Annotated in this window: 100 protein-coding genes and 1 tRNA gene (1 of these 101 running past the window's edge); 37 read left to right on the forward strand and 64 right to left on the reverse strand. The window is 71.1% G+C overall.

Annotated elements, in window-relative coordinates; genetic code table 11:
- Positions 1-708 precede the first annotated feature (708 nt).
- Together ACIRL2_RS00005 and ACIRL2_RS00010 are read left to right on the forward strand one after the other, a co-directional pair.
- Positions 709-978, forward strand: a complete 270-nt coding sequence (locus tag ACIRL2_RS00005) for a hypothetical protein (RefSeq protein ID WP_402228971.1) — start codon at positions 709-711, stop codon at positions 976-978.
- A 315-nt stretch (positions 979-1,293) separates the two neighbouring features.
- Positions 1,294-2,271, forward strand: a complete 978-nt coding sequence (locus tag ACIRL2_RS00010; RefSeq protein WP_402228974.1) for a recombinase family protein — start codon at positions 1,294-1,296, stop codon at positions 2,269-2,271.
- A gap of 342 nt (positions 2,272-2,613) precedes the next feature.
- Here ACIRL2_RS00010 and ACIRL2_RS00015 read toward each other — a convergent pair.
- Positions 2,614-2,697: transfer RNA gene (locus ACIRL2_RS00015), tRNA-Leu, on the reverse strand.
- Between the two features lie 190 nt (positions 2,698-2,887).
- Here ACIRL2_RS00015 and ACIRL2_RS00020 point away from each other — a divergent pair.
- The 5 genes from ACIRL2_RS00020 to ACIRL2_RS00040 all read left to right on the forward strand — a co-directional run bounded on the left by ACIRL2_RS00020 (position 2,888) and on the right by ACIRL2_RS00040 (position 7,107).
- A complete protein-coding gene (locus ACIRL2_RS00020) occupies positions 2,888-3,058 on the forward strand; it encodes a hypothetical protein (protein WP_395859580.1) in 171 nt (56 codons plus the stop codon).
- Positions 3,055-3,711, forward strand: coding sequence for a hypothetical protein (locus ACIRL2_RS00025; RefSeq protein WP_402228977.1), 657 nt, complete (start codon positions 3,055-3,057; stop codon positions 3,709-3,711). The genes ACIRL2_RS00020 and ACIRL2_RS00025 overlap by 4 nt, the downstream gene beginning before the upstream one ends.
- A 314-nt stretch (positions 3,712-4,025) precedes the next feature.
- Entirely contained in the window at positions 4,026-4,370 is a 345-nt protein-coding gene (locus ACIRL2_RS00030; protein ID WP_395859582.1) for a hypothetical protein, read from the forward strand.
- A 56-nt stretch (positions 4,371-4,426) separates the two neighbouring features.
- Positions 4,427-5,788: an FAD-dependent oxidoreductase gene (locus tag ACIRL2_RS00035; protein ID WP_402228980.1), complete on the forward strand. Its 1,362-nt coding sequence runs from the start codon at positions 4,427-4,429 to the stop codon at positions 5,786-5,788.
- A gap of 185 nt (positions 5,789-5,973) precedes the next feature.
- Positions 5,974-7,107, forward strand: coding sequence for a terpene cyclase (locus ACIRL2_RS00040; protein ID WP_402228983.1), 1,134 nt, complete (start codon positions 5,974-5,976; stop codon positions 7,105-7,107).
- A 72-nt stretch (positions 7,108-7,179) separates the two neighbouring features.
- Here the strand turns inward: ACIRL2_RS00040 and ACIRL2_RS00045 are convergent, their stop codons facing one another.
- From ACIRL2_RS00045 to ACIRL2_RS00065, 5 genes are read right to left on the reverse strand one after another with little or no spacing between them, the layout of a single operon-like run.
- Complete coding sequence (locus ACIRL2_RS00045; RefSeq protein WP_402228986.1) at positions 7,180-8,085, reverse strand: DUF4231 domain-containing protein; 906 nt, start codon at positions 8,083-8,085, stop codon at positions 7,180-7,182.
- Positions 8,082-9,419, reverse strand: a complete 1,338-nt coding sequence (locus tag ACIRL2_RS00050; protein ID WP_402228988.1) for a toll/interleukin-1 receptor domain-containing protein — start codon at positions 9,417-9,419, stop codon at positions 8,082-8,084. Before ACIRL2_RS00050 ends, ACIRL2_RS00045 begins: the two co-directional genes overlap by 4 nt.
- Positions 9,416-12,355 (reverse strand): hypothetical protein, encoded by a 2,940-nt coding sequence (locus tag ACIRL2_RS00055; protein WP_402228991.1) that lies wholly within the window; start codon positions 12,353-12,355, stop codon positions 9,416-9,418. The genes ACIRL2_RS00050 and ACIRL2_RS00055 overlap by 4 nt, the downstream gene beginning before the upstream one ends.
- Positions 12,352-13,347, reverse strand: coding sequence for a hypothetical protein (locus ACIRL2_RS00060; protein WP_402228993.1), 996 nt, complete (start codon positions 13,345-13,347; stop codon positions 12,352-12,354). Before ACIRL2_RS00060 ends, ACIRL2_RS00055 begins: the two co-directional genes overlap by 4 nt.
- Entirely contained in the window at positions 13,344-14,288 is a 945-nt protein-coding gene (locus ACIRL2_RS00065; protein WP_402228995.1) for an AAA family ATPase, read from the reverse strand. The genes ACIRL2_RS00060 and ACIRL2_RS00065 overlap by 4 nt, the downstream gene beginning before the upstream one ends.
- Positions 14,289-14,532: 244 nt before the next feature.
- Between ACIRL2_RS00065 and ACIRL2_RS00070 the strand changes: the two genes are divergently transcribed.
- Entirely contained in the window at positions 14,533-15,099 is a 567-nt protein-coding gene (locus ACIRL2_RS00070) for a prepilin peptidase (RefSeq protein WP_402228997.1), read from the forward strand.
- A 259-nt stretch (positions 15,100-15,358) separates the two neighbouring features.
- Here the strand turns inward: ACIRL2_RS00070 and ACIRL2_RS00075 are convergent, their stop codons facing one another.
- From ACIRL2_RS00075 to ACIRL2_RS00130, 12 genes are all read right to left on the reverse strand, one after another.
- Positions 15,359-20,167 carry a LysM peptidoglycan-binding domain-containing protein gene (locus ACIRL2_RS00075; protein ID WP_402229000.1) on the reverse strand — a complete coding sequence of 1,603 codons (4,809 nt, stop codon included), beginning with the start codon at positions 20,165-20,167 and terminating at the stop codon, positions 15,359-15,361.
- Positions 20,164-20,634, reverse strand: coding sequence for a pilus assembly protein TadG-related protein (locus tag ACIRL2_RS00080; protein WP_402229002.1), 471 nt, complete (start codon positions 20,632-20,634; stop codon positions 20,164-20,166). The genes ACIRL2_RS00075 and ACIRL2_RS00080 overlap by 4 nt, the downstream gene beginning before the upstream one ends.
- Positions 20,631-21,074, reverse strand: a complete 444-nt coding sequence (locus ACIRL2_RS00085) for a TadE family protein (RefSeq protein ID WP_395859594.1) — start codon at positions 21,072-21,074, stop codon at positions 20,631-20,633. The genes ACIRL2_RS00080 and ACIRL2_RS00085 overlap by 4 nt, the downstream gene beginning before the upstream one ends.
- 17 nt (positions 21,075-21,091) lie before the next feature.
- On the reverse strand, positions 21,092-21,535 hold the full coding sequence (locus tag ACIRL2_RS00090; RefSeq protein WP_402229005.1) for a TadE/TadG family type IV pilus assembly protein: 444 nt from the start codon (positions 21,533-21,535) through the stop codon (positions 21,092-21,094).
- A gap of 19 nt (positions 21,536-21,554) precedes the next feature.
- Positions 21,555-21,857 carry a hypothetical protein gene (locus ACIRL2_RS00095; RefSeq protein ID WP_395859596.1) on the reverse strand — a complete coding sequence of 101 codons (303 nt, stop codon included), beginning with the start codon at positions 21,855-21,857 and terminating at the stop codon, positions 21,555-21,557.
- 134 nt (positions 21,858-21,991) lie between these two features.
- Positions 21,992-22,867 (reverse strand): type II secretion system F family protein, encoded by an 876-nt coding sequence (locus tag ACIRL2_RS00100; RefSeq protein WP_402229007.1) that lies wholly within the window; start codon positions 22,865-22,867, stop codon positions 21,992-21,994.
- Positions 22,864-23,835 (reverse strand): type II secretion system F family protein, encoded by a 972-nt coding sequence (locus ACIRL2_RS00105; protein ID WP_402229010.1) that lies wholly within the window; start codon positions 23,833-23,835, stop codon positions 22,864-22,866. The genes ACIRL2_RS00100 and ACIRL2_RS00105 overlap by 4 nt, the downstream gene beginning before the upstream one ends.
- A gap of 5 nt (positions 23,836-23,840) precedes the next feature.
- Positions 23,841-25,694 carry an ATPase, T2SS/T4P/T4SS family gene (locus ACIRL2_RS00110; RefSeq protein ID WP_395859599.1) on the reverse strand — a complete coding sequence of 618 codons (1,854 nt, stop codon included), beginning with the start codon at positions 25,692-25,694 and terminating at the stop codon, positions 23,841-23,843.
- Positions 25,684-26,643: a hypothetical protein gene (locus ACIRL2_RS00115; protein WP_395859600.1), complete on the reverse strand. Its 960-nt coding sequence runs from the start codon at positions 26,641-26,643 to the stop codon at positions 25,684-25,686. The genes ACIRL2_RS00110 and ACIRL2_RS00115 overlap by 11 nt, the downstream gene beginning before the upstream one ends.
- Entirely contained in the window at positions 26,640-27,344 is a 705-nt protein-coding gene (locus tag ACIRL2_RS00120) for an SAF domain-containing protein (protein ID WP_402229012.1), read from the reverse strand. Before ACIRL2_RS00120 ends, ACIRL2_RS00115 begins: the two co-directional genes overlap by 4 nt.
- 632 nt (positions 27,345-27,976) lie before the next feature.
- On the reverse strand, positions 27,977-29,266 hold the full coding sequence (locus ACIRL2_RS00125; protein ID WP_402229015.1) for a cytochrome P450: 1,290 nt from the start codon (positions 29,264-29,266) through the stop codon (positions 27,977-27,979).
- 102 nt (positions 29,267-29,368) lie between these two features.
- Positions 29,369-29,899 carry a hypothetical protein gene (locus tag ACIRL2_RS00130; protein WP_395859603.1) on the reverse strand — a complete coding sequence of 177 codons (531 nt, stop codon included), beginning with the start codon at positions 29,897-29,899 and terminating at the stop codon, positions 29,369-29,371.
- Between the two features lie 307 nt (positions 29,900-30,206).
- Here ACIRL2_RS00130 and ACIRL2_RS00135 point away from each other — a divergent pair, with 307 nt between their 5' ends.
- Entirely contained in the window at positions 30,207-30,716 is a 510-nt protein-coding gene (locus tag ACIRL2_RS00135; protein WP_395859604.1) for a SigE family RNA polymerase sigma factor, read from the forward strand.
- 192 nt (positions 30,717-30,908) lie between these two features.
- On the opposite strand, the gene ACIRL2_RS00140 is transcribed toward ACIRL2_RS00135, so the two are convergent.
- Positions 30,909-31,280 carry a hypothetical protein gene (locus ACIRL2_RS00140; protein ID WP_395859605.1) on the reverse strand — a complete coding sequence of 124 codons (372 nt, stop codon included), beginning with the start codon at positions 31,278-31,280 and terminating at the stop codon, positions 30,909-30,911.
- A 139-nt stretch (positions 31,281-31,419) separates the two neighbouring features.
- Between ACIRL2_RS00140 and ACIRL2_RS00145 the strand changes: the two genes are divergently transcribed.
- Entirely contained in the window at positions 31,420-31,710 is a 291-nt protein-coding gene (locus ACIRL2_RS00145; protein ID WP_402229019.1) for a hypothetical protein, read from the forward strand.
- Positions 31,707-31,952 carry a hypothetical protein gene (locus ACIRL2_RS00150; protein ID WP_078974732.1) on the forward strand — a complete coding sequence of 82 codons (246 nt, stop codon included), beginning with the start codon at positions 31,707-31,709 and terminating at the stop codon, positions 31,950-31,952. The genes ACIRL2_RS00145 and ACIRL2_RS00150 overlap by 4 nt, the downstream gene beginning before the upstream one ends.
- On the opposite strand, the gene ACIRL2_RS00155 is transcribed toward ACIRL2_RS00150, so the two are convergent.
- Entirely contained in the window at positions 31,921-32,217 is a 297-nt protein-coding gene (locus ACIRL2_RS00155) for a hypothetical protein (RefSeq protein WP_402229021.1), read from the reverse strand. The genes ACIRL2_RS00150 and ACIRL2_RS00155 overlap by 32 nt on opposite strands.
- A gap of 939 nt (positions 32,218-33,156) precedes the next feature.
- On the opposite strand from ACIRL2_RS00155, the gene ACIRL2_RS00160 reads away from it, so the two are divergent.
- From ACIRL2_RS00160 to ACIRL2_RS00170, 3 genes are all read left to right on the forward strand, one after another.
- Positions 33,157-33,717, forward strand: coding sequence for a restriction endonuclease (locus tag ACIRL2_RS00160; protein ID WP_402229023.1), 561 nt, complete (start codon positions 33,157-33,159; stop codon positions 33,715-33,717).
- Between the two features lie 170 nt (positions 33,718-33,887).
- Positions 33,888-35,039: a hypothetical protein gene (locus ACIRL2_RS00165; RefSeq protein ID WP_402229026.1), complete on the forward strand. Its 1,152-nt coding sequence runs from the start codon at positions 33,888-33,890 to the stop codon at positions 35,037-35,039.
- A gap of 57 nt (positions 35,040-35,096) precedes the next feature.
- Positions 35,097-35,885 carry a hypothetical protein gene (locus ACIRL2_RS00170; protein WP_395859610.1) on the forward strand — a complete coding sequence of 263 codons (789 nt, stop codon included), beginning with the start codon at positions 35,097-35,099 and terminating at the stop codon, positions 35,883-35,885.
- A gap of 65 nt (positions 35,886-35,950) precedes the next feature.
- Here ACIRL2_RS00170 and ACIRL2_RS00175 read toward each other — a convergent pair whose 3' ends face one another.
- Positions 35,951-36,601, reverse strand: a complete 651-nt coding sequence (locus tag ACIRL2_RS00175) for a hypothetical protein (protein WP_402229028.1) — start codon at positions 36,599-36,601, stop codon at positions 35,951-35,953.
- Between the two features lie 211 nt (positions 36,602-36,812).
- Between ACIRL2_RS00175 and ACIRL2_RS00180 the strand changes: the two genes are divergently transcribed.
- Complete coding sequence (locus ACIRL2_RS00180; protein WP_402229597.1) at positions 36,813-37,295, forward strand: aldo/keto reductase; 483 nt, start codon at positions 36,813-36,815, stop codon at positions 37,293-37,295.
- Positions 37,296-37,393: 98 nt separating this feature from the next.
- On the opposite strand, the gene ACIRL2_RS00185 is transcribed toward ACIRL2_RS00180, so the two are convergent.
- Positions 37,394-38,038, reverse strand: coding sequence for a pentapeptide repeat-containing protein (locus tag ACIRL2_RS00185; protein ID WP_402229030.1), 645 nt, complete (start codon positions 38,036-38,038; stop codon positions 37,394-37,396).
- 193 nt (positions 38,039-38,231) lie between these two features.
- Complete coding sequence (locus ACIRL2_RS00190; protein WP_402229032.1) at positions 38,232-38,819, reverse strand: TetR/AcrR family transcriptional regulator; 588 nt, start codon at positions 38,817-38,819, stop codon at positions 38,232-38,234.
- 180 nt (positions 38,820-38,999) lie between these two features.
- On the opposite strand from ACIRL2_RS00190, the gene ACIRL2_RS00195 reads away from it, so the two are divergent.
- On the forward strand, positions 39,000-40,154 hold the full coding sequence (locus ACIRL2_RS00195) for an FAD-dependent oxidoreductase (protein WP_402229034.1): 1,155 nt from the start codon (positions 39,000-39,002) through the stop codon (positions 40,152-40,154).
- Between the two features lie 47 nt (positions 40,155-40,201).
- On the opposite strand, the gene ACIRL2_RS00200 is transcribed toward ACIRL2_RS00195, so the two are convergent.
- The gene (locus tag ACIRL2_RS00200; RefSeq protein WP_395859616.1) at positions 40,202-40,684 is read right to left on the reverse strand and encodes a hypothetical protein; all 483 of its coding nucleotides are present in this window, start codon (positions 40,682-40,684) and stop codon (positions 40,202-40,204) included.
- A 170-nt stretch (positions 40,685-40,854) separates the two neighbouring features.
- Between ACIRL2_RS00200 and ACIRL2_RS00205 the strand changes: the two genes are divergently transcribed.
- Positions 40,855-41,598, forward strand: a complete 744-nt coding sequence (locus tag ACIRL2_RS00205) for a maleylpyruvate isomerase family mycothiol-dependent enzyme (protein WP_395859619.1) — start codon at positions 40,855-40,857, stop codon at positions 41,596-41,598.
- 561 nt (positions 41,599-42,159) lie between these two features.
- On the opposite strand, the gene ACIRL2_RS00210 is transcribed toward ACIRL2_RS00205, so the two are convergent.
- The 3 genes from ACIRL2_RS00210 to ACIRL2_RS00220 all read right to left on the reverse strand — a co-directional run bounded on the left by ACIRL2_RS00210 (position 42,160) and on the right by ACIRL2_RS00220 (position 44,024).
- Positions 42,160-42,906 carry a hypothetical protein gene (locus tag ACIRL2_RS00210; protein ID WP_395859620.1) on the reverse strand — a complete coding sequence of 249 codons (747 nt, stop codon included), beginning with the start codon at positions 42,904-42,906 and terminating at the stop codon, positions 42,160-42,162.
- 194 nt (positions 42,907-43,100) lie between these two features.
- A complete protein-coding gene (locus tag ACIRL2_RS00215) occupies positions 43,101-43,421 on the reverse strand; it encodes a hypothetical protein (RefSeq protein WP_402229037.1) in 321 nt (106 codons plus the stop codon).
- 225 nt (positions 43,422-43,646) lie between these two features.
- Positions 43,647-44,024 (reverse strand): VOC family protein, encoded by a 378-nt coding sequence (locus ACIRL2_RS00220; RefSeq protein WP_395859622.1) that lies wholly within the window; start codon positions 44,022-44,024, stop codon positions 43,647-43,649.
- Between the two features lie 163 nt (positions 44,025-44,187).
- On the opposite strand from ACIRL2_RS00220, the gene ACIRL2_RS00225 reads away from it, so the two are divergent.
- Complete coding sequence (locus ACIRL2_RS00225; protein ID WP_395859623.1) at positions 44,188-44,550, forward strand: YbjQ family protein; 363 nt, start codon at positions 44,188-44,190, stop codon at positions 44,548-44,550.
- Between the two features lie 194 nt (positions 44,551-44,744).
- Here ACIRL2_RS00225 and ACIRL2_RS00230 read toward each other — a convergent pair whose 3' ends face one another.
- A complete protein-coding gene (locus tag ACIRL2_RS00230) occupies positions 44,745-45,335 on the reverse strand; it encodes a TetR/AcrR family transcriptional regulator C-terminal domain-containing protein (RefSeq protein ID WP_402229599.1) in 591 nt (196 codons plus the stop codon).
- 3 nt (positions 45,336-45,338) lie between these two features.
- Positions 45,339-46,037 carry a TetR/AcrR family transcriptional regulator gene (locus ACIRL2_RS00235; protein ID WP_402229041.1) on the reverse strand — a complete coding sequence of 233 codons (699 nt, stop codon included), beginning with the start codon at positions 46,035-46,037 and terminating at the stop codon, positions 45,339-45,341.
- Between the two features lie 1,330 nt (positions 46,038-47,367).
- Between ACIRL2_RS00235 and ACIRL2_RS00240 the strand changes: the two genes are divergently transcribed.
- Complete coding sequence (locus ACIRL2_RS00240) at positions 47,368-49,686, forward strand: hypothetical protein (protein WP_402229043.1); 2,319 nt, start codon at positions 47,368-47,370, stop codon at positions 49,684-49,686.
- A gap of 2,249 nt (positions 49,687-51,935) precedes the next feature.
- Positions 51,936-53,699, forward strand: a complete 1,764-nt coding sequence (locus tag ACIRL2_RS00245) for an MFS transporter (RefSeq protein ID WP_402229046.1) — start codon at positions 51,936-51,938, stop codon at positions 53,697-53,699.
- A gap of 205 nt (positions 53,700-53,904) precedes the next feature.
- Here ACIRL2_RS00245 and ACIRL2_RS00250 read toward each other — a convergent pair whose 3' ends face one another.
- Entirely contained in the window at positions 53,905-54,108 is a 204-nt protein-coding gene (locus ACIRL2_RS00250) for a cold-shock protein (protein ID WP_020555278.1), read from the reverse strand.
- 846 nt (positions 54,109-54,954) lie between these two features.
- Here ACIRL2_RS00250 and ACIRL2_RS00255 point away from each other — a divergent pair.
- Together ACIRL2_RS00255 and ACIRL2_RS00260 are read left to right on the forward strand one after the other, a co-directional pair.
- Complete coding sequence (locus ACIRL2_RS00255) at positions 54,955-56,526, forward strand: MFS transporter (RefSeq protein WP_402229048.1); 1,572 nt, start codon at positions 54,955-54,957, stop codon at positions 56,524-56,526.
- 203 nt (positions 56,527-56,729) lie between these two features.
- A complete protein-coding gene (locus ACIRL2_RS00260) occupies positions 56,730-58,097 on the forward strand; it encodes a VWA domain-containing protein (protein WP_395859629.1) in 1,368 nt (455 codons plus the stop codon).
- On the opposite strand, the gene ACIRL2_RS00265 is transcribed toward ACIRL2_RS00260, so the two are convergent.
- Together ACIRL2_RS00265 and ACIRL2_RS00270 are read right to left on the reverse strand one after the other, a co-directional pair.
- The gene (locus ACIRL2_RS00265; RefSeq protein ID WP_402229051.1) at positions 58,086-59,462 is read right to left on the reverse strand and encodes a DUF418 domain-containing protein; all 1,377 of its coding nucleotides are present in this window, start codon (positions 59,460-59,462) and stop codon (positions 58,086-58,088) included. The two genes, ACIRL2_RS00260 and ACIRL2_RS00265, sit on opposite strands and share 12 nt — an antisense overlap.
- 166 nt (positions 59,463-59,628) lie before the next feature.
- Positions 59,629-60,240: a TVP38/TMEM64 family protein gene (locus ACIRL2_RS00270; RefSeq protein ID WP_402229053.1), complete on the reverse strand. Its 612-nt coding sequence runs from the start codon at positions 60,238-60,240 to the stop codon at positions 59,629-59,631.
- A gap of 339 nt (positions 60,241-60,579) precedes the next feature.
- Between ACIRL2_RS00270 and ACIRL2_RS00275 the strand changes: the two genes are divergently transcribed.
- Both ACIRL2_RS00275 and ACIRL2_RS00280 read left to right on the forward strand, forming a co-directional pair.
- Positions 60,580-62,412, forward strand: coding sequence for a glycoside hydrolase family 3 protein (locus ACIRL2_RS00275; RefSeq protein WP_402229054.1), 1,833 nt, complete (start codon positions 60,580-60,582; stop codon positions 62,410-62,412).
- A gap of 189 nt (positions 62,413-62,601) precedes the next feature.
- Positions 62,602-63,177 (forward strand): hypothetical protein, encoded by a 576-nt coding sequence (locus tag ACIRL2_RS00280; RefSeq protein ID WP_395859633.1) that lies wholly within the window; start codon positions 62,602-62,604, stop codon positions 63,175-63,177.
- A gap of 37 nt (positions 63,178-63,214) precedes the next feature.
- On the opposite strand, the gene ACIRL2_RS00285 is transcribed toward ACIRL2_RS00280, so the two are convergent.
- Positions 63,215-63,844 carry a DUF1707 and DUF4870 domain-containing protein gene (locus ACIRL2_RS00285; protein ID WP_395859634.1) on the reverse strand — a complete coding sequence of 210 codons (630 nt, stop codon included), beginning with the start codon at positions 63,842-63,844 and terminating at the stop codon, positions 63,215-63,217.
- A gap of 144 nt (positions 63,845-63,988) precedes the next feature.
- On the reverse strand, positions 63,989-66,097 hold the full coding sequence (glgX, locus tag ACIRL2_RS00290; RefSeq protein WP_402229056.1) for a glycogen debranching protein GlgX: 2,109 nt from the start codon (positions 66,095-66,097) through the stop codon (positions 63,989-63,991).
- A gap of 95 nt (positions 66,098-66,192) precedes the next feature.
- On the opposite strand from glgX, the gene ACIRL2_RS00295 reads away from it, so the two are divergent.
- Together ACIRL2_RS00295 and ACIRL2_RS00300 are read left to right on the forward strand one after the other, a co-directional pair.
- Positions 66,193-68,391, forward strand: coding sequence for a beta-propeller domain-containing protein (locus tag ACIRL2_RS00295; RefSeq protein ID WP_402229058.1), 2,199 nt, complete (start codon positions 66,193-66,195; stop codon positions 68,389-68,391).
- 86 nt (positions 68,392-68,477) lie between these two features.
- Positions 68,478-68,936, forward strand: coding sequence for a MaoC family dehydratase (locus ACIRL2_RS00300; protein ID WP_395859637.1), 459 nt, complete (start codon positions 68,478-68,480; stop codon positions 68,934-68,936).
- A 132-nt stretch (positions 68,937-69,068) separates the two neighbouring features.
- Here ACIRL2_RS00300 and ACIRL2_RS00305 read toward each other — a convergent pair whose 3' ends face one another.
- From ACIRL2_RS00305 to ACIRL2_RS00320, 4 genes are all read right to left on the reverse strand, one after another.
- Positions 69,069-70,241, reverse strand: coding sequence for an NADH:flavin oxidoreductase (locus ACIRL2_RS00305; protein ID WP_395859638.1), 1,173 nt, complete (start codon positions 70,239-70,241; stop codon positions 69,069-69,071).
- On the reverse strand, positions 70,238-70,876 hold the full coding sequence (locus ACIRL2_RS00310) for a TetR/AcrR family transcriptional regulator (protein ID WP_402229060.1): 639 nt from the start codon (positions 70,874-70,876) through the stop codon (positions 70,238-70,240). Before ACIRL2_RS00310 ends, ACIRL2_RS00305 begins: the two co-directional genes overlap by 4 nt.
- Before the next feature lie 166 nt (positions 70,877-71,042).
- Positions 71,043-71,933, reverse strand: a complete 891-nt coding sequence (locus ACIRL2_RS00315; protein WP_395859640.1) for a universal stress protein — start codon at positions 71,931-71,933, stop codon at positions 71,043-71,045.
- A gap of 148 nt (positions 71,934-72,081) precedes the next feature.
- The gene (locus tag ACIRL2_RS00320) at positions 72,082-72,276 is read right to left on the reverse strand and encodes a DUF2304 domain-containing protein (RefSeq protein WP_126639508.1); all 195 of its coding nucleotides are present in this window, start codon (positions 72,274-72,276) and stop codon (positions 72,082-72,084) included.
- Between the two features lie 421 nt (positions 72,277-72,697).
- Here ACIRL2_RS00320 and ACIRL2_RS00325 point away from each other — a divergent pair, with 421 nt between their 5' ends.
- Entirely contained in the window at positions 72,698-73,939 is a 1,242-nt protein-coding gene (locus ACIRL2_RS00325; protein ID WP_402229063.1) for a cytochrome P450, read from the forward strand.
- Positions 73,940-74,001: 62 nt separating this feature from the next.
- Here ACIRL2_RS00325 and fxsT read toward each other — a convergent pair whose 3' ends face one another.
- The 5 genes from fxsT to fxsA all read right to left on the reverse strand — a co-directional run bounded on the left by fxsT (position 74,002) and on the right by fxsA (position 81,547).
- Complete coding sequence (gene fxsT, locus ACIRL2_RS00330) at positions 74,002-77,883, reverse strand: FxSxx-COOH system tetratricopeptide repeat protein (protein ID WP_395859642.1); 3,882 nt, start codon at positions 77,881-77,883, stop codon at positions 74,002-74,004.
- 4 nt (positions 77,884-77,887) lie between these two features.
- A complete protein-coding gene (locus tag ACIRL2_RS00335) occupies positions 77,888-78,640 on the reverse strand; it encodes a hypothetical protein (RefSeq protein ID WP_395859643.1) in 753 nt (250 codons plus the stop codon).
- Positions 78,641-78,754: 114 nt separating this feature from the next.
- Positions 78,755-80,131: an HEXXH motif domain-containing protein gene (locus tag ACIRL2_RS00340; RefSeq protein ID WP_395859644.1), complete on the reverse strand. Its 1,377-nt coding sequence runs from the start codon at positions 80,129-80,131 to the stop codon at positions 78,755-78,757.
- Entirely contained in the window at positions 80,128-81,285 is a 1,158-nt protein-coding gene (locus tag ACIRL2_RS00345) for an FxsB family cyclophane-forming radical SAM/SPASM peptide maturase (protein WP_402229066.1), read from the reverse strand. The genes ACIRL2_RS00340 and ACIRL2_RS00345 overlap by 4 nt, the downstream gene beginning before the upstream one ends.
- 13 nt (positions 81,286-81,298) lie before the next feature.
- Positions 81,299-81,547, reverse strand: a complete 249-nt coding sequence (gene fxsA / locus ACIRL2_RS00350; protein WP_395859646.1) for an FxSxx-COOH cyclophane-containing RiPP peptide — start codon at positions 81,545-81,547, stop codon at positions 81,299-81,301.
- Positions 81,548-81,844: 297 nt separating this feature from the next.
- On the opposite strand from fxsA, the gene ACIRL2_RS00355 reads away from it, so the two are divergent.
- The 3 genes from ACIRL2_RS00355 to ACIRL2_RS00365 all read left to right on the forward strand — a co-directional run bounded on the left by ACIRL2_RS00355 (position 81,845) and on the right by ACIRL2_RS00365 (position 84,958).
- Positions 81,845-82,924 carry a TIR domain-containing protein gene (locus ACIRL2_RS00355; protein ID WP_395859647.1) on the forward strand — a complete coding sequence of 360 codons (1,080 nt, stop codon included), beginning with the start codon at positions 81,845-81,847 and terminating at the stop codon, positions 82,922-82,924.
- A 104-nt stretch (positions 82,925-83,028) separates the two neighbouring features.
- Positions 83,029-83,994 carry an effector-associated domain 2-containing protein gene (locus ACIRL2_RS00360; RefSeq protein WP_395859648.1) on the forward strand — a complete coding sequence of 322 codons (966 nt, stop codon included), beginning with the start codon at positions 83,029-83,031 and terminating at the stop codon, positions 83,992-83,994.
- Between the two features lie 70 nt (positions 83,995-84,064).
- Entirely contained in the window at positions 84,065-84,958 is an 894-nt protein-coding gene (locus ACIRL2_RS00365) for a TIR domain-containing protein (RefSeq protein ID WP_402229070.1), read from the forward strand.
- Positions 84,959-85,011: 53 nt separating this feature from the next.
- Here ACIRL2_RS00365 and ACIRL2_RS00370 read toward each other — a convergent pair whose 3' ends face one another.
- The 5 genes from ACIRL2_RS00370 to ACIRL2_RS00390 all read right to left on the reverse strand — a co-directional run bounded on the left by ACIRL2_RS00370 (position 85,012) and on the right by ACIRL2_RS00390 (position 89,342).
- Positions 85,012-85,677, reverse strand: coding sequence for a hemerythrin domain-containing protein (locus ACIRL2_RS00370; protein ID WP_395859650.1), 666 nt, complete (start codon positions 85,675-85,677; stop codon positions 85,012-85,014).
- Positions 85,678-85,862: 185 nt separating this feature from the next.
- On the reverse strand, positions 85,863-86,540 hold the full coding sequence (locus ACIRL2_RS00375) for a uracil-DNA glycosylase (RefSeq protein WP_395859651.1): 678 nt from the start codon (positions 86,538-86,540) through the stop codon (positions 85,863-85,865).
- Positions 86,541-86,735: 195 nt separating this feature from the next.
- The gene (locus tag ACIRL2_RS00380; RefSeq protein ID WP_402229073.1) at positions 86,736-87,284 is read right to left on the reverse strand and encodes a DoxX family protein; all 549 of its coding nucleotides are present in this window, start codon (positions 87,282-87,284) and stop codon (positions 86,736-86,738) included.
- Between the two features lie 96 nt (positions 87,285-87,380).
- Positions 87,381-88,238 (reverse strand): ABC transporter ATP-binding protein, encoded by an 858-nt coding sequence (locus ACIRL2_RS00385; RefSeq protein WP_402229075.1) that lies wholly within the window; start codon positions 88,236-88,238, stop codon positions 87,381-87,383.
- Between the two features lie 81 nt (positions 88,239-88,319).
- Entirely contained in the window at positions 88,320-89,342 is a 1,023-nt protein-coding gene (locus ACIRL2_RS00390; RefSeq protein ID WP_402229077.1) for a WD40 repeat domain-containing protein, read from the reverse strand.
- Between the two features lie 143 nt (positions 89,343-89,485).
- Here ACIRL2_RS00390 and ACIRL2_RS00395 point away from each other — a divergent pair, with 143 nt between their 5' ends.
- Positions 89,486-90,289 carry a hypothetical protein gene (locus ACIRL2_RS00395; protein ID WP_402229080.1) on the forward strand — a complete coding sequence of 268 codons (804 nt, stop codon included), beginning with the start codon at positions 89,486-89,488 and terminating at the stop codon, positions 90,287-90,289.
- 122 nt (positions 90,290-90,411) lie between these two features.
- Here ACIRL2_RS00395 and ACIRL2_RS00400 read toward each other — a convergent pair whose 3' ends face one another.
- On the reverse strand, positions 90,412-90,876 hold the full coding sequence (locus tag ACIRL2_RS00400) for a MarR family winged helix-turn-helix transcriptional regulator (RefSeq protein ID WP_395859909.1): 465 nt from the start codon (positions 90,874-90,876) through the stop codon (positions 90,412-90,414).
- A gap of 361 nt (positions 90,877-91,237) precedes the next feature.
- Between ACIRL2_RS00400 and ACIRL2_RS00405 the strand changes: the two genes are divergently transcribed.
- Together ACIRL2_RS00405 and ACIRL2_RS00410 are read left to right on the forward strand one after the other, a co-directional pair.
- A complete protein-coding gene (locus ACIRL2_RS00405) occupies positions 91,238-92,617 on the forward strand; it encodes an MFS transporter (RefSeq protein WP_402229601.1) in 1,380 nt (459 codons plus the stop codon).
- Between the two features lie 131 nt (positions 92,618-92,748).
- Positions 92,749-93,540, forward strand: a complete 792-nt coding sequence (locus ACIRL2_RS00410) for a PIG-L deacetylase family protein (protein ID WP_402229083.1) — start codon at positions 92,749-92,751, stop codon at positions 93,538-93,540.
- A gap of 52 nt (positions 93,541-93,592) precedes the next feature.
- Here ACIRL2_RS00410 and ACIRL2_RS00415 read toward each other — a convergent pair whose 3' ends face one another.
- The 3 genes from ACIRL2_RS00415 to ACIRL2_RS00425 form a co-directional block, all read right to left on the reverse strand.
- Positions 93,593-94,480 carry a SigB/SigF/SigG family RNA polymerase sigma factor gene (locus tag ACIRL2_RS00415; protein WP_395859657.1) on the reverse strand — a complete coding sequence of 296 codons (888 nt, stop codon included), beginning with the start codon at positions 94,478-94,480 and terminating at the stop codon, positions 93,593-93,595.
- Between the two features lie 121 nt (positions 94,481-94,601).
- Positions 94,602-95,489, reverse strand: a complete 888-nt coding sequence (locus ACIRL2_RS00420) for an RNA polymerase sigma factor SigF (protein WP_395859658.1) — start codon at positions 95,487-95,489, stop codon at positions 94,602-94,604.
- A 374-nt stretch (positions 95,490-95,863) separates the two neighbouring features.
- Complete coding sequence (locus tag ACIRL2_RS00425) at positions 95,864-99,238, reverse strand: pyruvate carboxylase (RefSeq protein ID WP_395859659.1); 3,375 nt, start codon at positions 99,236-99,238, stop codon at positions 95,864-95,866.
- A 389-nt stretch (positions 99,239-99,627) separates the two neighbouring features.
- Here ACIRL2_RS00425 and ACIRL2_RS00430 point away from each other — a divergent pair, with 389 nt between their 5' ends.
- Positions 99,628-100,176, forward strand: a complete 549-nt coding sequence (locus tag ACIRL2_RS00430) for a DUF3558 family protein (protein WP_395859660.1) — start codon at positions 99,628-99,630, stop codon at positions 100,174-100,176.
- Between the two features lie 294 nt (positions 100,177-100,470).
- Complete coding sequence (locus tag ACIRL2_RS00435; RefSeq protein WP_402229087.1) at positions 100,471-101,055, forward strand: sigma-70 family RNA polymerase sigma factor; 585 nt, start codon at positions 100,471-100,473, stop codon at positions 101,053-101,055.
- Positions 101,056-101,096: 41 nt separating this feature from the next.
- On the opposite strand, the gene ACIRL2_RS00440 is transcribed toward ACIRL2_RS00435, so the two are convergent.
- Both ACIRL2_RS00440 and ACIRL2_RS00445 read right to left on the reverse strand, forming a co-directional pair.
- Complete coding sequence (locus ACIRL2_RS00440) at positions 101,097-101,681, reverse strand: TerD family protein (protein WP_402229090.1); 585 nt, start codon at positions 101,679-101,681, stop codon at positions 101,097-101,099.
- Between the two features lie 165 nt (positions 101,682-101,846).
- Positions 101,847-102,641 (reverse strand): hypothetical protein, encoded by a 795-nt coding sequence (locus ACIRL2_RS00445; protein ID WP_402229092.1) that lies wholly within the window; start codon positions 102,639-102,641, stop codon positions 101,847-101,849.
- 316 nt (positions 102,642-102,957) lie between these two features.
- On the opposite strand from ACIRL2_RS00445, the gene ACIRL2_RS00450 reads away from it, so the two are divergent.
- Positions 102,958-104,355 carry an acyl-CoA synthetase gene (locus ACIRL2_RS00450; protein ID WP_395859664.1) on the forward strand — a complete coding sequence of 466 codons (1,398 nt, stop codon included), beginning with the start codon at positions 102,958-102,960 and terminating at the stop codon, positions 104,353-104,355.
- A gap of 75 nt (positions 104,356-104,430) precedes the next feature.
- On the opposite strand, the gene ACIRL2_RS00455 is transcribed toward ACIRL2_RS00450, so the two are convergent.
- Positions 104,431-104,916 (reverse strand): nitroreductase/quinone reductase family protein, encoded by a 486-nt coding sequence (locus tag ACIRL2_RS00455; protein WP_395859665.1) that lies wholly within the window; start codon positions 104,914-104,916, stop codon positions 104,431-104,433.
- 320 nt (positions 104,917-105,236) lie between these two features.
- Between ACIRL2_RS00455 and ACIRL2_RS00460 the strand changes: the two genes are divergently transcribed.
- Positions 105,237-105,392 (forward strand): hypothetical protein, encoded by a 156-nt coding sequence (locus ACIRL2_RS00460; RefSeq protein ID WP_402229095.1) that lies wholly within the window; start codon positions 105,237-105,239, stop codon positions 105,390-105,392.
- Positions 105,393-105,491: 99 nt separating this feature from the next.
- Here ACIRL2_RS00460 and ACIRL2_RS00465 read toward each other — a convergent pair whose 3' ends face one another.
- From ACIRL2_RS00465 to hpnC, 9 genes are all read right to left on the reverse strand, one after another.
- Positions 105,492-106,685, reverse strand: coding sequence for an amidohydrolase family protein (locus ACIRL2_RS00465; protein WP_395859667.1), 1,194 nt, complete (start codon positions 106,683-106,685; stop codon positions 105,492-105,494).
- Positions 106,686-106,690: 5 nt separating this feature from the next.
- A complete protein-coding gene (locus tag ACIRL2_RS00470) occupies positions 106,691-107,569 on the reverse strand; it encodes an amidohydrolase family protein (RefSeq protein ID WP_402229098.1) in 879 nt (292 codons plus the stop codon).
- Positions 107,570-107,652: 83 nt separating this feature from the next.
- On the reverse strand, positions 107,653-109,032 hold the full coding sequence (locus tag ACIRL2_RS00475) for an aspartate aminotransferase family protein (protein ID WP_395859669.1): 1,380 nt from the start codon (positions 109,030-109,032) through the stop codon (positions 107,653-107,655).
- Positions 109,013-109,651 (reverse strand): 1-hydroxy-2-methyl-2-butenyl 4-diphosphate reductase, encoded by a 639-nt coding sequence (locus ACIRL2_RS00480; protein ID WP_395859670.1) that lies wholly within the window; start codon positions 109,649-109,651, stop codon positions 109,013-109,015. Before ACIRL2_RS00480 ends, ACIRL2_RS00475 begins: the two co-directional genes overlap by 20 nt.
- A gap of 2 nt (positions 109,652-109,653) precedes the next feature.
- On the reverse strand, positions 109,654-111,570 hold the full coding sequence (shc, locus tag ACIRL2_RS00485) for a squalene--hopene cyclase (RefSeq protein WP_395859671.1): 1,917 nt from the start codon (positions 111,568-111,570) through the stop codon (positions 109,654-109,656).
- A gap of 4 nt (positions 111,571-111,574) precedes the next feature.
- The gene (locus tag ACIRL2_RS00490) at positions 111,575-112,603 is read right to left on the reverse strand and encodes a polyprenyl synthetase family protein (protein WP_395859672.1); all 1,029 of its coding nucleotides are present in this window, start codon (positions 112,601-112,603) and stop codon (positions 111,575-111,577) included.
- Complete coding sequence (gene hpnE / locus ACIRL2_RS00495) at positions 112,600-113,973, reverse strand: hydroxysqualene dehydroxylase HpnE (protein ID WP_395859673.1); 1,374 nt, start codon at positions 113,971-113,973, stop codon at positions 112,600-112,602. Before hpnE ends, ACIRL2_RS00490 begins: the two co-directional genes overlap by 4 nt.
- A gap of 89 nt (positions 113,974-114,062) precedes the next feature.
- Complete coding sequence (hpnD, locus tag ACIRL2_RS00500; protein ID WP_395859674.1) at positions 114,063-114,944, reverse strand: presqualene diphosphate synthase HpnD; 882 nt, start codon at positions 114,942-114,944, stop codon at positions 114,063-114,065.
- A 10-nt stretch (positions 114,945-114,954) separates the two neighbouring features.
- A protein-coding gene (gene hpnC / locus ACIRL2_RS00505) for a squalene synthase HpnC (RefSeq protein WP_395859675.1) crosses the window boundary here: on the reverse strand, positions 114,955-115,343 show its 3' end. It continues 511 nt past the right edge of the window; only the last 389 of its 900 coding nucleotides appear in the window; its start codon lies beyond the right edge, outside the window; the stop codon is at positions 114,955-114,957.

Consider the following 115,343-nt stretch of genomic DNA (forward strand, 5'->3'; position numbering starts at 1 on the left):
AGGCCCTGCTTTCATGCGCTCTCAGCGCCGAGACCACTCCAACGAGAACCCAAGTCCTATAACCCGACGCCAAGTTCGGTATGACAACGGCTTCTTAGTAGCGGCCAAGTTCCGCCGGTCGGCGGCGCCTGACAGGCCTGCGATGTCCAACGCTTCTTTTTCTCGGGCCTTTTGTCATGTACGAGGCTCAGCCGTTCGAGCGGTGCTGGGGAGTGGGTGTGAACGGGATGACCATCCGAATGCCTTGCTCAAGGACTACCCGGTTTGGCGCGCAGGACCGCGGCTTCGTAGGGCAGTCCGAAGCCGGACTCCACGTCTCCACCGTCGGATTCGACAGTGACCGCCCGTCGGAGTCGACGATTGAAGAGGAGTCCGAGTTCGGACCGGAGCAGACGAGGGGTCCGGCCCCGGACGGTCGTTGGGCGGACTCACCTAACCGAGACGCGCCTCGCTCTGTTCGATCTCCGTCCGATGACGCCCGTGCCCGCACTCACTGCCCCGGGGCGTCCGACGGCGTGGTCATCAAGCGCCGGGGACAGACTCTGGACTCGACACGGTGCGTAACCGGCCATCGCGTCCCCCGCGTTCTGTCCATGACGCCCTTCGTCTCGACTTGCGGAGAGCGCCGTGGGTGATGCCGGAAAACCCGCCCCGCAGCACCCACGTTTTGCCTTCACTACGCAGACCTCACCGGCGCTCCATGAGACCATGGAATTCGAGCAACTCGTCGAAGGCCAAGACGAATCGACGCCGCAGATCGAACGATCGCATCACGCCGGTCGGCCTCTCGATCTGTCGGGCGAGACTCGGGTCAACAACTCCGAGCCCTCCGTGAGGGTTGTGGTCCCCGAGGCTCCGCCGGTCGTGACGGCGCCGGTGGCGAGAGCTCTCCTGCGCCTACTCGTGTCGGTGCGGCATCAACGTCAGCAGGGGCGAAGTACCGGTGGCTCATCCACCGATGACGAGGAATCGTCGTGACGACTCTGTTTGCCTTCGCCGGGCGCGTATCCACCGAGGATCAACAAGACCCCGACGCATCCCGAAACTGGCAACTCGGCCGCGCCCAGGCCCTCATCGAGGCCACAGGCGGCCGGGTCGTAGCCGAGTACTTCGACGTCGGGGAATCACGGTCCCTGCCGTGGAAGCGCCGACCTCGCGCGGCAGCCCTTCTACGGGCGCTGAAGGACCCGGACCGCGGCTTCGACGCGGTCGTCATCGGCGAACCCCAACGCGCCTTCTACGGCAACCAGTACAGCCTCACACAACCCGTATTCGCGCACTACGGCGTTGTGGGTGCCCGAGGTCGGTGGCCCCATCGACCCCACGTCCGAGGCCCACGACATGATCATGTCGGTCTTCGGCGGGATGTCGAAAGGCGAACGCAGCCGCATCAAGATTCGCGTGCGCGCCGCGATGGCCGCCCAGGCACGCATCGAAGGCCGCTTCCTCGGCGGTCGCCCCCCGTACGGATACCGCCTCGTCGACGCCGGCCCACATCCCCACCCGGCCAAGGCCGCCGACGGGCGGCGCCTGCACCGCCTGGAGCCGGACCCGGACACCGAACCCGTCGTCGTGTGGATCTTCACCGAGTACCTCGCCGGCCGGGGGCTCTACGCCATCGCCGAGGAACTGACCCGTTCCCAGATCCCTTGCCCTTCGGCCCACGACCGAAAGCGCAACCCGCATCGCTCCGGCATCGCATGGTCCAAGGGCGCAGTCCGCGCGATCCTCACCAACCCCCGCTACACCGGCCACCAGGTGTGGAACCGGCAACGCAAGGACGAAGTACTGATCGACGTCGAGGACGTCGCTCTCGGCCACGAGACCCGTATGCGGTGGAACAACCCGGACGACTGGGTCTGGTCCACCGGCCTGGCACACGAGCCGATCATCGACGTCGAGACCTTCCGCCGAACGCAGGTTATCCTCTCGGGCCGCGGCAGCACCCGGAAGACGCGCGACCGTCACTCCACGCGCCACTGCTACCAACTCCGCCGGCGCCTGTCCTGCGGCATCTGCAGGCGACGCATGCAGGGCCAGCAGAGCAAGGGGCTCCTCTACTACCGGTGCCGCTTCCCCAAGGAGTACGCACTCGCCGGCCGGGTCCAACACCCGGACAACGTCTATGTCGCCGAGCGGGACCTCATCAAGCCGCTCGACGCCTGGCTCGCCGAAGTCTTCGCCCCCGAGCGCCTCGCCGACACCATCGAGCAGATGTACAGCGCACAGCCGACCCCGACCAATCCCTCGCAGCGAAGGAGGCAGCTCTGATGATCACCGACTGCGACCGAAAAATTACCCACTATCGCGCGGCCCTCGAAGCCGGCACCGACCCCCAGCTGATTGCGACCTGGACCGCAGAGGTTCAAGCCACCCGCGCCCAAGCCCTCGCTCGCACCCACAGCCTCACGGGCGGTCGACGCATGGAGAGGGAGGAGGTGGAAGCCCTCGTGCGTGAGATCGGGGACATTCCGGCCGCACTCGCCGAGGCGGAACCCCAGCTCAAGGCAGGCACCTACGACGCCCTGGAGCTGCAGCTCACGTACGACCCCGGAACGCAACAAGTGCGGGTCGAAGCAAGCTTCGACCCGCACAAGTTGGGGTTATGGTCTGTGTCCGAGGGGGGACTTGAACCCCCAAGCCCTTTCGGGCACTAGCACCTCAAGCTAGCGCGTCTGCCAATTCCGCCACCCGGACGAGTGGGCGCAGGGGTGGTGCCCTGCGTGCTTGGCAAGGATAGCAAGGTTCGGGAGGGCTTTGCGACACGGTTACCTGTTGGTTGGTTTGGCCGGCCCCGGTGGGCGTTTTGTGGGGATCAGGTGGTGGGTGTGGGTGGGGGCGTGGCGGGTGAACATTCCTGAGAGGAGTCGATCGGGAGGGGAATCCCATGCAGCTCGGCAGGCCGGTGGCGACGGGTGTGGTCGTGGAGCGGGTGACGCGGGAGGAGGAGCGGGAGCGGGACGTGGTGGCGTCCGAACCGAAGGAGGGTCGGGGGGCGGATGGGCGGGCCCCGGCGGTGCCTGCGGTGGAGGTGCCGCCGGTGGTCGCCGGGCGATGATCGGCCGGCGGCGGCTGCCCGAGGAGCGGGCGAGCGTCGCGCCCGTGGGGTACAAGGTCGCGGCGCTGTTGTTGTCGGTGGACGGTGATCGGGCGAGCTTCGCCGGCGTGTCGATCGGGCGCGGTCAGCCGTACGAGGTCGAGGCCGAGGCGCGCTGCGCGTACGGGCGACGGCATCGGCCGCCGGCGGCGCGCTGCGACTGCGGGTTCTATTGCCTGAATGCCGAATCGGACGCGCGCGAACTGATGTGCGTCACGGAGTATCGGCACGCCGCGCTGCTGCGGGTGGACGTGCTGGGCGGCTATATCCGCTTCGAGCGCGGCTTCCGGTACAGCCGGCAGCGGGTCACCTCGGTGTGGGTCGGGGCCTGCGGGTGCGGCAGTCCGGCCGAGTTGCTGGTCGACGCGGGTACGGGGGTGGTGGGCCGGCGCGGCCTGGTCGGCAGTTGTACCGGGTGTGCGTCCGGGCGAGCGGGGTTGTCGTTCGGGTCGTACGCCCGCCTCGCCGGGGTACCGGTGGCCGCCGACGCCAGTCCGTACGTGCGCGGCGAGTACGAGATCGTGCCGCAACTGGTCGCCGAGGTCACCCTGCTCCAGGCCCGGCTCGACCGCTGTCAGGAGCAACTCGGTCGGCTGCTCGGATCGGATCCGTGAAGGAGCCGCCGCGAATGAGTCCGGTGGGGCCGTGGGGCCGTGAGGCCGGTTGGTCCGATGAGGCGGGCGGGCGCTGCACACTGCGTGAGAGCCGTACGTCGTGGGGCTCCTGTGAGGCGTGAGCACCCTCTGGGCCCTGTGGGTCCCATGGTTCCCGTGCATCCGGTCGGTCCTGTCCGTCCCGTGGGTCCTGTCCGTCCTGTGAGCCCCGCCCGACCCGTGGGCCCCATGCATCCCGTGGGTTCCATGAGTCCGGCGAGCCCGGCCCCCAGCGAACCCGGCGAACCCGGCGAACCCGGGATGAGTTCCCGCCCATGAGCGCCCGCGAGGACGCACCGGGCCCGCGTGCGCTGCTGGTGGGCTGGGGGCTGTTCCTCGGCGCGGTCGTGCTGGTCATGGTGGACTGCACCGTCGTACTCGCCGGCTACTGGAACGCCACCGGCGACTGTCTGGAGCGATGGGGTTGCCGCGAACCGGCGGTCGGCCCGGCCGACGGTTCGCTGCTCGCCTTCGGGACGAGCCTGCTCGCGCTCTTCCTGGTCGCGGTCTCGACGGCGTTGCCGAGAGCGGGGCTGCGCGGCGTACGGCGATGGCTCGGCCTGGTCACCGTGGCGGGCCAACTGATCGGCGTCGCGACGGTGGTCGACGCCACGGGGTGATCGGGAAGGATCTCCCGGGTCCACCTGTTCTCGCTCGTGTGAGCGAGATGGTGAGCGTGACGACGACAGGGACCGGGACGTCGACCACGGCCGCGAGCACCGGTCCGCCCCGCACACGCCCCGAAGCCGGACGCGACCCGCGGACCACCGAAGGCATCGAGCCGGGAGGCGCCCGCCGGCCCGGGACAACTTCCGACTCCCCCGCCCACGAAGGCGTCCTCGACGTCGTGGTCATCGGCGCCGGGCAGGCCGGGCTGTCCGCCGCCTACCATCTGCGCCGCTCCGGACTGTCGTTCGTCGTACTCGACGCCGACGAGGGCCCGGGTGGAGCCTGGCGGCACCGGTGGCCCACGCTGCGGATGGAAGCCGTACACGGGATCCACGAGCTTCCCGGCCTGCCGGTACCGCAGATCGAGCCGGCCCGGCCCGCCTTCGAGGCACTGCCCGAATACTTCGCGACCTACGAGCGCACCTTCGACCTGCACATCGTGCGCCCCGTAGCCGTGACGGCGGTGCGGTCGACGCCTGCCCCGGACGCGACGCCCGGCCCCGGCACGGCGTCCCGCCCGACTCCCACCCCCGGCACGCCTCCCCTCGACAACGGCCCGCACGCCACCGACTCGCACGCCGCACACTCGCCCAACGCAATCACCACGACGCAACCCCGCGCCTCCGCCGACCTGTTGACCATCGAGACCGACCGGGGCACCTGGACCGCCCGAGCCCTGGTCAATGCGACCGGGACGTGGCGCCACCCGTTCATCCCGTACTACCCGGGCGCCGGCGAGTTCCGCGGTCGGCAGTTGCACATGGCGGACTATCGCGGGCCGGCCGAGTTCGCCGGACGGCATGTGGTCGTGGTCGGTGGCGGTACGTCCGCCATCCACGCGCTCGCCGAGATCGCCGAGGTCGGCACCACCACGTGGGTGACCCGTCGGCCGCCGGTGTTCCGCGACGGGGAGTTCAGTGCCGAGGTCGGTCGGTCCGTGGTCGCCCGGGTGGAGGAGCGTGTTCGTGCGGGGCTGCCGCCGGAGAGTGTGGTGGCGGTGACGGGGCTGCCGCCGACGGCCGCGGTGCGCGCCGCGCGAGAGCACGGAGTGCTGACGCGACTGCCGATCTTCGATCGGATCACCGCTCTCGGAGTGGAATGGGCCGACGGCTCGTCGGTGCGCGCCGACGCCATCGTGTGGGCGACCGGATTCCGCGCTTCACTGCGGCATTTGGCGCCGCTGGACCTGCGCGAGCCCGGCGGCGGCATCAGGATGGACGGTACGCACACCGCGCGCGACCCGCGCATCCACCTTGTGGGGTACGGTCCTTCGGCAAGCACGATCGGTGCCAACCGGGCCGGCCGCGCCGCCGTGCACGATCTGAAAGCACTGCTCTCCACCGAGAGCACCGCTCACATCGCGGCCTGACCCCCGAGCCCGTCCGCGAGAGCCTCGTGCACGCAGCACCACGACACGGCCCGCACACGCATCACCGCACGTGCCCGCACAAGCATCACCGCACGTGTCGAAGCGCCCGTCGACGTCACTCTCCGCACACGCAAAGGATCTTGCGCCGGCGACGCCGATGCGGCATAACAATGATCACGCAACGGGTGGGAGACCAGGTGCCGCAGGATGTGCTGTTCTCGATTCCGTTCGAGGCCCCGATCAGTCCGTACCTGGACCAAGCCCGGAGCCGCCACCTCGACTGGGTCCGCGACCGCGGCCTGATCCGCACCGACGCGGGTCTGCGCGAATACACCTCGTGGGACCTGCCGGAAGCCGTCGGCCGCACCTACCCGCACGCGTCGCCCGACGACCAGTTCATGTTGATGAACTGGTTCGCGCTCGCCTTCCTGTTCGACGACGACTGCGACGCCGACCCGGACGCCGACGCCCGCACCAGGGCCCGGTCCGGCACCGACAGCACCCCTCTCGGCAGCCCCGCCGCCCGCCCGCGGTCCCCCGAACGCTCGGACCGCGTCGCCGAGATCGCCCGCGAACTGATCACCATCCCGTTCCGCGAACCCGGCACCCCGCCCGACCTGGTCTCCCCGATCACCCTGGCCTGGTCCGAGGTCTGGGCCTCGATGTCCGACGGCACCTCGGTGACCTGGCAGAACCGGTTCGCGGCAAGCTGGGCCCGATTCCTCGCCTCGCACGCGTCCGAGCTGCGGATGAGCGCCTCCCGGGCGGTACCCGATCTGGACAGCTATCGCGTGATGCGCCGCAACACCGCCGGCATACCGCACTCGCTCGACGCGATAGAACGCAGCCGCAGGTTCGAGGTGCCCGCCCAGATCCAGGCCCACCCGCTCATGCGCAGGCTGCGCGAGGCCGCGACCGACACGATCGCCTACATCAACGACATCCAGTCACCGGGCCGCCGCGGCCGCCGGGTCGCGTCGCACAACCTGGTCATGGTCCTGCGCGACCGGCTGGACTGCTCACACGACGTCGCCCTGCGCGAGGCGACCAGGATGACGTACGAGCAGCTCGACACGTTCATGACGCTCCAGGCGTACATGCCGCAGATCTGCGGCGAACTCGGTCTGGGCACGACCGAACGCATCGCCGTCGAGATGAGCGTCGAGGGGATGCGCAACTGGATCCGCGGCTACTACGACTGGGGCCTGCGATCCGCCCCCTACACCGTGCCCGACGTCGTCCCGGACGAACCCGCGCACGGCTACGCCGACGACCCGCACAACCCGGCCGCCACCCATCTGCGCACGCGGACGGCCTGACTGCGCGTCGGAAGTACCACACACAGATGGCCACTTCGCGACGCGGTCGACCAACCCCCGCGTCCGCGGCGCCTACTGCGGCGGCCCCGGATCCGCGTGCGCCGCCCGCGCCATCCACCCCTGCGTCTCGATCGAGATGACGTTCTCGCACCGCTCCACGAACCGCGCCTCCTCGGCCGGATCCAGCGGCATCCGCGCCACCCGATCGTCGCGCAACCGGCGTAACTGCTCGGCGGTCCGGGCGAACGAGATGAGGTTCTCTTGGTACCGAACGCCGTATCCGTACAACATCACCGACGCCGAGACCGTCGTAACCACCGGCACCCATGCCCCGAGCCGACCGCCACCCACCGTGCCCGCCACCGCCGCGAGCGCCATGCCGGTGAGCGCCAACACGAACTCGGCGAACTGGATCCGGGCCAACCCCCGCCGCATCCGCGACACCTGCGTCCGGTAGTAGCCGTCCGCCTGGACGTCGATCCGCTCGCGCACATAGCCGTCCACATCGTGCACGGCCGGCGGCGCCGGCTGTTCCGCCGGAGCCAACACCGGTAGCAGGCCGAGCAGTTCGCCCGCCTCGTCCTCGAAAGAGGCACGCCGTGCGGACAATCGCGCCCGACGCTCGGCCACCGCGCCCGCGTACGGATCACTCACCGTCAGGTAGAGGTAGACCTCGCTCTTGAGCCCCTCGCTGACCGAACGCAGCCGCGTCCAGGCCTCGATCCGGGCCGGTGGCAGCCGCAGCGAAGTCACCAGCGGAACCAGTCCCACACACAGCGCGCCGATCAGCGACAGCACCTTGCCCGGATCACCGGACACCTGCGTACTCGCCGTGACCGATACCGCGCCGGCAACCCCCAACATCAGCCGGACCAGCCGCCATCGCTGCACCGACGCCTTGGCCGCCGACGCGGCGAGCGACCAGCGACGCTGCGCGTGCCAGGTCTGTTCGAGCACCGGATCCGTACCGACGGTCACGCGGGCCTCCTGGGCGGATCGGGTCGTTCCGGAAGTCCGGCCAGATGCATCGCCCGGCCGTGCGTACGCCTCAACTCCCCTTCACCGGAAGGTGTCAACGGCGCCAGTTCGATCGCCTCCACCGGTCCGCACGCGCCGACCCGGTCGGTGAGGAACAACAACAGCAGGCACGGGAAGGCCACCCGCAGCTCACGCACCAACGCCGCGTCCGGCAGGTGCCGGATGACCACCACGATCGGTCCGGTCTCCAGTGCGTGCGCCTCGATCACCTCACGGAACCCGACCTCGCCCTCCAACTCCGGGTCGTCGTAGCCGTCGTAGTCCAGGTACCCCGCCACCGCGTCCCGGATCGCGGCGACCAGACCCGCCGCCATCCGGGCGCCGGCCGGCACCGTGACCTCCACATGCGGCCACGGACGCGGATGTCCGCTGGCCCGCAGCAGGTACGCCCGCAGGGTCCCGTCGCGCGTCGCGGTGAGCACGGCGACCCGCCCGTCCTCGCGCCCGCGCAACTCGCCCAGTTGCGCGGCGGCCAGCGTGGGCACCCGCGCGTACACCACACTGAGGTCGGCCACCGTGCCCGCCGGCTCCGACCGCAGCACCGGCAGCACCTCGCCCAGCGCCCGCACCAGCGGGTCGGGTTCGCGCCGGGGCGCAGGAGCGCGCTCGGTCAACAACGCCTCGCTGAGCCGTTCACGGAGCACTTCGCGGTCGAGTCGCTCACGCACCCCCAGCACCTCCGCGGCGGCCCGAAGCGGTCCCTCGTACGCCTCGCCCAGCGCGGAGGTCACCGCGTTGCGCGTGGGCGAGGAGCGGTCCAGGTGCCAAAGCCGGATCTGCGCCAGATCCGCACACAGCTTGGCGGGCAGCCGACCGCCGGCGATCTCGTCGTCGGCCCAGTCGCACATGTCCACCTCGCCGAGATGGATCGCCTTGAGCGCGCTCGCGGCGAGATCGACGCGGCGCACGTCCGGCAACTTCAGCGCGATGAAGCGATATCGGGCGTCGACCCGCCGCCTGCCGTCCGCGATGCCGGCCTCGTAGCCGACGTTCGCCGACTCCAGCGCGTGCCGGGACAGCAGCAGCACGGTGGCCTGACTGCCGTGCAGTTCCAGCGCGATCTCCTGCTGCCATCCGTCGCCGCTGCGCAGGAAGTCCTTGTCGTACACGGCTTCGAAGCCCTCGGCGCTCAACCGTTCGACCAACGCGTCGCGCGCTTCCAGGCATCGACAACAGACCTGTCCCGGCTTCGCCCGCGTGCTGTGGCTGACGAAGATCCGCGGACGAGGTGTCGGGGCGGCACCCGGCCGGTCGAAGGCGTGATGGGCCGTCACGAGCGGCTCGCGTAGAGCTCGTTGGACGTCAGCAGCCGGAACCAGCGGTATTCGTGGGCGGCGAGGGTGACCATCGCCGGCGACCTGTCGCCGAGCGTGCGCGTCGGTTGCGGCCCCGAGAGGTCCAGCAGGTCCACGAGCCTGCCGGGCGGCAGACTGGGCGTGGTCAGCGCGACGGTGCCTCGCCGTGTACCGAGGTTCGCCACGCAGACCACGATGTCGTCCTCGTAGCGCCGCGACAGCACAACCACGTCCGAGTCGCCGGAGCCCAGTCGGGTCGCGGTGCCCCTGGCAAGTGCCCGCTCCCGTCCGCGCACCCGCAGCAGCGCCGCGACGGCGTCGCCCGGACCGACGGGCAGCCCGGCCACGGCCCGAAGTCCCGGTAGCGCGAGCGCGACCGAGGCCATCGCCCCCGCACGTGTCGGTTCCCTCCCGATCCCGGTCGACAGCGACAGGGTCCAATCCGGTACGGCGCCCGCGAACGGTTGCCCGGTCTCCATGAGCGCCAGCGCCTGCGGCACCGATCGAGTGCCCTGGGCGAGCACGAGATGGCAACACTCGTCACCCGCACGCGGCGCCGACTCGCCGACCGCGCCGCGATCGAGCACGAGCACCCGCCCCGGATGCTCGTCCACCAACCGCCGCAGCGCCCGCAGGAATTCCACCGTCGGGTCGCCCCGGCCGGTCGAGGTGTCGCCGCCGGAAACCGGACGCGACGGCAACACCCGTACGCCTGCGGCGCCCGCCGCCAGCAACTCGGCGCAGTAGCGCAACAATCGGGGTCCGCGGCCGCTCCGGACCGCGTCCGAACCGGGCGCGACCTGCACGTCGACCAGCATCCTGATGCCCGCCGCCCCGGCCGCGCGCAGGATCTCCCCGGCGGCCACCGAGCCGGAACGCCCGGGGGTCGATTCCCGTATCGGCACGGGTAGGCATACGCAGCCGATGCCCGAGCGCACGACGGACTCCAGGTCTGCGGCACGCACGGGCATCGTGGCGACCAGGGTGTCCAGCAGCCAACCCGTTTCCGGGTCCGCGTTCCGGGCCGGCGTGAGCAGCACGGTCCGGCCGTCCTCGGCCCGCAGTTCGACCGGGCCGCCTCGGCCGACCACGGTGAACTCCCGCGGACTCGCCGCCGAGATGCTCACCGCCGGGAACGGCAGCGGCACTTCGCGCATCCGACCCGACATCGTCGTACCGTCCCATCTCAGCAACCGGCCCGCCCGGTCCACGGCCGCGGTCCCGGCTCCGCCGCGGCTGATCGCGACGGACACGATGTCCGTGCTCAGGCCGCCGCCCCGGACGACATGGGTCGTGTCGGGGGTCGGCATCAGCACGAGTTGCGGGCCGGTCTGCGCGAAGAGCAGCGGACGGCCGCCGTGCGCGCTGGTGATCGCGGTCACCGGCAGCACGTCGGCGCGTGCCTCGGACCGGATCGCACCGCCTCCCGCGAGGTCGACGAACTCCGGTTCCACACCACCACGCACGATCACCAGCTCCGACGACTCGGCCCCGACCCAGATCCGCAGACCCACTTCGGCCGACCGGGACAGGTACGTCGGCGGATCCATCGGTGCGTCCGGCCGGACCATACACACGCCATGCTCGTTGGCCACGACCACCCACCGCGTCGGCGACAAGCGGTCGGGCGTGGCGACGACCGCGTCACGGATCTCCCCCAGGCCGCCGATGGACACCGTCTCGGCCCCTTCGGTCCGCACGACGAGCAACCGATCCTCGGCCACCAGCAGAACCGTCCCGGTCCGGTCATCTACCCGCAGCAGGCGCGGAGTTCCCTGGAGCGGTACGGTCCGGCGCAGCTTTCCCTGCCACAGCAGCAATTCCGTCCCCTCACCCGCCGAACGCAGCGCCGCTCGGAGCCGGCCGTCCGCCGACGCGTCCGTGGCCCCGAAGACCGTCTCCGTGTTCATGAGGCGGCGGCCCGTCAGCGGGTCCCGATCGGTGGACTTCACGGCGAGTTCGGCGAACACCGCGACCGGCACCCGAACCGACTCGTCGGTTCCCAGCTCCACCACGTGGCCCTGGGTCGTAGCCTCCCCCGGTCCCGCCAACTCGACCCGTACCCGTTCCCCGTCCGGGACTTCCAGCACCCGCGACCCCGGTGCCGGCGGGCGGCTGAGAGTCAGGCCGGCATCGTCCAGCCGCACCCCGAGTTCCGCGCGGCCCCGCACCGGCATCCGGGTCGCGGCCGCCCGTGCCGCCGCGACCCGGGCCGTTCCGTGCCGATCGACCACCCAGCCCGGCGGATCGACCGCCAGCCGGGCCGCCGCCGAGATCAGCAGCGTGCGGGCCGGTGCGGCGTCCTCGAGCACCCGGGGCAGCCTGGGCAGGAAGTGCACGAGCCAACGGGAGAGATCGTCGGCCGACGCGCCGTCGGGAGCACCGGCCGAGATCCCGGCGGCAAAGCCCGCCAGTTCGGCCTCTGTGTCCACCCACCGCTCACCGGCGTCGGCCAGCGCGAGTCGCGTGTAGCGCCGGACCAACTCCGGTGCCTCGCGCTGCATGTCCTCGGTCAGGGAGAGCACCGCCTTCCACTGCCGCCGGTCCCGCGACAAATCGTGCCGCAACCCGGCCGCGATCAGCGGATCGAGCACCACGGCCCGCGCGTCGGCGGACTCGATCAGCGGCGAGAACCAGAGGTCCGCCTCCAGCCCCGCCGCACTGTCCGGGACGAATGTCAGGCGCGCCCGCCGAACGAACGCCGGCGCGGCGTGCGGGGCCAGGCACAGGGCCCGGGCCAGCGTGTACAACGGCGGATCAGTCTCGGCCAGCCACCGCAGATAGCGCAACTCCGCCGATCCGTCGGGTTCGACGCCGTCCGGCGGGCTGTCGAGGTCCGGCGGGGCATCCTCGTCCGGCCGCGCGTCGCGGGCGGGTGCCGGGCGCGCGTCGAAGGGCTCGCGTGGACCTGTCATCGCCGCACCCCCTCCCCCGCCCGCCGAGTCTCCCGCCGCGCCGCGCGAATCGAGGTCCGCCGATCCAGCGGCACCATCGCCACGCGCCGGCGCAGCGCCCACGGATGCGCCCGCGCCTCGTACGGCGTCAGGCACACCACCGGACATCCGGCACGGCGTACCGCGTCGATCCAATCCCGCCACTCGGTCGAACCGGCCGCGGCGGCGGCACTGAACGGCAGCCTGCGCAGCCCCAGATCCGACACCAGCACCACAGGCGTACCCGCCGCCGGCGCCCGGTAGGCCACCGGCACACGGCGCCCGACCGCACGCACGCCGCGCCACGGGGTTCCCTGAAAGCGCAGCACCTCGACCCGGTCCCGCCCGACCACCGCATCCGCGAGTTGGCGCAACCACCGCTGGTCGAACCGGAACGGCCGCATGGACTCGCCCCCATCCAACAGGAGTTGTATGCCCAGCCGGGTGGTCGGCCGCGCTCGGAAGGGCAGCGTTCGGACCAGCCCGCGATCGGCCACCCCGCGCACCAGCGCACGTTCGTCCAATACGCGGCCGATCACGTCGGTCGACGTCGCCGCGAACATCACCCCCGGCGCCCAGCGCTCCGGCCACACCGGCTCGGGCGCGCCATCGCGCGAACCGGAGTCCAGCAACCGTTGTACGTCGACCCCATCCGATTCGGCCGCCACGACCAGGCCGGAACCCGGGCTCGGTTCACGCAGCACCAGCAACGAGCAGCCCCCGTCTGCCTCCCGCAGCGGCGGCAAGGGCGCGCTCACGACGGCAGGCGACTCGTCCCGCGTCCCGCCCGGCTCGTCGGGGTCCGCCGCCGGCGGAGTCCGGGCCGAAGTGCCCTCCGGCTGGCCCGAGTCGGCCGCCGTGGACAAGCCCAGCACCCGGGCGATCTCCATCGCCGTATCGACCTCGGTGACCTCCAGCGCGACGATCGCCCGGACCAGGTCGCCGAGATGGACCTGTCCCCGTCCGGCGCTCACCCGCGTGGCCTCGCGCTCCCTCGTCCCTTGCTCAGTGCGACCTCCACGACCAGGTCCCAGGTGCGGCTGCCCGCGGTGACGCCCAGTTCGTGGCACGCGCGCAGCGTGTCGAGGAACTCGGCCGTGCTCGGCCCCGGAGCCGACTCGGATTCGTTGGCGATCTTCAGCAGATGGTCGGCGACCTGCTCGGCCATGGATTCGTCGTAGGCGGCCCCGAGATGACCGCTCGCCACCTTCAACAGATGTGTGCGATCCGGGGCTTCGAGGGAGAGCAGGATGCAGCGGCGCACGAAGGGCGCGGGCAACTCCCGTTCGTTGTTGCTGGTGATCACCACCAGCGGCTCGGCCCCCGGGCGCGCGCGCACCTCCTCGCCGTCCGGGCCGGTGAAGCGCAGCGTGTCGAGCGGTACCAGCAGGCTGTTCGGCAGGTCCGGATCGGCCTTGTCGATCTCGTCGATCAGCACCACGGACAGCGGAGCGGGACCGGTGTGCCGGCCGTACACCGGCCCGTCCTCCGGCGCCTGCGCGGCCCGACCGGACATGGTGCGATATGGATCGAATGCCTTCCACAACACGCCCTGCGCGCAGTACGCGCCGATGGTCGGCGCGACCTCGCGGACCTGCGCGTCGTTGAGCCGACGGAGCGCGTCGAACCGCCACAGCAGGTCCTCGGGTTCGGTGCGCGCGGTGATCACCTCGGTGTGGCAGACCCGCCCCAGGTGACGCGCGACGTTCGGCGCGAGCGTGGACTTGCCCGACCCCGGAGGCCCGAAGACCAGCAACGGCCGCCGAGTCGCCAGCGCCACGTTGACCGCCAGCACGATGCGCTCGTCGTCGAACACGTACACGCCGTCGTCCGACGTCGTACCGCCGGCTCCGAACTCCGGTGCGGACGCGAGAGGAGGCTGCCGGAACGGGTCGAACGCCATGGTTTTGGACACGTCCCCAGTGTGCCGCCCGACCGGCTGCCTCGGTACGGATTCCGGCACAAGCGGGTGCGACCCGATCGCGGTTGGCTCCCGGTTCGATCCGGATTCGACCCCGATCCGGCCCGATCCGTCCCGGCGCGCCGGTCGATCCGGTGCGGGGACGGCGTGGGGAGTCCACCCGGATGGCACTGCGGCGGCGTCCGAGTCCCGTGGGCCCGGTGCCGAGTCCGTCGTCTGTCTGACAGGATCCGATGCCGTGCGGATATCTCCGATTCATCTCGACGCGGACACCGCCGGCGTGCTGCGTCGCGACCGACTCGTGATCGCGGGCGCGTTCGTGCTCACCGCCGGCGCGTTGTCGTGGCGGGTGGGCATCCAGGCGGTGCTGCCCGCCTTTCTGGCCTTCGTGTTGCTCGCCTCGGCACTCGTGGTGTGCGACGCCAGGCTGATGCGGCTCCCCGATCCGCTGACCCTGCCCGGCTATCCCGTGCTCGCCGCGCTGTTGCTCGCCCCGCTCGACGGGGACGCCTACCTGCGCGCGCTGTTCGCGATGGCCGCGGCGTACGCCCTGCACCTCGTGCTCGCGCTCTGCGGTCTGGGCATCGGCCTCGGCGACGCCAAGGCGGCCGGCCTGGTCGGCCTGGTGCTCGGCTGGCTGTCCTGGGCCGCGCTCGTCCAGGGGCTGGTCCTGGCGTACGTCTGCGTGGGCCTGTACGCGATCGCCCTCGCCGCGACCCGGCGCGCGGGTCGGGGCAGCGTAGTCCCGTTCGGCCCGTTCCTGCTCGGCGCGGCAGTACTGGTGATGCTGATTCGCGGGGCGTGACCGGGCCCGGGCACCAGGCCCGCCCGGTGCCCGATCCGGCGGGGGGGGGGGGGGGGGGGGGGGGGGGCGCCCCCCCCCGGGGGGGGGGGCCAAAACAGCCCCCGCCCCCCCCCCGGGGGGGGGGGCCGGGGCGCGGGGGGGGGGGGTTGTTGTTGTTTGGGTTCTCCCCGGGGGGCGCCGGGGCGGGGCCCCCCGGCCGCCCCGGGGCCCCGCGGGGGGGGGGGGGGGGGGGGGCCCCCCCCCCCCCCCCGCCGCCGGGTCAGTCGTCCAACAGGTCCCGCAGCAACTCCACGGTGAGCGGCTCCGGTTCCGCGCCCAGGCCGGCCAGCAATCCGTCCAACCGGTCGACGTAGTAGTCCAACTCGGCACGATCGCCGGTTATGTGCGTCGCCCGGAACATCGTGCGGTAGAGCATCTGCGACTCCGGGCACACCACCAGGCCGACCGAGCAGGCCCGCTTGGCGGCCTGCGGGTCGTGGTTGTCCAGGTGGTAGTCCGCCAGTCGGGCAGCCACGTCCACGATCTCGGCGATCATCTGCTGACGGAACGGCTCGGCCCAGACGTAGCGGCGCGGGCCCACCCCGTCGAACGGCGCGTCGCGCACTATGTCCAGCGCCCTCGCGTAGTCCATCGCCACCTCGTGGTTCCCGTACAGGCCGGGCGCCACCAACTCACGGAAGCGGAACCAGTCGCACGCGAAGCCCGGCCCGAAGGCATAGCCCCCGCCGCCGACCGCCGCCGGCAGGTGGCTCGTACCGTCCTGTCCGATGCCCACCCAGCGGCGCAGTTGGCTGATCGCCGAGTTGCGCGCGGTGGCGGTGACCCCCAGCGGCCACACGGCGGCGTCGAGTTCGGTCAGCGGACGGCCCGGGTGCAGCGCGATCCACGCGCCGAGTTCGGTGAGCCGTGCGCGTCGGCCGTGCTCGACCTCCTCGCCCACACCGATCAGATCGACCTGACCCAGGATCCGAATCTCCGGGTAGGTCGGCGCGAAGCCCTCCGAGGCCAGGCCCGGCGCGACCGGCGCCTCCGCCGGGAGCGCGGCGACCGGCGGCGCGACGTCCCACGTCGAACCCACCTCCGGGGCGTCCACCACGGCGGCCTCCGCCTCCGGCGCGACCACCAGGAACATCCCGGAGTCCTCGGCGGTCAGCCCCTCCTGGACGGTCGGGCCCTCCTGAACGGCCAGGCCCTCCTGGACCTGGCCCGGCGCACCCCAGTACTCGGCCGACGGCATCTCGACGCCGCCCGCGGGGGCATCCACCGTCGGGGGCACCGCGCGTGTCTGCTCGGCCGGCGCCGGAGCGGTCCGTCCGCGCTCGCCGCCCTGCATCAGGTCGACCTCGTCGTCCGGGCCCAGGACCTGGACCCCGGGGCCGGTGAGCACGTCGGCCCGAACGCCGCCGTGTCCGTTGGCGGCATGGGCCGGGTAGGCCGCGAAGGCGCCCTCCGGGGCCTCCTCGACATCCCACGGCACGGCTTGTTCTCCAGTGCTGGTCCGAGCCTCGATCGGCACTGCTGTTCCCTCGTCCGGGGCCTCTGCGGCCGCCACCGAGTCGGCCGGTGGTCCGGCATCCCCGGCGGATGCGTAGGGGTGATCCTCGGGATCGTCCACCCCTTCGAGTCCTATTTCGTCGTGTCCGGTGTCCTCGGGCGTCCGCTCGTCGACCAACGGATCGTGCGCATCGCGGTGTTCCGAAAACACAGGCGCTCCGAAAACCGGTTCGCCGAGTGTCGCGTCCGCCGGGTCCGCCGCCTCGGACACCGGAGTCCCGAGCGCGGCCACCTCGAATTCCATCGTCCCCGAAGCCGATTCCTGCCGGTCCGGCATGGCGTCGACGGCCTCCTGGGCGTTCGGTTCGGCGTACACCGACCCGGTACGGACCGACCCCTCGACGGCCGGCTCCTCGAAGGATGGCGCCACGGGCGCTTCGCCGCCATATGGCGGATGCGCGTACGGCGGTTCCACATAGGGCGGTTCGGCATATGACTGATCCGCGTACCCGGGCTCCGAGTCGGTCGATTCCCCGGCGCGCACGTCGGCCGCCGCCTTTGCTTCCTGCGCGGATTGCGGGTACGCCGCCGGCTCTGCCGGGTCGGTGCCGTCCGGACCGACCACCGGCGGCTGGAACAACTCCGGTTCGTAGGGGCGCTCGACCTCGTCGGGGGACTGCGCGTCGTACTCGTGCGGGTCCTCGGGCAGCCAGGGCAACGGCAGCGAACCGGTGTCCTCGGTCGATCCGAGCCGTCGTTCGATCCGCTCCGGAGGTGCCAACGGCCCACCGGGCAGCGGATATACGGCCGTGCCCCAGGATCCGGGACCCGAGCCCGCACCCGAGCCCGAACCGGCCCGCCCATCCCGACCCGACCCGCCCGTGGGTCGTCCGGGTGCGGCGAACGCCCGCTCGTCCGGCTCCGGATCGGTGGGATCCGGCTGGTAGTAGCCGGGTACCGGATCGGCCCCGGCATCGGCCTCGGTCGCGACGCCGCCGCCCACCCGGGCCGGCCGCTCCATGCCGCCGACCGCGGACCACGCGGCCGTGGACATGCTGCCGCCGACGGACGCGGCCCCCGCGTGTGCCGGTTCCGGCTCGCGTGCGGGACGCCGAACCGGGATCAACGGCTCTTCGGCGGGCACGCCGTCCAGATCCTTGGAGACGGTGAACATGCTCACCAGGGCCTGGTATTGCGGGTCTTCGAGCCGCTGCACGTGTACGTCCGTGTTGATCCGACTCGGCGTCACCACACCGGGGATCGTGGGCAGCCGGGTCACACCGAGCCCACTGAGCCAGGGCTCGGCGTGGATCGGCGCGATGATCGCGGCGGCCGCGCGCGGATAGGTGTTGGTCAACCGCTGGATGTGCGGGACGTGCGCCTCGGTCAGCGGCTCCAGGGACAGCACGATCTCCGGCGGCCAAGTGTCGGGCAGGATGCCCTTGGTACGGGCCTGGCGCGGCGAGGTGAGTTTGGCGTCGTCGAGCAGGCCGACCACCTCGTCGGACCAGGTCGCCAGGCGGCCCAGCGCCTCGTCCAGCGAGTAGGCGTAGCGCAGTTGTTGCCGACCCTCACGCTCCACGTCACGCAGTTCGCGACCGAAGCCGACCACGGTCACGCACAGGTCGTCGCTCCACACGTTGGAGAGCAGTTCGACCGCCAGCGCGCGCAGCACCGCGAGGTTGTCCTCGCCCGAGCCATCGGTCAGTCCGACCACGCCGAGCGATTCGAGGTCCACCAGCAGTTGCCTGCCGTCGTCGGTTTCGCCGAGCACGGCGAGCGCGGGGTAGGGCGCCGGGACGTTGGCCGCCGCGCTGCTGTGCAGCAACTCGGCGTCCGCCGGGCAGGTCCAGTGCATGTGGTCGCCGTGTACCGCCTCGAACGGATACAGCGGCGGTGACGGCGCGGCCAGGTGCAGTTCGAGTTGACGGTCGGTCAGCTGCACCGAGTCGATCAACGGCAGGGTGCGTCCGGTGTCCGACATCCGCGCGCACAACGTGCGGAGCGTGCGGTCGAACAGGTCGAGCGCGTCCGGGGTTTCGGTGGCGCGCAGTTGTTGTTCGAGGTCGGCGGCCTCCGGCGCCGGCATCGCGATCCGCCGGCCGTCCCGACGCACCGACTGCTGTAGTCGACGGCGCACCAGCAACGCGCCCAGCACCGCCGCGGCGCCCACCGCGCCCAACGCGATGGCGCCGACCGGCAGCGAACGCTCGTCTCCACCCGGGCTTGGCGCCTCGGCACGGCTCCCGGTGGGATTGGTGTTCTCCGCGTTCTGCTTCGGCGTCGGCGCCTGGCTCGGCTTGGCGGGAGCGCTCGGCACCATGATCGGGTCCTGCTTGGCGATCTGCGGCGGGGTTTCGACGAACGGCTTCTGCTGCTGTTGCGGGTGTTGTTGCTGTTGTGGCGCCTGCTGTTGCGGAGCTTGTTGTTGCGGAGCTTGCTGTTGCTGCGGCGCCTGCTGCTGAGGTGGTGCCTGCTGCGGCGGTTGTTGCTGTGGAGGCTGTTGCTGTGGAGGCTGTTGCTGGGGTGCCTGCGGCTGCTGGGCCTCGGTGCCTCCACCACCCGGGATGGACAGCGTCCAGCCGGGCTCGATCGCGTTCGGGTCGGTCAGGGCCGAACCGGTCGGCTGCGGCTTGTCCTTGTTCGCGGCGAAGATCTCGGGATAGCGGTCGCCGTCGCCCAGCAGTTCCTCGGCGATGTCCGACAACGTGTCGCCCGGCTTGACCGTGACCGTCTGCGGCAGCGCCTTCCGGTCGTCGCGCCGGTCCCCGGGTCCGTTGTCCGGCGCGTGCGCGGACTTGACCTCGGCGGGCGGCGCCGCGTTCGCGGGCAGCGTCAGCACCCAGCCCTCCTCGACATAGTCCGCCGAGTCGAACTTCTGCCCGTTGGCCATCACCTTGCCGTCGTTGAGCTTGGCGATCTCCGTCCAGCGTTTGCCGTCGCCCAGCCGCTCCTCGGCGATCGTCCACAACGAGTCGCCGCGCTGCACGGTGTGCGTGGGTCCGGCGCTCGTCCCGGGATCCTGTACCCGGACCGGGATCTCCTGCTCGACAGTGCGGCTCGGCGCGCTCGCGACACGCTCCGACGGATGCGGAGCCGCCTGTGCCTCGCCGGCCGCCAACGCGGTACCGGTGGGCAGCAGCAACATGATGCCGCCGATCAGCGCGCCGGCCGCCTTCTGGCTCCAGCCCAGACCGCGAATCCGCGGCGCGGACAACCCCCGTACCTGCGCCGGGATTTCCACCACGACGGAAATCGCGAAGCACAACCACGCGATCCACGCGATGATCGCGAGCGCGGCGATGAAGCCGCTCCCGTCGTCGGGCTCGGTGAGGATCTTGGTGACCTCGTCCAGTCCCGGCAGGCGGTGCGGCAACAACGTCGTGGTGGCCACGACGAGCAGCGCGGGCAGGCCGACCAGCAACGCGAGCAGGACGACGAGGCTGAGCAGGCCGCGTGCGAAGTCGAAGAGGAAGCGGCCGAGTCCACGGCGTCGGCCGCGGTCGTCGCGGCTGCGAGCGTGCGCCCGGGTACCGGGACCGGAGCCGGGACGAGGGCCTTGGGTAACGGTCACGGTGCGTCCTCCGGGGCTTGGATCCCATGGACGAGCCCGGCACGGGCATGGCCTCTAACGGTGACGGTGGAGACGCCGAAGAAGGCGGCCACCTTGGTCTTGTAGTGGAGCGTCACCCAGACGTCGACGTTGCGGCCGTCGGGTGTCACGGTGACGATGGCACCGGGATCGATGGACGCGAGGTAGTTGCGCGCCTCGCGCTTGGCGTCCTCGCTCGGCACCACGATCGCGGTGCCCGGAATGGCCTTGGTGGGGTCGATTGCCTGCCCTGCGGCGCGGGCGGCCTCCTGCGCGAACGCGTCGGCCCTGGAATCCGTACGCAGCTTGCCGCCGCCGTCCAGGACCAGCCCGACAAGCAGGATGATCACGGCCATCATGATCGCGAGCATGATGGCCAACGAGCCCCGGTCCCGGGGGCCGCCGGTGACGCCCTCGGCGTACGCGTGAACACGCCGGCGGGTCGTCACTTCGTCCTCTCCCGGTAGGTGTCGATCACCGAGGTGAAGCTGCCCCGCATCGTCTTCGACCCGGGGATGCCGGGGAACGCGATGTCGGACAGCGACACGTTGCAGGTGACGGTGACGGTGACGGTCGCCGCCGTACCGACCGCGGCGCTGAAGCCGTCGACGTTCACGTCGACCGTGCGCCGACTCCTGGGGCAGCCGACCCCCTCCTGCCGCAGCGATCTCTCCACGGCCTCCTCCGCCAGACCCTTCGCGTCACTTCCGTCGCGCGAGATCGACGCCTCCCGCGCGCCCGCCTTCGCCGCCGCGTCCACCCCGTTGCCGGCCACCGAGATCCGCCCGAAGGCGATGACCAGACACAGGAACGCGATCAACACCGGCGCAAGTACCGCTGCCTCCAGGGCGAACGACCCCTCGTCCGCCCGCAGGCTCCCCCTGTACACCCTCGCCCCCCGGATCCTCATCGGCCCGCTGTCGTCCACCGCTCGACGACGCCGTCCGCGTGCTGCGTGATGGTCAGACTCCCGATCCCCGGCACGACCGACAACGACGTACCGCTGACGGTCACCCTGATCCGCACGTCTCCCTCGCGCTTCGGAATCACCTTCAGGTCTTTGAGCATTCCCCCGCTGAGGTCCTTCGCCACATCCCGCCCCCGCTGTTCCGCGGCCGGGATGTCGCCATTGCGACGCCGCGCCTCCTCGACGCTCTCCTTGGCGACCTGCATCGCGACCTCGCGCGCGTACCACCACAGGCAGCCCTGGATCACCGCGAGCAGGACCAGGATGAACATCGGGAAGACGATCGCCATGGTGATGGACATGCCACCACGATCCGGCCCGCCTGCCTTGCGCAGACGGCGCCGGATCGCGTCGTAGGGGTGGCCGTGTGGCACCTTGCTCACGAAGACGTGGTCCGAATCGCTAGTCGGCGTTGGGTACCGGCTCCTGGTACTTGTCGTCGGACTTCTTCAGCCCATCCTGGTATTTCTTGTACATGGTGTAGATCACCGCCGCGACGCTGACCGCGGCCACCATCAGCACCGCGACGATGATCGCCGTCTCGATGCTGACCGCTCCGTGGTCGCGCTCCTTGCGCAGCCGCCGGTAGCGGTCCACCACACCGCCCGTGACGATCAACACGAAGGCGATCGGGGCGGGGGCCAGTTTGTGTACGGCGGTCTCCACGCGATCGAGCACCGCGGGGGACGAGGAACCGATCTGCATTGCCTGTACTCCTTCCGGAGAACGGCTCGGGGTCCGAGGCTGGTTCATACCGAGAAGCTGATTCGTGCCGAGAAACTGATTCGTACCAAGAGGCTGATTCGCGCCAAGGCGCCAATTCGTACCTCGAAGCTGGTTCATACCGAGAACATCCGGGATATCGCCGGGAATCCGAGCAGGATCCCCATGATCACCACGAGCATGGTCCCGGGTACGGTGAGCCGTTCCGAGTCCGCGTTCGCCTGTTCGTGCTCGTTCGCGAGGAGTTCGACGCGCAATGACTGCGACCTGGCCCGCAACGTGCCGTACACCGCAGCACCTTCGGTACCGGCCATCTCGATGATGTCGGCCACGTCCGCGAGTTCGGGGAGGTCGAGGTCCTTGGCCAGATCGCGCAGTCCGTCCCAGGGGTCGGCGCTGCCCACCCGGGCCCGCGCCAACGCGTCCTGGATGCGGACGAACGCCCAACCGTCGCCCACCGCCGCGGCCCGCTCCAGCGCCTCGGCCGGGCCCGCGTCCCCGGCGCGGCCGAGCGCGACCAGGTCCAGATAGGCGGCGGCCGCGTGCTGGAACTCGATCCGGGCGAACTTGGCCTGGTCGCGCAGCGCGAAGTCCGGGATGAACCACATCCCCGCCGCCACCGCCAGGGACAGGAACAGCGGTACGTAGAAGGCCACTCCGATACCTGTTGCCACCAGCACCGCGGAAAGCATCGCGGGCAGCAGCAGGCCGAGCAGGGCAAGCAACGCCTTCGTGCGCACGAACTGGGCGACCGTCTCGCCGACCAGGTCGAGTTCGCGGTGCGGCACCCGAAAGCCCGGGACCCTGCGGGCCAGCGCGACGAGTTGGTCGTCGTACTTGCTGCCGGTCTGCTCGGTGCGCCGCTTGGGCGCTCCGGAGAGCCGATGCAACGCGTTGCCCAGGTCCGGTGGCGCGGGCCACAGTTCACGCACGAGCAGCGCGGCGCCCGCACCCAGCACGCAGCCGCTGACGATCATCACGGGTGGGATCACGACCACTCACCCCGCAACACGGGGGCGGTGTGCACGCCGTCCGCCTGTTGTACGTCCACGGCTTGCGCGGCCTTGACCACGCTGCGCGGGTCGGCGACCAGGAACCGTGGCTTGACCCGGTCCGTGGCCAGCGCCCGCATCCACATCAGGGTGCCGACGTAAGCCATCGCCATCAGCAGCAGGACCAGTTGCCCCATCGCCGTCCCGTACGGCTCCGCGTAGTCGCGGTTGATCACCACGACCAGCCCGGTCACCGCGAGCGTGATGTAGGTGATCCAGCGCACCGCCATCCGGGCCCCGGCCCGGTCCGCCTCGATCGCCCGACGCTGGCGCACCTCTTCGCGCACCGTCGTGGCCAGGTCCTTGAGCGCCATCGCCAAGCCGGGCCCGCGATCCGAGGCGCGCAGAATCAGCGCCGCCGCGATCTTGTCCGCCGTGGCGTCGCCGAGGTCGGCGGCGAACGCGCGCAGCGCCTCGTCCGGACGCCACCGTGACTGCAAACGGCTGACCAGATCGCCGACTTCCTCGACGATCGGCTCCGGGCAGGTCGCCCGCGAGGTGAGGATCGCGTTCTCCAGGCCTGCGCCCAATTCGATCAGGTCGGCGATCCGCCGGGTCCACTCGGCGAGCGCGTCCAGGCGGTTGATGATGGTGCGATCGCTCTTGGTCGGCGCGAGCAGCCACGGCAGCCCGCTGAACGCGGCGATCACGAGCAGCCCGGCCACCAGGAATCCGGTGAACAACCAGACCAGGGCCGCCGCCGCGATGCCGATGCCAAGGCGGATCCGGCGCGCGGTGCGCTGTCGGGCGCTCACCGGGCCCGACCGCAACCGCCTTACCGCCAACTCCAGCCGTCCGGGCGGCTTGGGCGTCGGATCGTCGTAGGTGCCGACGATGCCGACCACCAGACCGATCAGACCGCCGACCAGCAGGCATCCGCACACCGCGACCAACAGCGCGTCTCCCATGCCCGTCACCCGACCTGATGCAGCTTGAGCTGCAACGGACGCCAGCCGTGCGGCTCGTCCAACAGGTGCGGGCTGAAACCGGCCCGGATCAGGTCCGGCATGTCCGAGGGGTACATCCGGGCCACACCACGCGGATCGTCGCTGGTCGGCGCGAAGATCGTGTTCACGGCCGGGCGGCGGTGCTCGCCCATCCCGGTCACCTCCAGGACGTGCGAGACGAAACGATGCCGCTTCCCGCCGATCGCCGTCTCGTCGATCATCCGCACGAAGACGACGTAGTCGACGGCGTTCGAGGCGAGCCGGTACGCCAGTTCGGGACTCATGTGCGCGCCGTACTCCAGGCAGAGTTCGGCGATCCGGTCGAAGATCATGTCCGGCTCGCGCACGTGCAGCGTGCACATCGAGCCGCCCTCGCCGTTGGTCATCACCCGCAACATCGGCACGATCTCGCTGGAGCGAACCTCACCGACGATCATCCGGGACAGCGACATGCGCAGTGCGGACGGGATCAGTTCGCCGATGGTCAACTCGCCCGCCGACTTGCCGTCGATGCCGCGTTCGCCGTTGCCCTCCCGGGCCTCGATCGCGACCACCTGGCGCAGGTGCCCCAACTCGTGCAGGAACAGTTCGAGTTCGGTCTCGAAGGTACCGATCCGCTCGTCCCGGGGGATCTCGTGGGACAGCGCGCGCAACAACGACGTCTTGCCCACGCCCTGGGTCCCGCAGATGATCAGGTTCTTCTTCGCGCGAACCAGCGAGCCCAGGAACGCGGCCAGGGTCCGGTCCAGCGTGCCCAGGCCGATCAGTTCGGCCAGGCGTACGTCGCGCACCCGGTGCCGACGGATCGTCACATAGGTGTGCGGGGTGACCTCGGTGATCGCCTGGAGGCGCGAGCCGTCCGGCAGCCGCAGAGCCAGCGTGGGTTGCGCGGTGGACAGGGTGCGTTCACCGCTGCCGTGCCGCCGGGCCAGGTCGCGGAGCAACTCGCGTAGTTCGTCGTCCGAGGAGGTCAGCGGCGGTACCTGCACACGCGGCCGGTCGGCGTAGTCGACCCAGACCGTGTCGTAGCCGTTGACCAGGATGTTCTCCACGGCCGGGTCGGTCAGATACGGCTCCAACGGCCCGGCCCGGAACAGCCAGTCCCACACCGCCCGGGCCATCGCCCGGTCCTCGGCGGGGGTGGTGGAGATGCCGCGCTCGCGTGCGGTGACGTCGGCCCATTCGGCGACGACCTGGGCGACGATCGCCCGGCCGCGCTGCTCGCGGTCCCCGTTGGTCATCCCGGGCGACATCTTGTCGAACTCGTGCAGTTGTTCGGCCGCGCGGTCCTTGAGTATCCGCACCACGGCCGGGTCCACCACGGGTTCGCCGGACGGGTTCCGGGGCGGCTTGACGGCCCCGGTCGTCGGGGACGGCGCGCCGGCCGGGGGACGGCGGCTGACCGTGCCGACTCCGCTCGCACTCACGCTCGCGGTCGGCGGCACGGTGAACATGCCGTCCCGGGTGTCCGGGTGCCGGACCGCGCCGTTCATGCGCGCGTGCGGGTGGGCCGGCGGAACCGGCGTTCCGTTGGCGGGCGTCGGCGGCGGGATGTGCCCGACGGCGGGGGTCAGCGAGCCCGCGCCCGCCGACCACGTGGGCGCGGGGCCCGCGTCGGGGTCGCCCGGTGCGCTGCGCTGGAAGCCCTCCGGCCAGGTACGCAACGGCGGGGCCGGCGGCGCGTAGAGCACGTCCTCGGCCTCCGGGATCCCGGGCACGACGTGCATGTGCGGGCGGTAGCCGGGCTCGGCGGGTGGTTCCGGTTCCGGTTCGGGTTTGTTGTGCGGATCCGGGTGCAGGGGCCGCGCGTTATCGAACATGACCCGCCTCCTCGCCGGCCGGCCGGTGCGCCGGTTCGGCCTCGGGTCGGACCTCGGAGTCCGCCGGTCGACGGATGTACGCGGCCGCCTGCGCCCAGCCGTCGCTCGGCATGGGCGCCTCGGGCCCGGACGGCAGTTCGCCGCCGCCGCTCGGCCGGGGCGCCAACCGCATCCGGCGCTGCTCGGCCAACGCGAGGGCGGCCTCCGCCGTGCTGCGTGCGGCACGCATGAACCTCGAACGCAGGAAACGCTTTCCGGTATCGCCCTCACCGTCGGAGAGCACCCGTGCGCGCTCGGGATCGAACGGCAACAGGCCCAGGACGGGCGTCTCCAGGTGCTTGCCGATCTCCTGGCGCGAGTAGCGACCCTGCTCGATCACCACGAGGGCGATCGAATCCGAGCCGGTCCCGTGCGTGTCGAGATCGTTGCGCAGCGCGACCAGCCGCGGATGCGCCTGGGCCAGCGAGGGCAACGTCCCGCGCACGACGGGCAGTACCAGGTCGGCCCGGCGCGCGGCGATCGCCGAGGCGCCGGTGGTGCCGCGCCGGCCGAGGTCGATGATCACGTCGTGCGGGATCTGCTGGCTGCCCAGGCCGGCCGCGAGCTGCGAGATCGGATCCCACGTATAGGCCAGGCCGGAGGCCTGCGTGGGGTCGACGAGGCCGGGCAGCAACAGCCGTTCGCGGCGGCCGTCGGACAGGTCCACCAGTTGCCGGAAGAACGCGTCGACCAGGTTTCCCTGACGATGCGCCACCCCCAGTTGGTGCAGGCCGTATTCGGCCGAAACCCGCCCCTGGAGCGCACCGGCGAGAATCGAACCCCCGTCCGGATCGGCCTCGATCAGGATCACCCGACGGCCGGCCGGCAGCGGCCAGGTGAGCAGGAGCGCGAGCGCGGTCGAGGTGGCACCGGGCGCGCCCGCGCCACCGGTGACCGCGACGACGGTCATGGGGCCCCTCCGGTCCTGGCCGGCGCCGCGTCCGCGTTGCCCGTGTTCAGCACGACGATGGAGAACCTGCCCTCGGACACCTGGAGAGCCAGCACGGGACCGTCCTTGGCGGGTACCGCCACGTCCAGGACGGACTTGCCGGAGCCGGAGTTCGGGTCGCCCGTACTGGAGCGGATCACCGTGGCCGCGATGGTGCTCGGTTGCGCGGGCGCGGAGTTGGCGGGGCCGCCCGCTCCGGGGAGTGCCGTCACCACCAGGATCCGGGTGCCGGGTGTGACCCGCTGCACCGGCATCCTGGTCGCGTCCACGGCGATCGGGACCAGCGTCTCACCGGGCTGGATCGCGATCCGCTCGGTGACCTGATCCGAGGTCAGCAGTGTGCCCGCGCGCAGCTCGACCGCCGCGCGTTTGCCCACGATGGCGGCCTTGGAGCCGGAGCCGATCGGACGAAGTCCCGGCGCGTCGTTGATCTCCACGACCCGCAGGTCCTCGGCGGAGATGGTCTGGCCGTAGGGCACGGTGCGGGCGACCGCGAGCACGGGCACCCGTTGGTCGCCCATCTGATAGAACGCCGCCGAGCCGAGTCCACCGGCCGCGATCAGCGCGACCGAGAGCGCGATGAGCGCCGGCCGCCGGCGTCTGGCGCCGAGGCTGCGCGTAGGCGTCACCGGCATCGCACCGGCGGTCGCGCCCTGCGACACGACGCCGTTCCCCGATGGCCGTTCCGTAGCTGCCTTCACCACCGGCTCCGCCCCCTTGCTCTGCCGGGTCCACCCAGGTTCCGCGCGGACCGTGATCCACTTCGGAGCTACCGCTCGTATCTTCCACCACACACACTGTCAGGTGAATGGTGAACCGCCCGAAAACAGCCGCCGAAGTCGATCATTCGAAGCTTTCCGGTACGACTTCCGACCACGTCAACCAGCACGATCGGGGACGCCATGTGACGAACCCGACCCCACCCAAGATCACGGGCAAGCATCTCGTTCCGGACACCGAACGGGCCCCACGATGGTCCCGAAACGAGGCGCTCCGCAAGCACTTTCGGGCAATTGTTGGCCGGCCGAGTTCTGCGCGCTCCGTGATCGCCCGAACGTGATAACGCACCGCCGGTCCGACGCTTCGAACCGTACTCGACACGCTGTGTGCGCTTGCTCGGGCCCCCTCGACGAATCCGACGAACGGGTGGAAGTGTCGCCAAGTCGCCTGGGGGACTGGCAGGGTGGGCAGTTCGGGCCAGCGAGGTGCCTGCGACCGGGGCATGGGCCGCTGTCGGACTGCCTCGGGCCCCGCCCCGGACAGCGTGCTCGGGTCCTGCGGCCGGACGTCGACCTCAACTCCTGCGGCGGAGGGCCCTCACCGGGAGCCGACCCGGGCGGGGCAGTGCGCTCGTCCTGGGCCGGGACGGCTTGCCGGGAGCGGGTTCGAGATGCCAGCGGGCGCACACCGCGGCGACGGTGGTCACGATCTGGGCCAGGAACAGGTGTTCGCCGATGCACCGGTGCACACCCGCCCCGAACGGCATGTACACACCGCGCACCTGCCCGCGATAGCCGGGTTCGGTCCACCGGTCCGGGTCGAAGCACTCGGGTTGCGGGAACAGCCCGGGATCGCGGTGCAGCGCGTGGTGGCTGTACAACACGTCGCTTCCGCGCGGGATGTGATGTCCCATCACGTCCACGTCGCGATTGGCCCGGCGCACCACCAGCCACGGCGCGTACAACCGGAGCGTCTCGTCGACAACACACCTTGTATATACGAGAGCACCGATGTTCTCGGCGGTCACCGGCCCGCCGGAGAGCACCTCGTCGAGCTCCGCGTGCAGGCGTTTGCGAACGTCCTCGTGCCGGCCGATCTCGTGAAACACCCACGAAAGGGTGGCGTTGGTGTTGTCGTTGCCGGCGATCAGCATCGACACGACTTCGTCGCGCACCAGTTCGGGCGCCATGTCCATGCGGGCGAACTCGCCCAGGAGACCCTCCCCCGCGCCCGCGTCCACGGCGGAGGCGATCGCCTCGCGCAGCCGCCGGCCGGTCTCTGCGAAGCGCCGGTTGCCAGGAGTGGGCAACTGCCGGGCCCACTCCGGCAACACGGTGCGGGTGAACACCTCCTGGATGAACACCGGCAACGACCGCCGCACCTCGGTCACCGCCGCGTCGGCCGCCGGGTTCTCTCCGAAGATCAACCGGCCCAGCGTGCCGAGCCCGAGTTCGCTCATCTCCCGATCGAGAGCGAGCGTGGCCCCGGGCAACCATTGCGCACTCGCCTCCTCGGCCTGGCGGCGGATCAGCTCGACGTACCCGCCGATCCGCGAGCGCTGGAACGCGGGTTGCAGGGTCCGCCGTTGGCTGCGGTGCAACGGCCCGTCCGACGCGGCCAGGCCGTCGCCGATGTGCAACCGGGCCTGCTTGAAGAAGCCGTCCCGCTCGATCGTGTCCGCGTGTTCGACCAGCACACAACGAACCAGGGCCGGGTCGTTGAGGACGTACAGCTCCTTCGGCCCGACCCGGATCCGCACGATCGGCCCGTGAGCCCGCAGCGAGGACACGAAGTCCCAGCGGTCACGCAGCAGCGCCGGGGTGTGGCCGAGCAACGGAATTGCACCCGGGGCGATCGGGACCACGCTGCGACTCCTTGACCTGGGGCCGGCTCCCGACTCGAGGTTCGGGGCTCGGTGGGGTTCGAGCTCGACCACGGGCATGGGTCACCCGCGACGATTCAGGTTCTACCACGCGACCCGCGGGGCGGTCGGGGCAGTGCGCGGGAGGTGCCGGGAGGCGTACCCGAGGCGGCCGTAGGCACCGGCGGTGACACGGGCCTCGGGGGAGAGGTCGCCTCCCGCCACGCTCGGGGCGGCCGGGCGGGAGTCCCGGTCCACGTACGGCTTCCCGGTCGTGACCACACCGGCCCGGCCCGGCACGACCACGCGGGGCTTGCCCGGCACGGGCGTGCCGGCGGTCCTCGGCCCGACCACCCCGAAGCCGTCCGCCGTGGAACGCTTCGGTGTGGATCGAGCCGGCGTGGGTCCGCCCGGTCGTGTGGCTCCGTCGGCTTCGACCGTCGGTGGGGTGCCGGACCGATCGCGGGCCTCGACCGAGATCACCGACGCCGGTTCCGGTCGCGGCTCCCCGGTTCCCGACGCGGGCGCGATGCCGCCCCAGGCGCCCAGCGCGATGCCGACGGTCGCGAGCACCCCGGCGGCGGGACCCGCGCGGCGGATCCCCCGGCCGGGCGCCCGATCTTGACGATTGATCACGTACGTACCCCTTCGCTGGACGCCGGACCCCGATCGGGTCCCGAAGCTTGCACAGAGGAGTACGCCTCCCGACCGACCCACGTTGCACCGTCCGCCCGCCCCGGGTGCGTGCGAAACATCTCGGCGTCGTCGTGCAACCCGAGGCCGTCGAAGCACGTATCCCCTGGATGACCGACCCCTCGAAACGCGGGCAGACAGGCCGCCGGCAACACCCGGGCGCCGCCTGCCCGAACCGAGGGTCCAGCAAGGAGGAGACCACGGTGCGCGACCCCCGCGACCACTCCCCGGCCACTTCGCTGCCGACCGCGTGAGGGAGGCCACCCGTGAACGGGAGTTCCGCGAGTACGCCGAGGCCCGCCAGGCCCAGCTTCGCCGTTCGGCCTATCTGCTGTGCGGCGACTGGTACGAGGCGCAGGACCTCACCCAGACCACGTTGATGAAGATGTACACGGCCTGGGGCCGGCTGCGCCGCGACGGCAGCGTCGACGCGTACGCCCGCGTCGTGATGACGCGAACCTACATCGACCAGCACCGCAAGGGCCGTTGGCGGGAGGAGCCGGTCGACGAGCTCCCACACCAGCCTTGCGAGGAACTCTCGTCGCCGGATCTGCGGCTGACCCTGCGGGCGGCGCTGCTGCGGCTGCCGCCGCGCTACCGGGCCGTTCTCGTGCTGCGATTCTGGGAGGACTGGAGTGTCGAACAGACGGCCGAGGCCTTGCGGATCAGCACCGGAACGGTCAAGAGCCAGAGCGCGCGCGGCCTGAACCGACTGCGCGAACTCGTCGGCGAGCACATGTGGGAGCTGTCCGAACGGTGAGCCGGCCATGAATGATCACGACCTGTTCGAACTGATCCTCGATCAGCCCGAGCCCGACTTCCCGAGCGTGGTGGACGCCGCCGTCGCGGACGGCAAGCGGGTCCGCCGACGCCGCCGACTCGCCGTGCCGGCCGCCGGGGTGGCCGTACTGGCGATCATCATCGGCGCGGGGATGTTTTTGGTCCCCTCGCATCAGGCGAGCGTGGGGCCGGCGGCGCCCGTGCCGCCGGCGACGAGCCGGGTGTCGACTCCGACGATGCCGTCGAGCCCACCGTCTTTGCGGACTTCGCCGACGTCGCCGTCTGCGCCCACCTTGCCGACTCGGCCGACTTGGCCGCCGTCGATCTCCTCGGCCCCGTCGACGCAGTCGATGCCGTCCGGACCCGAGGCGACGGTGCCGCCGCTCGACGCGGCCGGGCCGGCGCAGGAGGACGCGACGCGCAAGCAGGAGAGCGCTCGACCGGAATCGGGAGCCGTGGAGCCGGAGTCGAACAAACCGACCCGGGCGACGACCCCGCTCGAAGACGCCGGGGCGGTCAGGTGCATGCCCGCCAGAACGGGCAAATGCACTCCACCCGACTGAAATTGACGGATTGTCACGCGCGAGACACATCGATCGTCATGCGCCGATCACATCGCGATCGCACGCTCGGCCCCTAATCTGATCCCGGATCATTTCGTCCGGAGGGAAGAGAGGCCCGGCGTGAACAGCACGGACCCGTGGACCGTGGATCGCATCGCCCACGCACTCCCGCACCCCGAAGCCCGCCACGAATTCCTGCGGTTGGTACACCTGACGCCGATCGGCGACCTGCCCGGGCTGCTGGCCCGCTATACCCACGCCGCGGAAGAGCTGATCGCCGGTCTCCCGCACGCGCGCGCCCTCGCGGCGCAGGTCCGGGCCACCGGCAAGGACCCGGATCTCGACGAAGTGGACGAGGAGATCGTCCGCAAGTGGATCGCACGCGGCCGAGCGCAAAGCAGTGCCGCGTGACGTGGCGCCCGAGGATCGGCATCGAACACCAAGAGGTCATCGACCGCTTCCCCGAGACCACGCTGAACCACTGGGGAATGCTGCTCTACAAGCTGGTCTGTGACCCGTACACGGCCACCGTCCGCTACGGCGAGGACGACCGCATCGTCCGCACCGCGGCCGCGGGGCCCTTGATCGTGGTGGTCCTGCTCAACGAAGGGACGACAACCGTCACCGTGCTGCAGGTCGTACACCTGGGTTGACCCGGTGCTTCCCGCCGCCCGGCACGCAGTAGTGGTCGGCCACCTCGCCCATCACGCCTGCGTGCCGCTGGCGGCGGACCGACGGGTCGCCGGAACGGCCATCATGGTTCGCGCGCTTGGCGTGCTTGGCCTCGGGGTCGAGTACCCGACAGACCTTGCGGACCTGCGGGTGCTGCCCGGGAATCGCGTACGCGGACGCCACTCCGGCAAAGGCGAGACCGAAACATGCCACAACCATGATCACTGTCTTACGGATCCTGCTCATTCGGCAGAAGATAGCGGAGCCGGCGCCGGCACACTAACCGCCTCCGGAATCGCAGATCACCGGGCCGAGACCGAATGGTCACCGCTTCCCCGGTTGGCGTGGTGGTCGACGGCGGTGGTCGGCAACGGTGGTGGTCGGCGACCATCGGTGCCGGTCGGCTTCGGTCGGCTCCGGTCGGGTCCGGTCCGGTCCGGTCCGGTCGAACGAATGCCGCAGAACCTCGACGGTGCTCCGGGTGCGGCCGGGGGCCGTCGTCTTGCCATCGACTGTTTTCCCGGCAGTCATCTTTTCTTGCAATCACCTTCTGGTCGACGAGTAGGCCCGAACCGAATGTGACCCGACTCGGATCCACGTGGGGCCGCCGGCACGGCATCGCGCTGGGCCGGGCCGGGCACGTTGGGTTGGGTTGGTTGGGTCGGGCCGGGCCGGTTGGGTCAGGCCGGATTGAGTCGGGCCGGGCCGGATTGAGTCGGGCCGGCCCGGGTCGGATTGAGTCGGGTCGGCCCGGGTCGGATTGAGTCGGGTCGGATCCCGTTGTGTTGGGTCGGGTCCCGTCGCGTTGCTCGGGTCGCGTCGGGTCGGTCGTGCCGGTCACCGGACGGACGGCTCGGCACAGGAGCCGTGTGCCGTGTGCCTCCCGCCGCGCCCACTCGCATGAGTCCTCCAAAACACGGTGGTGTGGCATCCGGGGTCTACCACGGCCCTCCAAACCCCCGCGGCCAACACCTGCCATCACCCACACGGCCCCGCACCCACCGAACGTCCGACAACCCGACCCCCCGACCCCAACGCCCGCACGGACAAGGGCGATCCCAACCACCCGGAGCCCACCCGAGCCACCCACCACGCCACTCCCCCATCCAGTCGGGTGGTTGACGGGTCTCCCCTCCGCCTAAGCTGCCGCCGCTCCGCCGTCGGCAGCCAACGGAGGGATCCCGCATGCCCCGAACCCCCGCCCACGCCAAGCTCCGCGGCCGGGCCATAGTCCTGCTGGTCGGCGTTCCGGCGATCGCGCTGCACGACCTCTTCACCTTCCTCGGCATCAACGGCAACGACGCGTGGCTGGCCACCGCTGCCTCGGTGGCCATCCTGTGCGCGATCGCGCACCTCGCCAACTCGGCCCTCGACCACCACGCCGAAAACCCGGACGACCGCGACCTCGAACTCCAGATCGCCGACCTCTGCCGCCGCGACGGCCTCCTCGCCGTCCAAGTCGCCCCGGACGCCAACGTCAAGGCCTACCTCCCCAACGGCAGCCTGGTCCTGATCCGCTGCGGCTCCGCCGACCACGAGACCCACCCCCTGGACCTCCACGACTTCATCGGCACGGCCCACCACAACCACCAGGCCGACATCCCGGTCTTCGTCGCCCTCCACGGATTCACCACAGAGGCCCGCCGGTTCGCCCGCCACCACGGCATCGTCCTGCTCGACCGCCCACGCCTGTGGCAATGGCAACAGGGCCACGGCCTGAGCACCCTCGTCGGCACCACCCACTGACAACCCCAACCCATTCCGGCCACCCACCGAACCGGCCCGGACCTGCGCACCCACCCGCGACCACGCATGATCACGCGATAGCCACCGATTTGCCCCCAACGCGTGGCGCAATCCCACTACGTGCAGTGATCTCCCTAAGACGCTTACGGCTCACCCGATCAAGTGCAATGATGCTTCGTCAGATCACCGTTGAGCACCGAACTCCGAAGATCGCAACTGCGGGGGTGGCAGTTTTGGCCGGACCCAAGAAGACCCCAATCCCGGCAACCCTCCTGGCAGGCATAGCCACACTCACCCTCCTGGCAAGCACCACAGCCTGCTCCTCCGACAAAAAACCCAATACCCCCAAAATCAACCAACCCGCCCCCAAAACCGCCGCGGCCCCCCTCCCTGCACCCCAACAATCGTCGGCGGCACCGCCAGCGCCACCGATCAGCGCTGCCGAGGGAAAGGGGATCTCCCAGAGATACTTCGACCTGAGCAAGCAGGCCACGTCGTCTCACGATGTCAAAGCGCTGGAGGCCATCGAGACCGGCGCCATGCTTGAAGTCTCCAAAGCACGGCAGGAACGAATCCTCAAATATGGCGACAACGTTGCGAGCAGTGAGGAGAAAGCCGCCAATGACGACATCCAAGTCGTCACCCCCCAAGGAGCGCCGAATGCCGAGGATCGGTGGCTTCTCGCAGTCGGCCGTCAATCACTGAGCGGTAAATCCAGGACTTCCGTCGGAGTACTGCGCCAAGCCCAGGGCTCAGGCCCCTGGAAAATGGCCTTCCTTGCCTATACCGGCATCGATCAGAAGATTCCCGAAGTTGCACAGATAGCCACCTTGGACGGCACCGCAAATATTGCAGAAAAGAACACCGATTACGGCGAGGACATCTGTCGAAATTTTACTTCGTACATGAATGGCGAATCGAACCCCTCCACGAGTTGGGGGCCTAGAACAAAGTCCGCCCGGCAGATTGCGGATCAGAACAAACAAGGAATGGTTCCGCTGACCGCCGGCGGAACTGTGGCGGCCAAAACCGAGCCCGTGGCAGACGGTCGCATGCCGGCCTGGAAAACCACTGACGGCGACAAGCTGGTGACATGCACAACAAAGACCACGTCTCACCTGACGCCCGGCCCGTCCGGAGTAATTACAGTCACCCGCAGCGAAGGCCTCCAAAATCTCAACGGCAAGACCACTAAATGGAAAACATTGGATCTGACCACGGTAAATATGGTGGTCTTCAAGGTACCGACCACTGGAGGATCCCCAGTGGATATAGTCGCAGAATCGTACCGCGCGCTTTCAGGTGACGGGATCCCTGCCTAGAAATCGGATCGCCGGCAAAGGAAGTGTTCCGCCAGGCACATCATCCAGGGAGGCCTCATGACAACTTCGCGACTGACCAAGGGAGCTATCCTGGGGTGCACTGTCGGCCTCACCGTCGCCCTCGTCTCTCTTCCGTCAGCCTCTGCGGACGTCAACGAGTGCGGGGACCTCATCATCTGCATCGAGATCCCGACAACCGGGGGATCCGGGTCCGGTGGTGGATCCGGAGGGTCGACCGGAGGTGGAGCCACGGGGGGCGGCTCGGGACCGACCAACCCCTTCCCGGACCCTGGCGCGGGCGGAATTGCCGGCGCCACCACTGGAAACGCCACGACAGGAGGCGGCGGTGCCAATGCTCCGACGGCCGCCCAAGTGGCGGCCCTTGCTCTCGCTCAACTTGAACTACGCAAACCCAAAGTATTCATGACGCCCAACGAGGGAAATCTGGGTCTCGTTGGACTCCCGGTCTGGCTCTGGATCGATACGTCGGACCCTCATCGGTGGTCTCCGAACGGAATCAGCAAGACCCTCAAGGTAGGCGACGTCGAAGTTACCGTGACGGCCTACTCCACCAGCGTAACGTGGGACATGGGGGACGGAAACAGCAAGACCTGCCACAACCCCGGAGTGCCGTACACGCCTTCGGCCGGGAACACTGCATCACCCGCCTGCGGTTACAAATACACCAAAACCTCCGCAGGAAAGACGGCGAATAAGTACACCATCAATGCGACGGTGAACTGGAAGGCCTTCTACGTCGACGCGCAGGGCAGGCACGAACTATCCGATATGGCGGGCGCATCCTCGACCACAGCTCGAGTGGGCGAGCTTCAAGTCATGAACTGAAGCTGGCTGACTCGCACTTCGCCTCGCTCGGCCCGTGTTATCTACGACTCAGGCGCGGACGAAAGTCAGTTGCCGAAAGCTCGGGCATTTGGTGTCTCGACGCTTGTGTCGATTGGCGGCCCGGGTCTGGAGCGAGAAGGGGAGTCGGCCTCGGCGGTGTAGTTGACGAGGGTCTGGTCCGGGTCGTCGACCGTGCGGAAGCTTTCGTAGGACAGCGTGAGCTCGCCGATGGCCGGGTGGCGGAGGTGATAGCCGCCGTGGGTCTTGTCGCGGACCTCGTGTGTGGCCCAGAGGCGCCGGCGGAAGTCAGGTCTGGATTCGGAGAGTTCGGTGATCAGCTCGGCGAAGGCCGGGTCCTCGGGGTGGCGACCCCCGTCCAGTCGTAGGTAGGCGGCGAGGTCCTGTGCCTTGGTCTCGCAGTTCACGTAGCGAGCGCGTAGTCGCTCGTCGCGAAACACCAGCCATGCCTTGTTCCGCCGCTCGATCGGCACCGTGTCGACATCGATGAACAGGGTCGCGAACAGCGGGTTCCAGACCGGCAGATCGGAACACCGGCCCATCACGAACGCGGTCGTCTCCGGCATCAAGGCCAACAACGCGCGCAGACCCGGCCGTACCTCCTGCGCCGGAACAGCCGAACCCACCAAACCCGCCAGCCCCGCAGCCGCACCGGCCCCACCGGCCGCACCCACCGGGCCGCCCGAAGTCGTTCCCACCCCCACCGCCCCGACACCGCCCGAACGAGATCGCACAAGTGCCCGTGCTCGTCACGGTTCAGCCGCAGCGCCGAGGCGATCGCGTCCAGCACCTCGTCGGAGACGTTCTCCGCCGACCTCAAGGCCGAGGGCAAGGTTCGCGCGATCGGCCTGTCCAATTCACAGCGTCGAACAACTGGAGATCGCCGAACGCATCGCGCACCTGGACGCGATCCAGCCGCCGTTCTCCGCGATCAACCGTTCCATCGCAACCGAGTTGGCCTGGGCCGCCGCGCACGACACCGGCGCGATCGAGTACTCGCCGATGCAACCAGGTCTGCTCACCGGGGCGTTCTCGGTCGAGCGCGTCGCGGGTCTGGCCGACGAGGACTGGTGCAGGGGCCATCCCGACTTCACCGATGGCCTGACCGCCAACCTCGCCCTCGCCGACGCGCTGCGGTCGATTGCCGCCGAACACGGCGCCTCCGTGGCCGAGGTCGCGGCGGCCTGGACGTTGGCCTGGCCGGGCGTCACCGCCGCGATCGTGGGCGCCCGTGCGTCCGCCCAGGTCGACGGCTGGATCGGGGCCACCGGCCTAGCCCTGACCCTCGCCGACGTCGACGCCATCGCCGGCGCGAGCACCGCGACCGGCGCGTTCACCGCGACCGGCGCGTTCACCGCGACTGGCGCGAGCACCGGTCCGGCACGCCCCTGACCCACTCCCCGATCCGAATCACCCGAGACGCCGCACGACGACGTGCACCCGAGGTGGCGCGGGACTGTCCGATCCCGCGCCACCCGAGGCCGTTCCGTTCAGCCGACGTGCCACCCCATCGTCGTCGCGAGCGCCGCGGCCTGTTCCAGGCTGATCGTCGCGCCGTTGAACTCGACCGTCAGCGGGTCGAGTGAGGAGAGGTCGCTGCCCCGCAGGTCGGCGCCGCTCAGCTTCGAACCGTGCAACATCGCGCCGGACAGGTCGCACCCGGTAACCGTCGCCTTCTCCAGACGCGCGGCGGTCAGGTCCACCTCGCGCATCCGAGTGCCGTCGAAGCCGGCCTGGCGCAGGTCGGCGCCCGGCAGGCCGACGAACGACCAGTCCCCTCCCGAGACTTCGAACAGCGTGTACGTGCACTGTCGGAACATGCTCCCGACCAGCTTGCAGTCGGTGAACCGGGTGTCGAAGAAGGTGCACCGCTTGAACGTGCAGTTCGTGAACGCCGCCCCGGTGTGCCGCGACGCGTTGAACCGCACCCCGGCGAACGTGCACTCGTCGAACACCGCGCCCTCGTCGGCCACCTCGGTCCAGTCCGTGTCCAGGAACGAGTAGCGCGTATACCGGTCGCTCTCCGTCAACGACTTCCCGTACCAGTCCTCGTCCCGGATCACGAGGTCCTCGTCGGGAATCGACGGCTCGGCCGAGACGGGATCGATATTGGCACGGGCGCGTCGAATGGCCATCTCTCCATTGAACACGCTTGCTCCGACATCCGCCGCGCCACGAGTACGCCCCGCCCCGGCCCAGGCCCAAGCCGACCCCAGGCCCAAACCCAAACCCAGGCCCAGGCCCAGGCCCAGGCCCAGGCCCAGGCCCCAGCCCCAGCCCCAGCCCAAAATCCTGCCCCGGATCAGACCCGAGCCCGAGCCGCCCCCGTCACTCCACCGACCCGATCCCCGCCACCATCCCCCGAGCCAGCGCCCGCGCAGCCGTCCCCGTCACCGGCCCCGCCTGCCCCGTGACCAGCGTGTACAACGCGCCGCCGAACAACGTGATCAGCGTGCCCACATCCTCGCGCGAGGTGTTCAGCCCCAGCGCCCGGTGCTGGTCCAGGGTGAAATCGACCGCCTCGGTCTGCATGTGGTCCAACGTGCGTTGAAGCTCGGGTCGGCGGGTGGCCTCCAGGGTGAGTTCGTACACGGCCAGGTATCGCTCGCGGTGCGCCGTCGCCGAGAACTCCAGCGACATCGCGATCAGCTCCATCAGGCCGTCCCGGTCGATCGGCGCGGCCACGACCGCGTGCGCTGCTGCCATATCGGCCCGATGCAGCTCCAACACACGTTCCGCCGCCGCGCCCAGCAGCGCGTCGCGATTGCGGAAGTAGTTCGACGTGGTGCCCGCGGGCAGCCCGGCCGTCTCGTCCACCTCGCGATGGCTGAAGCCGTGTACGCCGGCCCGGGCCAGGACCTCGATCGCGCCGTCCGCGATGGCTCGGCGACGGGCGCTGTTGGGGGGTGGTGCCATGCGACCAGATTACCAAGGCTGTGATAGTACTATTACAGCAGTGGTATTCGATTACGACTCGGCCCAGCGGGCTCGGGTCCAGCCCTGCCCCCCTCCTCAGCCCGCCCTCCCCTGCGACAAGCCCGCGGCGCGATCCCCGTGCGCACGACTCACATCAGCGACCCACAGCGAGGTGGCATCATGCGAATTCTGGTGATCGGAGCAGGTATCGGCGGCCTCGCGGCGGCCCGCGCCCTGCGCACGGACGGCCACGACGTGACGGTCTACGAACGGGCCTCCGCACTGCGTACGTCCGGCTCGGCCCTCACCCTCTGGAGCAACGGCACCGGCATCCTCGCCGACCTGGGCATTTCCACCGACGGCCTCGGCGCACCGATCGACCTGCTCGAACAACGTGATCACGCGGGCGGCGTACTGATGCGCATCGATGTCTCGCTCGCCGCGATCCGCTACGGCCACCCCCACCTCGCGATGCCCCGCCGCGACCTGATTCGCCGACTCGCCTCGGCGCTGCCCGCGAGCGACATCGTGTTCGACAAGAAGTGCACCGACGTCACCCAGGACGCGCGGCATGCCCGGGTGGCCTTCGCCGACGGCGGCACGGAGGAGGCCGATCTGGTGATCGGCGCCGACGGCGCGCGCTCGGTGGTGCGCCGGCACGTGTGGGGTACCGATCCCACCGTCCCGACCGGCTGGATCACCTGGCAGGGACTCGGCCCGATCGACCTCGACGTGGCGTCCTCGCGACGCGGCCTGATGATCGTCGGCCCCGAAGGCATGTGTGGCCTGCTCCCGGCGGGCGACGGGCTGCTCCAGTGGTGGTTCGACGTGCGTCGCGACCCGGCCGAGCCGCTGCCCGACTCGCCGATCACCGAATTGCGCGAACGGTTCGGGCATTGGGCGGAGCCGGTACCCCGGGTGCTCGCGGCAGTCTCGGACGCCGACGTCGAATACTTCGCGCACCATCGCCACAAGGTGCCGCGTTCGTGGAGCCTGGGCCGAGCCACCCTGCTCGGCGACGCGGCGCACACGATGCCGCCGACCGTCGCGCAGGGCGGAAACCAGGCCCTGGAGGACGCCTGGGCCCTGGCCCGTGCCCTGCGGCGGACCGCGACGCTCGCCGAAGCCCTTGCGGACTACCAGAGTTCGCGTACCCGCCGGGCCTCGCTGACCGCCCGCCGAGCCGGCTCCGAGACCACCAACAAGTACCTGCCGACACTGTCCAGGCTGACCCCCGACGCCCTGGTCAGCCGCTACCACACCCGCTGGCTGCGGCAGATCAGCACGTATCTGTCCGACGGGCCGAGCGAGCCGACCGCCGCCGTCCGCGCGTAAAGCGCGCGTGTGTGCGCCCGCACCCACCGGCGCGGCGCCCGCCCCGGCTACGCTGCGTCCGTCACGAACCGGAATCCCAGCGCGTCCAGGAAGGCCCGGAGCAGGTCGTCCGGCGTCCCCTCCGCGCGCAGCGTCGTGTCCAGGGCGGCCTCGTCCGGCGTCAGCCCCGCCTCGCGGGCCCACCCGACCGCGCGCGGCACCACCCGCTCCGGCGGCGGGCCGAGTTCCGGGTCCAGGGCGTACGACCTGGCCACGCGCGGCGCCAGCGCACAGTGCCATACATCGCCACCACGCGGGCTCTGCGCGTCGATCATCGCGAAGTGGCCGGACACCACGTCGGCGGTCAGCACCGGCGCATCCGTATCCGCCATCAACGTCGGCCCGGGGTCGAGGCCGGCGGAAAGCAGCAAGACCTGCCAGTCGCCGTCGCGCGCCGACCATCGCGGTTCGCCGCCGGCCTGCTGTACGGCCGGCAATTCCAACAGGGGCCACGCCGATCGGGCGACGACATACACACCGAAGCTACCCATCGCACCCCAGCATAGGACCGCCGACCGGGCGTCGCGTCCCATTGCCCGCGCCGTTCCCGGGCCACCCGGGGCCGCCCCCGGCCACCCGGAGCCGCGGAGAGCCGCCGGGCGCCACCGGGAGCCGCCGAGTACCCCTGTTCCGCCCCGATCCCCCATGAGATTCTGCGCGAATGGACATTGCCACTCATCTCGACATTCTGCGCGCCGACGGCGAGTTGCTCGCGCGTACGGCCGAGCGCGTCGGCCTCGAAGCGCCCGTACCGAGTTGCCCCGGCTGGCGGATTCGCGACCTCCTCGCGCACCTGGGCGGCGTCCATCGATGGGCCGCGTTCGTCGTCGCGTCGGGCAGCCCACAGCGACCGAACAGGGAGGAAACGGCGACGCTGTTCCAGGCGCCGGGCGACGACGTACTGCTCGACTGGTACCGGGGTACGCACGCGGACCTGCTGAAGACCCTCACCACGGTCGCCCCGGACGCTCCGGGGTGGACCTTCTTCGAGGCGCCGTCCGCGCTCTCGTTCTGGGCTCGGCGCCAGGCGCACGAGACCGCCGTTCACCGCGTCGACGTCGAACTCGCGGCCGGTGTGCCGTCCACCGTGCCGGCGGACTTCGCCGCCGACGGGATCGACGAACTGCTGACCGGCTTCCTGTCCCGGCCCCGTCTCGACCTGATCGCCGACCCACCGCTGAGCATCGCGATCGACCCCGACGACAACCCGGCAGCGTGGACGATGCGGATCGGCACCGACGGGCGCCGAGTCGAACCGGGAGCGGCCACCGCCGATCTCACCGTCTCCGGCCCGGCCGAGGTCTTGTATCTCCTGGTCTGGAATCGAGCCGACGCAACCGGCTGCCGACTCGACGGCGATCCCGAAGTCCTGGTGCGATGGCGCGAGTTGACCAAGGTGGATTGATGCCGCCCGACACGTGCGGCACACCCGCCCGGCAACTGGACCGGGGCCACCCGCCAGAGCGGGTGCCGTCACCCGTCAGAGGAGGTGCGACCACTCGTCAAAGGGTTGGCGCCACCCGCCAAGGGGCTGGTGTCACGCGCCCAAGGGTCGCCGGCACTCGGCGAAGGAATTGGTAGGCCTCCGCGGGTCTAGCCTGCCCGCGGAGGCCCGCTGTGCCGCCCTATCGGGCACGCCGGCACGTTTAAAGGACCAGGGTCGTCTTGAAAGTCGTCGCGTTCTACCTTTGAACTACCAGGCCACGAGCGGCCCGGGCTGGAGTCGAACCAGCAACCGACGACTGGAGCCCCGTCCGGTCGATCCGGCGATGAGCGGCGATGCTGAGTCTGGAGCAAGAGTCTGAGATTGATCGCGGGCTGCCTCTGCCGTATTGGGCCACCCCGGCTCGTGGTGCCGGGGGGAGGATTCGAACCTCCACCGTTACCCGCGTTCGTCACGACAAGCTTCAGTTTCAGCTTGCGCTTTTCGCGCCCCCCGACCCTCCGGCCGGGGGATTCTCGAAGACTACCCGCCCTGGCCGTTGCCGAGCAGGTAGCCGAAGACGGCGTCGCCGATCCGACGGTCCGTCACTTCCGCGCCGTTGGCCTCCTCGCGGGCGAACTTCACCGCGCGCTGGAGCTTTTCCACCCGGTCGACGAGTTCGTTCACCCGACGGGCCGGCAGCGCGCCGGAGAACTTGACCGTGGTCCAGTAGCCGGCGGCGATGTCCTCGAAGTACATCTCGACCTGGGCCGGGTGGTGTTCGGTCGCCTCGGCCTTGACGTGGTTGCGCGGCACCTTCTTGGTCCGCACGGTACGCACGGGCTCGGTACGCCACGAGTCCGTGGAGGGGTCGAGCGTCCAGGTCTCGGCGGCGTCCAGGACCGGCAGCTTGCGCACGAACGTGTGCACGTCGACCAGTTGCTTCTCCAGGAAGAGCAGGTACGACACCGGCACATCACGCAGCAGCGGCGTACCGTCGACCACCACGTCGGCGCGTGCCTCGCAGTTGGCCCAGTCCTTCGTCGCGGTCACGTCGAAGAGGCTGGTCAGCGTGCCGGTGACGGAACGCAGCACCTCCTCGCCCTTGACCTGGACCCGGGTCGACTCGGGCGGCAACTGCTCGCCCTCTTCGTCCTTGGGCTGGTAGGTACGCGAGATGCCGGACAGCAACGCGCCCTTCTGGACCCGCTGGTGAGCGTCCGTCAACTCCTGGAAGGACTTGGTCTTGACGCCCTTCTCCACCGCGATGATCTGGTTCAATTTCGCCACGCCGCGACGCTAGCAGGGGAACATACGTACGCGACAAAGGTTTTCGGCCGGGCGCTGCGGGTTCGGTGAATGCGGCGGGCACCGTGGGGGCGCTGGGGGCACTGGGTGCGCTGGGTGAAGTGGCTGGGTGGAGCGGGGAGCGGGGCCTGGACAACCGGGGCCGGCCTCTGCCCGGGATCGCGCCGCCACCGCCGTCAGCGGGTGATCGGCGACGCGAAGTCGTCGTCGGCCACGATCCGATACGTGCTGTTGAGCTGCGACGGGCCGACCAGACCTTTGATCCGCTCGGCCCGTCGTCGGTCGCTCGCCCCGATCCGGTCCAGCCACTCGGGAACCTGCTCGGGAGTCGCATCGACCAACGCGACCGTCAGGAGCTGCTGCGGGTCGGCAGGGTCGATCGCGCTGAGCACGCGCCTCGGATCACCCGCGAACCGCTCGTCCGGAAGCCACGCTTCACGAAAGGTCGCGTAATCCACGCCGTCATCGAGTCGCCGTACCATCGCCCCGATCAGCATGTCGTCCCTCGTTCCTTCCAGCCGCTTGCCTTACACCGTAAGTACGGTGCGGGACCATTCTCTTACGGCGTAAGGATGGTCAAGCGACTGCTCATCCGAGGTCGCGCTCCTCCGGGGGATCGCCGGTCAGGCGTTCCCCTGTCGAGCGATCGCTCGTCAGACGATCGCTCGCTCTCCGGCTCCCGAGCCTGCCCGGCCGGACTCACCCCGTCTCGCGCTTCGCGCTCACTCCCCGCGTTCCGCCGCGCTCCGCACGACGCAGAACTCGTTGCCTTCGGGGTCGGCCAGTACCGCCCAGCCGGTCCCGTCCGGGTTGCGTCGGTCGTCGACCAAGCGGGCGCCCAGGCCCAGGACACGTTCGACCTCCGCGTCACGCAGGCCGGTCGTCGGTCGCAGATCCAGGTGTAGCCGGTTCTTCCCCGCCTTCTCCTCCGGAACCTGTAGGAACAGCAACGTCGGCCCCTCCTCCAGGAGCACCTCCACTTCGGGGTCGCCGGGCTTGTCCTCAGGGCCGAGCGGGCGGCCCAGGACCTGGGACCACCACGAGGCCAACGCGTACGGGTCGGCGCAGTCGACGCTGACGTGCAGGACGTGCGAACTCACGTGTACACCTCCGATTCGAGGCCCGAACGGCGCGTCGAATCGATGGACGCCGCGAGGACCGTGGGCCGTGGATCCTACCCATGGGCCGAACCGGTGACATACGTGTGGAACCGCCCCGGCGCGGCGACCTATACGAGGTCCGCACACGATTTCGGAGGCCGACATGAGCGATCTCGACACGTACGGCGGCGCACCCGACGACCCGGGCGTACTCGTGGTCACCACCAACGACGTGCCGGGCTACCACGTACAGCGGGTGATCGGTGAGGTCTTCGGCCTCACCGTGCGCTCCCGCAACATCGGCAGCCAACTCGGCGCGGGCCTCAAGTCGATGGTCGGCGGTGAACTGCGCGGCCTGACCAAGACTCTGGTGGCCAGCCGTACGGAGGCTGCCGAACGCCTCGTCGAACAGGCCCGGAGCCGGGGAGCCAACGCGATTCTCGCGATGCGGTACGACGTCACCGACGCGGGCAACGGTACGGAGATCTGCGCGTACGGCACGGCGGTGGTGCTGGTCCAGGCGTAGTTCGGCGCGTCCCGGGGCCGGCCACGCGTGCCGGTCGCGCGTGCCGGTCGCGCGTGCCGGTCGCGCGTGCCGGTCGCGCGTGCCGGTCGCGCGTGCCGGTCGCGCGTGCCGGTCGCGCGTGCCGGTCGGGCCGCCGACCGGCCGGTGCGCCCGATCGCGAGGCGATCCGGAGACGCGTGTCGCGCACCGTGTCCCTATTCGATACCTGCCAACAGCGCAGTGATCGCCAGTGCGAAACGCTCGTCGTGGTCGGCCTGCGTACCCAATCCTGCCGCCAACGCCCGTGCTAGCCACGGGAGTTCATCCGAACCGTGCGGCGGCGTGGGCGGGACCGCGTCGGCGGGGTCCAGTTCCGCCGGCGTGTGGCCGATCACGAACGTGGTGACCGCGTTCAGGAGTTGGCACGCGCGAAGCGGCGCAAGGCCCTCCGCGACCGGGGCCGCCACGGCGCGTTCGACGGCGGCCAGGGCGTCCGGCGTGGCGACCGGGCGGGTCGCCACAAGCGGGACGACCGACGGGTGACGGAGCAGTTCGGCTCGGAAGGTGTGGGCGAACTCGGCGAGCCAGACGGTGCGCGGCCCGGTCGGCTCGGGTGCCACGCCGGCGACGATCCGCTCGACGAGGCCGTCCAGGACGGCGTCCTTGTTCGGGACGTAGTGGTACAAGGTCATCGCCTCGACGCCGAGTTCGGCCCCGATCCGACGCATCGAGAGCTTGCCGATGCCGTCCCGATCGGCGAGCGCGAGCGCCGCGTCCAGGACTTGCGCACGGGTGAGTCGACCTATCGGTCAGGCCAGCCCGAGCAGATCCGCGTGCCGCTCGACCGCGTACGCGAAGAACGCGTCGGCGGGGTCGGCGCTGCCGGCGAGTTGGCCGAACAGTTCGAAGCTCACGATGCCGAACACGCCCGCCCAGGCGAACACCGCCCGAGCCAGCACCGACGGCTGCACGTCCAGCGCGCCCGCCTCGACCACCGCCTGGAACTGGGTCGCGAGCGGTCCGGGGAGGGGGGCTTCGCCGGCGGGGCGGGCGAAGTCGTGGGCCGAGTCGCGCAGGATGCGCAGGAGCGCGGCCGGGACGCGGGTGAAGGGGACGTTCGTGTCCTCCGGAGCCTGATATCCGGGCACCGGCGAGCCGAAGATGAGCGCGTATTCGTGCGGATGCTCACGCGCCCAGTCCCGAACGGCCACGCACAGGGCGCGCCAGGCGGCGCGCGGGTGCTCGGCGGGGGCCGCCGCGTCCACGGCCCGCTCGACCCGCTCGCCCACGGCGTTGTAGGCGTCGACGATCAGTGCGGTCAGCAGGTCGTCCCGACTCGGGAAGTAGCGGTACAGCGCGGACGAGGCCATACCGAGCTCGCGAGCGACGGCGCGCAATGACAACTGCTGGGCGCCCTCGGCCGCAAGGTGGCGACGCGCGGCCTCCTTGATCTCGTGGGTCAATTCGACTCTCGCGCGGTCGCGCGCCGTACGGGGGGCTGCGGTCATGCGGCCCAGTGTGCCAGACACCAGAGCACTGCACATAAACGAGAGCACCGCTCTCTCGCACTCGCTCGGAGCACCTTCCCCAGCCACCCCCAAGAGCACCAAACCCCAAAGAGAGCACCGCTCTCACAACACCAAGCACCACAGACGCGCACCCTGATCACAATCAAGAGCACCTCTCTCCATCAAGATCACCAGACGCGGCCATAAACACCGCTCCGCACGCGGGGTCGGGCCTTCCTGCCGCTCCCTCCTCGCTTTGCCCCACCTGCACGCTGACCGCCAGCACGGGATGCGCGGCGCGAGATGCGCAGTGCGCGGCGCAAGATAAGCGGCGCCCGGCGCGCGACGCGAGATGCCCGGCACCCGGCGAACCAGAGAAACGAGAGCGCCGCACACGCACAAGAGCATCGATCACTGCAAGCCGAAGCACACGCCCATTGATCACAGCCGCTCGCGTCACACCAAGCTCGGAGAGAGCACACGACCGCAACGAGAGCACTGCTCTCGCAGACCGCCCCGCCCCCACAGAGCACCGATCGCAACCATGAGCACCGCTCTCCTTGGTCTCTGCAGGCCGGCGCGGAGACGGCGGAGCATCGCTCATGGACAAGAGCACCGCTCTCCGGAGTCCCTCAGGTCGGCGCGAAGATAGTGGAGCGCTGCTCACGGGCGAGAGCGGCGCTCTTGTGGTGCGGTGCAGCGCAGCGCAGTGCAGTGCGGTTGCGACTCCCGCTCCCAAGAGCGCACTGATCGCAATCGTGAGCACTGCTCTCCATTGAGATCGCCGAACGCAACCATGAGCACCGATGTGACCCGCGAAGCGCGCAGCGGGGCCCGCCCGCCGGCCGGCCGCCCGCCGACTCGCGAGGACGTGGCGCCGCGCCCGCGCGGACTCAGCCGTCTCCTGGCGTGACAACGTGACGGCAGAACCACGTGACGACGTGCCACCCTTGCGAAGGATGACGCCGCCCCACCAGCACGAGCGTCAACAAACCCCCCTCCCCCGCGCGAGCCCATCCCGTTCGGCGCCGACGGCTCCACTCGATCCACGGCTGGCAACCGGCCGGCACACGAGGATGCGATTCAGCCGCGTGGGGCGGCGGGAGCCTGGGGAGGGGAGGCCCGATGCGCCGGATGGGTAGGGTCCGCCGCGTGGCCGAGGCTTGTGCGCCTGCGCCCCTTGTGCGCCCCCGGGGTGCCTCGTTGCGACCGTGTCCGTCGGTGCGCCCCACCGGCCAACCGGTCCGATATGTCGACCATGGCCGGTCGATACCCCTAACCTTCAGGAGCGTGGTGGTCCACCCAAGAGGGCTCGGCCGGGGAGGCACACATGACCGAACGTGGTGGGCGGCTCATCCGAATCCCGTCCGAGCGAGGCCAGTTGCTGCTCGTGGAGGGTGGTAGATCCGGGCGAGGACGGCGTTCGGACAGTGGTGGCAACCTGGTCGCGATGTCGGCGTTGACGCCGCATCAGCTCTTTCCGGATGCCGCCGCCGACGTCGTCCAGTTGCCGGACGCGGTCCAGCCGCACGCCGTTCGGGCGTATCTTCAGGCCGCCGGTGCGGTGGACGGGCCGGTGATCGTGTACCTGACCGGCCGCCTCCTGCTCGACCGGAGACGTCGCGAACTGCACCTCGGGCTGCGTGATTCGACTCCCAACTCGGTCCGCTACGACGGGCTTCCGTGGTCCTGGGTGGTCGAGTTGCTGGGGCCCCGGCCTGCCGAGAACACCCTGGTGATCTGCGATCTGACGGCCGGCCGGGAGTCCTGGGAGACCGCCCGTGAGCGGGCGCACGAGTTGTGCCAGGGCATTCCGCTGTGGGGCGTGTTGAACCCCCCGGACGTCAAGGGCCCGCCGGATCCGTTCACTCGGGCGCTGGTGTCCGCGCTCGGGCAGGGCTTTCCGGAGTTGCCGGATCCGGTACCGGCCGAGGAGATCCATCCGTTGCTGGCCGAGCGGGCCCGACTGGCGCCCGACACCGTCGAGTTCGCGCCGTCCGCCGGGTCGCTCGCGTTGGCCAACTGCTCTCCCGAGGCCCGGCCGCCGACCTTGCGTACGGCCGTCCGACGGCTCAAGGCGGTCACTCCGCGTGGCAACGCCGCCGGCGGGACCGGGGTGTCGGCGCTGTCCGCCGTGCCGCCGAACGGCATGACCCCGGCGCAACGTTCCGGCCTGCGCGGCTCCGGCGTCGTCGGAGGCGGCGTTGCTCCCGAGCCCACCACCCACCGGCCGCCGCTCTCCGACCCCCGAACCGACCCTCGCGCCGCCCCCCGCGCCGATCCCGGCACCGAACCGAACGCGCACCCGCCCACCCGTTCGCGGGACGAACCCGGGGTCGGTCGACGCGCGTTGGGCCTGGTGCGTTCCGCGCTCACCTCCGGGCCGGACGACGAGCCCGAAGTACCGGGTACCAGCCTGCGTGAGGCGCTCCGGGCCGGCGTGGCCAAACCGGGTAGCCGTCCGCTGGGCCGACCCGACCGCGGGGACGCCGTTCCGCCGTCGACCGGCCGCGGCGCCGCGACTCCGGCCGCCCGGACCAAACCGCGCCCGCCCACCAAAGCCGCCCTCCTGGATCGTGAGCCGGAGTTCCCCGGCCCGGCGTACCGCTCCGCGGACGACCGGACCAACAGCCCGACGACCGGCCCCGCGAAGGACGGTGGGCACCGCGCCGCCGAGGGCCTTGCGGCCGAGCCCGCGTACAACCCCGGGGCGGGCGTGGCGAGGCGGCTCACGTCGCGCCCCGCGGCCACCGCCAAGTCGAGCCGTCGTGCGCCCGGTTCGGCCCCGCGCCCGCATCCCGAACCGCCGCCTCCGCCGCTGCCACCTCGGATAACCGTGCGTATCCAAACCTCGGACGCGAGTGCCCTGACGCCGACTCCCGCGCGCCGGCCACCGGCCACGAGCCCCACGCAACTCCCCCCGGCGCTCGCACCACATCGAGGAATCGGACCGGGCCGGCCGATGTCGATGCCGGTACGCGGCCGGGCGGTCGCGCCCACACCGGCCCGCCGGGCACTGTCTCAGGGCGCATCGGCGGCGGGTGCGCTGATTCGGCCGGCGGACGTACTTCCCACGTACTGGAACGAGTTGGCCGCCATCCGGCACGCCGCGGACACCGGACGCGGCATGGAGGCCTGGCAGAAGGCCGCCGAACTCAGCATGCACATGGAGAAGTTGGTCGGCCCCGCGCATCCGGGGACGCTGGACGCGCAGGCGATGCTGGCGTTCGTGAGCGCCGGTCTGGGCCGAGTCGCCGACGCGGTGCTGATCTACTGCCAGGTCGCCGAACGCGGCGCCGAGGCGGTCGGCCCGCAACACCCGAGTACGATCGCCGCCGCCGACAACGCGCTCAAGGTCTGGCTGCGGGTGGCGGACGCTCGCGAGTCGGTACGCCTGGGGCCTGCCGTCGTGGCGATGCGCGAACGTGTCCCCGGGCCGGCCGATCGAGGTCTGGAGACCGCTCGGGCGCATCTGACCCGGATGCGCTTCATCCTCGACCCGACCGCGGCGGACCCCCGCCCACGGCCCGAGCCCCGACCCGAGGCCCAGTCCGACACCCGCGCCGAGGCCCACCCCGACACGGACGCCGCTCGCCGCCCGACCACGGTCCGAGGCGCCCCGATCCGACGCCGGCACGCGAAGACCTGAACCGAGGCTTCCGCTGGGCGAGCACCCGAACCAGGGCCTCGACCACGCGAGGTCCCGGCCCGGCCGGGGCGGACAAACGAACGGACGTGCGTGCGTGTGCCCGCGTGCTACGTGTGCGTGGCTCCCCCGACCGGGCATCGCCCCGACGCCGGACCTCGCCATGCCCCGCGGGTCACCCCACATCACCGACGCCGCGCCTCCTACCCGAACGCACTCCGCCCCGGGGCCCGGCCGCGAAGCCGACACGGGATGACCGGGCCCCGCCGGTCAGGGGATGGTGGGCCGGCGCCGGCGGCCGGGGTTCGCATCGGCACGCGGACAAGGCGGCACTCAGGTGCCGAACTCGGCTGCGGAGGCCAAGAGTCGCACCGACACCGAACCAGGCCGCCACGACACGCTGCCGGACCGGACCGGACCGGACCGGACCGGGCCGAGCCGAGCCGGACCGAGCCGGACCGGACCGGACCGGACCGAGCCGAGCCGAGCCGGACCGAGCCGGCTCCAGGCCGGGCCGACCCGTGGACACACGTACGCTCCGCCCGGTCACAAATGGCCGGCACGCACCGGGCCAAGTCCCACAAGGCGCACGACCACACGGGCATACGCGCGCACGACCACACGGCACGCGCACACACGCACACACGCACACACGCACACACGCACACACGCACACACGCACCGGACTCTCACAAAGCCGCGCAACGCGGGCCACACGCGGCACAACCCGCCGTCAGGCACCTCGTATCCAGCGCCCCGCACAAGAGCCGGCAGATCCTCCCCGACAACCGCTCAGCCAGGAAACGAAGTTCACCCCCGGCGACGCCAGACCCACGCCGCAGACCACGCATCGGAACGGCAACCGCCAATCACCTCACCGCCCAGCGCTGCCCCCGTCGTCCTCCTCCGCCCCGGCGCCCTCATCTCCACCCCTGCAGCCCTCACCAACCCCTTCCCCCACCGACCCATCCGCCCAAGCATTCCCCGCCTCGGCGTCCCCTCCACCCGTCGGGCCCTGCGCAGGCCCCGGTGAATACCCCGACGGCCCCACCCGGAACGGGCCGTCGAAGCGCTCGTCCAACACGATCACGCCGCCTCCGCCCGCAAGCCCAGCGCAACCGCCACCGCCACCGCTATCGCCGGCGCTCCCGCCCCCGCCCCCGGCACAACACCCGCGCCCATCCGCCTCCGACCCGGGAGCGCCCGCCTCGCCGCCCATCCCGATCCGGCGCGCGTCCGCGTACCAGCGCTCGATCGAGCGGGCGAAGTCCGGGTCCTGGTCGGCCCGCAAGGACAGTGCGCCGGCGAGCGCGTGGGCTCGCGTGTACGCCCGCAGGCCGCCGGGCGCCTCGTGGCCGAGCAGTGTCAGTTCCAACTCCCCCGTGGGCACCGGGGCTCGCCGGTGCGGTACGGACGACTCGGCCCCACCCGGCGAAGTCCGCGATATCGCCCCCGGATCGCTTCCCGACTGCGGCCCCGACTCCGGCCCCGACGCGCTTCCCGACTCCGTCTCCGACTCGCCCCCCGACCCGCTCCCCGACGGATCCGCCGCACGCGGCAGCGGCGTCCGGACCAGTTCCACCAGGCGTGTCCAGGCCAGTCGGCCGGCGTCGCCCCCGGCTCCCGCCGCGAGTCCGCTCAGTAGGTCCACCGAGATCGATTCCACGCGATACCCCTTGCATTGGGCGGCGATAACGGTGGGTCCACGGTAGAACGCGACGACACGACGGCGGGCCTGAACCGCGTGCGCAAGTCTCCCTCAATCGATCTCCCGGCTTCGGCAAAATCCTCCAGTCCCATCCCACCGCGACCTCGCCCCACGCACCATCACCCCCTCGCCCCGGGCCCGTTCCCCCGGCCGCGCCCCGACCGTCACCCGACCGCCCTCGGGCAACCCCCGGGCAGCCTCCGGGCAGCCCCCGGGCCGCCGACCGACCGCCCCCACCCACGCGCCCGGCCGTCCCCGCCCACGCACACCAGACCCATCGCATCCGCCCAGGTACGGGCGTTGGTCGGGATCAAAATGGCAACCCGTTCCATTTCTTGGCGTTCGCTCTGGTAGCGCGCTACCGGCCGGTACTAAGGTCACTCCACGCGTTGGCCCAGGGGGTCGTCCCTTCCCCCTGGTCCGACGTATCCGCACGGCCCTGTTCCTTCAGCTCCCTTGCGCACCCCGGCGCACCCCCGCGCATCTCTGTGCACCCCTGCGCACCCCTGTACCTCGATAGACCCACGCTCGTCGAGGAGGCCGCATGTCTTCCAGCACGTCCCCATCGGGCCCGCCCGCCGCGAGTGATCCCGAGCCGTCCACGAAGCCCACGGCACCGGCACCCTCCGGCTCGCTGCCCGCGCTGTTCCGCGGCCTGTGGCACCGGCAGTTGGACCACTATCCGACCAACGGACCGCGGATCTTCTACCTGTCCATCGTGGTCGTCGGCTCGGTGGTCCTGTACTACGAGCTCTACATCCAGTACGCGGTCTCCACGCTGCTGATGCACGAGTACGGCATGACCTTCATGTACGCGACGATGATCTCGGTCGTCGGCAACGCGGTCGGCGCGTTCGCCTCACTGCTGGCCGGCCTCGCCGACCGGTGGGGGCGGGCCAACCTGGTCGTGTACGGCCTGGCCCTCACCGGCGTGCTCGTGCTGTTCGCGTTGCCCAACGCGGAGAGCAAGGGCTGGTTCATGTTCTTCATGGCCCTGGTGAACATCGTCGAGGGCATGGCCCTGGTCGCCACGCCCGCGCTGATCCGCGATTTCTCCCCGCAGGTCGGCCGGGCCGGGGCGATGGGCTTCTGGACGCTGGGTCCGATCATCGGCAGCCTGGTGGTCACCACCGTCAGCAGCAACACGCTGGACACGAGCAGTTGGCAGGACGAGTTCCGGTACGCGGGCATCGCCGGCCTGGTCGTGTTCGTGATCGCGCTGTTCGGTCTGCGCGAACTGTCCCCGGCGCTGCGCGATCAGCTCATGGTCTCGCTGCGCGACAAGGCGCTGATCGAGGCGAAGGCACGCGGCCTGGACGTGGAGGCCGCGCAGAAGAACCACTGGCGACAGATGATGCGGCTGGACATCCTCGCGCCGGCGCTCGGGATCAGCCTGCACCTGATGTTCTACTACACGGTGGTCGGCAACCTGGTCGTCTACTACTCGACCGTCTACGGGTATTCCGAGCAGCGCACCAACGCGCTCGCCAACTGGTACTGGGGTGCCAACGCGATCGCACTCGTCGTGGTGGGGATCGCGTCCGACCTGACCCGGGTGCGCAAGCCGTTCATGATCGTGGGCGGCGTGGGGACGGTGGTGTTCACGTTCCTGTTCGCGCTGACCACCGACAAGCCGGACACGGGCTACTACACGTTCGCGTGGCTCCTGGTGGGCATCGGTGTGTGCAGCGGGCTGACGTACGCGCCGTGGATGGCCGGGTACACGGAGACCGTCGAGAAGCACAACCCGGCGGCGACCGCGACGGGGCTGGCGGTGTGGGGCTGGATCATCCGGATCGTGGTGTCGGTGTCGGCGGTGTTCACGCCGGTCATCGTCACCTCGGCGACGCCGCTGGTGAATCACGGCGAGGAGGTGGTCGCGGCTCAGGCGGACGCGGGTCCCGCGTTGGAGTTGGTGATGAAGGATCCGGCGCTGTTCGTGCAGTTGTCCAAGTTCCCCGACCGCGCATCGATCCCGATCGAGTTGCAGATCAAGGCGTTGCAACTGGCCGGTGGCGACATGGCCAAGCTGAATCTGGTCGAGCAGAAGCAGAAGTCGCTGGGAATCCTGATCGACCACGGCGAGGAAGTGCAGAAGGCGAAGGATCGCGCGAGCGACGAGTGGATGCGCTGGTGGTGGCTGACGCTGGCGTGTCAGGCGCTCTTCATCCCGTGTGTGTTCGTGATGGCCGGCCGCTGGAGTCCGCGCAGGGCCCGGGAGGACGAGGAGGCTCACGCGCGTCGGGTCGAGGAGGAGTTGGCCGCACTCGGCACCGGCGGTTCGACGGGCGTCACGCAGCCGGTCTGAACCCCCGAACCGGAGAACCCCGCTGCCCCGGAGAACCCTTGCGGACCGGAGAACCCGCAGCCGTGCAGAACCCTCCGAATCGGTGAGCCCCTTCGACCCCGGTGAGCCCCCCGACCCGGAAGACACATCCGACCCGGAAAACGCCGAGGGCCGGCGCCGCACATGAAGTGCGGCACCGGCCCTCGGTCGTGCTGATCGGTGAAGATCAGAGGCGGTTGATGTTCTCCGCCTGGAGGCCCTTCTGGCCCTGCACGACGTCGAATTCGACAGCTTCGCCCTCGACGAGCTCACGGTAGCCGTTGCCCTGAATCGCGGAGAAGTGGGCGAAGACGTCGTCGCCGCCACCGTCCTGCGCGATGAAGCCGAAGCCCTTTTCCGAGTTGAACCACTTCACGGTTCCGGTAGCCATATTTTTCTCCCTACATGTGGGCCGATGAACGAATCCACACTTCGTGAATCCGGGCGTCGCCGCGTTTTTCGCCCTCATTTCGGAAGCTACCGAAATGCAAAATGCGCCTGTAGTGAACAGCTCTACAGGCGCACTCAGAAGATGATGCGAACCACAACTGCAACAGGCTCAAGACTAACACAGGACGGGACCGAGATCGAGTCCTGCCGCAAAACAGCCGGATCCGACCGCTTCGTGGCGTACTCCGCCCGCTGGATGTCCAGGGTGTGATCGCTGCGTCGCGGGGGTGTCGACACGGCGTCTCGGGGGTGCCGACACGATGCCGTCGAGATGCCCCTATCGAGCGGCTGCGCGCGCATTACCCACCTGTTACAGATTCCAAACCAGCAAACCTGGACATCACGCCTCACGGGGTGCCACCCTGATCCCGCCGGACCCCACGCGTCACCGCGAACGGGCTCGCGCACCCGGGCCGGGTCGCTCAGGATCGACCTCACCGGGGCCCAGGGCACGTCCTCGCGACACGCCCTCGCAGACCCACCTCGCCCCGCCTCCCGCCTGGACGCCCGTGTAACGCCCCGCACCTGCCTCGGCCGCTTCGAGCGGCCCCGCGACCGTGCCGCCATCGCCGCCGGTCGCCCCCCACGCGCGGCCCGACGTCCTCGTACGCCCGCCCGCGCGGACACCGCACACAGAGCGTCCAGCCACGTCGTACCGCCCTCTCGTCCTCTCGACGGGCCCGCGGCCGGCCACGCTCCCCTGCCCCGCCGCGCCCACCGGCCGTCCGCCGGCCCGTGCGCGGTGTTCGGCCTGCCTACCGGCCCGTTCGGGAAAAGAGCTCCACCCGTGTCCGTATTCACCCTGCCCGCGCGCGCCCGCGCGAGCCGGTCCGACGCTGCGCGTGCCCGCGCGAGCCGGCCCGGCGCGGCCGTCGCCGCCATCTCGGTACTGGCCTCGGCCGGCTATCTGATGGCCAACCTGCTGCCGATCTTCCTCGACGCCGTACGTACCGGCCTGGGACTGTCCGGCACCGCCGCCGGCGCGATCGGCACCGCCGTACTCCTCGCCTCCGCACTCGCGGGCGCCGGCATCACCCGGGCCGCCGGGCGGGCTGGGCGTGAACGGCCGGCCCGCGCCGGGCTGCTCCTGATGGTCGGCGGCTTCACGCTCGCGGCACTCACCGGCAGTACGTGGCTCGCCGTCACGGGCGCGATCGTCGGCGGCGCGGGGAGCGGGATGGCGCTGACCGTGGCCACCGCCGCGATGGCCGGTACGGCCGACCCGGCCCGCACGTCCGGCCTCGCGCTGCTCGCGGTGGCGCTGTCCGGGACCGCGTTGTATGTGCTGGTCCCGGTGCTCGGCGGTGGGCGGGGCGCGACGGTGGGCGTGCTGGCGGCGGTCGGGTTGGGCGCGTTGCCGATGGTGCGGCATCTTCCGGCGCCCGCGGCCACGCTCGATCCGGCCGCCGCGCTCGGACCGGCGCCGCAGCGTCGTACCGGGCTGCTGCTGACCACCGCCGTCGGCGTTCGCTCGGTGGCCATGAACGCGCTGTGGGCCATCGCGGCGGGCGTCGGCACCGATCGGGTCGGCCTGTCCGCCGCGATGGTGAGCGCGCTGTGCGCGGCCTGCCTGCTGGCCGGCGTCGTCGGCGTCGTGATCGCGACGTCGGTCGGTCGGGGCCGCGCCCGAACCGTCCCGCTGGTGACCGCGGTGGGCGCGGGCGGGCTGGCGGCGCTCGCCCTGACCCTCGCCCCGCCCGGCGGGGTCGCGCTGTACGCGGTGGGCCTGCTCGGCTGGAACGCCTCGTGCCAGGCGGTCACCACGTACGTCCTGGGCGTGGCCGCAGGACTGGACGCGCGGGGTCGGTGGAGCGGCCTGGCGATGTCGGCCAACACCTTCGGCACGGCGTGCGGCCCGATCGTCGGCCTGTCCGCACTCGCCGCGTTCGGCGCACCGGCCACCGGCGCCCTGATCGCCCTCACTGCCGCCCTGTGCACCCTCCCCTTCGCCCACGCGGCCCGCACGGCCGACACCCTCACCACCGCGAACACGAACGCGGAGGCTCTCCCGCACCCGGGCGAAGGCCCGGACGCGGAAGCGAGTGCGGCCATGGGCATCGACCTGAACGCGAGCGGCCTCGAATCCCGAGACAAGATCTCTGGGACGGACAAAGCCCGGCACGCGGGCTTCGTGGCCGTCGCAGGCGCACCCAGCCCGGAATGCGTCTTCTCCGACACGACCGCAACCGCGACCGCAACCACGACCGCGACCACGACCACGACCACGACCACGACCAGCGTGGGCGCGAGCCCAGGCACAGGCACCGCAACCCGACGAAGGCCGATTCCGTCCCAGCGCTCCACCCGCCCCCGAGCACGAACGCGAACACGCGCACGGGTGAGCAACCGAGCCGACTGACCCACCGGTCCGCACCCCCGGGCGCGGACACACCCGGCCGCGAGGGCGGTTCCGGACACGGACGCGGGTGCGGGCGTCGGCGCGCGTGTCGCCGGCGTCGGCCGGTCGTGCGGCCGTGTCGTCGTGGTCGCGGGATGTGGGTCGTGTCGGTTGGCCGGCCCGAGGGCGAACGTTCGTTGGGCGTGGGGGGCAAGATGGGCGCCATGGCGAAGATAAGCAAAGGTGGGAACACTCCGGTACCGACCGCCGAGCTCCGTGCGGTCCTGACCTGGCGCGCGGCGGGAGCGCCCGACGTGGACGCGTCGGCGCTGTTGCTGAACGCCGCCGGCAAGGTGCGCGCGGAGACGGATTTCGTCTTCTACAACCAGCCCTCCGACGCCGCCGGCGCGGTCCGGCACGAGGGTAAGCGGCCCGCCGCCGACGGCATCGTCACCGACACGATCCAGGTGAACCTGGCCGCGATGCCGCCGGACGTCGAGCGGGTGGTGATCGGCGCGTCGGCCGATGGCGGCACGTTCGGGCAGGTGCCGGGCCTGGCGCTGCACGTGGTGTCCGCGCAGGGCGGTCCGATCGCCGAGTTCGACATCGACGAGGCGTCCACCGAGACGGCCTTCCTGTTCGGCGAGTTCTACCTGCGGGGCGGCGCCTGGAAGTTCCGCGCCGTCGGCCAGGGGTACGCGTCCGGACTGACCGGGCTGGCCACCGACTTCGGCATCGAGGTCGCCGCCGACGACACCCCGCCCGCGGCCTCCACGACTCCCGCGGCTCCAGCGGCTCCCGCCCGGCCGACTGCGCCCCCACCCGCGGCGCCCGCGGCCCCCGCGGTCAGCCTGAAGAAGCAGAACCTGGTCAACATGGAGAAGCGGCTCGCCGACGAGGGCCACCCGCAGCTCCTCAACCTGACCAAGCAGGCCGCGGTGAGCCTGGAGAAGCGCGGCCTCGGCGAGCACACCGCGCGGGTCGCGCTGTGCCTGGACATCTCGTATTCGATGCAGTCGCTGTTCAAGCGCGGCAAGGTGCAGGCGCTCGCCGAACGTGTGCTCTCGCTCGGCCTGCGCTTCGATGACAACGCGGCCGTGGACGTGTTCCTGTTCGGCTCCCGGGGCCACGCGGTCGGCCAACTCGGGCTGGGCGAGTACCACGGCTGGGCCGAGCGGATCCGCCAAAACCCCGGTCTGGAGGGCTCGACCGACTACGCCGGCGCGATGCGACTGGTCCGCGAGCACTACTTCGGCTCGAGCGGGCCACGTCACCAGCCGTTGGCGAACGACCTGCCCGTCTACGTCATGTTCATCACCGACGGCCAGACCACCTCGCGCGAGGCGACCCGCGAGCAGATCACCCACTCCAGCTTCGAGCCGATCTTCTGGCAGTTCATGGGCCTGGGTCGGCCGGGCGGCTTCTCGTTCCTGGAGGAGCTGGACGACCTGACCGGGCGCTACGTCGACAACGCCGACTTCTTCTCGGTGCAGGATCCGGCGAACGTCCCGGACGGTCAGCTCTACGAGATGATGACCAACGAGTACCCGGGCTGGCTCGCCCGCGCCAAGGCCCAGGGCCTACTGATCTGACCGGTCCGCATCCGACCGGTGCACATCCGACCGGTCCGCGCGATCGGCTTCGACGCGCTCCGGCTCCGACCGGACCGGCCGGTCCGAGCCGCCCCTCCGACCCGCCGGGTCCGGCCGTCCCGACCGCCCCGCTCCTCGCACCCACCGTGCGGGGAGCGCGGAGAGCACGTGCAGGGCGGCCTCCATCGGGCCCTTGCGCAGCGTGTGCCGCCAGATCCAGCACAGCAGCAGCGTGCAGACGAAGAAGCCGATCAGCCGCTGCCAGTCCTGTCCTCCGGTGAGCGGGAACCAGCGGTCGATCACGATCAGGTGGACGGTGTACACGGTGAGCGCCATAGCGCCGACGGCGATCAGCGGGTCGAGCACGATCCGGCCGATCCAGGCGCGGCAGGCCAGCAGCGTGAGGCCGAGCACGGCGAGGGCGACGCCGATCGCGCCGACGATCTCGAACGATGTGCCGGTGTGGCCCTCGGCGACGGTCAGCCACGCCGGGTCGTTCGCCGGGACCGAGCCGACCCGGCTGTGGAGCACCTCGTACACGCCGTACGGCTCCGCGACCCGCGCGAGCCGGTCGCCGGTGAACAGCTCGACCACGAGCCAGGATCCGCCGTACCCGAGCAGGGCGAGCCCGGTGCCGATCCCGACGAACGCGCGTTGCACGCCCCGGTCGGCCAGTCGCAGCCGGCCGACCGCCATCCCGGCGAACACGAACGGCAGCCACGTGATCGCCGGATAGCTGCCGGTCAGGAACAGCGTCTCGAACAGGTCGCCCGGACCGTGCCAGTCGTCGAATCCGGGGGCCCCGTACGGGATGCCGTCGGTGCCGCCGACCGCGCGCAGCGCGTACGAGACCATCGGCCCGAACACCGCCCAGCCGGTGGCGAGGAACACGAGCGCGCGGGTGCTCAACCACAGGGCGGGCCACGCGAGCAGGAAGTAAAGACCGTAGAAGGCCAGGATGACCAGCACGCCGGTGTCCAGGTCGGCCAGCCACATGCCGAGCGGGATCAGCAGTACGGCCCGGATCAGCACTCGGGTGACCGCGGCCGCGGAGTCGCGGCCGAGCCCGCGCAGCGGCGTTCGGCCGGACATCAGCACCAGCGAGACTCCGGCCAGGAACGCGAACAGCGCGGAGGCCCTACCGGTGGCCCCCTGGACGAGCGTGTCCACACCGCCGTCGTACGGGTCGGGTCCGACGTGCGACGCGAACATGCCCAGGACGGCGAGCGCGCGGGCGACGTCCACACCGACGATCCGGGCCCGTTTCCCTCCCGACCGCTCCGCCGACCGCTTCCCCGGCTCCCCCTGTTTCTCGCGCTCCTCGCGCTCACCGCGCTTCTCGTGATCCCCCGCCTCGGCCCGCATGCGTCCAGCGTAGGCGGGCCATCGAACTCTCGTCGGAACGGCGACGCGGCGCCGGACCGGGCACCCGGCCCGGCGCCGGACCGCTGTCCCACGCGGCATCCGACCGGGTATCCGGCCAGGCTCGGGACCGAGTCGCCGACGCGGGGTCGGCAAGCCCCGCCCCCCGCTATTCGGCCCCGTCCGACGCCTGCGGAGCCATCCGCGCGGACTCCCCGCCGCGGCGCCGCACGGCCATCATGGCCAGGGCGAGCGAGACGCAGCCGACGAACACGCTGACCACGACGGGCGTGGACAGGCCGTGCCGGACCGACGCGCCCGCCGCGCACTGGACCAGCGTCATCGGCAGCATGCCGAGCGCCGTCCCGATCACGAAGTGGCCGGTGCGTATCGCGGTCGCCGCCGCGCCGTAGCTGACCACCGAGGACGGGATCACCGGGATCATCCGCAGGATGGTGATCGGCACCAGGCCGTTGCGGGAGAGTCGGCGGTCGAGTTCGGCCAGGGCCTCGCGCTTGTGCAGCCAGCCACTGATCCGCTCCCGGCCGAGCCGACGTCCCAGGTACAGGCTGATCACCGCGCCCAGGGTGGCGCCGACCAGGGTGACCACCGTGCCGCCGATCGCGCCGAACAGGGCTCCCGCGACCGGCGCGAACAGCGACTTGGGCACGAGCGCGGCGACGCCCAGCGCGCAGACGACGGTGAAGATCGCCACCGAGACCGGCAGCGGCCAGTTCGTCCACGCGCCGTGGTCGAGGAAATCTCGCAGCGAGTCGAGCAAGCCCCGCACGGTGTCCAACCTGCGTCCGCCCCTCGTACCCATGTGGTGTGAATGCGCCGGATCCCGGTGTGCCGACCGATCCGCTCCGAACCGTCGGAGGCGCCGCCACGCCCGGTCACCCGGTCACGCGCGGGCCCCCTGGCGCGCATTCGGCCCATTGTACGGAGGGTTCGCGCTCCCCGCGCGGGGCCCGCCGGCGATGCGAACGATCATGAAACGCCCCCGAAACGATCATGGTGTGACGAAGCGGATCCGGATCCTCCGGGGCGAATCACTGGAGTCGGTGGGGCGCGCCGTGTTAGAAAACCTACTGACCACTAGGTTTTTGACGGAGGATCCATGACCGAGACCACCGCGACCGAGAACACCCCGGCCGAGATCACCGCGCGCACCCGCTTCCGCGCCGCGACCTGCCCCTACGAGGACGCGTCGCTGCCGATCGAGGAGCGGGTCGCGGACCTGCTCGGCCGGATGACGGTCGAGGAGAAGGCCGGTCTGATGTTCCAGACCATCGCGGTGATGGGCCCCCAGGGCAGGCTGCTGGACGACAAGGGCTTCCTGCCGTTCAACCACACGGTGCGGGAGATGATCCTCGAGAAGGGGATGAACCACTTCAACCTGCTCGGCGGTGGCCCGCCCGAGCACATCGCGCAGTGGCACAACCGGATCCAGGAGCTGGCGCTGGAGACCCGGCTGGGCATCCCGGTCACGCTGTCCACCGATCCCCGGCACCACTTCACCGACAACCCGGGCACCGCCGCGTACGCCGAGGGCTTCTCGCAGTACCCCGAGACGCTCGGCCTGGCCGCGATCGGCGACGAGGAACTGGTGCGCGAGTTCGCCGACCTCATGCGCCGCGAGTACCTCGCGGTGGGCATCCGACTCGCGCTGCACCCGCAGATCGACCTCGCCACCGAACCGCGCTGGTCGCGGATCAACGGCACGTTCGGCGAGGACGCCGAACTGACCGGCAGGCTGGTCGCCGCCTACATCCGGGGCGCGCAGGGCGAGACGTTGAACACCGAGTCCGTGGCCTGCATGACCAAACACTTCCCCGGCGGCGGCCCGCAGCTCGACGGCGAGGACCCGCACTTCCCGTACGGGCGCGAGCAGGTCTACCCGGGCGGCAACTTCGACTACCACCTGGAGCCGTTCGAGAAGGCGCTCGCGGCCGGGACCTCGCAGATGATGCCGTACTACGGCATGCCGATCGACACCGAGCACGAAGCCGTCGCGTTCGGCTTCAACAAGGGCGTCATCACCGGCCTGTTGCGCGAACGGCTGGGCTTCGACGGCATCGTGTGCACCGACTGGGGCCTGATCTCCGACGCGAACATCATGGGCCAGACCATGCCCGCACGGGCCTGGGGCGTCGAGCAGTTGTCGATTCCGGACCGCGTGTTGCGGGTGATCGAGGCCGGTTGCGACCAGTTCGGCGGCGAGGACATCCCCGAGCAGGTCGTCGCGCTGGTCCGGGCGGGCCGGCTCGACCAGGAGCGGCTGGACGCGTCGGTCCGGCGCCTGCTGCGCGAGAAGTTCGTCCTCGGCCTGTTCGACCACCCGTTCGTGGACCCCGCCGCCACCGCCGCGCTGGTGGGCACCGAAGCCGGTGTCGCGGCCGGGCTGCGCGCGCAGAGCAGGTCGATCACGGTGCTGGGGAACAAGCCGGTATCGGGGAACGGGCCGGTACTGCCGCTGGCCGAGGGCACGCGTGTGTACATCAACGGCCTGGACCCCGAGGTGGCGTCCGGCTACGCCACCGTGGTGGCCACGCCCGAGGAGGCGGACGTGGCGATCATTCGGATCAAGACCCCGTTCGAACCGCGCGAGGGTGGCTTCGAGCAGTTCTTCCACGCGGGCTCGCTGGAGTTCACCGAGGCCGAGCTGACCCCGATCCTGGACCTGTGCGCGACGGTGCCCACCGTGGTGGACATCTACCTGGAGCGCCCGGCGGTGATCCCGGAGATCGCCGAGCAGTCCGCCGCCCTGGTGGCGAACTACGGCTGCGCCGACGCGCCGCTCCTGGACGCGCTGTTCGGTCGGGTACGCCCCGAAGGCAGGCTGCCGTTCGAGTTGCCGCGCTCGATGGCCGACGTGCGGGCTCAGCGCTCGGACGTGCCCCGGGACGGCAAGGACCCGGTCTTCCCGTTCGGACACGGCCTGACGTACTGAAGTCCGCCCGACGCGGCGAAGTCCGTCCGATGTGCCGAAGTCCACATCGGCGCACCGCTGCCGCTACCCTCTGCGGCTAGCGGCAGCGGTGCGCCGGGACCCGGTCCACGCACGTGTCCACGCACGTGGTGGACGCGCCCGACACGCACCGGTTCACCATTGCCGCCCGCGCCTGCTTAGGGTGCTGCCATGGGTAGCGAGCGGCGGGAGGACGTAGCCCTCTCCTTGCGCGCGACGGCCCGGGCACTGCGGGTCTATCGGCTCCGCGCCGTCGCGGCGACGGTGATCGGTGTGGCGAGCACCGGAGCGTGGTTCGCGATCCTGTCCACGGCCGACGACAACGGTGACGGGGCCTGGGGCGGCTGGGGCATGGTCCCGCTCGTGGTGGGTCTCACCGCCCTGGTGATCGGGATCGGCGCGCTGGTACTGGCCCGTCGAATGCGCCGCACGCTCTCCCGCCACCCGTGGGTGAACTGCTCGTGCCGCTTCCGCGACCCGGCCGACGGCGACGGCGCGTGGGGACCGCCGCTGGTGATCGGCGATCGGGCCGGCGACGGCACGCAGTACGCGCTGACCGTGGTGTCCATGTCGCACCGCTGGTGGCACCTGCACAAGTGCGACGGCGGCGACGTGTGGTTCGCGGGCGACCCCGCGCGCGGCGGCGTGGTCTCCCCGCCCGGCGGCGAACTCCTGCTCTGGACCCGGCCGAGTCGCCTCGGCCGCAGCAGCCGCCCCACCCGCCGGGCCAACCCCGCCGGCGCCTAGAGCGCGTCCCGGGGCGCCTCGCCCCGCCCGAATCGGCTCACTTCACCACCCGCAGGCTGATCGGGTACCGCATCACGTCGCCGCCCGCGGCCCGCGCGCCGCCGATGATGGCGCAGACCGCGATGGCCGAGTACATGACGCCGATCAGCAGGCCGCCGAAATCTCCGAGCAGCGCCAGGAGCGGGGCCAGCACGAACGACAGCAGGCAGGTCAACTGGAAGTTCAGCGCCGCCCGGGCGTTGTCCCGGACGAACTCCGAGCGGGCACCCGCGGTCCTGCGGATCAGGTACGGGCCGACCACGGGCGCGCAGAAGCCGCTCCAGTGCGCGGCGGCACTCCAGCCCCGTTCCGAACCCGGCCGTTCGGGCGGCCCGGGTGGTCGGTTCAGCCACCACTGCGGTGGTGGCCCGGTCTTGGTCCGAGGCATCGGCGGCATCGGCATCTGCATCGGCATCAACAGGTCGTCGAGCAGCGCCTCCAGGTCCGCCCGGGTGCGCCCCGCCAACGCCGAGGCCACCCGTTCCTCGAACTCGTCGGCGTTCAACCTGCCTTCGCCGTACGCGTACTTCAGGTGTTCGATCGTTCGTTCGCGATCCGCGTCGCCGACCCGCATGTGCGCGGGCATGCCGTACCAATGGGGTGGATGAGGACCGGAGTTCGGGTGCATGCGCGGCTCCTCTCGCTCTGCACACGGCTCCATACAGCATGCGCTGTGAACGAAGCGTGGTCCATCAGGGATAACCCTTGGCCCGACCCCGAGACAACAGCCGCAGGGATGAGTCCGTCGCGCCCCGCGGCCGGTCGCGACCGGTCAGAACAACCGGCGCAGCAGCCGCAGCGAGCGGGCCTCCAGGTGTACGGAGGTGCCCGCCTTGGCCGCGGGCCGGTCCCGGTCGAGCACCACCGTCGCGCTGTCCAGGACCGTCCCCCACGCCGCGCCGAACTCGGCCGGCGGCAGGGTGAAGTGCAGGTCACCCTCGTGCGCGTTGATCAACAGGAAGAACGAGTCGTCCCGGATGGGTTCGCCGCGCGGGCCCGGCTCGCCGATCGCGTCGCCGTTGAGGAAGACCGAGATCGCCTTGTTGAACCCGGCCTGCCAGTCCGCGTCGGTCATCGGCCGGCCGCCCGGCGCGAACCACACGATGTCGGCCAACGTCTGGCCGTCCACCGGCAGCCCGCGCAGGAAGCGCCGGCGGCGGAACACCGGATGCTCGCGGCGCAACCGGATCAGCATCTGCACCCATTCCAGGAACACCCAGTGCTCCCGGCCGCGTTCCCAGTCGACCCAGGAGACCTCGTTGTCCTGGCAGTAGGCGTTGTTGTTGCCGCCCTGGGTGCGGGCGATCTCGTCGCCGTGCAGCAGCATCGGCACGCCCTGGGACAACAGCAGCGTCGCGGCGATGTTGCGCTTGGTCTTCTCCCGCAGCGCGAGGACCTCGATGTCGGTGCTCTCGCCCTCGACGCCGCAGTTCCAGGAACGGTTGTGGTTCTCCCCGTCCCGGCCGTCCTCACCGTTGGCCTCGTTGCGCTTGTGCTCGTAGGAGACCAGGTCGTGCAGTGTGAAGCCGTCGTGCGCGGTGACGAAGTTGACCGACGCGGTCGGTCGCCGGCCGTCGTGGCGGTACATGTCGCTGGAGCCGGTGAGCCGGGCGGCGAAGTCCGGCAACACGCCGGGCTCGCCCCGCCACAGGTCGCGCACGGTGTCGCGGTAGCGGCCGTTCCATTCGGTCCACAGCGGCGGGAAGTTGCCCACCTGGTAGCCCTCGTCGCCGACATCCCAGGGCTCGGCGATCAGTTTGACCCGGCTGACCACCGGGTCCTGCTGGACCAGGTCGAAGAACGCGGAGAGCTTGTCCACCTCGTAGAACTGTCGGGCCAACGCCGCCGCGAGGTCGAAGCGGAAGCCGTCCACGTGCATGTCGATGACCCAGTAGCGCAGCGAGTCCATGATCATCTGGAGTACGTGCGGGTGCGACATGCGCAGCGAGTTGCCGGTGCCGGTGGTGTCCCAGTAGTAGCGCGGATCCTGTTCGGACAGCCGGTAGTAGGCGCTGTTGTCGATGCCGCGGAAGCCCAGCGTCGGGCCCAGGTGGTTGCCTTCCGCGGTGTGGTTGTAGACCACGTCGAGGATCACCTCGATACCGGCCTGATGCAGGCATTTCACCAGATAGCGGAACTCCTGCACCTGTTGGCCCAGCGAGCCGGTCGAGGAGTAGGCGGCGTGCGGCGCGAAGAAGCCGATCGTGTTGTAGCCCCAGTAGTTGCCCAGTCCCCGGGAGACCAGGTGCCCGTCGTTGACGAACTGGTGCACGGGCATCAGCTCGACCGCGGTGACCCCCAGCGACCGGAAGTAGTCGATCATCCTCGGGTGCGCCATGCCCGCGTAGGTGCCGCGGATCTCCTCCGGGATGTCGGGATGACGCATCGTCAGCCCTCGCACGTGCGCCTCGTAGATCACCGTGTCGTGGTACTCGTGCCCGGGCCGGTGGTCGTCGCCCCAGTCGAAGTACGGGTTGACCACGACCGAGGTCATCATGTGCGGCGCCGAGTCGGTCTCGTCGATTTGCTCCGGGTCGCCGAACCGGTACCCGAACACCGGTTGGCCCCAGTGGATGTCGCCGTCGAACGCCTTGCCGTACGGATCCAGGAGCAGCTTGGCCGGGTTGCAGCGGATCCCCCGGCGCGGCTCCCACGGTCCGTGGACGCGGTAGCCGTAGCGCTGACCGGGTTGCAGGCCCGGCAGGTATCCGTGCCAGATGCCACCGTCCACCTCGCGCAGCGGCACACGTTCCTCGTGTCCGTTGCCGTCGATCAAGGACAGGTCGACGCCGGTGGCGACATCGCTGTACAGGGCGAAGTTGACGCCCGTTCCGTCGTAGGAGGCACCCAGGGGAAACGGGTGTCCGGGCCACAGCGTCATCGAGGCACTCCCTTCGCAGCCGGGACCGGCTTGTCGGCAAACCTGCCCGGCGCGGGGCGCGGGAACCGTTCCGATGCCCGCTCCGTCACATCGCCATGGGAATCCACGACCGTTCCACGCGCGGGGCCGGGGCCCTGCCGATATTCGTGCTGACGGCGGGACTCGTCGTCAGCGGTTGCACGTCGTCCGGCGGTTCGAAGCCGGATCCCGCGCGCACGCCCGTGTTGTCGGGCGAGCCGATGCGGCTCACCGCGTTCGACTCGTGCGGCGCCTTGGTCGACGACTTCCGCGCGGCGGCGCTGCGCCGGATGACCCAGGAGCGCGACAACGACTCGAAGTCCGGCCGGATCCCGCCCGGGGCGGTGGCGAACGCCGAGGAGGCACCGGCCGCCGCGCCCAGGGCAGCGGCGCCGGAGGGCCTCACCGCCGACCAGGCGGCGCCGACCGCGCCCGAGCACTCGACCACCAACACCCAGGAGCAGGGCGTCGACGAGCCCGACCTGGTCAAGACCGACGGCCGCCGGGTGTTGACCGTGGCCGGCGGGCGGCTGAACGTCGTCGATGTGGCGACCCACCGGGTCACCGGGACACTGGACGTGCCCGGCGCGCGGGCGACCGACCTGCTGCTGTCCGGCGACCGGGCCCTGCTCATCCTGGGCGGCACCACGAACCTGCCCAAGTCCAAGGGCGGTTCGGGCAAGATGGCGCCGATCCCGGGCGATCCGGGCGGCTCCTCCGCCATCGTCCCGGGCAACCGGGCCCGCTTCGTGCTGGTGGACCTGACCGCGGCGCCGCGGCTGATCGGCGACCTTTCGGTGGACGGCGGCTACGTCGACGGGCGGCAGATCGGCAGTACCGCGCGGATCGTGGTGCGTTCGCAACCGCGGCTGAAGCTGCCCGCGGACAGGTCGCCGGCCAAGGCCAAGGATCTGATCCAGCGCTCGACCGCCTCGGACTGGCTGCCGCAGTTCACCCTCGCCGCGGGCGGCCGGACCGATTCCGGCAACCTCGTCGGCTGCGACCGGGTCAGCCGTCCGCAGGCCAAGCCCGGCGATCCCGGGCACACCGGCACCGCGACGCTGAGCGTGTTGTCCTTCGACCTGACCCGCGATCTGGACAAGGGCGATCCGGTGACGGTGGCCGCGGACGTGGACCACGTGTACGCGTCGCAGGCCAACCTCTACCTGGCGACCACGTCCACCCAACGAAGCGTGTCGAGCGAGTCGAAGGTGGTCGGCGGCGGGCCGCCGACCACGACGACCACGATCAACCAGCTCGACATCTCCGGCAAGGGCACCCCGAAGCTGGTCGGCACGGGGGTGGTCTCCGGCTCGATGGTCAACGAGTACGCGATGTCCGAACACGCGGGCAATCTGCGGGTGGCCACCACGCTGTCGGCCGGCGACCCGACTATCCCCCGGAGCGCGCCGAGCGATCTGCCGCTGCCGCGGGGCAACGCCGGCACGAGCGGCGCGATTCCGGATCGCGGTGTCCCGGGCAGTACACCGGGCGCCATCGCCCCGAGCGACCCCACCGACGCCGGGCCGAACCCTCCCTTGGACGTGCAGCCGCCGATCGCGCCGCGCTCCGCGAGCGAATCGGTGGTCACCGTGCTGGCTCGCAGCGGCGACCGGCTGACCCCGATCGGCCGGGTGGGCGGCCTGGGCCGGACCGAGCGGATCATGGGCGTGCGCTTCGCGGGCCCGATCGCGTACGTGGTCACCTTCCGGCAGACCGACCCGCTGTACACCCTCGACCTGAGCGACCCGCGCAACCCCAAGGCGGTCGGCGAGCTCAAGATCAACGGCTACTCGGCCTACCTGCATCCGATCGCCGACGGGCGGCTGATCGGGGTCGGCCAGGACGCCACCGACACCGGCCGGCGGCTGGGCACCCAGGTGTCCCTGTTCGACGTGAGCACGTTGGCGAATCCGACCCGGGTCGCGCAGGTCGCGGTACCGGGGGCGAACTCGCAGGCCGAGCAGGACGCGCACGCGTTCCTGTACTGGCCCAAGGACGGCACCGTCGTGGTGCCGGTGAACGGTTCGTACAGCTCCTCCACCCGGCCGCAGATCGCGCCGGGTGAGAAGTCCCCGATGGCCGGCGGCTCGTTCGCGCTGGTGTTGCGGATCGAGGGCAGTCGGATCGTCGAGGTGGGTCGGGTCACGCACCCGGGCTCGACCATCCGTCGCTCGCTGGTGGTCGGCACCGAACTGTGGACCGTCTCGAACGCGGGGATCTCCGTCGACCGGCTCGCCGACGTGCGGCAGGTGGCCTGGATCCCGACCGCCTGAGCGTCCCGCGCGGCGTCCGGGCGGGCCGGTCTGGTATACCCGGGAGAGCTGATCTGACAGACCATCAGAAACGACCGGGAGCGCATATGGCGGCCACCGTCTTCACCGACCTCCAGCAGATCAAGGACTCGGTGGGCAAGCACCTCGGCCACAGCGAGTGGCTGGAGATCACCCAGGAGCGGATCAACCTGTTCGCCGACGCGACCGGCGACCACCAGTGGATCCACGTGGACGTGGAGAAGGCGAAGGAGGGCCCGTTCGGCGCGCCGATCGCGCACGGCTACCTGACCCTGGCGCTGTCCAACCTCTTCCTGCCGCAGATCCTCGAGGTGCGCAACATCTCGATGGGCGTGAACTACGGCGTGGACAAGGTGCGCTTCCCGGCACCGGTCCCGGTGGGTTCGCGGGTACGCGGCGGCGCGGAGATCGTGGCGGTGGCCGACATCACCGGCGGCATCCAGGCGACCATCCGGATCACCATCGAGATCGCCGACTCGGCGAAGCCGGCGTGCGTGATCGACTCGATCAGCCGCTACCTGGCCTGAGCGCGGGGCGGGTGCGGCGCGACTCGGCACAGCCCGAGCCAAGCCGCACCCGGTGTCGGCGAACGTGTGTCCGCGCGGGTGTCCGCGAACGCCGGACGGGTCCGCATCCCGGTCCGTCCGGCGTCGGCACGGCTACGCCCGCGGTTCGATCACCACGCAGCGGGTGCGGCTGTAGATGGTCGGCATGCACTTGTTGCAATGGATGCACAACGACCTGGTCTCGCGTTCGGCCGCGATCCGGTTGATCAGGTCCGGCTCACGCAGCACCGCGCGGCCCATCGCGACGAACTCGAAGCCCTCGGTCATCGCGAGGTCCATCGTGTCCCGGTTGGTGATCCCGCCGAGCAGGATCAGCGGCAGCTTCAGCTCGGCTCGGAACTGCCGTGCGGAGGCGAGCAGATAGGCCTCCTCGTACGGGTACGAGCGCAGGATCTTGTTGCCGATCAGTTTGACCCCGAGCCGCTGCGGCTGCGGGAAGGTCGCGGCGAACTCGGGCACCGGGGCGTCGCCGCGGAAGAGGTACATCGGGTTGAGCAGCGAGCTGCCGGCGGTCAGCTCCAGCGCGTCCAGCGAGCCGTCCTCCTCCAGCAGGCGGGCGGTGCGGATGCTCTCCTCCAATTGGATGCCGCCCGGGACGCCGTCCTCCATGTTGAGCTTGGCGGTCACCGCGATCCGGTCGCCGACCGCGTCCCGCACCGCCCGGCACACACCGCGCGCGACCTTGGCCCGGTTGGCGAGCGATCCGCCGTAGGCGTCCTTGCGGTGGTTGAGCTTGGGGCTGAGGAAGGCGCTGGCGAAATAGTTGTGGCCGAGGTGGATCTCCACCGCGTCGAAGCCGGACTCGATCGCGATCAGCGCGGCGTCGGCGTGCGCGCGGGTGATCCGGTCGATGTCGGCCTCGGTCGCGGCGCGCGTGACGCGCATGCCGAGCGGGTTGAACATCCGCCCCGCGGACAGCGCGGGTCGGCCGTTGGACTTGGCGTTGGCCACCGGGCCGGCGTGGCCGAGCTGGGCCGAGACCGCCGCGCCCTCGGCGTGCACCGCGTCGGTGAGCCGGCGCAGTCCGGGCACCGCCTCGGGGCGCATCCAGATCTGGTGCCGGTCGGTGCGGCCCTCGGGGGCGACCGCGCAGTAGGCCACGGTGGTCATCCCGATGCCGCCCGCGGCCGGGCGGCGGTGGTACTCGATCAGGTCGTCGGTGACCAGCGCGTCCGGAGTCGCTCCCTCGAAGGTCGCGGCCTTGATGATCCGGTTGCGCAGCGTGAGCGGGCCGAGTTTGGCGGGGGCGAGGACGTCGGGTATCACGGGGCACCTCGTTCTGTGCGTGCGGTCCGGGACGGACCGGGCGTGGACGGGTCGGCGGCGCGCGGGGCGTCGAGGCCGGCGGTGACGAAGCCGGCCACGGCCGCGGCGGCGGGCGGCGCGACGAACACGTCCGCCACGGGTTGGCCGTAGAGCTGGAGCAACAGGTCGAAGGCGAGCCGCCAGCGGTCCGTGATCTCCCGGGCGCTCAGGTCCGGGCGCGCCGCGGCCAGCAGTTCGCGCCAGGGTCCGTGCCGGAACCACGGGTCGTCCCAGGGCAGTTCGGTCCCGGAAAGCACGGTGCGGGCGAGCAGTTGGAGCAACATCGGCCCGTTCGGCTCGCGGGCCAGCCGGTCGAACGGCTCGACGATGATGGTGACCACCTCGCCGACCGTGGGCGTCCACCCGGCCGCGCGGGCGCGGTCCAACTCGGCCAGCGGCTCGGCCCACAACGGCCCGAGGCGCTCCTGCAGCAGCGCCACCACCAGGTCCCGTTTGGAGCCGAAGTGGTAGTGCACGGCGGCCGGATTCATCCCGGCGGCGGCGTTCACCGCCCGGACGGAGACCTTGTCGTAGCCCTGGGTGAGAAAGAGCCGTTCGGCCTCGTCGAGCAGCCGGGCCCGCGATCGCGCTGTCACGGCAGGCACGAAACCACGAAGCGCCGGCATTTTCAATCACTGATTGAATCGGCGATCGAAAACGCGGCCACCGGGAAGCGGCGCGCGTGCGGGCCGACCGGCCGGTCGGGCGCGCTGGTCGATGGGCGAATGGGCGGCGGATCGCGCACGTCGCCGGCCCGCCCGCTCACTCCAGCGGCACCACCAGAACCGGGCAGTGCGCGTGTTCGATCGCGGTGGCCGCGACATGGCCGACCCAGTGCCGCAGTGGGCCTCGGCGGTGCCGGACCCCGACCACCGCCAGCGCACTGCCCACCGAGGCCTCCACCAGCGTCCCGGCCGCGTCGGCCATGACCGAATCCGCACGCACCTCGACATCGGGAAAGCGCGCCCGCGACTGCCCCAGCGCACCCGCCAGCGCGGTCGCGTGCACCTCGGAGACCGCGCGCATGTCCGCGTCGCTGGGACCGGCGAGGCCGGCGTAGCCGGGCCAACTCCACGCGTGCACCGCGTGCACCGGCAGGCCCCACGCCCGAGCCGCCTCGAACGCGGCCCGTACCGCCCGCTCGTCACCGTCGCCCTGCACGCCGAGCAGCACATCGGTCCCGCCCGGACCGGTCCCGGCCGGCGCCCCGTGCTCGCCGCGCACGATCAGCAGCGGGCACGGCGTCCGCGCGGTCAGGAAGCGGGAGACCGAGCCGAGCAGCAGGCCGGCGAACCCGCCTCGGCCCCGCGATCCCGCGACCAGCAGAACCGCGCCCTCGGCCGCCGCGAGCAGCGCGTCCCCGGGCAGGCCGTAGCCGACCCCGGCCTCCACGGCCAGGTCCGGATGGCGCCGCAGCGCCGCCGCCGCCGCGTCCTTGACCAGTTCCTCGGCCGCCCGGCGGGTGGCCTCGTTCGGTTCCACCGGCTCGAAGCCGGGGGTGGCCATCGGCACCCGGATCGCGTGCACCACGCGCAGCCGCGCACCGCACCGGGCGGCCGCCTCGGCGGCCCGGGCCACCGCCCGGTCGCCGTGTTCCGAGCCGTCCGTGCCCACGACCACCAGCGGCGTCTCGACCGCGTCCGGGTTCGCCATGCCTGCCTCCACTACGTCCTCGTTCGGCGCCGCGCCCTCGTCCGGCGGACGAACCCTGGTCCGGTCCGACGCCGGTTCGTCCGGCCTCATACGGCGAAGACCGGCCCGGCGGACCTGCCGCCGAGCCGGTTTCGGGTGACCGCCGCGATCAGAAGTTCAGGTTGCTCAGCAGGTTCGCGACGCTCTTCCCGCTGCTGTGGATGCTCGGCGCGATCGAGGTACTGGCGAGATAGAACCCGAGCAACGCGCACACGATCGCGTGCGGGATTCGCATGCCGCCCTTGCGGATGAAGATGAACACGATGACGCCGAGCAGGACGACGGTGGAGATGGACAAGGCCATGGGGGTGACTCCTCGGGAGGGCGCGCTCGGGAGCGCAGGGGACGGAACGGCCGCACCGTTTTCGGGACAGCGCGAGACGAGTGCCGGTGGGACTGCGGCATTTGTGTGCTTTGTCACCGGCACAAAAACTAACAGAAAGTGTCTATAAAGTAGCAAAATGTCACGCTTTCGCACGGTGAGTCGCGCTCCGTAACCGCGCGCCCGGCGTGTCGACGGCGCGTCCGGTACCGCGCCCGCGGGTCGAGGCCCGGTCGACGGCGTGACCGAGGCGTCCCGGGTGTCCCGGCCCATCGGTCCCGCGAGCGCGCCCGCCGCGACATTCCCGCGGCAACGCCCCGATCGCTCTTCCCGACCCACCCGAGCCGTGGAATTCTGACCGCGCCCGCGCCGCCCGTCAGCACCACTGCCGGAAGGTCAGCCCGTGCCCGAAAAGATCGACAGCGCCGTCCCGAACGCCACCGCGTTCGACGTCTACAGCCCCGACAGCTACGCGGCGGGCATCCCGCACGCCACGTTCGCCCGAATGCGCCGCACCGCACCCGTGTACCGCCACGCCGATCCCGAACGGCCGGACGGCTTCTGGGCCGTCACCCGGCACGCCGAGGTGGTCCGGGTGTCGCGGAACCCGGAGATCTTCTCGTCGCGCGAGCGGCTGTCGCTGCTCGGCGAACCCGAGGGGGACATGCTCGACACCCAGCGACTGATGATGCTCAACATGGATCCGCCGGAGCACTCCCGGCTGCGCAACATCGTCAACAAGGGCTTCACCCCGCGCAGCACGCTGACCCTGGAGGACAAGGTCCGCGACGCCTGCGAACGCATCGTGGCGAACGCCGTCGACACCGGCGAGGGCGACTTCGTGGCGATGTGCGCGGCCGAACTGCCGCTCGTGGTGATCGCCGACCTGATGGGTGTGCCCCAGGTCGACCGGCATCGACTGTTCGAATGGTCGAACAAGCTGGTCGGCGAGGCGGACCCGGACCTGCGCCGGGACGCGGGCGAGGCCGAGCAGGTGCAGATGGAGATGTTCGGCTACGCGGACGCGCTGGGCGCGGCCCGGCGCGCGTGTCCCGTGGACGACATCGTGTCCAAGCTGGTGTGCCCCGACCGCGACGGTCAGGAGCTGACCGCGCTCGAGTTCGATCTGTTCTTCATGCTGCTCGCCGTGGCCGGCAACGAGACCACCCGCAACGCGATTTCCGGCGGCATGCTGGCGCTGATCGAGCACCCCGAGCAGTGGGAGCGGCTGCGCGCCGACCCGGCCGGCCTGGCCGGCACCGCCGCCGACGAGATCGTCCGCTGGGTCAGCCCGGTCAACGCGTTCAAGCGCACGGCGGTACAGGACACCGAACTGAGCGGGCAGCCGATCGCGGCGGGCGACAAGGTGGTGGTCTTCTACGCCTCCGCCAACCACGACGAGGACGTCTTCGCCGACCCCTATCGCCTGGACATCGGGCGCGATCCGAACCCGATGCTCGGCTTCGGGGGCGGCGGCCCGCACTTCTGCCTCGGCCGGCACCTGGCCCGGCTCGAACTGGAGATCATCTTCCGCACCCTCGCGGAGCGGGTCGAGCGGGTGGAATCACTCGGCCCGGCGCGGCGGATGCGCTCCAACTTCCTCAACGGCATCAAGGACATGCCGGTCCGGATCCACCCGGCCTGAGCACGCCGCGGCCGGCCCGACCAGTGGTCGGGCCGGCCGCGCGCACCGCGAACACGGCCCGATCAGGTCGTGGGCACCTCGATGTCGGTCTCCAGTCGGCGGCGCTCCCGCAGCCCCTGGGTGATCGGGTGCCCGTCGCCGAGCTTGCGCCGACACGCGCGCTCGACCCGGACGAACCACTCGCGGGACTCGTCCGCCAGACCGATCTCGCCCAGACTCTGCACCCGGTTGCAGGCCGCGACCAGGGTGTGCGGGTGGTCCGCGCCAAGCAGCACCTCGTACCGCTCGTAGGTCACCCGGTCCAGCTCGGCACACTCGTTCGTCTCGCCCGCCTGGTACAGGTTGTTCGAGTGGTTGAGCGCCGCAGCGAGCGTGAACGGGTGCTCCTCGCCCAGCGATTCGCGCAGGCCCTCGTGGCACCTGCGGCCCAGCGTCATCGCCTCCTCGTGCCGACCGATCGCCCGCAGGTAGGTCGAGAGGTTGCTGCCGCAGCCGTAGGTGAACGGGTGCTGCGCGCCGAACTGCTCGCGGTAGCCCTGGTAGGCGTCCTGGGCGAGTTCGAGCGCCTGGTCGTCGTTGCCCATCGCGTGGTGGTCGGCCGCGAGGTTGACCGCGCAGGCCAGCATGTCGGGATGGGTGGGGCTGAGGTAGGAGCGGTACTTCTCCAGCGTGTCGCTGTCCAGGGACCGGGCGTAGCGCGCGTCCCCGGTCTGGCGAATGGTCACCGCGAGGTTCTTCGAGGTGCGCAGCGCGTCCCGGGTGCGGCCGATCGCCTCCTCGCGGGCCAGCGTCGCCTGCAACACCGCCCGCGAGCCCGGATAGTCGCCCAGTTCACGCAGGTCCTGGCCGACCTGGTTGGCCAGGTAGCAGGTCCTGGGGTGGTCCTCGCCCTGGTTGCGCCGACGCAGGTCGTACGCCGCCTGGTGCACCTCGCGTGCCTCCTCCAGCCGGCCCATCAGGCGCAGCGAGACACCGAGGTTGTTGGCCGCGAGCAGGGCGTCGTTGGTGTCCTCGCCGAAGACCTCGCTGAATCGCCGGTAGTTGTCCCGGTCGGATTCCAGCGCGGTCTGGAAACGACCGAGCGAGCGCAGGTCGCCGCCGTAGCCGCGCCCGGTGATCAGGGTGTGCGGGTGATCCGGGCCGAGCGTCTCGCGCTGCAGCTCCAGGGTGGACCGGTCCAGGTCGTACGCCTTGCGGTAACGCCCCTGGGACCGGTAGACGTTCGCCAACTGCGTACACATCCGCAGCGTCAGCGCGTCGTGCCGGCTGAACGCCGCCCGCCAGCGGTCCAACGCGATCTCGGCGATGTACTGGGCGAACTCCCAGTCGTTGGACCGCCAGGCGAAACGCACCTGTTCGACGATCCAGCGGCGTACGGCCTCCGAGTTGCTCTCCAGCGCACGCGAGGGCACCAGGTGCTTGTAGAGCTCGTCGTAGATCTCCTGGTTGCCCGGGTCGTCCACGTCGCCGGGGGCGCTCGCGGCCAGGATCTCCAGGGCCCGCTCCCGGCGCGCCTGGTTCACGTCCGGCGGCATCTGGTCGCGCAGTACGGCCTGGACCAGCCGGTGCACCTGGATGGTGTCCGCGCCCCGGTCCACCCTGGCCAGCGCGTACCGGCCGAGCTGCTGGAAGATCCTGGGCAACAGCAGGGTGTCGCCGAGCGAGCTGTCCACCTGGGCCAGCTCGCGCAGCACCTCGCGCGAGCGCAGCAGGCGCATCGAGATCGAGTCCGGCGACAGGTACGCGCACAGCTCCAGCAGGCGCACCGCGGCCGGCTGGCGCTCCTTGAGTTCGTCGAGCGAGACGGTCCAGGTCGCGGCGGCAGTGGTCGGGTAGTCCGGCGGCTGGCCCTCCTCCAGGATCGCGGTGACGCGCGTGTTGACCCGCTCCAGGTATTCCTCGACCTGCATCGCCGACTCGGCGAGCCAGGCACCGGCCTGTTCGACCGCCAGCGGCAGGTCGCCCAGCGCGGTGGCCACCTTCTGCGCGTCCGCCTCGGTGAGCGTGGGCACCCGGCGCTGGAGCAGCGCGACGCTCTCGTCCCGGCGGAAGACCGGGACCTCCAACGGGCGGGCGCTGCGCGCCCACAGGTCGTTGCGCGAGGTGACCAGGACGTGTCCGTTGACGCTGCCCTGGGGCATCAGGTCGGCCAGCGAAGCGGGCTCGTCGGCGTTGTCGTAGATCAACAGCCAGCGGTCGTACGGCTCGCCCTGTTGCAGGGTCTGCAACACCGTGGCCGTCGCGTCCGCGACGTTCTCGCCGGTGGGCAGGTCCAGTCGGCCGCCGAGCCGGGCGAGTTGGGCGGCGACGCCCTGGGCCTGCTCGGCGGAGACCCACCAGATGACGTCGTAGTCCGCGGCGAAACGGTGCGCGTACTCGAGCGCGACCTGGGTCTTGCCGACACCGCCCAGGCCGTGCAGCGCCTGGGGCAGTACGGCCGTGGCGCCCTTGGCGAGCTGGTCGCGCAGGCGTTCGAGAATGTCGTCGCGGCCGGTGAACGCCGAGTGCCGGGGCAGCAGGTAGGACACCTTCGGCTTGGTGCCGGGGAACCTGGGGCCGTCCGCGGGCGGTGCCTCCGAGGAGGGTCGACCGAACGCGGTCAGCAGCGCGTCCCGGCAGCTCTCCTCGGACAGCGAGGACAACATGACCGTCTCGCCCACCCCCGGGTCGCTGTCGAGCACGTCGTCCACCCGCAGCGTGACCACGCTCATCCGGTCGACCGCCGCGAGCCGGCGCAGCGCCGTGCGCATCGCGCTCCAGGTCGGGCTGCTCAGCGAGTCCGCCGAGGAGACCACCACGATGCTGTCCACGTCGCGCAGCTTCTCCAGCGGCGTGTCGCAACCACCGGTGCCGACCACCTGGGCGCCCGAGGCGGTCAGTTGGGCCCGCACCCAGTCGACCCACATCCGGTCCCGGGCGCTGTAGAGGATCCGCACGGTCACCGGGGCGGTGTAGCGGATGCGCTCGAAGCGCCGCAGTTCGCGGCGGCGGTCGACCTCTTCGATCGGGTTGAGCCGGCTGATCGCGCCGTCGGTGAGCACGCCGGTCAGCCGCTCGTACGCGCTCAGCAGGCTGCCTTCCTGCAGCGGTCGGTCGCCCAGCGTGGCCAGGGTCTCCTCGTAGGCGTAGAACGCCTTGTACGGGATCTCCACCTCGCCCCAGTACTTGGCCCGTTCGGCCTCGGATCGATCCGCGACGAATTCCGCGAAGCGCTCGCGGGCGTGGTCGCGGCCGGCTTCGAGCTTGTCCTTCTCGTCGTCCTCGACGCGCATCGGCACGGGCAGGATGCGCAGCGGGCGATCGGCCTGTCGGGCGATCGAGCGGGCCACGTTGACGCCGCCGTCGATGGCCTGTTCGTTCAGGGTGAAGCCGTCCACCACGACGTCGGGCAGCAGCGTGGTGCAGATCCCGGCGATGTCGTTGAGGCCGGTACGGCTGTCGATCAGCGCGTAGTCGTAGGACTCGCGCATGTCCTCGCGCAGCGCGTCCAGGAAGCCGATGCCGTGCGGGCTCTCGCAGAAGTCGGCCCAGTTGAAGCCGGCCAGCGTGGCGGCGTACTCGTGGTTCTGTCGGCCCGGACCGAGGAAACGGATCAGGCCGTCGTCGGGGAAGTCCCGGTCGACCTTGACCGCGCAGCCGTCCACCCGGCTCTCCGCGATCCGGGCCGCCTCGATCATCGCGTCCGTGCTCGCGTCGGAGCCGACCACCTTGGCGAACGCGCGGATCATGTCGAGCACGCCGCGCGTGTCCTCGAGCCGCTTGTCGATCAGGTAGGGGTGGAAGTAGCGGTGCAGGCCCGGTGATTCGAGATCCCAGTCCACGACGAGCACGCGCTTGCCTCGGGAGGCCAGGATCCAGGCGACGTTGGCGAGGGCCATCGTGCGCCCGGTGCCGCCCTTGTACGAGTAGAACGTGACGACGGTTCCCGGCGGGTTGTCGCTCATCGTTTCAGTGCTCCTCAACATCGCCACCGGGTCCCCACAGCAACGGGCGGCGAGGGTTGTGTCGGGCCGTGATCCAACGGGGTCGGGCGGGCAGGTCCGAGCCGGTGCGCGCGTGCGGCGGCAGGGTCCGGGCGGCGGTCGCGAACGGCGCGGAGCCGGCGGCCGAGACCCGCGCGGCGGGGCTCGGCCGGGTGCGCACGGTCGGGAAGAGTTCGCGCGCCTCGGCCGGTGGCAGCGGGCGCAGCGGGACGCGGTTGACCTCGACCACCACGCGGGCCAACTCGGCGATCAGGCGCAGGTAGTCGGCCGAGTGGCCCTCCAGCCGCATCAGGTCGAACAGGCCCTGGCGGGCGTAGATCGGACCGAAGTCGTCGTCGGCGCCCAGATCGGGGGTCGGGTGCTCGCCGGGGTGGGGCTCGGTGGCCCGCCAGCGCACGGTGACCATCGCGTCCAGGTGTTCGCCGGTGCGGACCCGGTGGCCGCGCACCCGCTCGGCCATCACCGCCCATTCGCGCATGGCGTCGGGATCGGCGAGGTAGTCGGGCGATGCCAGTACCACGGCCGCGGGAACCGAACACGCGGCCGACGCGTCTGGTGGGGCGCCCGGATCACGATCGCCGCAGGGTGACAGCAGTCCGCGCGCGCCGTTTCGACCGGACGCGTGAGCGGAGACGGCCTGTTCGAGGTCGGCGTGGAAGCGCTCGACGTAGGCACGCTCGTCCCCGCACGACCGACTCGTGAAGAAGACTGGTGTCATCTCGACCCCTGGTGTCGGCGCTTGGTCGCGACGCGCGGTGGATTGCCCTCCCCGACCGTCACTCGTTGTTCCCAGGCTACCCGAGTCCATCACTCGAAGTTACTCCTCGTTACATCAGGTAATCTCATGTTCATCTCTCGTTTCGTGTCGCTCCACTCGTGCCGACTGCCCGCTCACCGGGGTCGCACCGCCTCGATCGCCATTGCGTTCGACCCACGCCCGACGGCCCGATCGCACCCGTTCGGCCGCGTGTCGTGCCGCCTCGGCGGGTACGTCCTCGTGCCACCACGATGCGACGGTGTCCGCCATGGCCCGCACCACCCGTTCGCCATCCGGGGTCAGTTCGCCCGACCCGCGCAGCGTGTCGATCGCCTCGGCGACGTGCGCGCGGTGCACCGCGAACTCGGCCTGTGCCCGATCCTGCTCCTCCTTGTCCGCGATCTGCCGGCGAACCCGCCAGAAATCCGCGATCCCCAGATGCGCGTAAGCACCCTGCAACAACGCCCCCACCGGTCGGGGATCCAACCGCCAGGGCGCCCGGTACCGGACCGCCGAGCGCACCGAGAGATTCGTGATGTCCTGTATCGCGCCGAGCTTGTTGTGCTGGAACTCGTGAACCAGGGTGACGGCCAGCGTGGTCGGACCCACCTCGGGCGTGAGCGCCAAGCCGCCGAACGCGTACCGGGACGAGGAACTGAAGCTGACTCCCGGCCCGCCGACGACCGGAACCAGCGTGGACAGCGCCGCCGTCATGGCACCCGCGTAGGCTCGGTGAGAGTGTGCCAGCTCACCCCACGCGGACGCGAAATTCCTTTGCAGCGAAGATACTTGGCGTGCGCTCAACCGGGCGGTCGGTTGCCAGCGGTGCACGTCCCGATAGGGATCGACGTCCTCGATGGCCAAGGACGCGGTCAGGCCGGCGGCGGTTGCGGAACACCTGCGGTTGACCTGTCGGCGGGCCACCGGGCGCCCGCCCGTCGACCAGTGCCGTCCGGCCAGCGCGATCCGCCCCGGGTCGCCGGCCACCCGCACCCGGCCCAACGTGGGCAGGTGGGCCCAGCCGCCGACGGTGTGCAGTTCGACCCGGCCGGGCGGGCCGTGCTCGGGGTCGGCGCGCAGCGCGGCGGCGGCGGCGATCGCCCCCAGGTGGCCCAGGAGTCGATCCAGTTCGGCGGGCGACGCGTCGGGGTCGGCGCCACCCAGTCGCAGCAGGCAGCGCATCGCCCAGGCACCGGTGTAGGGGTGCATCAGCACCGTCCTGGCCGCGTCCGGCGCGGTGCGCTGCACGTGCGCGAGCAGGTCGAGGGCGTCGGTCAGGCGCGCGGTGCGCGCGTGCGGCAAGCGCTCACGGGCGGTGGCCACGACCGCGTACACCTGGAGCAGCCGGCGGCTCTCCTGCGCCCGGGCCAGCGCGGACACCGCCTCGAAGTCGCCGTGCCCGGCGGCGAGTCGGTCGAAGGCGGCCCCACCGAGCCGATGGGTGCCGATCATCCGCGCCTCCCCGACCCGGCCACCAGGGCCCGCACGTCGGCCCGCACCCGCGCACCGACGTGGTCGATCAGCGCGCGCAGGTCGGCGCAGTACACGGACGGGTTGTCGAAGCCGTTGTCCGGGCGATACCGGTGCGCCCGCAGCCCGCCGCCACAGGTGCGCACCACCGGGCAGCGCCGACACGTCGCGCTCAGCCCGGCCGCGCCGGCTCCCGCGCGAGCGTACGCCGGCCCGGCGAGCACCGTCGCCGGGTCGTGGCGGAAGACGTCCAGACCGGTCGCCGCCGCTCCGTCGTAGGCGGCCTTGAGCGAGTCCTCGCGCTCGAACGTGCCGTCGGTCTCGATCACCACCGAACCCGGCGGCCCCAGACCCAGGATCTCGCTCTGTACCGCCCGGCCCAGGATCAGATCCACCAGGTCCTCCAGGATCCGTACGCGCGTCTCGCGCACCGGGGCCCGATACCAGCGGTCGAAGACCGCGATCAGCCAGCGCGCGTAGGGGGTTTCGTCCGCTCCGGCACCGGGGGGCGGGAACTCCCAGGTGGCGTGCGGCAGGAGCAGGTCGATCATCGGCGGCGCGTGCGAGAGCAGTTCCTCGTAGGTGGCCACCGGGTCGTTGCGCAGGTCGATCGTGCACAACAGGCCGCCGTACAGGGGTCGGTAGCGCTCGGTGCGCAGCAGGGCGACGGCCCGCACCGCCTCGGCGTGGCTGCCGCGCCCGTCGGCGTGCAGGCGGTGTCGGTCGTGGGCGCGCGCGTCGCCGTCCAACGAGACGCCGACCCGGATCCGGTGCTCCGACAACACCTCGGCGCACCGCTCGTCCAACCGGACGCCGTTGGTCTGCATGGTGAACCGCAGTTCGGCCACGCCCGCCACCGCGGCGCGCAGGTCGCGCGCGATGGCGTCGATCCGCTCCGGTCCGGCGAGCAGCGGTTCGCCGCCGTGCAGCACGATGTCCAGGACCGGCAGGCCGAACCGGAGCGCGTGCGCGCGCAGTCGGCCGCCGAGCGCGTCCACGGTGCCGGCGGCGATCACCCGGGGGCGGTCCCGCCAACTCCGATCCCGGAGTTCGTACACATAACAGTGATCGCACGCGAGGTCGCAGCGGGAGGCGATCTTGACCACGAATTGTCGAAACGGCGTCGCTTCGCTCATCGGCCCTCCCGTGCTAGACCCCGGCGGCGCCGCTCCCGCCCGCCCGGGGATCGTCGTCGTCGGCCGGCCCGCTCGCGTGGGCGGCGCCGGCCGCCTCCACGGGCACGGGGTCGACCACACTCTGGAAGCCGGCGACCACCGCCTCCGAGGGCTCCTCGGACTCGTGGATCAGCCGCCGCAGCGCGGACGCGAGCACGGAGGCCGGCAGGTCGTCGAGGTCGTCGAGACAGAGCCCGTCGAGGTCGGGCAGGGCCGACTCCACGTCACCGCGCTCTCCTTGCACCGCAGGTCCCCCGTTCTCCCGCGTCGCTCGACCGTTCGATTTCCCCCCGCACGGCCGGCGTGTGCCGCTCGCGCGTGCCGTCCGGGTGAAACCCGTACATTCGAGTGCGGAACGTATCGCCACGATTACACAAGCCTTCCTATACTAGCCGGGCCGGGTCGGCCTGCGCGATGCTCTGTGTGGGCAGAGTCGTACACACGAACGGCCGGCATGGGGGCGGCACTTGCCAGACCCGCCGTTCCGGCGCGTGGGTGCCACTCGGCCGTCCTTCGTACGGTGCTCGATCCCGGGGGTCGCTTGGTGGACTACGACTTCTTCACGAGTCACGTCGCCGACCGCGATCCCAAGTGGGCGGCCCGCTTTCACGACGACGTCGAGGCCGAGTTGCGGCGCGGGAGGGAGCGGGTGCGCGCGGCGATCCGATTGCAGCCGACCTTCGGCCCGATCCAGGTGCCGGACGGCGACCCGCCCGCGCAGGCGCGCGCGATGGTCGCGCTGTGCTCGGACGACTACTTCGAGGATCTGGACTGCGGGCGCGACTGGGCGGTGTTCACCGACCGGTTGCGTCGACACGAGTCGATCGTCGGCGTCGCGCCGCCGAGTTTGATCGCGGTGCCCTGGACCACGCTCGAACAACCGCCCCCGGACGCCGTGGGCACGATCGAGTGGCCGGTCGGGATCGCCGGACCGGGCCGCGGCCCGGGCGTGTTCGACATGCTGCGGCTGGGCGGCATCCGCGACCTGGGGTACGTGCGCGCGGTGCGCGCGGTCGCCGACCGGGTGGCCGAGGCGTTGCGCCATCGGCTGGCGCCGCTGACCGTCGTCGAGGCGGACGAGGTCGAGCCGATGTTCGGCAGCCACGAGGCCGGGACGCGCACGCTGCCCGAGGCGCCGCGCCGCTTGCCGATCCTGGAGCCGGTCCCCCCGGCCCGCACCGACCTGGTGATCAGTTATGTGGGCAACGACCTGGCCTGGGCGGACTGGGTCAGCGAGGTGCTCACCTTCGAGGACTACCGGGTCTCGCTCAGCCGTTGGGACTGGAGCGCGGGCGAGAGCTTCGGCAAGGCGATGGCCCGCGCGCGCGGCCTGGGCGAACACGTGCTCGCGCTGTTCTCCGAGCACTACTTCGAGGCCAGGCGGCTGGCCATGGACGAGTGGGAGGAGGCGCTGGGCGACGCGGCCACCGGCGGCAGGCTGCTGCCGATCGTGATCGGCAGCACCCAGGTACCGTCGATGTTCCGCGGCGTGCGACCGGTCGACCTGACCGAGGCGGACGCGGTCGGGCAGCGTGATCTGCTCGTCGACGCGGTGCACCGGTTCGCGCCGTTGCCCGCGCGGAATCCGGGGTCCTCCTGAACGTGTCGGACCCGATACCCCCGCCACCACCGCCACCGAGACCGGCGCGACCGCCCAGGATTCCGCCTCCGCCCCCGCCGCGCTCGCCCACGGACAACCCGCCGGTGTGGCATGTCCCGGGCGCCAGAGGCCGGTTCTACGGGCGTGACAGCACCCTCGCCGACCTGCGCACGCTGATGCAGGTCGAACACCGGGTGGTGCTGCGCCCGCAGGACGACCTGCCGGGCATGGGCACCACCCACCTGGCCCGCGAGTACGCCTACCGGCACCGGCACCTGTACGACGTGGTGTGGTGGTTCGACTGTGCCGCCCGGGCCGGCGAGAGCGGCGTCGCGTTCGTGCATCGGGCGCTCGGCCAACTGGCCGACCTGGGCCGGCGGGTCGACCAGCAGGTCGGCCCCGGGCACGAACTGCGCTCGCGGGAGGGCTGGTTACTGGTCTTCGACGAGGTGGACCGGCCCGGACTGATCGGCGAGATGATCCCCACCGGTCCCGGCCACGTGCTGATCACCAGCACCGATCCGCTGGCCCGCCACCTGGGCAGCACGGTCGATCTGCCGCCGCTGGACCGGGGTTCCTCGGTACTGATGCTCTTCGACGCGCATCGCGGATTCGAGCTGGAGATGGTCACCGCCGAGGCGATCGCCGCGTTCGTGGGCGATCGGCCGGCCGCGATCGCCCGGATCGCCGAACTGTTCGCCTCCGGCGAGGTGTCGCCGGAGGTGACGCTGGAACTGCTGCGCTTCGGCAACATGGCCAAGCTGTCCCGGACCATCCCGCAGAACCAGGTGGTCTACCTCGCCGACCTGTTCCTGGCGGTACGCGGCCTGCGCGCGCCGGACACGTGGTCGATCTGGCTGGACCTGTCCGAGGACTACCTCGAACACCAGTTGCTGCACCGGCACATGACCGACGCGCGGTCGATGCTTCTGCACATGATCCGCACCCTGGTCAACGGGCCGGAGCCGATCCATTCGCTGCAGTGCCTGTGCCGCGCGCTGCACGACGTGTTGCCCAACACCCAAGGCGTCGAGGAGGTCTGTCGCGCGATCGAGAACCTACCCGGCTGAACGGGTGGTTCCGCCCACCCTTCCGGTCGAGCGGCCGAATCCGGCCGGCGGGTGCGCGATGCTGGTGCCCATGGTGAACGACGGGGAGCACGGGGTCGACACGGTGCGCTACTTCATCAGCCACGCCGGTTCGGACACCGCCTGGGCGGAGTGGATCGCGGGGCAACTCCTTCAGGACGGCCTGGAGGTCGAACTCGACGCGTGGGACTGGGCCACGGGCGAGAACCTGACCACCCTGGTCAGTCGCGCGCTGGACAACGCGGGACACATGATCGCGCTGTTCTCCCCGGCGTACTTCGTGCCGGAGCGCTGGACCACCGTCGAGTGGACAGCGATGTCGGACGCGCTGCGCGGCAGCGGGCGCCGGCTGATCCCGCTCGTGGTGCACGAGTTGGACCGCGAGGCCATCCCGTCCGTGCTGCGGCCGTTGCTGCGCAAGACGCTGTACGGCAAGTCCGAGGAGGACGCGCGCGAGGAGCTGATGGCGGCCGTCCACGGGCCGTCCCGGCCGACCGAGCCACCGGCGTTCCCGACCCCGCGCACGGGCGGAACGGGCGGCATGGGCGGCACGGTCCCGGCGCCGCCCGGACCGCCCGCGCCCCGGCTGCCGGCCGCGCCCGTGCTCCGGCGCACGATCACGGCCGGGCAGATCCGGGCGCTGACCGACGCGATCCTGGCGGTGCCCAGGATCGCCCGCACCGACCTGTGGAACCTGTGGCTGGATCTGGCCGAGAGCTACTACGAACACCAGTTGCCCCGCGAGCAGATCGCCGCGCCGCGGATCATGCTGCTGCGGCTGATCCACGACCTGTCCACGCTCGCCGAGCCGGCACCGGCGCGCGCGCTGGACGCTCTGGTACGGGCGCTGGAGGACGTACAGCCGACCGGACCCGAAATCGAACACGTCCGCGCGTTGTTGGCCGAGCTGACCCGTCCGGCCGACGCGGCCGAGCAGTCCTCCTGAGTAAAGGCCGCGCGCGGCCCGTCACTTGCCGAGTCGGATCCGCCGGGTCGGCGTCAATCTCCGTACGCGGCACGCCGGCGCCGCTCGTAGGCCCGCCGCCAGCCCGCCCGCCACAGCAGGGCCGTGCCGGGCGGGATCCAGCGCAGCACGCGCCGCCGCTCGGCGTCCGTGGCGTGGTGCAGGTGGAAGGCGACGAGCGCGGGCAGGTCGCGGCCCCAGACCCGCACCGTGCGGGTCGGCATCCGTCCGTCGGGCGTGGCCCGCACGTGCAGGCGCATCAGCGGGAACAACTGGTGCTCCTCGGCCAGGCTGTGCCGGGCCACGAGGTCGTACAGCCGCCCGATCGCGGGCGAGCGGTCGCGCAGCGGCACGCTCACATCGGCGGCACGGCGCATCGCGTCCTCCAGGGCCGAGTGGTCCACCTGGAACGCGGTCACGGTGCGGGCGGCGCGCGGCGAGCCGGCGCGCACCCACGGGTACAGCACGGTGTGTTCCTCGCGGTGATGCGCGCGCAGAAAGCGCAGCACCAGGGCGAGATGCTCCTCGACCGCCCGCACGCGCAGGATGTCGACCGGATCGAGGTGTCGGGTCACCTCGGTCAGTCGGGCCAATTCCTCACGCAGACCGCGGTGCGCGACGTAGCCGGGAGTGAGGTCGAGAGTGGGGGCGCGGGAGGGGGTTCGGGTGGGGGACGCGGGTGAAACGGTGGTCGTCGACACGGGGGCCGCCTCGGGGGCATGGAAAGGGGGAGCCTCACACCGTAAGGGCACCTGGTAGGTGTTCCGCACCGATGCAAGGAGTTTTCCGGCCATTCCCCTTCGACGCCCGTTTCCGGTCCGATACCGGCCGAGCCGATACCGAACCGGAACGTCGGTTGTCGTTTTTCTTGCGCCCCGTCCGCGCGCTACTTCTTCAGGTTCGGGATGGTCCAGTCGATCGGCTTGTGCCCCATGGTCTCGAGCGCGGCGTCGATCCGGGAGAACGGCTTGCTGCCGTGGAAGAGCTTCGCGGACAGCGGCGACGGGTGCGCGCCCTGCACGATGGTGTGCTTGGCGGTGTCGATCAGCGCCGCCTTCTTCTTCGCGTGCCCGCCCCACAGCACGAACACCACCGGTTCGTCCCGGTCGTTCACCGCCTTGATCACCGCGTCGGTGAACTTCTCCCACCCGCGGCCCTTGTGCGACGCGGCCTCGTGCGCGCGCACGGTGAGCACCGTGTTCATCAGCAGCACGCCCTGACGCGCCCACGGCATCAGGTAACCGTTGTCCGGGATCGGCAGGCCGATGTCGGCGTGCATCTCCTTGTAGATGTTGCGCAGCGACGGCGGGATCCGCACCTCGGGCCGCACCGAGAAGCACATGCCGTGCGCCTGGTTGTCGTCGTGGTAGGGGTCCTGCCCGACGACGAACACCCGGACGTCCTCATACGGCGTCGCCTCCAGCGCCGCGAAGACCTCTTCGTCCGGCGGGAAGATCTGGTGTTCCTTGCGTTCCGCGTCCACGTACGCGGTCAGCTCGGCGTAGTAGGGCTTCGCCAACTCCTCCGCGAGCACGGGCTGCCAGGACTCGGGCAACGTCTGCACAGCAAGAACCTCCACACGAGGGCGCAACGCCCATGGATCCAAGTGGGATCCAACGTAGCCGCTCGCCCGGACACCCCGGCCCGCACCCAGTGGATCGGTGCGGGCCGAGCCGACCGAAGTGTGACGTGTCGACCGTCTCGTCCGCGTTGCGCTCGACGCCCTCGCCCGGCGTACGGGCGGACGGCCTCGTCGCGCTTACGCCTCGACGGTCTCGTCCGGCTTCGGGTCCGGCTTGTAGCACAGCTTCATCAGGAGCGCGGCGTTCGCGACGCCGACGCCGGCCGCGAACAGGGCCGGGCGCAGGCCCGACCTCCTGCGGCCGATCAGCGCGTCCACCGAGTACTTGCCGTTGCCCAGCGCGGCCAGCGCGACCGCGGCGCCGCCGACGACCGCGGTGTACTCCCAGCCGCCCTTGAAGACGAAGAAGCCCTTGCCCTTGTGGTCGGTCGCCGCGGCGACGCTCATCAGGCCCACCGTCGCCGCCGCCGGCAGCGGGTTGGCCACGCCGAGCGCTATGCCGACGCCGGCCGCCATCTCGGTGCCGGCCGCGAGGCGCGCGTGCACCTCGGCGGGCTTGAGCCCGAGCGATTCGAACCAACCGGTGGTGCCCGCGAGGCCGCCGGGGCCGGCGACCTTGTTGTAGCCGTGCGCGAAGAGCATCGGACCGAGCGTCGCGCGCAGCACGAGCGCAGCCACATCGCGGCCTTCGGCCGCCGCCGCGACCTTATTCTTCCTGCCGAACATTGCCCACCTCATCAACTGACGCATCGTCACATTCGTGTGGGCAACCTACCCGAACACACGGCCCGGGCGAGGACCGGGCGCCCGGGACCGATCGCCTCACCCGCCGGATGGACCGATCCCGGCTCGCTCGACACCCGCGACCGAAACGACCTCGGCACCGGCACCGGCACCGGCACCGGCACCGGCCATCCTGGGCACCACGACGGGCGTGCCGTCGCCCGGCGCGCGCAGGATGTCCGCGTCCACGTCGTACAACGCCCGCACCAGCGCCGCGTCGACGACCTCGCGAGGCGGCCCGGAGGCGACCACCCGGCCGTCGCGCATGGCGACCAGCACGTCCGCGTATCGGGCCGCCGAGGGCAGGTCGTGCAGCACCATCACCACCGTGCGCCCACCCGCCGCCACCTGCCGGACCAGGCCCAGCACCTCCACCGCGTGCCCCAGGTCCAGCGCCGAGGTCGGTTCGTCGAGGAGCATCACCGGCGCCTCCTGCGCGATCACCATGGCGACCCAGCAGCGCTGCCGCTGCCCGCCGGAGAGCCGGTCCACCCGCCGATCGGCCAGGTCGAGCACACCGGTCGCGGTCAGCGCGTCCCGGCAGACCCGCTCGTCCGCGCGCGACCACTGACGGAACAGTCCCTGGTGCGGATGCCGCCCGTAGCGCACCAGGCCGGCCACTGTGACCGCCTCCGGCGCCGTCGGGTTCTGCGGCAACAAACCGACCCGGTGCGCGGCCTGACGCGGCTTCAGTCGCCAGATGTCGTCGCCGCCGACGGTGACCCGACCCGAATCCGGCTTGTGCAGGCGGGCGATCGAGCGCAGCAGGGTGGACTTTCCGCAACCGTTGGGCCCGACGATCGCGACGACACTGCCGGCGGCCACCGCCAGATCCACGCCCGACACGGCACGATGCCCCGGATAACCGGCGTGCAGATCTTCCACGAGCAGTTCCATGGGCGGACCCTCCCGACCGTACACAGCGAATGTAAGGCGAGGCTAACCTAAGTGATCGTGCCGCCGGCACCGCCGGCCCGGTCAGCGGCTCCCGATCTCCCGGAACCACTGGGCGCCGACCCGTCCGGTCCGGTCCGCGAACAGCAGCGCGTCCCGGCCGTGCCACGCGAGCGCGGTCACCGGCGCCGAGACGTGCCGGCGGGCCAGCGGGGTCGGCGCCTTGCGGGCCGAGCCGGCGCGCACGTCCCACACCACGAGCATGCCGTCGCCGCCCGAGGTGGCCATCAGTCCGCCGCCGCCCGGCCGCCAACTCGGCGCGCACGCGTGCGGTTGGGCGGGCAACCGGCGCGGGCGCGGGCGCACGCGGCCGCCGCGGGCGGCGAGATCCCACACGGTCAGGCCGGCCGAATCCTCGGCGGCGAGTCGGTGTCCGCCGCAATCCAGCGCGAGCCCGGCCACCGGCGCACTGCCGACCGCGCCGAGGTCCTCGTGCGTACCGCCCGCGCCGCGGATGTGCACACCCGGCGCGTCGCCCGCCGCGCACAACCACGCGCCGTCCGGCGCGCCCGCGAGCACCCGCACCGGAATCGGGTAGGTCCACACGTTCGTCCGCCCGCGCGGCCCGTACATGTGCACCTCGCCGCCGAGCGCGACCGCCAGCCCGCCGACCGAGTCGACCCAGACCACGTCGTCCACCTGGACCGGACCGTCCACCGCGCGCCAGGACTCGGTTCCGGTATCGCCCGCGTAGACCCGTACCGCGCCGCCGAAGGACACCGCACACCGATTGCCCGCGGACCACGCGAACCGCGCGGGCAGGCCCGGTGTACGCATCAGCAGCGCGCCGTCGGTGACCCGCCACAGCGCGTATCCGGTGGGGCCGGCGAGCGCGACCACGGTGCCGTCGGGCGAGAAGCCGGCGCGGTACACCCCGCCGGGCAACACGATCCGGCCCTGGAGTTGCCCGGTCGCCGCGTCCAGCAGCCGAACCCCACCGGCGGCTCCCGCGACCACGCACAATCCACCCGACAACGCGACGGCGGACGGTACGTCGTCGATCCCGTGCTCCCAGCCCAGCCCCGTACGTGTCGCCATGACAGTCATCGCGGCTCCCTTGTTCGCGGGGCGATCCTTGCGCCTTCGTGTTTCGACCAGGAAAACTCTCAGGTCGAGGCCGGTTTCCCTGGGTTCGGCGAGTCTGCTAGTAAGACGACCGGACCTGTTCGCCGATGGATCGGATCACACCGTTGAGGACCCTCGAAGGCACGGCGTCGACCGCGGCGGACATCGCGGGCGCCAGCGGGAACGAGCCGACAATCCTGGTCGCGGGCCTGATCCTGGTCGCGGCCGGTGCCCTGCTCGCGCTCGCGGGCCGCCGCCGGTTCGCGGACGACCCGGACGGGGCGGAGGACGGGTACGACGAGGACCTCGCCGACCCCGCCGCGGCCCCCGTCCCGGCGACCGCCTCCGCACCCGCGCCCGTACCGGTGCCCCTGGCGGTCGGCCGAGCGGCGGAACGACCCGCTACGGAACCGGAGTCGACGGACACGGCCGCGGCACGGACGGAGGGCGCTCCCGCGGCGGGATCGGGAACCGCGAAGCCGGACACGTCGGACGCGAGCGCACCGGAGCCGGACAGGGCCGAGCCGGGTGAGGCGGCCGACGAGCCGACACCTGCTTCGAAGCCGGACCCGGATTCCGCACCCGAGCCCGGGTCGGAACGGGACCGGAACCAGGACCCGGCACCGGGCCCGAATCAGGACCCGGATCAAAGCGGGGAGTCGGAGCCGACGACCGAGTCCGTCCCGGAGCCGACGGCCGACGGCGAGGCCGATGCCAAGACTGCCTCGAAGTCCCCACCCACGCAGGAGTCCAAGCCCGACACCGGCCCGAAGTCCCCGCCGAAGCCCGGGACTACATCCGAGGCCGAGCCCGCGCTCACCCCCACCGCCGAGCCCACGTCGGCACCCGATGCCGATCCGCAGACCGACCCCACTCCGCCGGCCGACCCCGAATCCGCGCCCGAATCCGGCCCGGACAAAGGCCCCTGACCCTTCGTCACCTCACCGCCCGGCAACCCCCGAGCGGTGAGGCGGCACGCCGCACGTCAACCCGCGACCCGCCCCTGTGCCCGACGCCGGACTCGGCGACCCGCGCACCTCCCCGCCCGCGCTCACCCGCGCGCAACGCCGCCCGTGTGCGCCACGTCGCCCGTACGCTCCGGCGCGAGTTCGTTCCTCGGCCACTCGCGTCCCTCGACGTTCTCGACCGACCGGTTGAACCGGGTCAGCACCTCGAACAGTTCACGCCGCTCGCCCTCGTCCCAGGACGCCAGGACACGCTCCAGACCGTGGCAGTGCGTCGCCCGCTCCCCCGCGAGCCGTTCCGCGCCGCCCTCGGTGATTCGCAGCTTGCGGGCGAGCCCACCGTCCGGGTCCGCGATTCGCTCCGCGTCGCCGGCCCGCAACAGCGCGGCCACCTGGCGATTCACCGTGGAGGTGTCGAGCCGAAACGCTTCTGCGAGTTGTCCGATCGACATCGGCCCCTCGACCTCCAGGCGGGTCAGCAGCAGGTAGGCGGAGCGCTCCATGCCGTCACCCCGCCGCTTGCCCATGACGTGGTGCCGAGCGATCAGCATCAGCTCCCGCTCGATCCCTTCCAACACGTCCACTCCCGCCTTCACACCAATGCGCCGTCCCCACGACCCTAGCGCTCGCCCCAGGCAATGTGCACGATACACATGATGTGTATCGTGCACATTTGTTGACCGCGACAGGTCGACCGCGGCAGGTCGCCTACGGCACGTCGACCGCGCCGGGTCGACCACGGCAGATCGACCGCACCATTCACCCGGCGAACCCTGGAGGCAGTCCGTGACCGGTCCGAGCGGCATATCCGAGCCGAGCCCTGCGGGCGCTCCCGCTCACCCGCCCGGACCCGTGGACCGGGCCGGGTCGGTGGTGGCGGTGCTGGCCTTCTGCGGCGTGGTCGTGGCGCTCATGCAGACCCTGGTCGTGCCGCTGCTGCCCGACCTGCCCAGGCTGCTCGACACCTCGCCCGCCAACGCGTCCTGGGTGGTCACCGCGACCCTGCTCTCCGGCGCGGTCTGCACCCCGGTGATGGGCAGGCTCGGCGACATGTTCGGCAAGCGCCGGATCCTGATGGTCAGCCTGAGCCTGATGGTCGTCGGCTCCGTGTTGTGCGCGCTGTCGGACTCACTGCTCCCGATGGTGATCGGTCGCCTCCTCCAGGGCGCGTCGTTCGGCGTGATCCCGCTCGGCATCAGCATCATGCGCGACGAACTCCCGCCCGCGAAGCTGGGCTCCTCGATCGCGCTGATGAGCGCGACGCTGGGGATCGGCGGCGCGATCGGGTTGCCGGTGGCCGCGCTGATCGCGCAGCACGCCGACTGGCACATGATGTTCTGGGCGGCCGGCGCGATCGGCGCATTGGACGTCGTGCTGGTGCTGCTCCTGGTCCCCGAGTCGCCGGTCCGCCTGCCGGGCCGCTTCGACTTCGCCGGTGCGGCGGGCCTGTCCGTCGGGTTGGTCGCGCTCCTGCTCGTGATCACCAAGGGCGCCGACTGGGGCTGGGGCGGCGCGACCACTCTGGGCCTGCTCGCGGTCGCGGTCGTCGTACTGCTCGGCTGGGGATGGCTCGAACTGCGGACCGCGCAACCGCTGGTGGACCTACGCATATCGGCAAAACCGCAGGTGTTGTTCACCAACCTCGCCTCGGTCGTGGTCGGCTTCGCGATGTTCGCCCAGTCGCTGGTGTTCCCGCAGGTGCTGATGAACCCGGAGAACACCGGTTACGGGCTGGGCAGGAGCATGGTCGTCGCGGGTCTGTGCATGGCGCCGTCCGGCATCGTGATGATGCTGGTGTCCCCACTGTCCGCGCGGCTGTCCGCCGCCTACGGGCCGAAGGTCTCGCTGCTGGTGGGCACTCTGGTGATCGCGATCGGCTACGCGCTCTCGGTGTTCATGCTCGACGCGCTGTGGAAGATCGTCGCGATGACGGTGGTCTCGGCGCTCGGCGTCGCGCTGGCGTACGCGGCGATGCCGTCGCTGATCATGCAGGCTGTACCGATCGGCGAGACCGGTTCGGCGACCGGTCTGAACACGCTGATGCGCTCGATCGGCACCTCGACCTCCAGCGCGGTGATCGGCGTCGTGCTGGCGAACATGACGATGCGCGCGGGCGGACGCGAGTTCCCCTCGCACGACGCGTTCGTAACCGCGTTGTGGTTGGGTTGCGGAGCGGCCGTCCTGGGCCTGCTCGTGGCGCTGTTCATCCCCGGACGCAAACCGGTCGAAGCCGCGCACATCCCGGCGCCGAAGCGAACGGACGACGCCGAGGCGGTCCCGACAGCGGGCTGACCGCTCGGTAATTCCCCCGTCACACATGGCCAGAACCCGCCCGGGTAGCCGATGCTCGTAAGTCCACCCCGGCGCCGACCACCCCCTTGGGAGACCGCCACCCCGACTCCGCCTCTCGACAGGGAGACACGATGAGCCTTCCCACCTTCCGCGGATCACGCTCCTCCGCACCCGATCCGGCCCCCGGACACGGGTGGACCACCGAGACCGACTGGCAGCGGCAAGCGTTGCCGAGCGCGCTGCCCGAGGACTGGCCGATCCTGGCCGGCGGTCTCGTGGTGGTCGCGGCGCACCCGGAGGACGCGCTCCTGGGTGTGGGCGGGCTCATCTCCCGTGCGGTGGCGGAGGGTTCGCGGGTACGGGTGGTCAGCGTCACCGACGGCGACGCGTCCCACCCGGGCAGCCGCTTACCGGGCTCCGTACTCGCCGCCCGCCGGGTGCGCGAGTCCGACCGCGCGTTCGCCACGATCGTCGGCAATCCCGGCGGAGTGGCCCCGGTCGAGGTGATCCGGCTGCGCGTCCCGGACCGGGCGGTCACTACGCACGAACGCGACGTGGTGGACCGCCTGATCCCACTCGTCGCCGACTTCGCGCTGTGCGTGAGCAATTGGCGCGAGGACGGCCTCGCCGATCACGAGAGCACCGGGCGCGCGGCCGACGTCGCGGCCCGCGAGACCGGCGTCGCACTGCTGGAGTTCCCGCTGCGGATGTGGCAGTGGGCGCGACCGCAGGACAGCCGGGTGCCCTGGAGCCGGGCCCTGCGCGTCGACCTGACCCAGGTGCAACAGGCGCGCAAGGAACGGGCGTTGTCCTGCCTGGCCTCACAGATAGCGCCGCTGGTCCCGGGCCGCGACGACCGGGTGCCGCTGCCCCCGGAGAAACTCGCCTACTTCCGCCGCCCCTTCGAGATCGTCTTCCGCTGACCCGGGCGCCGGAGTCGAACAGCCGGTGGGGCGGCGGGCCCGCCGCCCCACCTCACACCGCGAAGCTCTCGCGTCCCGTCGTCAGGCCCTCCCGCAGCACCTTCAGGGTGTGCGTGAGCAGGCGCGAGACGTGCATCTGGGAGATGCCCAGGCGTTCGCCGATCTGGGCCTGGGTCAGGTCACCGGTGAACCGCAGCGCGAGGATGGTCCGCTCGCGCTGCGGAAGGCCGGCGATCAGCGGCTTGAGCGACTCGCGGTACTCGACCAGATCGAGCGCGTGGTCCTCCCGCCCCATCCGTTCGCCGACCGTGACGGCGTCGCCGTAGGCGGACTCGTCGAGCGAGGAGGCGCTGTACGCCGAGCACGCCGCGAGTCCCTCCGCCACCTGCGCCTCGCTCAGGTCGAGCCGCCGCGCCAACTCCGCGGCGCACGGCTCGCGGCCGAGGTCGGCGGTCAGCGCGTCGTTGGCCCGCATCAGTTCCCCCCGCAGTTCGCGCAGCCGGCGCGGTACCCGCACGGCCCAGGACGTGTCCCGGAAGAAGCGCTTGATCTCGCCCGCGATGGTAGGCATCGCGTACGCCAGGAACCCGGTCTCCCGGCCGCCGTCGTACCCGTCGATCGCCTTGATCAGGCCGATCGTGCCGACCTGGAGGATGTCCTCCATCGGCTCGACCCGGCGCCGGTAGCGTCCGGCGGCATGGCGCACGAGCGGCATGTTCAGCGCGACCAGGCATCCGCGCAGTTCGCTGTGCGTACGGGTGCCGGGTTCGGAACGGGCCAGCCGGCGCAACATGCGCTCCCCGAGGTCGCGCGCCGCCATCGGGGCCAAGCCCTCGATCAGGATCGGCTCGGCGAGCACCTCGTCGACGCTCGGGACACCCTCCCGCGCCTCCTCGGCGACGCCGTCGTGCGCGTTCCTGCGGTCGAGCCGAACGCTCATGCGCGTTCCCCTTCCCGAGTCGAGCCTACGCCTGGCGGCTTCTCGGCCCGCCGGCGAACAAACCTCCGGCTGCCACCGGGAAGGGGAACGCGCCCGGTCGGCGGACCGGGCGCGCGGGTGGTCAGCCCGGGATCATCAGCCGTTCGCGCAGCGACGCCAGGGTCCGGGCGAGAAGGCGGGACACGTGCATCTGCGAGATGCCGATCCGCTCACCGATCTGCGCCTGGGTCAGGTTGCCGTAGAACCGCATGACCAGGATGGCGCGCTCGCGCTGCGGCAGTTCGGCCAACAGCGGGCGCAGTGCCTCGCGGTACTCGACCAGATCGAGCGCGTGGTCCTCGGAGCCGAGCCGGTCGCCGACCGTCTCCTGACCGTCCGCGTCGCCGTAGGCGGTCTCGTCGAGTGAGGTCGCGGTGTACACCGTGCAGGCGTCCAGTCCTTCGAGCACCTCCTCCTCGGTGATGCACAACCGCTCGGAGAGTTCGCGCGGCGTGGGTGTGCGGCCGTGTAGCGCGGTCAGTTCGTCGGTGGCGCGCAGCAGTTCGGTGCGCAGTTCGCGCAGCCGGCGCGGCACCCGCACGGACCAGGAGGTGTCCCGGAAGAAGCGCTTGATCTCGCCGATGATGGTCGGCATCGCGTAGGCCATGAAGCTGCTGCCGCGATCCGCCTCGTAGCGGTCGATCGCCTTGATCAGGCCGATCGTGCCGACCTGGACGATGTCCTCGACCGGCTCACCGCGACGCCGGTAGCGCCCGGCGGCGTGCCGGACCATCGGCAGGTTCAGCTCGACGAGCAGTCCGCGCAGATACGAGTGGTCCACGGTGCCCGGTTCCAGCGTGGCGAGCCGGGCGAGCATCAGATCGCCCGCCGCCCGGGCCATCGGCGTGGGCAGCCGGGTGACCAGGTGCGGGTGGGCCAGCAGGTCGTCCAGATCGACGGTCGGTGGTGGCGGGGGTGCGGCGGCGCGGGGTTCCGCGGTCGTGTCGAGGGTGCTCAGGCGCACGGCCATGCAGGGTCTCCCAATCCGGATGGATGGACACCGATAACCCCGAGCGACATCGAGTCTGTGACCTGAAGCACAGGAAGATCAAGAGCCCTCCGGGGGTACGTCCTGACGTCAGGATCGCGACATGCGGCCCCACCTCGGGAAACGACGGACCGACGAAACGGAAAAAACGAGCGAAAGCAGCCCATACGGCGCAGTGAAATCGGACATGAGGCAATCAAACGTCTGCCAAACGTGTCCGAAAAGCGCCACGAACCACCACCCGAATGCTCGGGTGGTGGTTCGTGTGGTTCGGGCCGATCGGGAAAACGATCGAGTTGGTCCGGATTCGATCGGCTTCGACCCGCTCGGATCGCTCCGCCGCGGACCCCGCCGGGTCAGCCCAGTTCGAGCAGCAGGTCGCCGGCCTCGACCGAGGACACCGCACCGATCGCCAACCGGGCCACGGTGCCCGCGCTCTGCGCGGTGATCGACGCCTCCATCTTCATCGCCTCGATGGTCGCCACCGTGCCGCCGGCCTCGACCTCGTCGCCCACGGCCACCTGGAGGGTGACCACACCGCTGAACGGCGCGGCCACGTGCTTCGGGTTATCGGGGTTGGCCCGCTCGCTCTCCGGACGGGCCGGCTTGACCGAGCGGTCGCGCACCGAGAGCACCCGCGGCTGGCCGTTCATCCGGCAGTACACGGTGCGGAAGCCGCGCTCGTCGGCGTCGCCGACCGCCTCGACCGCGAGGTAGAGCGAGACCCCCGTGGACAACTTGATGGCCAATTCCTCGCCCTGGACCAGGCCGTACAGGAACGGCACGGTCGGCACCGCGGAGACGTCGCCGTACAGCCGCTCGGCCTCGTCGTAGTCCTTGGCCGGGCCGGGGAACAGCAGTCGGTTGAGCGTGTCGCGCAGTTCGTCGCCGTCCAGCGCGGCGTCCTGCTCCGGGGTCAGCTCCACGGTGCGCGTCGCGCTCGCGGTGCGGCCCGCGAGGGCGCGGGTGCGGAACGGCTCGGGCCAGCCGCCGGGCGGGGTGCCCAACTCGCCCTGGAGGAAGCCGATCACCGAGTCCGGCACGTCGAACGCGCCGGGGTCGGCCTCGAACTTGGCCGGGTCGGCGCCCACCGCGCTCAGGTGCAGCGCGAGGTCGCCGACCACCTTGCTGGACGGGGTGACCTTGACGATGTTGCCCAGGATCCGGTTCGACGCCGCGTAGGCGTCCTCGATGTCCTCGAACTTGTGGCCCAGGCCCAGCGCGATGGCCTGCTGGCGCAGGTTGGAGAGCTGGCCGCCGGGGATCTCGTGCCGGTAGACCCGGCCGGTGGGCGCGGGCAGGCCGGACTCGAACGGCGCGTACGCCTCGCGCACCGCCGCCCAGTAGGGCTCCAGCGCGCACAGCGCGTCCAGGGACAGGCCGGTGGCGCGCTCGGTGTAGTCGGTCGCGGCCACGATCGCGGACAGCGGCGGCTGGCTGGTGGTCCCGGCCAGCGCGGCCGAGGCGCCGTCGATCGCGTCGACCCCGGCCTCGACGGCGGCGAGGTAGGTGGCCAACTGGCCGCCGGCGGTGTCGTGGGTGTGCAGGTGCACCGGGAGGTCGAAGCGCTCGCGCAGCGCCCCGATCAGGGTGCGGGCGGCGGGTGCCCGGAGCAGGCCGGCCATGTCCTTGACGCACAACACGTGCACGCCGGCCTCGACCAGCTGCTCGGCGAGCCGCAGGTAGTAGTCCAGCGTGTACAACTTCTCGGCCGGGTTGGACAGGTCGCCGGTGTAGCACAGCGTGCCCTCGGCGATCGCGTGCGTGCCGAGGGTGGCCTCGATCGCCGGACGCATCGCCTCGATGTCGTTGAGCGCGTCGAAGATGCGGAACACGTCGATACCGGTGCGGGCGGCCTCCTCGACGAACCGCACGCACACCTTGTCGGGGTACGGCGTGTACCCGACGGTGTTGCGACCGCGCAGCAACATCTGGATGTTGAGGTTGGGCATGCCCTCGCGCAGCGCCGCCAGGCGGTGCCACGGGTCCTCCTTGAGGAAGCGCAGCGCGACGTCGTAGGTCGCCCCGCCCCACGCCTCGACGCTCAGCAGCTGCGGCGTCATCCGCGCGACGTAGGGCGCCGCGGCGGCCAGGTCGTAGGTGCGCACCCGGGTCGCCAGCAGCGACTGGTGCGCGTCGCGGAAGGTGGTGTCGGTGATCGCCAGCGCGCTCTGCTCGCGCAGCGCCCGGGCGAAACCGGCCGCGCCCAGCTCCAGGAGCCGGTCCCGGCTGCCCTTGGGCAGGTCGCCGGTGGGCAGCTCGGGCAGCTTGGTGCGCGGGACGGCGATGCTCGGTGTCGGGCCGTAAGGGCGGTTGACGGTGACGTCGGCCAGGTAGGCCAGCAGCCGGGTGCCGCGGTCGGCACCCGGGCGGGAGCGGACCAGTTCGGGGTGCTCGTCGATGAACGACGTGGTGATCCGGCCCTGGCGGAAGGCCGGGTCGTCGAGCACGGCCTGCAGGAACGGGATGTTGGTCGCGACGCCGCGGATGCGGAACTCGGCCACCGCGCGCCGGGCCCGGTTGACCGCGTCGCCGAAGGTCCGGCCCCGGCAGGTCAGCTTGACCAGCATCGAGTCGAAGTAGGGCAGCACCTCGGCGCCGGTGTAGGTACCGCCGTCCAGGCGCACGCCCGCGCCGCCGGGCGAGCGGTAGGCGGACACGGTGCCGGTGTCCGGGCGGAAGTCGGCCGCGGGGTCCTCGGTGGTGATCCGGCACTGCAGTGCCGCGCCCTGGATCCGGATCTCGCTCTGCACCAGCCCGAGATCGGTCAGGCTCGCGCCGGAGGCGACCCGCAACTGGGCCTGCACCAGGTCGACTCCGGTGATCTCCTCGGTGACCGTGTGCTCGACCTGGATGCGCGGGTTCATCTCGATGAACACGTACCGGCCGCGCTCGTCGAGCAGAAACTCCACGGTGCCCGCGTTGCGGTAGCCCACGGCCTCCGCGAAGCGCACCGCGTCGGCGCAGATCCGGTCCCGCAGTTCCGGGTCCAGGTTGGGCGCGGGCGCGATCTCGACGACCTTCTGGTGCCGCCGCTGCATCGAGCAGTCCCGCTCGTACAGGTGCACGACGCCGCCGTCGGCGCCGGCCAGGATCTGTACCTCGATGTGGCGGGGGCGGATCACCGCCTCCTCCAGGAAGACGGTGGGGTCGCCGAAGGCGGTCTGCGCCTCGCGCATCGCGGTCTCGATCGAGGAGCGCAGGTCCTCGCGGCGGTCCACCTTGCGCAGCCCTCGGCCACCACCGCCGGCGGCGGCCTTGACGAAGATCGGGAAGCCGATCGTGTCCGCGGCGGCCACCAGCGCGTCCACGTCGTCCTGCGGCGGCGCGGTCTGCAGCGTGGGCAGCCCGGCGCCCTTCGCGGCCTCGAGCGCGCGCACCTTGTTGCCCGCGAGCGAGAGCACCTCGGCCGAGGGGCCGACGAAGGTGATCCCGTTGGCCTCGCACGCCTCGGCGAGCAGCGGGTTCTCGGACAGGAAGCCGTAGCCGGGGTAGATCGCGTCGGCACCGCACGCGATCGCCGCGCCGACGATGGTGTCGACGTCGAGGTAGGCGCGCAGCGGATGGCCCCGCTCGCCGATCTCGTAACTCTCGTCCGCCTTCTGGCGATGCAGCGAGTGCCGGTCCTCGTACGCGTAGACGGCGACCGTGGTGATGTCGAGCTCGGTGGCGGCGCGCAGGGCGCGCACGGCGATTTCGCCTCGGTTGGCCACCAACAGCTTACGGATCACGAGCTACGTACCTCCTTGCCCGGGGTGTCCGGGTGCGGGGGAAATCGGACGGGTGCCTCGGGACGACAGAGTGCCGTGCCCTTGGTGGGGCGACGGCATCGGGGTCGAACCTGCGTGACTTTAGGACACGTGTGCAGGTGCCCCGCAGGCCCGGTCCACATGCCGGGCACATCGGACCAGACCGAATTCCCGGCCCCACCTGCGAATTCCGGGTTCGTCGGAGGTGGTGTGAGCTTGATCGCAGCCCGCATCGCGAGACGCGACGGCATTGTCGCGCCGCTCGCGAGCCGCGACGATCTGTGCGGGACCGCACCGCGGGCCGGGAAATGTCGGATCATGCCGGGAGCCGGGGAACGTCCCGGGGGGACGAGCCGGGAATGGGGAGCGCCGTGAGGGTTCGGATGGGCGTGGTGGTCGCGGTCGCGGCCGTCGTGCTGCCGGTGGCCGCGTGCAACGACGACGGCGGCACGAAGGCGGACGGCGCGAAGAGCCCGAGCCCGACCGCGGGCGGCGCCGGCGCGGGCGGCGATTTGCGGGCGGTGGACGCGTGTGGGGTACTCACCGCCGAGCAGGTCTCGCAGGCGCTGGCGATGCCGGGGCTGCGGGCCGCGCAGAATCCGCTGGGCTGCGACTACGCGGCGGCCGACGGGGCTCCGGTGATCAGCACGATCGCGACCCGCTCGAAGACCTCGGGCGGCGTGGACAAGGCACTGGACGCCTACCTGGGCACGCTGGGCGACACCCGGACCGAGAAGGTGCCGGGCCTGGGCGACGCGGCGGTGTACGTACAGCCCGACACGATCGGTGGCGTATTGGTGATCGCGGCCCGTCGCGGCGACGAGACGGCGGTGTTCTCGCTCAACGCGGGCGGCGGCGACCCGCCGCCGACCAAGGACCAGTTGGTCACGCTGGCGAAGCTCGCGGTGGCCAAGCTGTGACGCGCCCATCACCGTGAGCATAGGGCTCCGAGCCGGACCGGGGAACACCACGGTCGACACAGCGTGAACGGATCCCGACCTTCCGTGATCGCGGTGTGCCCCGATCGCGCTCTATCGCGCCGATCTCGCACGCAGTTCGGTCCGCACACCGATTTCGCACCGATGAGGGACCAATGGCCCGGCTGTTTCCCGCATCGGCGGGAACATGATGGGCAGGGGAGATTTACATACCCGGGCGCGGTGGGGACCGACAGGCGCCGACGGGTCCGTGCATCGTGTAGCGGGAGCGACGACTTGACTGATCTCCTGACCACCCCCGGACCGGGGCGCGAACGCTTCGAGCGTGACGCCGTGCCGTTCCTGGACCCGCTCTACCCGGCCGCGCTGCGGATGACCCGCAACGCCTCGGACGCCGAGGACCTGGTCCAGGAGACGTTCACGAAGGCGTACGCGTCCTTCCATCAGTTCCGCGACGGAACGAACCTGAAGGCCTGGTTGTACCGGATCCTCACCAACACCTTCATCACCTCCTACCGCCGGAAGCAGCGGCAGCCGGTGGCGTCGGGCGTGCAGGAGATCGAGGACTGGCAGCTCTACCGGGCCGGAACACACGAGTCGACCGGTCTGCGGTCGGCGGAGACCGAGGCGTTGGACCACCTGCCGGACTCGCAGGTGGTGGCCGCACTGCGGGAACTGCCCGAGGAGTTCCGGGTCGCGGTGTACCTGGCCGATGTGGAGGGCTATCCGTACAAGGACATAGCCGCGTTCATGGGCGTCCCGCTCGGCACGGTGATGTCGCGCCTGCACCGCGGTCGGCGGCGGCTGCGCGAGGCGTTGGCGGACTACGCGCGCGAGCGCGGGCTCGTCGTCGCGGCGTAGTCCGCGGTCGCCTGTGGCGGGGTGTCCCGCCGAGGTGACGCCTACAGGTACTTCTGGACCTCGGGCAGCAGGTCGCCGAACGTGTTGCCCTTGGCCGAGCGGCCGATCGCGGTCAGCACCCAGCCCTCGCCGCCGCGCGCGAGCTTGACCATGATCTGCGCGTTGTCGTGCGAGTCGGTGGTGGAGAGTTCGTAGCGCACGAGTTCGCTCTCGTCGCGCTCGTCCACCAGCCGGCAGAACGCGTTGGCGACCCGGGAGAAGTCGTCGCTGGAGAACGCGCTGACCGTGAAGACCAGCGCCGTCACCCGCAGCGGCAGCGCGGCGAGGTCCACGATGATCGACTCGTCGTCCCCCTCGCCGGCCCCGGTGGTGTTGTCCCCGGTGTGCGTGACCGCGCCGTCCTTGGAGACCAACTGCCTGGACCACACGGTGTCCACGAGATGGTGATCGGCGTCGAACAGCAGACACGACGCGTCCAGGTCGACGCCGGTGAGCGCCTGCAGCCCCGGGCGCAGCCCCTCGTGCTTGATCGGGTCCCAGCCCAGTCCCATCCGGACCCGGGCGACCGAACCGGCCTCGCCCTTGCCGATGCTGACGCGCTCTCCCTGTGCGAGAACGACCGTCATCGCAACTCCCCTCCGCGGTGGTTCCCCGATGCCGCGCCTCGTCGACGGACGCGGCGCGTTGACGCAGAGCATCCTAGGGTGTGCCTTCGATCCCCCGTCGTGGGCTCCGAGGCGGGCGGGGGTGGGTCGGCGGGGGTGTGACGGCCTTCGGCGTCGGGCGGGCGGTCAGGCCGTGCTGCCCGGGCGGGGCGTGCCCGACGAGCTCGTGCGGTCGGGGATCTCGATCACGTCGGCCGCCGGCGGCACGGTCACCTTGACCGGGATGTCGAAGTCGCCGTAGCTGATCGACCCGCTGTTGGTCGAACTCTTGGACACGATCAGCACCGGGTAGGGCTTGCCGCCCTGGGCCTCGATGTAGACCTTGCCGCTGTTGCTCCCGGGCGGACCGGTGAGCGGGATCATCCTGCGGTCGTCGATCGTCTCGATGGGCAGCTTGACGCCGTCCTCGGGGAAGTTCTTCAGGGCCGCGCCGGGGTCGGCGACGGTGGTGATGCTGCGGACGCCGCGCAGTTTCTCGCTGTTGACGTCGCCCTTGAGCCATTTGCCGGCGAGCAGCTTGGCGGCGAGTTCGCCGTCCACGGTGCCGACCAGCGAGCGGTACGCCCGCTCGTCGCCCTTGACGTACATGTCGGAGCCGACCCGGCGCACTTCCAGCCGGACGTCGTTCTGCTGGATGGTGCCCTGGAAGTCCTCGCTGCCCCGGTCCACGCGCAGGTCGAGCCGCATCGCCTTGCCGTCGGAGACGATGTCCGCCACCACGTGCACGGTCTTGAGACCGGACGCGGACTGCTTTGCCCGGCGCGCCAGTTCGCCGACGTCGAGGTCCTCGTTGCGGACGTTCTCGTCCAGGCCGGAACCCGCGGACTCGGTCACCGGATCGGTCGGCGACGTCTTCTCGATGGTCGACAGCGGACTCTCGGCGGTTCCGCACGCGGTGAGCGCGCCAAGCGATACGCACACCGCCGCAACGGCCGAGATCCTCAGTGTCCTCGCGCGATTTCGACGCACAACCACTCCTTGCTCCACCGATTGTCCTGCCCCTGGGACGGCCCGACCCCCCAGCCGGTTCCCCCGCCCCGCTCGCTCCCACGCTATGCGCCGACCCACCCGTTGTCCCGGGGGAATCCCTGGACTCGCGACGCGGGACGGCCCGCCGTGGACCGTGCCGCGCGGCGCGGGGGTGCCGGGGCGGGTCGCGGGTTCGGGCGACGGCGCCTGACCCGGGTTCGCGCGCACTAGCATCGGCGGGTCGGTTGTCGTGGCTGGAGGTCGGTTCGTGTCTGCTCTCGTCTCGCTTGACTCACCCGTGCCGGATCGGTTCGACGCGGTCACGGTGGCCGGGGAGGCGATGTCACGCGAGGCGTTGTTCGGGGCCGCGACGGCGTTGGCGGATCGCATCGCGGGCGCGCCGGCCGTCGCGCTGCGGGCGGACGCGAGTTCGGCCACCGTAGTGGCCACGCTGGCCGGCCTGATCGCGGGCGTCCCGGTGGTCCCGGTTCCGCCGGACTCGGGTCCGCTGGAGCGCGCGCACATCCTGTCCGACTCGGGCGCGGTACTGCTGCTCGCGCCCGGCCCGTGGACCGACACCGGGTTGCCGACCATGCCGGTCGACCTCACCGCGCGCTCGGCGAGCACACACCGGGAGCCGGCTCCGGACACGACCGCGCTGATCCTGTACACGAGCGGCACCACGGGTCCGCCGAAGGGCGTGCTGATCCCGCACGCGGCGATCGCGGCCGGCCTGGACGGGCTCGCCGAAGCGTGGGCGTGGACGGCGGACGACGTCCTGGTCCACGGCCTGCCGCTGTTCCACGTGCACGGTCTCGTGCTGGGCGTACTCGGCGCGCTGCGCGTCGGCTCGCGGGTGGTGCACACCGGCCGGCCCACGCCGGCGGCGTACGCACAGGCCGGCGGGAGCATGTACTTCGGCGTGCCCACGGTGTGGTCTCGGGTCACGCGGGACGAGGACTCGGCACGCGCGCTCGCCGGCGCGCGGCTGCTGGTGTCCGGGAGCGCGCCACTGCCCGTGCCGGTGTTCGAGCGGCTGACCGAACTCACCGGGCATCGGCCGATCGAGCGGTACGGCATGACCGAGACGCTGATCACGGTCAGCACTCGGGCGGACGGCGAGCGCCGGCCCGGCTTCGTGGGATTGCCGATCGCGGGCGTGCGCACCCGACTGGTCGGCGAGGACGGGTCGGCGTGTCCGTACGACGGCGAAACGGTCGGCGAGTTGCAGATCGATTCGCCGACCCTGTTCCAGGGCTACCTGAACCGCCCCGACGCCACCGCCGAGACGCTGACCCCGGACGGCTGGTTCCGCACCGGCGACGTCGCGGTGATCGACGCCGAGGGCCGGCATCGCATCGTCGGCCGGGCGAGCACCGACCTGATCAAGACCGGCGGCTACCGGGTCGGCGCGGGCGAGGTGGAGGCTTCCCTGCTGGCCCACCCGGCCGTGCACGAGGCGGCGGTGATCGGCGTCGCGCACCCCGATCTGGGCCAGGAGATCGTCGCCTTCGTGGTCTCCGGCGCCGAAGTGACGGAGCGTCAGCTCATTGACCACGTCGCGTCCGGACTGTCCGTCCACAAGCGCCCCAGGCGCGTGGTCTTCGTCACCGACCTGCCCCGCAACGCCATGGGCAAGGTCCAGAAGAAACTTCTGACGGACTGACGGGTCACCGGGTGGCGGTTTGGGTCCGGGGAGGTCGAGTGCGATGCGGGCTTCGAGGCGTTCGGGCTCGAGGCGTCAGTCGCGGCGGGCGATCAGGGTGGTTTCCGGGAGGCGGACCAACGGAATCCGGCGGTCGGTGCGGGTCTGGTAGTTGTTGTAGTACTCGCGGTCGGCGGTGAGCGCGGCCCAGGTCTTGGTGTACTCGTCGCCGTCGAGGATCTCGGCGGTGCTCCAGTACGTTGCGTGCTGGACGCGGACCAGCAGTTGCGGGTTGGCCGTGCGGTCGGACAGGTTCACGTACCAGGACGGGTGCTTGGCGGCGCCGGCGAAGGAACCGACCACGACGCGGTGGCCGTTCTCGTCCGCCCAGAACGGGAGCGCGACCTTGTGCAGCTTGCCGCTCTTGCGGCCGACCGTGTGCACGAGTACGTGGTTCATCCCGGCCAGGAGCCAGACGTCGTCGCCGTCCGACTGCTCCATCTGCGAGACGTGCTCCTTGGTGAAGAGAACGATCTCCTCGGGCGAGGGCTCGATGAACTCGTCGTTCTTCTGTTCCACCATGATCGTTTCGCTCCCGGGAAGGCACGCGCGGCAGTTCGGTTGCGCGACTCTAGTCGGGCCCCCGCCAACCATCAATGGCCGTTCGGGGATCGCGCGACGTGGGCCGCGTCACGACGCGACGGTCCCCCGTTCGGCCACCGACGCGGCCGCCCGAACGAGACTCGGCACGGCCGTCGAGCGGGATTGCCGGGGCCAGGCGATGGCCGGAACCGCAGGTGGGACGTCCGCAACCGGTCGGTAGACGACGCCCGGGCAGGGATGGCGGGCGGCGACGGAGACGGGCAGCGGCGGGATCCGGAGAGAACCTGCTGGGTCACGGGGTGGGCGAGACCTGGGCGTGGGGACTCGCCGACATGGTCGAGTCCCTGGACGCCCAGGGCTACTACGGCGCCGACGCGCCGAGCACCCCCGACGACACGCCGACCACGTGCCGCCGATGGTGCGAGGAGGTGCTGCGGCCGGCCGTGGCGTCCTGAGGTCGAGGCGGCGGCTCCGACGGCCGCCGCCGATCACCACCGACGACCGTCGACGGCGGCGGAGCCGTTCGAGCGAGATCCGGCCGGTGGACGAGGCGGCTACGGCCGGGTGAACGCCGGGCTGTTGCTGTCCGCGGGGAGGTCGGCCAAGGGCTCGGCGAGTTCCGCGTGGGTCGGGCCGACCTCGGCCGCCAGTGCGTCCAGCGCGGGCAGGTCGAAGCCGTACAGCGTCGCCGCGTTCCCGGCCAGGATCGCGCGCAACTCGGTCGGCGAGGCGTCGTGGAAGGACCGACGCAGCGCCTCCCGCGTGTACGGATAGGTGCCCTCGTCGTGCGGGTAGTCCGCGCCCCACATGTAGCGGTCGATGCCCAACTCGTGCCGCGCCAGCGCCTCCGTCGGCGACGGGAAGCTCGCGCCCACCCAGCAGTTGCGGGCGAAGTACGCGCTGGGCGGCTCCGGCAGCCGGTCGGCCTCGGTGTACTTGAGCTCACCGATCCGACCGGTGGCCATCTGCGCGTGGTAGCCGTCCAACTGCCGCAGTAGCGGCGGGATCCAGGCCGCGCCCTGCTCGGTGATGGCGAACTTGAGCCGGGGAAAGCGCGCGAACGCCCCGGAGAGCAGCATGTGGGTCAGCGGCCGACGGGAGAACAGCGTCGCCTCGGCGATCCACAGGAACGTCGCGGCCGGGTGGTCGCCGTAGTCCGGACTGCCCGACCCGCCGTGGTTGACCACCGCCAACTCCAGGTCCTGGCACACCTCCCAGAGCCGGTCCCACTCCGGCGCGTACAGCGGCAGGATGCCGCTCACGTCCGGTGGCGTAGTCGGGATCAGGATGCCCGCGAGCCCCTGTTCCTTGGCCCACACCGCCTCGGCGACCGCGTCCTCGATGTCGTTCAGGAACACCTGGGCCAGCCCGGCCCGACGCACCGCGTTCGCCCCGCCGCACCACTGGGCCAGCCACCGGTTGTGCGCCCGGATCCCGGCCAGTCGGCGGGCGTAGGAGCGCGCCGACGGCGGGCGGGCGAGCAGTTGCCCGGTCGGGAAGAACGGCGGCACCGTGTTGGGGAACACCACCTCGGCGACGATGCCGTCCGCGGCCAACTCGGCGATCCGCCGGTCGTCGTCCCAGTTGCGGGTGCGACCGTCGCCCTGGAGGTCTCGGAACGGGTTGCGGTAGCGCTCCCGCCAGTCGTCGAACTCCGCGCGCCAGGACGGGTCCAGGAACTCGCGATAGGTGTCCATCCCGGCGCCGGCGTGCCCGTCCGCCGAGATGATCGTGTGCCGATCCGACACGGCCCTCACCCCTTTCCGTCCAGCTTGAACACCCGCATCGCGTTCTCCCGCAGGAACTTCGCCCGCACCTCGGGCTTGAACGGCACGTCCGGCAGTTCCCGGAAGATCCGCTCCAGGGACAGGCCCATCGGGTAGTAGCCCGCGTACATCACCTTGTCCGCGCCGCGCGTGTTGGCGTAGTCGACGATCGCCTTGGGGTAGTACTTCGGCGCGAACGCCGACGTCATGTAGTACAGCCCCGGCCACTTGAGCATCAGCTTGACCGCGAGGTCCTCCCACGGCTCCGCGCCGTGGCGCATCACGATGCGCAACTCCGGGAAGTCGTAACAGACCTGGTCGAAGTGCATGACGTCCTGACACCCGGACGGCACCCGCGGGCCGGCGATGCCCGCGTTGGAGACGATCGGCAGGTCCAGGTCGATGCAGGTCTGGTAGATCGGGTAGTAGCGCCGATCGCTCACCGGCACCTGCGGGTTGCAGCCGGCCGGGAACGTGGTCACCGCGACGATGTGGTGCTCCTCGTACGCCCGGCGGATCCGGCGGACCGTGGTGGTGATGTCGTTGGGGTCCACCTCCAGCGTGGGCCGGAACCGGTCGGGGTGCTCGGCGATCGCCCGCAGCGCGGTCTCGCTCATCCCGACCAGACCGATCTCGACGCCACAGGCGTCCATCTGCCCGAGCGTCACCGCGATCGCATCGACGCCCTCGTCCAGGTGGTTCGGCACCCCCTTGAACATGTACTCGGCGGGGAACTCCATCTCGCCGCTCTCCGCGTCGCGCAGTTGCGGCTTCAGGAAGTCGTAGTGGCTCTTGGCCTGTGCGCTGGGGAAACCGATCATCAAGTCGATCGCCCCCGCCCCGGCCGTGGACCCGACTGCGGACATGGCAAAACCCCCTGCGCCATCAAGTTGATTGACTCCATCAACTTAACAGCAGCAGGGGGTATGGGCCATAGCCATGGAGGGCGTCAGCGGTTGGTCATCGCCTGCTTGATCAGGGTCCGTCCGAAGTCCCACATCAAACCGGTGCCCTTGTGCGCGTCGTCCATCACGTCCACGAACCCGGCCACGAAGTGCTCCACGTCCTCGGGTCCCACGACGTACGGCGGCAGCAGCTTGATCACGTCCATGTGGTCGCCCGCGACCTGGGTCAGCACCCGGTGCCGCTGGAAGAGCGGCACCACCACCATCTGCGCGAACAACCCGTGCCGAGCCGCCTGCAACGCCGTCCACCCGGCGCGCAGCTTGAGCGAGCGCGGCTTGCCGAACTCCAGGCCGATCATCAGGCCCCGCCCGCGCACCTCGGCGAACAGCTCGTACTTGTCGATCAGCGGGGCCAGACCGGCCACGAACGCGTCGCCCATCCGCGCGCTGTTGCCGATCAGGTCCTCGTCGTCGAGCACCGCCAGCGTGGCCAGGCCCGCCGCCATCGCCTGGTTGTTGCCGCCGAACGTGCAGTCGTGCACGAGCACGCGGTCCATCGTCGAGTAGACCTTCTTGAACACCCAGTCCCGGGTCAGCGTCGCGCCGATCGGCACGTATCCGCCCGACAGCGCCTTGGCGACCGTGACGATGTCCGGCTCGACGCCGTCCTCCCACTGGTACGCGAAGAATTTGCCGGTGCGGCCCATCCCGGTCTGCACCTCGTCGGCGATCAACAACGCGCCGTGTTCGCGCAGCAACCGCTGCGCGGCGGCCAGCCAGCCCGGCGGCGGAGCCAGCACGCCCTTGCCCAGGATCGGCTCGATGATCAGCGCCGCGACGTCACCGCGCTTCAACTCCCGCGCCAGCGCGTCCAGATCGCCCAGCGCGATGCCCACGTCCGGCAGCAGCGGCTCGAAGCCCTTGCGGAACTCCGCCGCGCCGTTGACCGAGAGCGCGCCCGTGGTCAACCCGTGAAAGGCGTGGTCGATGTAGACGATCCGCCGCCGCCCGGTGGCGAAGCGGGCGAACTTCAGCGCCGCCTCGACCGCCTCCGTCCCGCTGTTGCAGAAGTACACCCGGTCCATCCCCGGCGCCCGGGCCAACAGCCGGTCGGCCAGCGCGGCGGCCAGCGGCGGGGTGTGGAAGTGCACGATGTCCGGCAGATCGAGCGCGATCACGTCCTGCATCGCCTTGCGCACCACGGGGTGGTGCCGGCCCACACCGTAGGTGCCGAACCCGGACAGGAAGTCCAGGTACCGGTCGCCCTTGTCGTCGTACAGGTACGGCCCCTCGGCCCGAACGTAATCGCGGTCCATGCCGATCGTCCGCAGCACGCGCGGGAGTTGCGGGTTGAGGTGCTTCGCGTGCAGCTCGAAGCCGCGGTCCGCGTACGCCTCGTACGTCTCACCCAGGTCGAACGTCATCGCCCGCCGTACCTCCTGACTTGGTTCGCTCGTCGTTGGCCCAGTCAAGCAGGGCCGGGGTCGCGTGGCGCAACGTGCGGAATGCCTTGAACCCGTCCACCAGCAGGCGGGGCCGCAGCAGTTCCCGCTCCGGGGTGTCGGTGATCACCCTGACCACCCCGGCCGGCCGATCACCCGCCGCCGCGAGCAGGTACGCCGACTCCATGTCGGCCGCCAGCGCGCCGCGCTCGCGCAACGCCTGCCGGGCCCGGCCCTTGACCAATCGGTCCACGGTCTCGATCGGACCGTGATGCAACCTCAGCTTGGGCGAGACCCGCCGCATCCACTCCAACAACACCTCGGAGCTCGGCAGTTCGATCACCGTGCCGTCCGAGCCGCGCACCTCGGAGGCGATCACCACGTCGCCCACCGCGACCCTCTCCCCCACGCCCGCGCCGAATCCCGCGACCGCGAGCGAGCCGTACTCCGCTGCCGGGAGCTCGGACAGGGCCCGCGCCCGGGCGCGAGCCTTGTCCGGTCCCATCCCCGCGCGCTCCACGCGCACGTTGAAGGCGCCCATCAGCCCCGCCTCGACCGCGCGCATCTCGATGCGCAGCGGGGTGACCACCATCAGGGGCATGTTCAGTCCATCGTCCCGGCGTACCGACCGAGCGCCATCACGGGGAAGACGAGCCGGTACATGTGGTACTTGATGTAGAAGTCGCCGGGGAAGCCGGTGCCGGTGAACTGCGGCTCGTCCCACCCGCCCAGCTCGTTCTGATGCTCGGTCAGCCAGTCGATGCCGCGCTGCGCGACCTCGCCGAACTCGCCCGCCGCGTGCAGCGCGAGCAGCGCCCACGCGGTCTGCGACGCGGTGGATTCGCCGCGCCCGGACCAGGTCTTCGGCTGATCGTAGCTGCGCAGGTTCTCGCCCCAGCCGCCGTCCGGGTTCTGCCGTGCCTCCAGCCAGCGCACCGCGCGCCGGATCGCCGCGTGCCGGGGGTCGACGCCGGCGGTCACCAGCGCCGGCAGCACCGCGCCGGTGCCGTAGATGTAGTTCGCGCCCCAGCGGCCGAACCAGGAGCCGTCCGCCTCCTGATGGTCCATCAACCACTTGACGCCGTCGGCGACATAGGAGCTGTAGCGGGCACCGCCGTCGGCGAGCATCTCCACGATGTGCGCGGTGACGTCGGCCGAGGGCGGGTCGGTGACCGCGCCGAAATCACAGAACGGCAGCTTCAGCGGCAGGATGCTGACGTTGTCCGCGTCGAACGCGCCCCAACCGCCGTCCTTGCTGCGCATCCCGGCCGTCCACCGCTCGGCCCGGTCCAGGACCGCGTCCTTGCGCGCGCCGTCCGGGTGGTCGGTGTAGCGCAGGGCCATCACGACCTCGGCCGTGTCGTCGGTGTCCGGGTAGTAGTCGTTGGCGAACTCGAAGGCCCAGCCGCCCGGTTCCAGGTCCGGTCGGCGCACCGCCCAGTCGCCGACCTCGCGGATCTCCTCGTCCATCAGCCACCCGGCCGCCTTGACCACCCTGGGGTCGGCGGCCGGAACTCCCGCGTCCCGCAGCGCGACCAGGGTCAACCCGGTGTCCCACACCGGCGACTGGCACGCCTCGAACCGGCGGCGCAGCTCGCCGTCCTCGTCGGTGTCCACGATGGTGAACCCGTCCAGGCCCTTGATGCCCTGCGCCATCACCGGGTGGTTGAGCGGGTAGCCCATCAGGCGCAGCGCGATCAGCGAGTAGACCCACGGCGGCTGGATGCCGCCCCATCCGCCGTCCGCCTCCTGGCGCTGCACGATCCACTGCTCGGCCTTGCGCATCGCGGCCTGCCGGATCGGCTTGATCGGCCGCTTCTGGTACTGGTGCAGGCCCGCGTCCAGCGCGCGGAACGCCCGCGACCACGGGTCGTCGGCCGCGGGTCGGCCCCGGACCGCGCCGGTGGGGCGCAGTTCGGCGAGCTCGAACGGCGCGGGCCGGACCGGGCGCAGCGAGCTGACGATGGTCAGCGGCACGATGGTCTGCCGGGCCCAGCAGGCGAAGTCGTAGACGTTGAGCGGGAACCACTTGGGCAGGTAGATGATCTCCGGCGGCAACACCGGCAGGTCGTCCCACGACCACCAGCCGAAGAAGGCCAGCCAGAACCGGGTGAACACGCGGGTGTTGGCGATGCCGCCGCCGTTGCGGATGAAGGCCGCCGCGGCGGCCATGTGCTTGGCGTCCGGGTCGTCACCGGCCAGCTTGAGCGCGACGTACGCCTCGACGGTCACCGACAGGTCGGCGGGACCGCCGAAGAAGGTCGCCCAGGTGCCGTCCGAGCGCTGGTTGGCGCGGATCCATCGCGCACTGGCCAGGGTCTGCTCCTCGGTGCGGATGCCGAGGAACTCGCGAAAGAGCAGATCCTCCGCGTCCATCGTGACGTTGGTCTCCAACTCCCCCTTCCACCAGCCCGCATCGTCCTGAAGCTCCATCAGATGGGCGACGGCCCTGTCGAGTGCGCCCCTGACCCCGTCGTCGTCGTCGACGTCGCCGATTCCCGGCTGGACGGTCACTGTCATCTCTTCACAACTCCCGAGTGGTGGTGAAGGCCGCGAGTGAGGTCAGGTCCGTGTAGGTACCTTGCGGGACGTCCAGGGAGTCCAGGCAGGCCATGGCCTGCTCCAGGCGCCGTGCCGCCTCGGTCTCGGTGCGGGCACGTCCGCCCGCCTCCTCGACCAGGCGTGCGGCCAGGGCGAGTCCCTCCTCGTTGCGCGGTCCTTCGTCCGTGTAGATGCGCGCCAGCTCGCGTCCGGCGGTCGTGTCGCTCGAGAGGGCGGCGACGACCGGCACGGACTTCTTGCGTCGGCGCAGGTCGTTCCAGGCGGGTTTGCCGGTGACCTCGGGTCGTCCCCAGATCCCCAGCAGGTCGTCCACCGCCTGGAAGGCGACGCCTAGGTGGTGCCCGAAGCCGTACAGCGCCTGCACGGTGCGTTCGTCGGCGCCCGCGAGGGCCGCCCCGATCGCCGACGCGCAGGCCAGCAGGGCCCCGGTCTTGTTGCCCGCCATGGTCAGGCACTCCTCGACGCTGACGTCGAGTCGGGCCTCGAAGGACAGGTCCTGGGACTGTCCGTCGATCAACCGGGCGGTGGCCTCGGTGAGCAGTCGGGCGGCACGATCGCCGTCCGCGTCGTCGGCGTCCATCAGGACCTGTTCGGCCAGCACGAGCAGACCGTCACCGGCCAGGACGGCGAGTCCCGGACCGAAGACCTTCCACGCGGTGGGCCGGTGCCGACGTTCCTCGTCGCCGTCCATGAGGTCGTCGTGGATCAGCGAGAAGTTGTGCACGAGTTCGACCGCGACGGCGCCGGGCACGCCCACGCCGGTCGGCGCGCCGACCGCCTCGGCGGAGAGCAGCGCGAGCGCGGGGCGCAGCGCCTTGCCGCCGTTGCCGGGCAGTTCGCGACCGGCCTCGTCGGCCCACCCCATGTGATACGCGGCCACACGGGCCAGGGGCGGTTCGAGTCGGGCCGTCGCGACCCGCAGCGCGGGGCGGCTCGCCTCGCGCGCGCGATCGAGCACGGCGGGGGCGATCGATGCGTCGGCGAGCGTCATAGCGGCGTCGTCCTCTCCGGAATGGCACGGGTGCGGCCGAGATGCGGGAGGGCCTCGCGGGCGGCGGAAAGGCCGCTGCGAACGGCGCCCTCCATCGTCGCGGGCCATCCGGTGGCGGTCCACGCCCCGGCCAGGGCGAGACCGGGGACCGCGGTCCGGGGGCCGGGACGAAGCCGGCCCGAACCGGGAGCGGGACGGAAGGTCGCGGCCCGCTCCTTGGTCACCACGAACCGCTCGACCCGGGCGTTTCGGGCCGAGGGCAGCACGCGGGCCAACTCCGGGACGAACCTATCCCGGAGCTGTGCGCTCGTCAGGTCGATTTCCCGACCCGCCGCGGACAGCGACACGGCCACGTAGCGGCCGGCCGCCAGTCCGTGGCCGGCGCTGCGGTCGAACATCCACTGGACCGGGCTCCCGATGCCCGCGGCGAGCGGGACGTCCAGGACCGGGCGGTCGTAGAGCACGTGCAGGTTGACGATCGGCGAGGTGCCCAGGCCGGCGAGCAGGGTCGGGTCGGCGGGCATGTCGCCGAGCAGCAGGGCGCCCGCGGGCAGCAGTCGGGCCGCGTCGTAGTGCGGTACGGCCAGCACCACCGCGTCCGCCTCGATCCGCTCGCCGTCGGCGTGTATGGCGAACCCGCCGGCGCCGGCGTCGAGCGCGTCCACCCGGGTGCGCAGGTGCACCCGCACGCCCGCGCGCTCCAGCGCGCGGGTCGCCGCGTCGCCGTGCAGTTCCTGGAGCGGGACCAGGCTCCAGCCGATGTCGGCGCCGTCGTTGCGGTCGAGCACGCCGGTGCGGAAGACCTTGACGGCCATGCCGAGGGATGCCTCGGTGGCGGGCAGGTTGAGCGTGGCGATGCCGATCAGGTCCCACATCGCCTCGCGCTCGCGGGCGGTGACGCCGAAGCGGTCCAGCCACGCGGCGAAGGTGAGTTCGTCCAGGGCCGGGTCGGCCGGGTCCAGGCGGCGCAGGGCGAGTGCGGCCAGGCCGACTCGGGCCCGGCCGGCCATGGTGAGCAGGGGGTAGCGGGCCAGCGCCGAGGACAGGTGCAGCGGGGCGGGCAGCGCGGAGCGGCGCAGCCGGGTGCGGGTGCCCCAGGGCGTGCGGACCGGGACGTCCATCCGGGGCTGGAGGTAGACCTTGTCGGCGCTGCCGATCCTCTCCAGGAAGGAGATGTACTCGGTGCAGCAGCGCAGGAACACGTGTTGCCCGTTGTCGAGCCACATGTCGTCGCGGCGCAGCGAGAACGTCGCGCCGCCCAACCGGGGCCGGCCCTCCAGGAGGGTGACCCGGACGCCGGCGTCGGCGGCGGCCAGCGCGGCGGTGATGCCCGCCAGGCCGCCCCCGATCACCACCATGCGTGCGCTCATGCCTTGCTCCGTACCCACGTGATCAATCCCTGTACCGGCCCCTGCGACCGGCTTCCCGTTCCGGCCCGGGGCCGGTCATCGATCGATGTTCACCGCCTGCGCGCGAGCAGCGAACGCGCGCCGACCGGCAGGCCGGCCAGTGCGCGTGCGGCGATCTCGGCCTTCTCCCAGCCCGGGAGTGAGAGCCGGCCTATCAGCACCTGGCCCGGTTCCTCCATGATCCTGGTCAGCAGCCGGCGGTAGATGCCCGCCATCGCCCCGGTGCTGGCGGCGCTGCGCCGGTCGAGCAGCGGGAGCAGGGTCAGACCCCGCTCGAAGAGCTGCTCGGCGCGATTGCCCTCGAACCGGACCAGGTCCTCGAAGGCCGCGCTCTGGGTGAACCGGCCGCCCTTGTGCCACGCGTCCTCGAGGCCGAACTTGGCCAGGTCCTCGCGGGGCAGGTAGACCCGGCCGTTGTCCTTGTCCTCCTTGATGTCGCGGAGGATGTTGGTGATCTGGAGCGCGATGCCGAGGGTGTCCGCGAGATCGGGCGCGTGCAGCGAATCGCGCGAGCCGAAGATGCCCAGCGAGAGCCGGCCCACGGTGCCCGCGACGCAGCGGCAGTAGACCCGCAGCTCGTCGAAGGTCTCGTACTCGGTCTCGCGCACGTCCATCTCGACGCCGTCGATCAGTTCGTCGAGCGCGGGCAGCGGGATCGGGAATCGGGTCGCGGCGTCGGCGAGCGCGACCGCGACCGGGTCGCGATCCGCGCTCAGGTCCTTGAGTTGTTTGCGCATCCGGGCCAGCTCCGCGACCTTGCGGTCGGCCGGCAGGTCGCCGTCGCCGATGTCGTCGATCTCTCGCGCGAAGGCGTACACGGCGCTGAGCGCGAGGCGCTTGGGCTCGGGCAGCAGCCGGATGCCGTAGTAGAAGTTGCGTGCCTGATTGCGGGTCAGGCGCTCGCAATACGCATACGAAGCGTCGACGTCCATGGTTCCCCTTTTACCTCTTTCGTACCAGTACGCCGGACAGCTCGCGCAGCAGGGTGGCCTTGCCGGGCTTGGCCCGGTGGGCCAGGACGTCGAAGCCGACGTCCTTGATCGCGGCCACGGCCGCTCGTCCACCGGCCACGAACCCGGCGATCGCGAGGCGCTCGCGCCCTCGCAGTGTCCCCGCGAGCGGTGCGCCCAGGCGCAGCAGCTGCGTCGCGCGGTGTGTCTCGTAGGCGACCAGTCGCCGAACCGAGGGTGCGGCGGCGGGCGCCGCGAGGTCGGCCTCGGTGACGCCGAACCGATCCAGGTCCTCCTTGGGCAGGTAGATCCGGTCGCGTTCGAGGTCCTCGGCGACGTCCTGGAGGTGCTCGACGATCTGGAGCGCGGTGCAGATCTCGT

Source organism: Embleya sp. NPDC127516, from assembly GCF_044765325.1.
Classification (GTDB): Bacteria; Actinomycetota; Actinomycetes; order Streptomycetales; family Streptomycetaceae; genus Embleya.

Bases quoted from the DNA above. Each gene is read 5' to 3' on its own strand.
- hpnE (WP_395859673.1), bottom strand. From the start codon at position 113,973: ATGAGCGCACGCATGGTGGTGATCGGGGGCGGCCTGGCGGGCATCACC.
- ACIRL2_RS00160 (WP_402229023.1), top strand. From the start codon at position 33,157: ATGCCCCGAACCCCCGCCCACGCCAAGCTCCGCGGCCGGGCCATAGTC.
- ACIRL2_RS00225 (WP_395859623.1), top strand. From the start codon at position 44,188: ATGAGCGATCTCGACACGTACGGCGGCGCACCCGACGACCCGGGCGTA.
- ACIRL2_RS00315 (WP_395859640.1), bottom strand. From the start codon at position 71,933: ATGGCGAACCCGGACGCGGTCGAGACGCCGCTGGTGGTCGTGGGCACG.
- ACIRL2_RS00025 (WP_402228977.1), top strand. From the start codon at position 3,055: ATGATCGGCCGGCGGCGGCTGCCCGAGGAGCGGGCGAGCGTCGCGCCC.
- ACIRL2_RS00385 (WP_402229075.1), bottom strand. From the start codon at position 88,238: ATGGAACTGCTCGTGGAAGATCTGCACGCCGGTTATCCGGGGCATCGT.
- ACIRL2_RS00165 (WP_402229026.1), top strand. From the start codon at position 33,888: ATGCTTCGTCAGATCACCGTTGAGCACCGAACTCCGAAGATCGCAACT.
- ACIRL2_RS00345 (WP_402229066.1), bottom strand. From the start codon at position 81,285: ATGAGCGAAGCGACGCCGTTTCGACAATTCGTGGTCAAGATCGCCTCC.
- ACIRL2_RS00005 (WP_402228971.1), top strand. From the start codon at position 709: ATGGAATTCGAGCAACTCGTCGAAGGCCAAGACGAATCGACGCCGCAG.
- ACIRL2_RS00405 (WP_402229601.1), top strand. From the start codon at position 91,238: ATGCAGACCCTGGTCGTGCCGCTGCTGCCCGACCTGCCCAGGCTGCTC.
- ACIRL2_RS00260 (WP_395859629.1), top strand. From the start codon at position 56,730: ATGGCGAAGATAAGCAAAGGTGGGAACACTCCGGTACCGACCGCCGAG.
- ACIRL2_RS00380 (WP_402229073.1), bottom strand. From the start codon at position 87,284: ATGTTCGGCAGGAAGAATAAGGTCGCGGCGGCGGCCGAAGGCCGCGAT.
- ACIRL2_RS00415 (WP_395859657.1), bottom strand. From the start codon at position 94,480: ATGAGCGTTCGGCTCGACCGCAGGAACGCGCACGACGGCGTCGCCGAG.
- ACIRL2_RS00185 (WP_402229030.1), bottom strand. From the start codon at position 38,038: ATGGCCATTCGACGCGCCCGTGCCAATATCGATCCCGTCTCGGCCGAG.
- ACIRL2_RS00190 (WP_402229032.1), bottom strand. From the start codon at position 38,819: ATGGCACCACCCCCCAACAGCGCCCGTCGCCGAGCCATCGCGGACGGC.
- ACIRL2_RS00115 (WP_395859600.1), bottom strand. From the start codon at position 26,643: ATGACCGTCGTCGCGGTCACCGGTGGCGCGGGCGCGCCCGGTGCCACC.
- ACIRL2_RS00410 (WP_402229083.1), top strand. From the start codon at position 92,749: ATGAGCCTTCCCACCTTCCGCGGATCACGCTCCTCCGCACCCGATCCG.
- shc (WP_395859671.1), bottom strand. From the start codon at position 111,570: ATGACAGTGACCGTCCAGCCGGGAATCGGCGACGTCGACGACGACGAC.
- ACIRL2_RS00195 (WP_402229034.1), top strand. From the start codon at position 39,000: ATGCGAATTCTGGTGATCGGAGCAGGTATCGGCGGCCTCGCGGCGGCC.
- ACIRL2_RS00280 (WP_395859633.1), top strand. From the start codon at position 62,602: ATGGGTAGCGAGCGGCGGGAGGACGTAGCCCTCTCCTTGCGCGCGACG.
- ACIRL2_RS00095 (WP_395859596.1), bottom strand. From the start codon at position 21,857: ATGCAGATCGGTTCCTCGTCCCCCGCGGTGCTCGATCGCGTGGAGACC.
- ACIRL2_RS00235 (WP_402229041.1), bottom strand. From the start codon at position 46,037: ATGACCGCAGCCCCCCGTACGGCGCGCGACCGCGCGAGAGTCGAATTG.
- glgX (WP_402229056.1), bottom strand. From the start codon at position 66,097: ATGACGCTGTGGCCCGGACACCCGTTTCCCCTGGGTGCCTCCTACGAC.
- ACIRL2_RS00030 (WP_395859582.1), top strand. From the start codon at position 4,026: ATGAGCGCCCGCGAGGACGCACCGGGCCCGCGTGCGCTGCTGGTGGGC.
- ACIRL2_RS00250 (WP_020555278.1), bottom strand. From the start codon at position 54,108: ATGGCTACCGGAACCGTGAAGTGGTTCAACTCGGAAAAGGGCTTCGGC.
- ACIRL2_RS00440 (WP_402229090.1), bottom strand. From the start codon at position 101,681: ATGACGGTCGTTCTCGCACAGGGAGAGCGCGTCAGCATCGGCAAGGGC.
- ACIRL2_RS00470 (WP_402229098.1), bottom strand. From the start codon at position 107,569: ATGTCCGCAGTCGGGTCCACGGCCGGGGCGGGGGCGATCGACTTGATG.
- ACIRL2_RS00215 (WP_402229037.1), bottom strand. From the start codon at position 43,421: ATGCTGATCGGGGCGATGGTACGGCGACTCGATGACGGCGTGGATTAC.
- ACIRL2_RS00490 (WP_395859672.1), bottom strand. From the start codon at position 112,603: ATGACGCTCGCCGACGCATCGATCGCCCCCGCCGTGCTCGATCGCGCG.
- ACIRL2_RS00455 (WP_395859665.1), bottom strand. From the start codon at position 104,916: ATGGTGGAACAGAAGAACGACGAGTTCATCGAGCCCTCGCCCGAGGAG.
- ACIRL2_RS00480 (WP_395859670.1), bottom strand. From the start codon at position 109,651: ATGCCCCTGATGGTGGTCACCCCGCTGCGCATCGAGATGCGCGCGGTC.
- ACIRL2_RS00155 (WP_402229021.1), bottom strand. From the start codon at position 32,217: ATGAGCAGGATCCGTAAGACAGTGATCATGGTTGTGGCATGTTTCGGT.
- ACIRL2_RS00285 (WP_395859634.1), bottom strand. From the start codon at position 63,844: ATGCACCCGAACTCCGGTCCTCATCCACCCCATTGGTACGGCATGCCC.
- ACIRL2_RS00020 (WP_395859580.1), top strand. From the start codon at position 2,888: ATGCAGCTCGGCAGGCCGGTGGCGACGGGTGTGGTCGTGGAGCGGGTG.
- ACIRL2_RS00110 (WP_395859599.1), bottom strand. From the start codon at position 25,694: ATGTTCGATAACGCGCGGCCCCTGCACCCGGATCCGCACAACAAACCC.
- hpnD (WP_395859674.1), bottom strand. From the start codon at position 114,944: ATGGACGTCGACGCTTCGTATGCGTATTGCGAGCGCCTGACCCGCAAT.
- ACIRL2_RS00340 (WP_395859644.1), bottom strand. From the start codon at position 80,131: ATGATCGGCACCCATCGGCTCGGTGGGGCCGCCTTCGACCGACTCGCC.
- ACIRL2_RS00300 (WP_395859637.1), top strand. From the start codon at position 68,478: ATGGCGGCCACCGTCTTCACCGACCTCCAGCAGATCAAGGACTCGGTG.
- ACIRL2_RS00475 (WP_395859669.1), bottom strand. From the start codon at position 109,032: ATGACGTTCGACCTGGGTGAGACGTACGAGGCGTACGCGGACCGCGGC.
- ACIRL2_RS00245 (WP_402229046.1), top strand. From the start codon at position 51,936: ATGTCTTCCAGCACGTCCCCATCGGGCCCGCCCGCCGCGAGTGATCCC.
- fxsT (WP_395859642.1), bottom strand. From the start codon at position 77,883: ATGAGCGACAACCCGCCGGGAACCGTCGTCACGTTCTACTCGTACAAG.
- ACIRL2_RS00265 (WP_402229051.1), bottom strand. From the start codon at position 59,462: ATGCGGGCCGAGGCGGGGGATCACGAGAAGCGCGGTGAGCGCGAGGAG.
- ACIRL2_RS00205 (WP_395859619.1), top strand. From the start codon at position 40,855: ATGGACATTGCCACTCATCTCGACATTCTGCGCGCCGACGGCGAGTTG.
- ACIRL2_RS00170 (WP_395859610.1), top strand. From the start codon at position 35,097: ATGACAACTTCGCGACTGACCAAGGGAGCTATCCTGGGGTGCACTGTC.
- ACIRL2_RS00420 (WP_395859658.1), bottom strand. From the start codon at position 95,489: ATGGCCGTGCGCCTGAGCACCCTCGACACGACCGCGGAACCCCGCGCC.
- ACIRL2_RS00200 (WP_395859616.1), bottom strand. From the start codon at position 40,684: ATGGGTAGCTTCGGTGTGTATGTCGTCGCCCGATCGGCGTGGCCCCTG.
- ACIRL2_RS00275 (WP_402229054.1), top strand. From the start codon at position 60,580: ATGACCGAGACCACCGCGACCGAGAACACCCCGGCCGAGATCACCGCG.
- ACIRL2_RS00295 (WP_402229058.1), top strand. From the start codon at position 66,193: ATGGGAATCCACGACCGTTCCACGCGCGGGGCCGGGGCCCTGCCGATA.
- ACIRL2_RS00105 (WP_402229010.1), bottom strand. From the start codon at position 23,835: ATGGGAGACGCGCTGTTGGTCGCGGTGTGCGGATGCCTGCTGGTCGGC.
- ACIRL2_RS00335 (WP_395859643.1), bottom strand. From the start codon at position 78,640: ATGACACCAGTCTTCTTCACGAGTCGGTCGTGCGGGGACGAGCGTGCC.
- ACIRL2_RS00365 (WP_402229070.1), top strand. From the start codon at position 84,065: ATGGTGAACGACGGGGAGCACGGGGTCGACACGGTGCGCTACTTCATC.
- ACIRL2_RS00320 (WP_126639508.1), bottom strand. From the start codon at position 72,276: ATGGCCTTGTCCATCTCCACCGTCGTCCTGCTCGGCGTCATCGTGTTC.
- ACIRL2_RS00240 (WP_402229043.1), top strand. From the start codon at position 47,368: ATGACCGAACGTGGTGGGCGGCTCATCCGAATCCCGTCCGAGCGAGGC.
- ACIRL2_RS00400 (WP_395859909.1), bottom strand. From the start codon at position 90,876: ATGCTGATCGCTCGGCACCACGTCATGGGCAAGCGGCGGGGTGACGGC.
- ACIRL2_RS00390 (WP_402229077.1), bottom strand. From the start codon at position 89,342: ATGACTGTCATGGCGACACGTACGGGGCTGGGCTGGGAGCACGGGATC.
- ACIRL2_RS00055 (WP_402228991.1), bottom strand. From the start codon at position 12,355: ATGACAGGTCCACGCGAGCCCTTCGACGCGCGCCCGGCACCCGCCCGC.